At 70.7% G+C, this 115,082-nt stretch carries 94 protein-coding genes, 5 tRNA genes and 1 pseudogene (1 of these 100 running past the window's edge); 36 read left to right on the top strand and 64 right to left on the bottom strand.

What is annotated here, in order from left to right; genetic code table 11:
• Positions 1-127 precede the first annotated feature (127 nt).
• Positions 128-1,342 carry a signal recognition particle-docking protein FtsY gene (ftsY, locus tag ACZ67T_RS20355; RefSeq protein WP_469985718.1) on the bottom strand — a complete coding sequence of 405 codons (1,215 nt, stop codon included), beginning with the start codon at positions 1,340-1,342 and terminating at the stop codon, positions 128-130.
• A gap of 336 nt (positions 1,343-1,678) precedes the next feature.
• On the opposite strand from ftsY, the gene ACZ67T_RS20360 reads away from it, so the two are divergent.
• Positions 1,679-3,127: a cytosine permease gene (locus ACZ67T_RS20360; protein ID WP_469985720.1), complete on the top strand. Its 1,449-nt coding sequence runs from the start codon at positions 1,679-1,681 to the stop codon at positions 3,125-3,127.
• A 65-nt stretch (positions 3,128-3,192) separates the two neighbouring features.
• Positions 3,193-4,173, top strand: coding sequence for an LLM class flavin-dependent oxidoreductase (locus ACZ67T_RS20365; RefSeq protein WP_469985722.1), 981 nt, complete (start codon positions 3,193-3,195; stop codon positions 4,171-4,173).
• A gap of 40 nt (positions 4,174-4,213) precedes the next feature.
• Here the strand turns inward: ACZ67T_RS20365 and ACZ67T_RS20370 are convergent, their stop codons facing one another.
• From ACZ67T_RS20370 to ACZ67T_RS20385, 4 genes are all read right to left on the bottom strand, one after another.
• On the bottom strand, positions 4,214-5,638 hold the full coding sequence (locus ACZ67T_RS20370; protein WP_469985724.1) for a sugar porter family MFS transporter: 1,425 nt from the start codon (positions 5,636-5,638) through the stop codon (positions 4,214-4,216).
• Positions 5,639-5,959: 321 nt separating this feature from the next.
• Complete coding sequence (locus ACZ67T_RS20375) at positions 5,960-9,778, bottom strand: AAA family ATPase (RefSeq protein ID WP_469985726.1); 3,819 nt, start codon at positions 9,776-9,778, stop codon at positions 5,960-5,962.
• A 269-nt stretch (positions 9,779-10,047) separates the two neighbouring features.
• On the bottom strand, positions 10,048-10,251 hold the full coding sequence (locus tag ACZ67T_RS20380; protein ID WP_116509408.1) for a hypothetical protein: 204 nt from the start codon (positions 10,249-10,251) through the stop codon (positions 10,048-10,050).
• A gap of 381 nt (positions 10,252-10,632) precedes the next feature.
• Complete coding sequence (locus ACZ67T_RS20385; protein WP_454406909.1) at positions 10,633-10,914, bottom strand: acylphosphatase; 282 nt, start codon at positions 10,912-10,914, stop codon at positions 10,633-10,635.
• A gap of 134 nt (positions 10,915-11,048) precedes the next feature.
• Between ACZ67T_RS20385 and ACZ67T_RS20390 the strand changes: the two genes are divergently transcribed.
• Both ACZ67T_RS20390 and ACZ67T_RS20395 read left to right on the top strand, forming a co-directional pair.
• Positions 11,049-12,143, top strand: a complete 1,095-nt coding sequence (locus ACZ67T_RS20390; RefSeq protein ID WP_469985728.1) for a CAP domain-containing protein — start codon at positions 11,049-11,051, stop codon at positions 12,141-12,143.
• 85 nt (positions 12,144-12,228) lie between these two features.
• Positions 12,229-12,621: a winged helix-turn-helix transcriptional regulator gene (locus tag ACZ67T_RS20395; RefSeq protein ID WP_469985730.1), complete on the top strand. Its 393-nt coding sequence runs from the start codon at positions 12,229-12,231 to the stop codon at positions 12,619-12,621.
• On the opposite strand, the gene mutM is transcribed toward ACZ67T_RS20395, so the two are convergent.
• From mutM to ACZ67T_RS20440, 9 genes are all read right to left on the bottom strand, one after another.
• Positions 12,588-13,454, bottom strand: coding sequence for a bifunctional DNA-formamidopyrimidine glycosylase/DNA-(apurinic or apyrimidinic site) lyase (gene mutM / locus ACZ67T_RS20400; RefSeq protein ID WP_384269221.1), 867 nt, complete (start codon positions 13,452-13,454; stop codon positions 12,588-12,590). The two genes, ACZ67T_RS20395 and mutM, sit on opposite strands and share 34 nt — an antisense overlap.
• Before the next feature lie 97 nt (positions 13,455-13,551).
• On the bottom strand, positions 13,552-14,352 hold the full coding sequence (gene rnc, locus ACZ67T_RS20405) for a ribonuclease III (RefSeq protein WP_100595043.1): 801 nt from the start codon (positions 14,350-14,352) through the stop codon (positions 13,552-13,554).
• A 19-nt stretch (positions 14,353-14,371) separates the two neighbouring features.
• Positions 14,372-14,545: a 50S ribosomal protein L32 gene (gene rpmF / locus ACZ67T_RS20410; RefSeq protein ID WP_030361955.1), complete on the bottom strand. Its 174-nt coding sequence runs from the start codon at positions 14,543-14,545 to the stop codon at positions 14,372-14,374.
• Between the two features lie 2 nt (positions 14,546-14,547).
• Positions 14,548-15,183 (bottom strand): YceD family protein, encoded by a 636-nt coding sequence (locus tag ACZ67T_RS20415; protein WP_469985936.1) that lies wholly within the window; start codon positions 15,181-15,183, stop codon positions 14,548-14,550.
• A 143-nt stretch (positions 15,184-15,326) separates the two neighbouring features.
• Positions 15,327-16,412 (bottom strand): ATP synthase F0 subunit B, encoded by a 1,086-nt coding sequence (locus ACZ67T_RS20420; RefSeq protein ID WP_469985937.1) that lies wholly within the window; start codon positions 16,410-16,412, stop codon positions 15,327-15,329.
• A 73-nt stretch (positions 16,413-16,485) separates the two neighbouring features.
• Positions 16,486-16,965, bottom strand: coding sequence for a pantetheine-phosphate adenylyltransferase (gene coaD / locus ACZ67T_RS20425; protein WP_469985938.1), 480 nt, complete (start codon positions 16,963-16,965; stop codon positions 16,486-16,488).
• 26 nt (positions 16,966-16,991) lie between these two features.
• Entirely contained in the window at positions 16,992-17,594 is a 603-nt protein-coding gene (gene rsmD, locus ACZ67T_RS20430) for a 16S rRNA (guanine(966)-N(2))-methyltransferase RsmD (protein ID WP_329569944.1), read from the bottom strand.
• A 52-nt stretch (positions 17,595-17,646) separates the two neighbouring features.
• Positions 17,647-19,866: an ATP-dependent DNA helicase RecG gene (gene recG, locus ACZ67T_RS20435; protein ID WP_469985732.1), complete on the bottom strand. Its 2,220-nt coding sequence runs from the start codon at positions 19,864-19,866 to the stop codon at positions 17,647-17,649.
• A 231-nt stretch (positions 19,867-20,097) separates the two neighbouring features.
• Positions 20,098-21,768, bottom strand: coding sequence for a DAK2 domain-containing protein (locus ACZ67T_RS20440; RefSeq protein ID WP_469985733.1), 1,671 nt, complete (start codon positions 21,766-21,768; stop codon positions 20,098-20,100).
• A gap of 247 nt (positions 21,769-22,015) precedes the next feature.
• Here ACZ67T_RS20440 and rpmB point away from each other — a divergent pair, with 247 nt between their 5' ends.
• The 3 genes from rpmB to ACZ67T_RS20455 all read left to right on the top strand — a co-directional run bounded on the left by rpmB (position 22,016) and on the right by ACZ67T_RS20455 (position 23,908).
• Positions 22,016-22,201, top strand: coding sequence for a 50S ribosomal protein L28 (gene rpmB, locus ACZ67T_RS20445; RefSeq protein WP_003951095.1), 186 nt, complete (start codon positions 22,016-22,018; stop codon positions 22,199-22,201).
• Positions 22,202-22,308: 107 nt separating this feature from the next.
• Positions 22,309-23,562, top strand: coding sequence for an AfsR/SARP family transcriptional regulator (locus tag ACZ67T_RS20450; RefSeq protein ID WP_469985735.1), 1,254 nt, complete (start codon positions 22,309-22,311; stop codon positions 23,560-23,562).
• Positions 23,486-23,908, top strand: coding sequence for a tetratricopeptide repeat protein (locus tag ACZ67T_RS20455; RefSeq protein ID WP_469985736.1), 423 nt, complete (start codon positions 23,486-23,488; stop codon positions 23,906-23,908). The genes ACZ67T_RS20450 and ACZ67T_RS20455 overlap by 77 nt, the downstream gene beginning before the upstream one ends.
• Positions 23,909-23,944: 36 nt before the next feature.
• On the opposite strand, the gene ACZ67T_RS20460 is transcribed toward ACZ67T_RS20455, so the two are convergent.
• Positions 23,945-24,910, bottom strand: a complete 966-nt coding sequence (locus ACZ67T_RS20460; RefSeq protein ID WP_469985737.1) for a thiamine-phosphate kinase — start codon at positions 24,908-24,910, stop codon at positions 23,945-23,947.
• Positions 24,911-25,131: 221 nt separating this feature from the next.
• Between ACZ67T_RS20460 and ACZ67T_RS20465 the strand changes: the two genes are divergently transcribed.
• Positions 25,132-25,365 (top strand): Lrp/AsnC family transcriptional regulator, encoded by a 234-nt coding sequence (locus tag ACZ67T_RS20465; protein ID WP_016642988.1) that lies wholly within the window; start codon positions 25,132-25,134, stop codon positions 25,363-25,365.
• Between the two features lie 20 nt (positions 25,366-25,385).
• A complete protein-coding gene (locus ACZ67T_RS20470) occupies positions 25,386-25,877 on the top strand; it encodes a DUF3515 domain-containing protein (protein ID WP_469985738.1) in 492 nt (163 codons plus the stop codon).
• 21 nt (positions 25,878-25,898) lie between these two features.
• Here the strand turns inward: ACZ67T_RS20470 and ACZ67T_RS20475 are convergent, their stop codons facing one another.
• From ACZ67T_RS20475 to ACZ67T_RS20485, 3 genes are read right to left on the bottom strand one after another with little or no spacing between them, the layout of a single operon-like run.
• Positions 25,899-27,056, bottom strand: a complete 1,158-nt coding sequence (locus ACZ67T_RS20475) for a D-alanine--D-alanine ligase family protein (protein ID WP_469985740.1) — start codon at positions 27,054-27,056, stop codon at positions 25,899-25,901.
• A gap of 56 nt (positions 27,057-27,112) precedes the next feature.
• A complete protein-coding gene (locus ACZ67T_RS20480; RefSeq protein ID WP_469985741.1) occupies positions 27,113-28,123 on the bottom strand; it encodes an NAD(P)H-dependent glycerol-3-phosphate dehydrogenase in 1,011 nt (336 codons plus the stop codon).
• Positions 28,120-28,920, bottom strand: a complete 801-nt coding sequence (locus ACZ67T_RS20485; protein WP_469985742.1) for a lysophospholipid acyltransferase family protein — start codon at positions 28,918-28,920, stop codon at positions 28,120-28,122. The genes ACZ67T_RS20480 and ACZ67T_RS20485 overlap by 4 nt, the downstream gene beginning before the upstream one ends.
• A gap of 165 nt (positions 28,921-29,085) precedes the next feature.
• Here ACZ67T_RS20485 and cofC point away from each other — a divergent pair, with 165 nt between their 5' ends.
• Both cofC and ACZ67T_RS20495 read left to right on the top strand, forming a co-directional pair.
• A complete protein-coding gene (cofC, locus tag ACZ67T_RS20490; protein WP_469985744.1) occupies positions 29,086-29,721 on the top strand; it encodes a 2-phospho-L-lactate guanylyltransferase in 636 nt (211 codons plus the stop codon).
• 13 nt (positions 29,722-29,734) lie between these two features.
• Positions 29,735-29,938, top strand: coding sequence for a hypothetical protein (locus ACZ67T_RS20495; protein WP_329569966.1), 204 nt, complete (start codon positions 29,735-29,737; stop codon positions 29,936-29,938).
• Between the two features lie 111 nt (positions 29,939-30,049).
• Here the strand turns inward: ACZ67T_RS20495 and ACZ67T_RS20500 are convergent, their stop codons facing one another.
• The 4 genes from ACZ67T_RS20500 to leuC all read right to left on the bottom strand — a co-directional run bounded on the left by ACZ67T_RS20500 (position 30,050) and on the right by leuC (position 33,387).
• Positions 30,050-30,718: an HU family DNA-binding protein gene (locus tag ACZ67T_RS20500; RefSeq protein WP_469985745.1), complete on the bottom strand. Its 669-nt coding sequence runs from the start codon at positions 30,716-30,718 to the stop codon at positions 30,050-30,052.
• 138 nt (positions 30,719-30,856) lie between these two features.
• Complete coding sequence (locus ACZ67T_RS20505) at positions 30,857-31,087, bottom strand: SCO5555 family protein (RefSeq protein ID WP_454406924.1); 231 nt, start codon at positions 31,085-31,087, stop codon at positions 30,857-30,859.
• 269 nt (positions 31,088-31,356) lie between these two features.
• Entirely contained in the window at positions 31,357-31,950 is a 594-nt protein-coding gene (gene leuD / locus ACZ67T_RS20510; RefSeq protein WP_469985746.1) for a 3-isopropylmalate dehydratase small subunit, read from the bottom strand.
• A gap of 6 nt (positions 31,951-31,956) precedes the next feature.
• Positions 31,957-33,387 carry a 3-isopropylmalate dehydratase large subunit gene (gene leuC / locus ACZ67T_RS20515; protein ID WP_469985748.1) on the bottom strand — a complete coding sequence of 477 codons (1,431 nt, stop codon included), beginning with the start codon at positions 33,385-33,387 and terminating at the stop codon, positions 31,957-31,959.
• Between the two features lie 185 nt (positions 33,388-33,572).
• On the opposite strand from leuC, the gene ndgR reads away from it, so the two are divergent.
• Complete coding sequence (gene ndgR / locus ACZ67T_RS20520) at positions 33,573-34,289, top strand: IclR family transcriptional regulator NdgR (RefSeq protein WP_100595026.1); 717 nt, start codon at positions 33,573-33,575, stop codon at positions 34,287-34,289.
• A gap of 151 nt (positions 34,290-34,440) precedes the next feature.
• On the opposite strand, the gene ACZ67T_RS20525 is transcribed toward ndgR, so the two are convergent.
• From ACZ67T_RS20525 to ACZ67T_RS20565, 9 genes are all read right to left on the bottom strand, one after another.
• A tRNA-Glu gene (locus ACZ67T_RS20525) sits at positions 34,441-34,513 on the bottom strand.
• A 28-nt stretch (positions 34,514-34,541) separates the two neighbouring features.
• Positions 34,542-34,613: transfer RNA gene (locus ACZ67T_RS20530), tRNA-Gln, on the bottom strand.
• 30 nt (positions 34,614-34,643) lie between these two features.
• Positions 34,644-34,716 (bottom strand) — tRNA-Glu (locus ACZ67T_RS20535).
• A gap of 62 nt (positions 34,717-34,778) precedes the next feature.
• A tRNA-Glu gene (locus ACZ67T_RS20540) sits at positions 34,779-34,851 on the bottom strand.
• Between the two features lie 41 nt (positions 34,852-34,892).
• Positions 34,893-34,964: transfer RNA gene (locus ACZ67T_RS20545), tRNA-Gln, on the bottom strand.
• An 88-nt stretch (positions 34,965-35,052) separates the two neighbouring features.
• Positions 35,053-35,790, bottom strand: a complete 738-nt coding sequence (locus tag ACZ67T_RS20550) for an HAD family hydrolase (protein ID WP_469985749.1) — start codon at positions 35,788-35,790, stop codon at positions 35,053-35,055.
• 10 nt (positions 35,791-35,800) lie between these two features.
• Complete coding sequence (gltX, locus tag ACZ67T_RS20555) at positions 35,801-37,315, bottom strand: glutamate--tRNA ligase (protein WP_469985751.1); 1,515 nt, start codon at positions 37,313-37,315, stop codon at positions 35,801-35,803.
• On the bottom strand, positions 37,308-38,084 hold the full coding sequence (locus tag ACZ67T_RS20560) for a fumarylacetoacetate hydrolase family protein (RefSeq protein WP_329569980.1): 777 nt from the start codon (positions 38,082-38,084) through the stop codon (positions 37,308-37,310). Before ACZ67T_RS20560 ends, gltX begins: the two co-directional genes overlap by 8 nt.
• Positions 38,085-38,175: 91 nt before the next feature.
• A complete protein-coding gene (locus ACZ67T_RS20565) occupies positions 38,176-38,373 on the bottom strand; it encodes a hypothetical protein (protein ID WP_469985752.1) in 198 nt (65 codons plus the stop codon).
• Positions 38,374-38,951: 578 nt separating this feature from the next.
• On the opposite strand from ACZ67T_RS20565, the gene ACZ67T_RS20570 reads away from it, so the two are divergent.
• The 8 genes from ACZ67T_RS20570 (at position 38,952) to ACZ67T_RS20605 (ending at position 49,564) form a co-directional block, all read left to right on the top strand.
• Positions 38,952-42,773, top strand: coding sequence for a sensor histidine kinase (locus ACZ67T_RS20570; RefSeq protein WP_469985754.1), 3,822 nt, complete (start codon positions 38,952-38,954; stop codon positions 42,771-42,773).
• A gap of 9 nt (positions 42,774-42,782) precedes the next feature.
• Positions 42,783-43,196: a roadblock/LC7 domain-containing protein gene (locus tag ACZ67T_RS20575; protein WP_469985940.1), complete on the top strand. Its 414-nt coding sequence runs from the start codon at positions 42,783-42,785 to the stop codon at positions 43,194-43,196.
• Positions 43,197-43,305: 109 nt separating this feature from the next.
• Entirely contained in the window at positions 43,306-43,716 is a 411-nt protein-coding gene (locus tag ACZ67T_RS20580; protein ID WP_100595020.1) for a DUF742 domain-containing protein, read from the top strand.
• On the top strand, positions 43,697-44,278 hold the full coding sequence (locus tag ACZ67T_RS20585; RefSeq protein ID WP_405478338.1) for a GTP-binding protein: 582 nt from the start codon (positions 43,697-43,699) through the stop codon (positions 44,276-44,278). The genes ACZ67T_RS20580 and ACZ67T_RS20585 overlap by 20 nt, the downstream gene beginning before the upstream one ends.
• 367 nt (positions 44,279-44,645) lie before the next feature.
• Positions 44,646-47,894: a nitrate- and nitrite sensing domain-containing protein gene (locus ACZ67T_RS20590; RefSeq protein WP_469985756.1), complete on the top strand. Its 3,249-nt coding sequence runs from the start codon at positions 44,646-44,648 to the stop codon at positions 47,892-47,894.
• Positions 47,895-47,904: 10 nt separating this feature from the next.
• Positions 47,905-48,318 (top strand): roadblock/LC7 domain-containing protein, encoded by a 414-nt coding sequence (locus ACZ67T_RS20595; RefSeq protein WP_100595178.1) that lies wholly within the window; start codon positions 47,905-47,907, stop codon positions 48,316-48,318.
• Between the two features lie 93 nt (positions 48,319-48,411).
• Positions 48,412-49,002 carry a DUF742 domain-containing protein gene (locus tag ACZ67T_RS20600; protein WP_100595017.1) on the top strand — a complete coding sequence of 197 codons (591 nt, stop codon included), beginning with the start codon at positions 48,412-48,414 and terminating at the stop codon, positions 49,000-49,002.
• Positions 48,983-49,564, top strand: a complete 582-nt coding sequence (locus ACZ67T_RS20605; protein WP_054239772.1) for a GTP-binding protein — start codon at positions 48,983-48,985, stop codon at positions 49,562-49,564. Before ACZ67T_RS20600 ends, ACZ67T_RS20605 begins: the two co-directional genes overlap by 20 nt.
• 112 nt (positions 49,565-49,676) lie before the next feature.
• Here the strand turns inward: ACZ67T_RS20605 and ACZ67T_RS20610 are convergent, their stop codons facing one another.
• The 5 genes from ACZ67T_RS20610 to ACZ67T_RS20630 form a co-directional block, all read right to left on the bottom strand.
• Entirely contained in the window at positions 49,677-49,871 is a 195-nt protein-coding gene (locus ACZ67T_RS20610) for an acyl-CoA carboxylase subunit epsilon (RefSeq protein WP_469985759.1), read from the bottom strand.
• A gap of 22 nt (positions 49,872-49,893) precedes the next feature.
• On the bottom strand, positions 49,894-51,495 hold the full coding sequence (locus ACZ67T_RS20615; RefSeq protein ID WP_469985761.1) for an acyl-CoA carboxylase subunit beta: 1,602 nt from the start codon (positions 51,493-51,495) through the stop codon (positions 49,894-49,896).
• Positions 51,496-51,649: 154 nt separating this feature from the next.
• Positions 51,650-53,992 carry a polysaccharide lyase 8 family protein gene (locus ACZ67T_RS20620; protein ID WP_469985763.1) on the bottom strand — a complete coding sequence of 781 codons (2,343 nt, stop codon included), beginning with the start codon at positions 53,990-53,992 and terminating at the stop codon, positions 51,650-51,652.
• 92 nt (positions 53,993-54,084) lie between these two features.
• Positions 54,085-57,930 (bottom strand): endo-alpha-N-acetylgalactosaminidase family protein, encoded by a 3,846-nt coding sequence (locus ACZ67T_RS20625; RefSeq protein WP_469985765.1) that lies wholly within the window; start codon positions 57,928-57,930, stop codon positions 54,085-54,087.
• Positions 57,931-58,048: 118 nt separating this feature from the next.
• Positions 58,049-58,558, bottom strand: a complete 510-nt coding sequence (locus ACZ67T_RS20630) for a hypothetical protein (protein ID WP_376259244.1) — start codon at positions 58,556-58,558, stop codon at positions 58,049-58,051.
• Positions 58,559-58,801: 243 nt separating this feature from the next.
• Here ACZ67T_RS20630 and ACZ67T_RS20635 point away from each other — a divergent pair, with 243 nt between their 5' ends.
• Positions 58,802-59,404 (top strand): YceI family protein, encoded by a 603-nt coding sequence (locus ACZ67T_RS20635; RefSeq protein ID WP_469985767.1) that lies wholly within the window; start codon positions 58,802-58,804, stop codon positions 59,402-59,404.
• 287 nt (positions 59,405-59,691) lie between these two features.
• Positions 59,692-61,335: a cytochrome bc1 complex cytochrome b subunit gene (gene qcrB, locus ACZ67T_RS20640; RefSeq protein WP_469985769.1), complete on the top strand. Its 1,644-nt coding sequence runs from the start codon at positions 59,692-59,694 to the stop codon at positions 61,333-61,335.
• A gap of 15 nt (positions 61,336-61,350) precedes the next feature.
• On the opposite strand, the gene ACZ67T_RS20645 is transcribed toward qcrB, so the two are convergent.
• From ACZ67T_RS20645 to ACZ67T_RS20655, 3 genes are all read right to left on the bottom strand, one after another.
• Positions 61,351-62,226: an LLM class flavin-dependent oxidoreductase gene (locus ACZ67T_RS20645; RefSeq protein WP_469985771.1), complete on the bottom strand. Its 876-nt coding sequence runs from the start codon at positions 62,224-62,226 to the stop codon at positions 61,351-61,353.
• 217 nt (positions 62,227-62,443) lie between these two features.
• Positions 62,444-63,817, bottom strand: a complete 1,374-nt coding sequence (locus tag ACZ67T_RS20650) for a hypothetical protein (RefSeq protein ID WP_469985773.1) — start codon at positions 63,815-63,817, stop codon at positions 62,444-62,446.
• 92 nt (positions 63,818-63,909) lie between these two features.
• Positions 63,910-66,936: a glycoside hydrolase family 3 protein gene (locus ACZ67T_RS20655; protein WP_469985775.1), complete on the bottom strand. Its 3,027-nt coding sequence runs from the start codon at positions 66,934-66,936 to the stop codon at positions 63,910-63,912.
• Positions 66,937-67,215: 279 nt separating this feature from the next.
• Here ACZ67T_RS20655 and ACZ67T_RS20660 point away from each other — a divergent pair.
• A pseudogene (locus ACZ67T_RS20660) lies at positions 67,216-68,694 on the top strand (glycoside hydrolase family 30 protein); the annotation flags it as partial.
• Positions 68,695-68,778: 84 nt separating this feature from the next.
• Here the strand turns inward: ACZ67T_RS20660 and cimA are convergent.
• The 6 genes from cimA to ACZ67T_RS20690 form a co-directional block, all read right to left on the bottom strand.
• Positions 68,779-70,404, bottom strand: a complete 1,626-nt coding sequence (gene cimA / locus ACZ67T_RS20665) for a citramalate synthase (RefSeq protein ID WP_469985776.1) — start codon at positions 70,402-70,404, stop codon at positions 68,779-68,781.
• Between the two features lie 294 nt (positions 70,405-70,698).
• Positions 70,699-72,009, bottom strand: a complete 1,311-nt coding sequence (locus ACZ67T_RS20670) for an MFS transporter (protein ID WP_469985778.1) — start codon at positions 72,007-72,009, stop codon at positions 70,699-70,701.
• An 81-nt stretch (positions 72,010-72,090) separates the two neighbouring features.
• The gene (locus ACZ67T_RS20675) at positions 72,091-73,086 is read right to left on the bottom strand and encodes a DUF2891 domain-containing protein (protein WP_469985780.1); all 996 of its coding nucleotides are present in this window, start codon (positions 73,084-73,086) and stop codon (positions 72,091-72,093) included.
• A gap of 95 nt (positions 73,087-73,181) precedes the next feature.
• Positions 73,182-73,826 (bottom strand): pyroglutamyl-peptidase I, encoded by a 645-nt coding sequence (pcp, locus tag ACZ67T_RS20680; protein ID WP_469985782.1) that lies wholly within the window; start codon positions 73,824-73,826, stop codon positions 73,182-73,184.
• Between the two features lie 84 nt (positions 73,827-73,910).
• A complete protein-coding gene (locus ACZ67T_RS20685; RefSeq protein ID WP_469985784.1) occupies positions 73,911-74,900 on the bottom strand; it encodes a DUF979 domain-containing protein in 990 nt (329 codons plus the stop codon).
• Entirely contained in the window at positions 74,897-75,652 is a 756-nt protein-coding gene (locus ACZ67T_RS20690) for a DUF969 domain-containing protein (RefSeq protein WP_469985786.1), read from the bottom strand. The genes ACZ67T_RS20685 and ACZ67T_RS20690 overlap by 4 nt, the downstream gene beginning before the upstream one ends.
• Positions 75,653-75,827: 175 nt before the next feature.
• Between ACZ67T_RS20690 and ACZ67T_RS20695 the strand changes: the two genes are divergently transcribed.
• Genes ACZ67T_RS20695 through ACZ67T_RS20705 form a run of 3 tightly spaced genes read left to right on the top strand, consistent with a single transcriptional unit; the run spans position 75,828 to position 78,141 of the window.
• Complete coding sequence (locus tag ACZ67T_RS20695; RefSeq protein WP_469985942.1) at positions 75,828-76,589, top strand: LamB/YcsF family protein; 762 nt, start codon at positions 75,828-75,830, stop codon at positions 76,587-76,589.
• Positions 76,586-77,236, top strand: coding sequence for a 5-oxoprolinase subunit B family protein (locus ACZ67T_RS20700; protein ID WP_469985788.1), 651 nt, complete (start codon positions 76,586-76,588; stop codon positions 77,234-77,236). Before ACZ67T_RS20695 ends, ACZ67T_RS20700 begins: the two co-directional genes overlap by 4 nt.
• Complete coding sequence (locus ACZ67T_RS20705; protein WP_469985790.1) at positions 77,233-78,141, top strand: 5-oxoprolinase subunit C family protein; 909 nt, start codon at positions 77,233-77,235, stop codon at positions 78,139-78,141. Before ACZ67T_RS20700 ends, ACZ67T_RS20705 begins: the two co-directional genes overlap by 4 nt.
• Before the next feature lie 13 nt (positions 78,142-78,154).
• Here the strand turns inward: ACZ67T_RS20705 and ACZ67T_RS20710 are convergent, their stop codons facing one another.
• The 4 genes from ACZ67T_RS20710 to ureA all read right to left on the bottom strand — a co-directional run bounded on the left by ACZ67T_RS20710 (position 78,155) and on the right by ureA (position 82,244).
• The gene (locus ACZ67T_RS20710; protein ID WP_469985943.1) at positions 78,155-78,709 is read right to left on the bottom strand and encodes a TetR/AcrR family transcriptional regulator; all 555 of its coding nucleotides are present in this window, start codon (positions 78,707-78,709) and stop codon (positions 78,155-78,157) included.
• Between the two features lie 76 nt (positions 78,710-78,785).
• Positions 78,786-79,814, bottom strand: a complete 1,029-nt coding sequence (locus ACZ67T_RS20715) for an agmatine deiminase family protein (protein WP_469985792.1) — start codon at positions 79,812-79,814, stop codon at positions 78,786-78,788.
• 10 nt (positions 79,815-79,824) lie between these two features.
• Complete coding sequence (locus ACZ67T_RS20720) at positions 79,825-81,558, bottom strand: urease subunit alpha (protein WP_469985794.1); 1,734 nt, start codon at positions 81,556-81,558, stop codon at positions 79,825-79,827.
• A complete protein-coding gene (gene ureA, locus ACZ67T_RS20725) occupies positions 81,555-82,244 on the bottom strand; it encodes an urease subunit gamma (RefSeq protein WP_100595002.1) in 690 nt (229 codons plus the stop codon). Before ureA ends, ACZ67T_RS20720 begins: the two co-directional genes overlap by 4 nt.
• A 157-nt stretch (positions 82,245-82,401) precedes the next feature.
• Between ureA and ACZ67T_RS20730 the strand changes: the two genes are divergently transcribed.
• Entirely contained in the window at positions 82,402-83,850 is a 1,449-nt protein-coding gene (locus ACZ67T_RS20730; protein WP_469985796.1) for a cytosine permease, read from the top strand.
• 20 nt (positions 83,851-83,870) lie between these two features.
• Here ACZ67T_RS20730 and ACZ67T_RS20735 read toward each other — a convergent pair whose 3' ends face one another.
• Both ACZ67T_RS20735 and ACZ67T_RS20740 read right to left on the bottom strand, forming a co-directional pair.
• A complete protein-coding gene (locus tag ACZ67T_RS20735; RefSeq protein WP_469985798.1) occupies positions 83,871-84,959 on the bottom strand; it encodes a branched-chain amino acid aminotransferase in 1,089 nt (362 codons plus the stop codon).
• 278 nt (positions 84,960-85,237) lie between these two features.
• A complete protein-coding gene (locus ACZ67T_RS20740; protein WP_453776720.1) occupies positions 85,238-86,287 on the bottom strand; it encodes a 3-isopropylmalate dehydrogenase in 1,050 nt (349 codons plus the stop codon).
• A gap of 250 nt (positions 86,288-86,537) precedes the next feature.
• Here ACZ67T_RS20740 and ACZ67T_RS20745 point away from each other — a divergent pair, with 250 nt between their 5' ends.
• The gene (locus ACZ67T_RS20745; protein WP_469985800.1) at positions 86,538-88,085 is read left to right on the top strand and encodes a purple acid phosphatase family protein; all 1,548 of its coding nucleotides are present in this window, start codon (positions 86,538-86,540) and stop codon (positions 88,083-88,085) included.
• A gap of 13 nt (positions 88,086-88,098) precedes the next feature.
• Here ACZ67T_RS20745 and ACZ67T_RS20750 read toward each other — a convergent pair whose 3' ends face one another.
• A complete protein-coding gene (locus ACZ67T_RS20750) occupies positions 88,099-88,239 on the bottom strand; it encodes a hypothetical protein (RefSeq protein WP_469985801.1) in 141 nt (46 codons plus the stop codon).
• Positions 88,240-88,491: 252 nt separating this feature from the next.
• Positions 88,492-89,022, bottom strand: a complete 531-nt coding sequence (locus tag ACZ67T_RS20755) for a GNAT family N-acetyltransferase (RefSeq protein ID WP_469985944.1) — start codon at positions 89,020-89,022, stop codon at positions 88,492-88,494.
• A gap of 82 nt (positions 89,023-89,104) precedes the next feature.
• Here ACZ67T_RS20755 and ACZ67T_RS20760 point away from each other — a divergent pair, with 82 nt between their 5' ends.
• The 4 genes from ACZ67T_RS20760 to bla all read left to right on the top strand — a co-directional run bounded on the left by ACZ67T_RS20760 (position 89,105) and on the right by bla (position 92,963).
• Positions 89,105-89,932: a CDP-alcohol phosphatidyltransferase family protein gene (locus tag ACZ67T_RS20760; RefSeq protein WP_469985803.1), complete on the top strand. Its 828-nt coding sequence runs from the start codon at positions 89,105-89,107 to the stop codon at positions 89,930-89,932.
• Complete coding sequence (locus ACZ67T_RS20765; RefSeq protein ID WP_469985804.1) at positions 89,929-90,783, top strand: phosphatidate cytidylyltransferase; 855 nt, start codon at positions 89,929-89,931, stop codon at positions 90,781-90,783. The genes ACZ67T_RS20760 and ACZ67T_RS20765 overlap by 4 nt, the downstream gene beginning before the upstream one ends.
• Positions 90,780-91,976: a lysophospholipid acyltransferase family protein gene (locus ACZ67T_RS20770; RefSeq protein ID WP_469985806.1), complete on the top strand. Its 1,197-nt coding sequence runs from the start codon at positions 90,780-90,782 to the stop codon at positions 91,974-91,976. The genes ACZ67T_RS20765 and ACZ67T_RS20770 overlap by 4 nt, the downstream gene beginning before the upstream one ends.
• An 84-nt stretch (positions 91,977-92,060) precedes the next feature.
• Positions 92,061-92,963: a class A beta-lactamase gene (gene bla / locus ACZ67T_RS20775; RefSeq protein WP_469985808.1), complete on the top strand. Its 903-nt coding sequence runs from the start codon at positions 92,061-92,063 to the stop codon at positions 92,961-92,963.
• 93 nt (positions 92,964-93,056) lie between these two features.
• Here bla and pruA read toward each other — a convergent pair whose 3' ends face one another.
• Entirely contained in the window at positions 93,057-94,688 is a 1,632-nt protein-coding gene (gene pruA / locus ACZ67T_RS20780) for an L-glutamate gamma-semialdehyde dehydrogenase (protein ID WP_469985809.1), read from the bottom strand.
• 32 nt (positions 94,689-94,720) lie between these two features.
• Positions 94,721-95,647, bottom strand: a complete 927-nt coding sequence (locus ACZ67T_RS20785) for a proline dehydrogenase family protein (RefSeq protein WP_469985810.1) — start codon at positions 95,645-95,647, stop codon at positions 94,721-94,723.
• A gap of 183 nt (positions 95,648-95,830) precedes the next feature.
• Here ACZ67T_RS20785 and ACZ67T_RS20790 point away from each other — a divergent pair, with 183 nt between their 5' ends.
• Complete coding sequence (locus ACZ67T_RS20790) at positions 95,831-97,009, top strand: helix-turn-helix domain-containing protein (RefSeq protein ID WP_469985812.1); 1,179 nt, start codon at positions 95,831-95,833, stop codon at positions 97,007-97,009.
• Here ACZ67T_RS20790 and ACZ67T_RS20795 read toward each other — a convergent pair.
• On the bottom strand, positions 96,998-97,582 hold the full coding sequence (locus ACZ67T_RS20795; RefSeq protein WP_469985814.1) for a TetR/AcrR family transcriptional regulator: 585 nt from the start codon (positions 97,580-97,582) through the stop codon (positions 96,998-97,000). The two genes, ACZ67T_RS20790 and ACZ67T_RS20795, sit on opposite strands and share 12 nt — an antisense overlap.
• A gap of 96 nt (positions 97,583-97,678) precedes the next feature.
• Here ACZ67T_RS20795 and ACZ67T_RS20800 point away from each other — a divergent pair, with 96 nt between their 5' ends.
• Positions 97,679-99,220 (top strand): MFS transporter, encoded by a 1,542-nt coding sequence (locus ACZ67T_RS20800; protein ID WP_469985816.1) that lies wholly within the window; start codon positions 97,679-97,681, stop codon positions 99,218-99,220.
• A gap of 151 nt (positions 99,221-99,371) precedes the next feature.
• Here the strand turns inward: ACZ67T_RS20800 and serA are convergent, their stop codons facing one another.
• The 6 genes from serA to ACZ67T_RS20830 all read right to left on the bottom strand — a co-directional run bounded on the left by serA (position 99,372) and on the right by ACZ67T_RS20830 (position 109,280).
• Complete coding sequence (serA, locus tag ACZ67T_RS20805; RefSeq protein ID WP_469985818.1) at positions 99,372-100,997, bottom strand: phosphoglycerate dehydrogenase; 1,626 nt, start codon at positions 100,995-100,997, stop codon at positions 99,372-99,374.
• Positions 100,998-101,318: 321 nt separating this feature from the next.
• Positions 101,319-102,320 carry a ketol-acid reductoisomerase gene (gene ilvC, locus ACZ67T_RS20810; protein WP_469985819.1) on the bottom strand — a complete coding sequence of 334 codons (1,002 nt, stop codon included), beginning with the start codon at positions 102,318-102,320 and terminating at the stop codon, positions 101,319-101,321.
• 109 nt (positions 102,321-102,429) lie between these two features.
• Positions 102,430-102,954 (bottom strand): acetolactate synthase small subunit, encoded by a 525-nt coding sequence (ilvN, locus tag ACZ67T_RS20815; RefSeq protein WP_100594986.1) that lies wholly within the window; start codon positions 102,952-102,954, stop codon positions 102,430-102,432.
• A 29-nt stretch (positions 102,955-102,983) separates the two neighbouring features.
• Positions 102,984-104,825, bottom strand: coding sequence for an acetolactate synthase large subunit (locus ACZ67T_RS20820; protein WP_469985821.1), 1,842 nt, complete (start codon positions 104,823-104,825; stop codon positions 102,984-102,986).
• A 243-nt stretch (positions 104,826-105,068) separates the two neighbouring features.
• Positions 105,069-108,083, bottom strand: coding sequence for a putative bifunctional diguanylate cyclase/phosphodiesterase (locus tag ACZ67T_RS20825; protein WP_469985823.1), 3,015 nt, complete (start codon positions 108,081-108,083; stop codon positions 105,069-105,071).
• Positions 108,084-108,329: 246 nt separating this feature from the next.
• Positions 108,330-109,280 (bottom strand): 2-hydroxyacid dehydrogenase, encoded by a 951-nt coding sequence (locus tag ACZ67T_RS20830; protein ID WP_469985824.1) that lies wholly within the window; start codon positions 109,278-109,280, stop codon positions 108,330-108,332.
• A 98-nt stretch (positions 109,281-109,378) separates the two neighbouring features.
• On the opposite strand from ACZ67T_RS20830, the gene ACZ67T_RS20835 reads away from it, so the two are divergent.
• Complete coding sequence (locus tag ACZ67T_RS20835) at positions 109,379-110,377, top strand: aldo/keto reductase (protein WP_469985946.1); 999 nt, start codon at positions 109,379-109,381, stop codon at positions 110,375-110,377.
• A 196-nt stretch (positions 110,378-110,573) separates the two neighbouring features.
• Entirely contained in the window at positions 110,574-111,752 is a 1,179-nt protein-coding gene (locus ACZ67T_RS20840; protein WP_469985825.1) for a PQQ-dependent sugar dehydrogenase, read from the top strand.
• Between the two features lie 98 nt (positions 111,753-111,850).
• Here ACZ67T_RS20840 and ACZ67T_RS20845 read toward each other — a convergent pair whose 3' ends face one another.
• Positions 111,851-112,165, bottom strand: coding sequence for a DUF6191 domain-containing protein (locus ACZ67T_RS20845; protein ID WP_469985948.1), 315 nt, complete (start codon positions 112,163-112,165; stop codon positions 111,851-111,853).
• A gap of 73 nt (positions 112,166-112,238) precedes the next feature.
• Positions 112,239-115,082, bottom strand: the 3' portion of a protein-coding gene (locus tag ACZ67T_RS20850; RefSeq protein WP_469985826.1) for a helix-turn-helix transcriptional regulator. The gene runs 216 nt beyond the window's last position; only the last 2,844 of its 3,060 coding nucleotides appear in the window; the start codon falls outside the window, past its right edge; it ends in the stop codon at positions 112,239-112,241.

Consider the following 115,082-nt stretch of genomic DNA (forward strand, 5'->3'; position numbering starts at 1 on the left):
CTTTTTCCTCGCCACCCGGGTGGACGTCCCCCGTCTTTCCCTGGCGTCCCAGCAACGCCCCACGCACAGGAAAGCCCCTTCCCCAGGGGAAACCCCCGCTTCCATGTGCGCAGAGACGTCCGTACGACTACTCGCCGATCAGCGCGTCCACGAACGCCTCCGGCTCGAAGGGAGCCAGGTCGTCGGGGCCCTCGCCCAGGCCGATCAGCTTCACCGGCACGCCCAGCTCGCGCTGCACGGCGATGACGATGCCGCCCTTGGCCGTGCCGTCGAGCTTGGTGAGCACGATGCCGGTGATGTCCACCACCTCGGCGAAGACGCGGGCCTGGACCAGGCCGTTCTGCCCGGTGGTCGCGTCGAGGACGAGCAGGATCTCGTCGAGCGGGGCGTGCTTCTCGACGACACGCTTGACCTTGCCGAGCTCGTCCATGAGGCCGGTCTTGGTGTGCAGGCGGCCCGCGGTGTCGATGAGGACGACGTCGGCGCCCTCCACGATGCCCTCCTTGACGGCGTCGAAGGCGATGGACGCGGGGTCACCGCCCTCGGGGCCGCGCACGGTGCGGGCACCGACGCGCTCGCCCCAGGTCTGGAGCTGGTCGGCGGCGGCGGCGCGGAAGGTGTCGGCAGCGCCGAGCACCACGTTCCTGCCGTCGGCCACCAGGACGCGGGCGAGCTTGCCGGTGGTGGTGGTCTTGCCGGTGCCGTTGACCCCGACGACCATCACGATGCCCGGGGTGTCGAGGTTCGAGTCGGTCTTGACCGAGCGGTCGAACTCCGGGACGAGGAGCTGGAGCAGCTCCTCGCGCAGCAGTGTGCGCAGCTCGTCGGGCGTGCGGGTGCCGAGCACCTTGACGCGCTCGCGCAGCCGGTCGACGAGCTCCTGCGTGGGCTGCACGCCGACGTCGGCGGTGAGCAGGGTGTCCTCGATCTCCTCCCAGGTGTCCTCGTCCAGGTGCTCGCGCGAGAGGAGCGTGAGCAGCCCCTTGCCGAGCGCGTTCTGCGAGCGGGAGAGCCGGGCGCGCAGGCGCACGAGGCGCCCCGCGGTCGGCTCGGGGACCTCGATCTCGGGCGCGGCCGGAGCCGGGGGCTCCTCCACCGCGATGGGCGCGGACGGCTCCGGCTCGACGAGCGGGAGGTCGACCTCCTCGATCGTGCGGCGGGGTTCGTCGCGCGGCGTCTCGGCCTCTTCGCCGACGTGCGGCTCGGCCGGAGGTGCGGTGATGTCGGGCACGGAGGGGGGCGGCGGGGGCAGCTGCTTCCTTCTGCGGCTGCCGACCACGAGCCCGCCGAGTGCGCCGAGCACGACCACGGCGATGACTACAGCAAGGATGACGATTTCCATAACCACACCAGTATGGCGCGACCAGACGCCAGACCCCCTCGTTGTCCGCGCGGGGCTGCGTGCCCCGCGGGCCGGTCCGTCGTCCGGCCATGCGCCGACGAGAGGCCCTCCAGCGTGGAGTCACAACCCGTCCGGTATCGGCACGGTGGGTGACGCGCCCTCCTTTGTGGCTTCCTCCAAAGAACATAAGCCACTTGAGTGGATTACTCGGACTAAAGTACGATGGAAGAGGATGATGCAACGCGCGTAGAGTCCAGAGCGTCCCCTCCCCACACCCCCCACCGGCTCCCCCGTCAACACCCACGGAGCCGAGCGAGAGGCACGGAACCCCACCGCATGAGCAAGACCGCCGAATCCGAAGGCGCACTCGAGACCCGCGGCATCGAGCCCGTCCCCGAGTCCGAGCGCACCGCCAGGACCCGTGAGCTGTTCCCCACCTGGGTCGCCGCCAACATCAGTGTGCTGCTGCTCACGATGGGCGCGAGCCTGGTCGTCTCGTACAAGCTCAACTTCTGGCAGGCACTCGTCGTCGCGATCGCCGCCCCGATTGTCTCGTACGGCCTCGTCGGCCTGATCGGCATCGCGGGCAAGCGCGGCGGCGCCCCGGGCATGGCCCTGTCGCGCGCGGTCTTCGGCCAGCGCGGCAACCTGCTGCCGGGCTCGCTCATCTGGGTCGCCCGCTGGGGCTGGGAGACCATCAACGCGGTGACCGGCGCCTACGCCGTGCTCACCGTCCTGGACATCCTCCTCGGGGTGAAGAGCAACAACGTCCTGGTGATCGTCACGCTGCTGCTCTTCGTCGTCACGACGTTCGTGATCTCCGGCCTCGGGATCAACGCCGTGCAGAAGTGCAACAAGTACGCGACGTACCTCTTCGGTCTCTTCTCGGTCCTCGTGCTGGTCTACCTGATCGCCAACACCGACTGGAGCCGCGTCTTCGACCAGCCCGCCGGCAAGATGTCGCTGATGGTCGCCGGCATCGGCCTGATCGCCGCGGGCGGCGTCAGCTGGATCCCCTCGTCGCCGGACTTCACGCGCTACCTGCCGCGCACGGCCTCGTCGGTCGCGATCGTGCGCAACTCGGTCGGCGGCGCCGGCATCGTCGTCCTGCCGATGATCCTGATGGGCGCCGTCATGGCGGTCTCCACGCCCGACCTGGCCTCGGCCGCCGACCCGGTCTCCTTCCTCGGCGAGATCCTGCCGCTGTGGATCGCGGTCCCGTACCTCCTGATCGCCCTGGTCGGCATGCTGCTGATCAACTCGATGTCGATGTACTCGGCGGGCTTCACCGCCCAGACCCTCGGGTTCAAGGTCCCGCGCCACTGGGCGGTCTCGATCAACGCGCTCATCTCGCTGATCTTCGGCGGCATCCTGATGCTCGTCGCGACCAGCTTCATGGGCTCGTTCATCGCCTTCCTCTCGCTGCTCGCGGTGGCGTTCTCCGCCTGGGTCGGCGTCTTCGGCGCCGACATGCTGCGGCGCAAGGAGTACGACGCCGAGGCCCTCGTCGACACCACGCGCACCAGCGCCTACTGGTACAAGGGCGGCTTCAGCCCGGCGGCCGTCGCCTCCTGGGCCATCGGCCTGGCCGGCGGCCTGATGTTCACCACGTCCGACTGGTTCACCGGCCCGCTCGCCGCGAACAACCCGATCGGCGAGTACGGCCTCGGCTGGGTCGCCACGATCGTGATCTCCGGCCTGCTGTACGTCGTCCTGCCGAAGCCCGCCGTCGCCGTCCCGTCCGAGGACTCCGCCGAAGAGGAGCGCGAGACCCTGGCTGTCTGACGCTCCGTCAGCTACCGTCCCCCTTCACCAGCGGCCCAACTCCGCCCTGTGAAGGGGGACTTCTCATGCCCGTCACGGTCGTGCGCTTCAACCTCGTGGACCCCGCGGCGACGCCCGAATCGCTGAGCGCCCGCTACAGGGCTGCCGTCGAGATGGCGGCGTACGCCGACGACCGCGGGATCTCCACCGTCCAGACCGAGGAACACCACGGCGTCGCCAACAACTGGCTGCCGTCACCGTTCACCTTCGCGGGCGCCGTCTTCGGCGCGACCCGGCGCATCGCCGTCACGGTCTCCGCGATCATCGGCCCGCTGCACGATCCGCTGCGCCTCGCGGAGGACATCGCCGTACTCGATCTGCTCAGCGGCGGCCGGCTCGTCACCGTCGCCGGGATCGGCTACCGGCCCGAGGAATACGGGCAGTTCGACGTCGAGTGGAAGCGGCGGGGCATGCTCCAGGACGAGCTCCTCGACACCCTGCTCAAGGCCTGGACGGGTGAGGAGTTCGACTTCCGCGGCCGCACGGTCCGCGTCACGCCGCGCCCGTTCACCCAGCCCCACCCGCTGCTCCTGGTCGGCGGCTCCTCGCGGGCGGCGGCGCGGCGCGCGGCCCGCCTCGGCCTGCCGTTCTTCCCGAGCGCGCATCTGCCCGAACTCGAGGCGTACTACAAGGAGCAGCTCGTCGAGCACGGCACCGAGGGCTGGACCATGATGCCCGCGGCGGTCACCCCGCTGCTGCACGTCGCCGAGGACCCCGACCGCGTCTGGGCCGAGCACGGCGAGCACTTCCTGCACGAGGCGCGGACGTACGCGTCCTGGCAGTCCGGCGACATCAGGTCGGCGGTGAAATCCGGTGCCACGACGGTCGACGAGCTGCGCGCCGAGGGCGTCTACCGGATCCTCACGCCGGACGAGTGCGTGGAGCAGGCCCTCGACAGCTATGTGCTGCACCCGCTGTCGGGCGGTATGCCGGTCGACGAGGGATGGCGCAGCCTGCATCTGTTCTGCGAAAACGTACTGCCCCGGCTCGAAGACCTTGCGGTCTGAGCCGGGGCAGTGACGAGGTTGAGGAGATGGCAGCGGGGACTTAACCCATCTCCTCCAACGCCTTGCCCTTGGTCTCCTTCACGAACTTGAGCACGAAGGGGATCGAGAGCGCGGCGAAGATTGTGTAGATGACGTACGTCCCGGAGAGGTTCCAGTCGGCCAGCGACGGGAAGCTCGCGGTGATGGCCCAGTTGGCGATCCACTGCGCGGACGCGGCCACGCCGAGCGCCGCGGCACGGATCTTGTTCGGGAACATCTCGCCGAGGAAGACCCAGACGACGACACCCCACGACAGGGCGAAGAACAGGACGAAGAAGTGGGCGGCGATCAGGGCGACCCAGCCCTGTGTGGCCGGCAGCTTGCCGTCCACCAGGTCGTACGAGAACGCCCAGGCCTCCAGCGCGAGACCGATGACCATGCCGACGGAACCGACCAGGGCCAGCGGCTTACGGCCGACGCGGTCCACCAGGAGCATCGCGATCACGGTGCCGATGATGTTGATGATCGACGTGGTGAACGAGTAGAAGAACGAGTCCGTCGGGTTCACGCCGACCGACTGCCACAGCGTCGAGGAGTAGTAGAACGCGACGTTGATGCCGACGAACTGCTGGAAGACCGAGAGGCCGATACCGATCCAGACGATCGGCTTGAAGTAGAGACCGCCGTTGCCCTTGCCGGAGAGCAGGTCCTTGAACGTGGACTTGTGCTCGCTCTTCATCGCGTGCTCGATCTCGGCGACGCGGGCGTCCAGGTCGACCTTCGTGCCCTCGACCTCGGCGAGGATCTCCTTGGCCTTGGCCTCGCGGCCGACCGAGATGAGGAAGCGCGGCGACTCGGGGATCGCGAAGGACAGCATGCCGTAGAGAACGGCCGGGATGACCATCACGCCGAGCATGACCTGCCAGGCCTCGAGGCCCAGGACGTCGCCGCGCTGGTCGCCGCCGGCGGCCTGCAGGATGCCGTAGTTGACGAGCTGCGAGATGGCGATGCCGACGACGATCGCGGCCTGCTGGAAGGAGCCGAGGCGGCCGCGGTACGCGGGCGGCGAGACCTCGGCGATGTAAGCCGGGCCGATGACGGAGGCCATGCCGATGCCGAAGCCGCCGACGATCCGCCAGAAGGCCAGGTCCCAGAGGGCGAAGGGCAGTGCGGAGCCGATGGCGCTGATCGTGAAGAGGACGGCCGCGATCTGCATGCAGCGGATGCGGCCGATGCGGTCCGCGATCCGGCCGGCGGTGGCCGCGCCGATCGCACAGCCGATCAGGGCGATGGCGATGACCTGGGCGAGCGTTCCGGAGCCGATGTCGTACCGGTCGCGGATGGCCTCGACGGCTCCGTTGATCACGGAACTGTCGTAGCCGAAGAGAAAGCCGCCCATCGCGGCCGCCGCCGTGATGAAGATGACGTGGCCGAGATGGTCGGGCTGAGCCTCTCGGGCGCTTGGCGGCTTCGCAGTGCTGGTCACGTGTACTCCTCGGCCCCGGCAGCGGTGCCGGGGGTGGGGGTGAGAGCCCTTCCAGTGGCGCACAACTTCACGCCGCCCACCACCTGAAGGTAAAAGCAACGTTGCAGAGACTATGCCTTCAAGTTTCGAAGTCAAGGGGCAGGTAACTGTGATTTTCAGCCGCCCTGGTCACAGGCATCATTCAACTCTTGAACGATTGCCTGGGAGTGATCTTGTCGCTGATCTCGCGACCGACGCCGCAGCGGTGCCACAGCTGGTGCCGCACCGGTGAACGATCCACGGGCGGGCCGGTGACCGATGTCCGGGCGGCCCGGCGCACGGTCAGCGCAGCCGCTGACTGATCACCTTCGACACCCCGTCGCCCTGCATCGACACCCCGTAGAGCGCGTCGGCGACCTCCATCGTGCGCTTCTGGTGCGTGATCACGATGAGCTGGGAGGCCTCCTGGAGCTCCTGCATGATGCGGATGAGGCGCTGGAGGTTGGTGTCGTCGAGGGCGGCCTCGACCTCGTCCATCACGTAGAAGGGACTGGGCCGCGCCTTGAAGATCGAGACGAGCAGCGCCACGGCGGTCAGGGAGCGCTCGCCGCCGGAGAGCAGCGAGAGCCGCTTGACCTTCTTGCCCGGAGGGCGGGCCTCCACGTCGACGCCCGTGGTGAGCATGTTGTCGGGATCGGTCAGGATCAGCCGGCCGTCGCCGCCGGGGAAGAGCCGGCTGAAGACACCCTCGAACTCCCGGGCCGTGTCCCGGTACGCCTCGGTGAAGACCTGCTCGACGCGCTCGTCGACTTCCTTCACCACCTGAAGGAGATCGCTCCTCGTCTTCTTCAGGTCCTCGAGCTGCTCGCTGAGGAACTTGTGGCGCTCCTCCAGCGCGGCAAACTCTTCCAGAGCCAGCGGATTCACTTTTCCCAGCTGCTGATACGCCCGTTCGGCTGATTTGAGCCGCTTCTCCTGCTCCGCGCGCACGAAGGGCCGCGGCTGATTGCGCGGGTGCTCGGGGTCGTCGGGCAGCTCCTCGCCCTCGGCCGGAAGCGAGGGCGGTACGGGCTGCTGCGGCCCGTACTCCGATACGAGTCCCGCCGGTTCGACGCCGAGTTCCTCCAGCGCCTTGGCCTCCAGCTGCTCGATCCGCAGCCGCTTCTCGGCGCCGAGCACCTCGCCCCGGTGCACCGAGTCCGTCAGCTTGTCGAGTTCCGCCTTCAGGTCCCGGCCGCGTGCCCGCTCGGCGACGAGCTCCCGCTCCCGCTCGCCCTTGGCGCTCTCGGCGGACACCCGCTCCTGCTCGGCCCGTCCTACGGACACCTCGGCGTGGGCGAGCAACTGCCGGGCGCCGGAGGCCACCGCCTCGGCCACGGCCGCCTCGTGGCGCAGCCTGGAGCGCTGCCGCTCCGCACGCGCGCGTGCCTCGCGCTCCGCGCGGGCCGCCCGGTCCAGCGAATCGGCGCGTCCGGCAAGGCCCTTCACTCGCTCCTCGTGCGTACGCGCCTGGAGCCTGGCCTCCATCTCGGTCTGGCGGGCGTTGGCCCCGTCTGCGGCAAGCCGGTCGCGTACCGCGGTGTCCGGCTCCTCGTCGGCCGGCATCTCCTCGGCGACGGCGAGCCGTTCGGCCAGCTCCTCGACGTCCATGACGGCCTTCTCCAGCGCGTCCTGCGCCTTGGCGGCCGCGGCGGCGCTGCGTTCGGCCTCCCCGGCCGCGCCTCGCGCCTGCCCGGACAGACGGCCGAGCTGCTGCGCCACGGACGACTTCTCCCGGTCGGCGGCCCGGCGCCGCTCCCCCAGCTCCTCCACGAGAGCGGCGGCGTCCGCGCGCCGGGCGACCGCGGAGCGCTGCGCCTCGGCCAGCTCCTCGCACCGCACCCCGAGCTCGGCCAGCTCGCCCGCGGCCTCGTCGACGGAGGCCTGCACCTCGAGAAGACTGGGCGCACCGGCGGAACCGCCCTGCGCGAAGTGCGCCCCGAGCAGGTCCCCTTCAGCGGTGACGGCGGTCAGCTCAGGACGCGCGTAGACAAGATCCTCGGCATCCTCGAGCGTCCCGACGACCACGATCCCCCGCAGCAGCCGCCGCACGGCAGGCATCAACTCGGAGGGCCCGCGCACGAAATCGGCCACGAGCGGCGGCCCGTCCCCACCCCGCGCGGCCCGTCCCGGGTACGCACGCCCAAAGCCACCGAGCCCCTCACCGGCATCGCCCGCCCCGGTCGCCGACGCGGCACTCTCCGGATGGGCACCACCACGGTCCACGTCACCAGTGCCGTCACCGCCACCCGCGGCCCCGCCACCGGGGGAACCCCCGGCCGAGGCAGACATGCCACCGGCCGACGCCGCGGAAGCGCCACCCTCACCACCGGCCACAGGCCCACCATCCGCAGACCCACCGCCGGCCGACGACGCACCCCCGTCCCCGGCCCATGCCGAAGCGTCCCCCGCCAGCAGCAGCGCCGCGCGCCCCGCGTCCTGTTTGCGCAGGAGGCGGATCGCTTCCGCGGCGGAGGCAGGGGTGGTCACGGCGATGGCGTCGGCCGCGGCGCCGAACGCCGCGGCGACCGGGACCTCGAAACCCGGGGTGACGGAGAGCAGTTCGGCCGCGGGGCCGAGGACGCCGGTCAGTCGCTCGCGGGCGCCAAGCAGGGCGCCGGTGCCGTCCTTGCGGCGCAGCCCGAGCGCGAGGGCGTCATGCCTGGCGGAGACTGCGGCCCGCTTGCGTTCCGCGGACGTCAGGGCTTCCCTGGCCGCCGTCAGCGCGGACTCCGCGTCGGTGAGGGCGGCCCTGGCCGCGTCGTGCCGGTCCCCGAGCTCCGCGTCCCCGGCGTCGAGGCCGTCCACCTCGGCTTTGAGCTGCTCGTACTCCTCCTGCGCCGCGACGGCCCGCTCCCGCGCCTCGTCCCGCGCGGCGGCCAGCCGGTCGATCTCGGCCTGCGCCGCGGCGGCCCGCGAACGGGCGGCGTTGACCTGTCCGTTCAGCCGCGCGAGCCCCTCGCGCCGGTCGGCGATGGCCCGGGCGGCGTCCTTGAGCCGGCGTTCCTCGGCCGCCAACTCCCGTTCCAGGTCGGCCCGGTGGGCCACCGTGTCGTCGAGAGCGCGCTCGGCCGCTTCGAGCGCGGCCTCCAGTTCGGCCTCCTGCTCGCGGATCCGGGCGGCCTCGCGCTCCATGTCCTCGGGGTCACGCCCGCGCCGCTCCTCCGCGGGGGCGGACGTCGCGCTCTTGACCCGCGCGTCGGCCAGCGAGACGGTGCCGCGCACCCGCTCGGCCAGTTGCGACAGCTCGTACCAGGTCTGCTGGGCGCGCTGGAGCCGCGGCGTGAGCTGCCTGACCTCGGCCTCCAGGAGCGCCTCACGCTGGAGTGCCTTCTTCAGCTCGGCCTCGGCGGCGTCCTTGCGTTCCTTGAGCGCCGCCTCGTCCTCGATCTCGGCGTGCAGCGCACCCCGCATCCGTACGAGGTCGTCGGCGAGGAGGCGCAGCCGCGCGTCGCGGAGGTCGGCCTGGATGACGGCGGCGCGGCGCGCGACGGCGGCCTGACGCCCGAGCGGCTTCAACTGCCGCCGCAACTCGTCGTTGAGGTCCTGCACGCGCGCGAGGTTGGCCCGCATCGCGTCCAGTTTCCGCAGCGCCTTCTCCTTGCGCTTGCGGTGCTTGAGGACACCGGCGGCCTCCTCGATGAAGGCCCTGCGCCCCATCGGGTCGGCGTGGAGCACCGAGTCGAGCTGGCCCTGCCCGACGATGACATGCATCTCGCGCCCGATACCGGAGTCGGACAGCAACTCCTGGATGTCGAGCAGCCTGCATGTGTCGCCGTTGATCTGGTATTCGCTGCCGCCGTTGCGGAACATGATCCGCGTGATGGTGACCTCGGCGTACTCGATGGGCAGCGCGCCGTCGGAGTTGTCGATGGTCAGCGACACCTCGGCGCGGCCGAGCGGCGGGCGCCCGGTCGTACCGGCGAAGATGACGTCCTCCATCTTGCCGCCGCGCAGCGACTTCGCGCCCTGCTCGCCCATGACCCAGCTGAGGGCGTCCACGACATTGGACTTGCCCGAGCCATTGGGGCCGACGACGCAGGTGATGCCCGGCTCGAACCGCAATGTGGTGGCCGAGGCGAACGATTTGAACCCGCGCAGGGTCAGGGCCTTGAGGTGCACGCCGCCGGACTCTACCCGCCGCGCGTGTCTCACTCCATGAACCCGCGGTTTCGCCCAGGAAAGTGCAGGGCACATCAGACGTTAAAGAAAGACGTCGACGCGCGGAGAAACCGGCGGGGCATTCGAGGGGGCGCGGTACGGGGCGGCTCACGGGGAGCGGAAAGTCAGAAAGAAGGGACGCGAAAAGCGTCCCTTGCAGATCTGAGCAATCTGATCAAGCGGCTTGATGAAAGGGCTGCCTGACCACCGGTGTCGTGTGCGGGATGTGGTCAGGTGAGCGCAGGCTCCGCCTGGGGTACGTCGATGCTCTCGAGGAGCGATTCGTGAGAAGCGGCAGCCGCGAGCGCGTCGTTCTCGGACTGGATCCGAACGAGTTCGGACTCAAGGTCCTGGACGCGCTGCTGGAGCCGTCGCATCTCGGCGAGGAGTCGCGGGTCGGAACCGCCGACGTAACCGAGAAGCGCCTTTGCCATGATGGATGGTCCTCCACAATGAGTGACCGACCGAAGCGGTGTGGGTCGTGAGGGAATCGCACCCGCGGTGCCTGGCACTCGTTGTCTTGCTGCCGTTCATACATGCCAAACAGCTAAGGTGCGCGGGGCTTCCAGAGTCTCACCAAAAAGTTTGACGGTCAACACGATCACACCCCGTATCGACGGGTGAGCCCGGGGGCTCGGCGCCGTGAAAACTCCGGCGCGGCCTCACTTCGGGCCCCTGGGGGCGTGGAGATCATCCTTACTTCGCGAGCCTGCCACGACAAGCGCGTATTGGCAACCACCAGGTAATTCATGCCCCGCGCAGTTGCCCTGGGCATGCCATGAACACCTCTTGAGCGCCTGGCCTGCGCGTCCTTCTCAGCGAATGGCGAAGTCGGCGTATCCGCCGCGCGGGGCGTCCCAGATCTCGGTGACTCCGTCGACCCTCCCGGGTGTGTCGCCGTCGCGGAGCCAGTCGAGGAGGCCCTGACAGCTCGCGCGTGAGCCCTCCGCGACGACCTGGACCCGGCCGTCGTCCAAATTGAGAGCAAAGCCACTCAGGCCGCCGATCTCAAGAGCCTTCGCCCGCGTGAACCAGCGAAAACCCACACGTTGGACGCGTCCGCGCACCCAGACGGTGATGCGTACGTCTTCGTTCATAGGGGCACGCTAACTGGCCAATTGCACTCTGAGCACTTCGCCCCCTTGCGTCTTGGGGTACCGTCCCGGACCAATGTGCATCACCCGTACGGGTGAGTCGCTTTGACCACAGCGAGGACGAGGAAGGCCACAAGATGGGACGCCACCGACGCACCGACGCCGGCCGCGCCGCCACGGGTCGCGCCACGGACAGCACGGCCGGTTCGTATTCCGGGCACGACGGTATGTATGAGTCCGGGCAGACCGGCGCGTACGACGGTGGGCACGAGGAGTGGTACGCCGCCGGCGGATTCGCCGGCCCGCACGACACGGCGAACGGCGACCTGGGCCGGGCCTTCGACGACACCTGGCCGGGCGGGCCCCAGGCCGCGTACGCACCCGCCGGGAGCCCGGGCAGCAGCTCGCACCGGCGCAGGAAGCGCATCGCCCGGCCGGTGCGGGCGGGGCTCCTCGGAGTCTCGGCCGCCGTTGCGGTGGGCGCCGTCGCGGTGGCCTCCGGGGTGATCCCCGGTATGGACAACTACTCGCTGGGCGGCGGCAACGGCGCCGACAAGGTGCGCGCCGCCGACTCCCCCTCGGGGCTCCGGACGCAGGGCGGCACGGACGGCAGCGCCGACCGTGCCCCGTCCTCCGCGAGCCGCGGCGCCGAGCGCTCGGACTCTCCGTCCGCTTCGCCTTCACAGTCTCCGGCGAAGCCGTCGGAGAGCCCGTCAAAGACGGCGTCGCCGAGCAAGTCCTCCAGTTCCGCTTCGCATTCCGGTTCCGCACCCGGGACCGCGACCCCTTCAAAAACCGCCACATCTGACCCGAAGCCCCCGGCGGCCGTGCCCAGCCTGAAGGCCCCGTCCGGCGAGGCATCGGCCGAGGCTCAGGTGCTCGCCCTGGTCAACACGGAGCGGGCCAAGGCCGGCTGCAGGCCGGTGACCGCGGACGGCGGTCTCGCCGCCCTCGCCGGGAACTTCAGCGATGACATGGCGGCCCGGGGCTTCTTCGACCACACAGATCCGGACGGCGCGACGCCCTGGGACCGCGCGAAGAAGGCCGGCATAACGGACCTGGGCGGCGAGAACATAGCCCGGGGCCAGGCCAACGCCCAGTCCGTCATGGACTCCTGGATGAACAGCCCCGGCCACCGCGCGAACATCCTCAACTGCGACTACAAGACGCTGGGTGTCGGCGTGCACTTCGGGTCGGGCGGCCCGTGGTGGACGCAGGACTTCGGCTTCTGAGCCCACCGGCCGGCACTCGTTCCCCTTACTAACCCACGGTTAGCGCACCCCAGAGGTTCGCGCTGTGCCGGAGTACGCTGACCGCATGGAACCGAGCGGCAGCGACCTCGCGTACGACGTGTTCTCCCGGCAGTGCCCGTCCCGCGGCACCCTCGAGCACGTGACGGGCCGCTGGGGAGCGCTCACCCTCGGGGCGCTGTACGAGGGCAGCTTCCGCTTCAACGAGTTGCGGCGCCGTGTGGACGGCGTGAGCGAGAAGATGCTGTCGCAGACCCTGCACGCGCTGGAGCGCGACGGCCTGGTGCACCGCGAGGCACAGCCGACGAACCCGCCGCGCGTGGACTACGAGCTGACACCGCTCGGGCGCGAGGTCTCCGAACGGCTCCTGGCCCTCATCCGGTCCGTCGAGGGCCGGATGGACGACGTGCTCGCGTCGCGCGCCCGTTACGACGCGGACGGGGCGCGCGGCGGCCGCTGACAGCGCGGGCAGAAGTAGCTGGAGCGGTTCATCCAGGGGCGCCTGCGAATGATCGTGCCGCAGCGCCGGCACGGCTCGCCCTCGCGCCCGTAGGCGTCGAGCGAGCGGTCGAAGTAGCCGGACTCGCCGTTCACATTCACGTAGAGGCTGTCGAAGCTGGTGCCGCCGACGGCGAGGGCCGCGTTCATCACGTCCCGTACGTGGCCGAGGAGTTCGGCGGTGCGCGGGCGCGTGAATCCGGTGGTCGGCCGCTCGTAGTGGAGCTTTGCGCGCCACAGCGCCTCGTCCGCGTAGATGTTGCCGACGCCGCTGATCAGCGACTGGTCGAGCAGGGCCCGCTTGATGGTCGTACGGCGCCTGCGCAGCGCCTCGTGGAACGCGGCGTCGTCGAACTTCGGGTCCAGTGGGTCGCGCGCGATGTGCGCGATGACGTCCGGCAGCCCGTCGGGGCCGGTCTCGTGCAGCGACAGTCCGCCGAAGGTGCGCTGGTCGATGAAGCGCAGCTCCGTACCCAGTTCGTCGGCGAAGCGGACGCGGATGCGCAGATGCTTCTCGTCCGGAGCCTCGGCCGGCTGCACCAGGAGCTGTCCGCTCATCCCGAGGTGCGCGAGGACGGCGCCACCCGTCGGCTCCAGCGGCAGCCACAGATACTTCCCGCGCCGCTCGGGTACGCCGATGCGCTGGTCCTTCAGCCGGTTCGCGAAGTCCTCGCCGCCCCCTATGTGGCGGCGCACGGCGCGCGGGTGCAGGACCTCGACGTCGGCGACGGTGCGGTGGGCGACCCAGCGCTCGAGTCCGCGCCGTACGACCTCGACCTCGGGCAGCTCGGGCACGGTGTCTCCTTGTGAGGGCTCTGGAAGCTCAGATGCGGAACGAACGGTGCCGACCGCCCCTCAGGACGGTCGGCACCGGACAGTTCGGATGCGGGCGTCAGGCCGACGCCGAGGAGGAGTCGGCGTTCCCCTCGGCTGCCACGGTGGCCTCGACGGCGTCAGCCGTCTTCGCCGCCTCGGCGCGCTCGTCGGCAGCCGCGCGGATCGCGCGCCATGCCGATTCAGCGGCCTGCTGCTCCGCTTCCTTCTTGCTGCGGCCGGTGCCGGTGCCGTACGAGACGCCTCCGACGCGGGCGGCAGCAGTAAAGGTCTTCTCGTGGTCGGGGCCGGTCTCCGAGACCAGGTACTCGGGAACGCCGAGCCCCTCGGTCGCGGTGAGCTCCTGGAGACTGGTCTTCCAGTCCAGGCCCGCACCCAGATTCGAGGACTTTTCGATCAGGGGATCGAAGAGACGGTGGACGAGTTCGCCCGCCGCGTCCAGTCCCTGGTCGAGATAGACGGCGCCGATCACCGCTTCGAGCGTGTCGGCGAGGATGGACGCCTTGTCCCGGCCGCCCGTGCCCTCTTCACCCCGGCCGAGCCGGATGAAGGAACCCAGGTCGAGCCCACGGCTGACCTCCGCAAGTGCACGCGAATTGACCACCGCGGCCCGCAACTTGGCCAGCTGGCCTTCGGGCAGGTCGGGGTGGGTGGTGTACAGCGTGTCCGTGACGACGAGGCCGAGCACGGAGTCCCCCAGGAACTCGAGACGCTCGTTCGTCGGCAGACCGCCGTTCTCGTACGCGTACGAGCGGTGGGTCAGTGCACGCACCAGAAGGGCGGACTCGAGCTTGTACCCGAGCCGCCCTTCCAGAAGCGTGTGGGACGAGGCATTGTCCGTCTTGTTCGACTCAGACATTGCGCCTCTCACCAGCCGCTCAGACCTCGAGGACCTGGCGCTTGTTGTAAGTGCCGCAAGCGGGGCACGCGATGTGCTGCAGCTTGGGCTCCTGGCAACGCTCACACGAAACCAGGGTGGGGACCGCAGCCTTCCACTGCGACCGGCGGTGGCGCGTGTTGCTGCGCGACATCTTCCGCTTCGGAACAGCCACGGCTACTTCTCCTGCTTCTCGTCGACGCCAGGTTCGGCGCCGCTCATCTCGTCCTTCTCGCCGTCCTGGATGGTCCCGGCGAGTCCCTGCAGTGCCGCCCAACGGATGTCGACGGCGTCGTGGTGGTGGTCCGGATCGTCCGCGAGCCGAGCTCCGCACTGGGAGCACAGACCCGGGCAGTCGTCCTGGCACACCGGCTGCATCGGCAGTGCGAGCACCACCGCATCACGCAGCACAGGCTCGAGGTCGAACATGCCGTCCTCGAGAAAGAGCATGTCCTCGTCTTCCTCGGCGTCGTCGGCCGGTTCCGCGGTGCGGCCCCGGTCGTCGGCGTCAGGGTACGAGAACATCTCCTGGAAATCCGCGTCGACCTCAAGGCCGAGCGGCTCCAGACACCTTACGCACTCCCCCTGAGCCGATGCACGGGCGGTGCCTGTGACAAGCACCCCTTCCATGACCGACTCGAGACGGACCTCGAGCTCGATCGGCGCGCCTTCCGGCACTCCGACGACCCCTTCGATACCGAAGTCCTTGGGGGCGTCGACCGTGCGGGTCAGCCGCTGCTGGGCACCAGGACGCCGTCCCAGCTCGTGCGTATCGAACACGAGAGGGTTGCGGTGGTCGAGGTGCGTGCTCAGGGCTGGTCCTGCCTTCGGTCTTCGATGCTCAAGTTGTTCAAGGGGATCGCTGCCCCGAATGAACCCGGGCAGCTGTGATCGCGGACGTACGCGCGACCGAAGAACCAGGATACTGGACCTTTCGCTCTCGGCCCAATCCGGAGTCAGCGCCCCTGTTCGTACTGCCTCAGCTGCTCCGTGCTGATCATGCTCGTGTCGAAGAGGCTGGTCTCGTCGAGCGCCGCCGGCTCGTGCGCCACCTGCTGCTGCGCGTAGCCGGCCTGCCCCTGGTCATAGCCCTGCTGCTGGTGCTGCTGATAGGCGTACGGGTCCTGCTGCTGGTACGCGTACGGGTCCTGCTGCTGGTACATCGCGTACGGATCCTGCTGGCCGTACGGCTGCTGCTGATAGCCGTACACGTCCTGCTGCGGTTCCTGCTGCTGCGTTGCGTACACCGGCTGCTGGGCCGGGATCTGCGGGGTCTGGATCTGGGGGGCCTGGGGGATCTCCCGGTCCGGCTCCGCGGGGGCGTTGCCGATCTCCGCGAGTCCGGCGAGGTAGTCGGCGTCGCTCGTGTGCTGGCCGCCCGTGCCGTCCGCGCCGAGGGTGCCGAGCTCGTCACTGGCGATCCGGCCCTGGAGCGTGTGCCGGCCACGGCCGACCGCCTCGAGGGTCTTGGCCAGGACCGCCTCGAAGGCGCCGAGCTTCATGTCCACGTACGAGTCGGCGTCGCGGCGCAGGGTCTCGGGGTCGTGGCTGCGCTCGGGGGCGTCCTCGTCCTCGTAGCCCTGGGCGTCGAGGCCGGGGCCGGTGCCGAGGAGCTTCTCGCGGCCGCGGCCCACGGAGCCGAGGGTCTTGGTGAGGACGACCTCGAAGTTCGCCAGCTTGGAGTCGACGTAGTCGTCGGCCTCCGCGCGGATCTCCTCGGCCTCCTTGCGGGCCTCGGTGAGGATCCGCTCCCCTTCGTCCTGGGAGCGGCGGGCGACCTCGGTGTCGGAGATCAGCGAACCGCGCTCGGCGTGCGCCGTCTCGATGATCCGGTCGGCCTCCTGACGGGCCTGCTCGACCATCTGCTCGCGCCCGCCGATCAACTCCTCGGCCTGCGCGAGGGAGCCGGGCAGTGCCTGGCGCACCTCTTCGAGCATCGCGAGCAGGTCGGCGCGGTTGACCACGCACGAGGCCGACATGGGCATGGACCGGGCATTGCCGACCGCGGCGACGATCTCGTCGAGCTTCTTCTGCACGTCCACCGTGTGCTCGCCACTCTCTACAGGGGTGTTGGAGACGGACAAGGCGACTGTACGGCCAACTGGTGCCCGGATGTCACTTCTTGGGGAGGCGCTCGGTGAGCGCCTCGAAGACCGCCGGCGGCACCAGGTGGGAGACGTCGCCGCCCCAGGCCGCGACCTCCTTGACCAGGGACGAGGACAGGAAGCTGTACGTCGGGTTGGTGGGGACGAAGAGGGTCTCCACGCCCGTGAGGCCGTTGTTCATCTGGGCCATCTGCAACTCGTAGTCGAAGTCGCTGACGGCGCGCAGGCCCTTCACGATGGCCGGGATGTCGCGCTGCTTGCAGAAGTCGACGAGCAGTCCGTGGAAGGACTCGACCTCGACGTTGCCGAACTCGGCGGTGACCTCGCGGATCAGCTCGATCCGCTCCTCGATCTCGAAGAGGCCCTTCTTCGACTGGTTGATCATCACCGCGACGTGCACGACGTCGTACAGCTTGGAAGCTCGGCCGATGATGTCGAGGTGGCCATTGGTGATGGGGTCGAACGACCCCGGACAGACGGCGCGGCGCAACGTGAGTCCCTCGCTCTCCGGTCCGGTCACGGTGCGTCCTCGCACGTGACGGTGCTCTTCAGGGCGGCGCGACCGTACCAAAACGTTCCCTCGCCGTAGCGACGGGACCTCAGTGCCTCAAATCCGTCCGGCCATGGGAAAACACCGCCCCTGGTGCTTCGCTCCACGGTGACGAGCGCTTCGTCCGCGAGCCAGCCCCCCGAGGCGAGTGTGAGCAGAATCTCCCGAAGATCGTCGTCCGGGACGGCATAGGGAGGGTCGAGAAAGACCAGGTCGTACGGGGTGGCGGGGGCCGGACCGTGAACGATCTGTTCCGCTTTGCCCGCTCTGACCTCGGCGCCGGGGAGGCCGAGGGACTTCACGTTCTCGCGGATCGTGCGGACCGCGCGGGCGTCGGCCTCCACCAGGAGCGCGTGTCCCGCGCCGCGCGACAGCGCCTCCAGGCCCACGGCGCCCGAGCCGCCGTACAGGTCGAGCACGCGCTCGCCGTCCAGGGGGTCTCCGCCGAGCAGCGACTGCCAGGTGGAGAAGAGGGCTTCGCGCGCCCGGTCGGACGTGGGGCGGGTGCCGTTGCCCGGCGGGACGGACAGGCGACGTCCGCCGGCCCGGCCGGCGATCACGCGGGTCATCTGAGTCCTAGTGGAGAAGGGGTCGAGGGGACGTGCGGGGACCTCCAGTTTGTCAGCCCTTGTCGAGGTACTGCTCGCGCTCCTCGTCCAGGAGCGCGTCCAGGGACGTGCGCAGGCCCGGCAGGTGCTCCAGATCCGGGTCGGCGGCGACGACGGCCGTGGCCTCCTGGCGGGCCTCGGCGATGATCTCCTCGTCCTCGATGACCGCGAGCATGCGCAGGGACGAGCGCACCCCGGACTGGGCCTGGCCGAGGACGTCGCCCTCGCGGCGCTGCTCCAGGTCGATACGGGAGAGCTCGAAGCCGTCGAGCGTGGCGGCTACGGCGCCGAGGCGGGCGCGGGCCGGGCTGGCCTCCGGCATCTCGCTGACGAGGAGGCACAGGCCCGCCGCCGAGCCACGGCCGACGCGGCCGCGCAGCTGATGGAGCTGGGAGACGCCGAAGCGGTCGGCGTCCATGATCACCATGGCTGTGGCGTTCGGCACGTTCACCCCGACCTCGATGACCGTCGTCGCGACCAGGACGTCCGTCTCGCCCGCGGCGAAGCGGCGCATCACCGCGTCCTTGTCGTCGGGCTGCATCCTGCCGTGCAGAACCTCCACCTTCAGCCCGCGCAGGGCGCCGTCGGCCAGCTCCTCGGCCACGTCCAGAACGGCGAGCGGAGGCCGCTTCTCGGCCGCGTCCTCGGCGGACTCCTTCTTGGCCCCCTTGCCCTTCTTCCCGCTCTGCTCCTCCTCGTCGCCGATGCGAGGGCAGACGACGTACGCCTGATGTCCGTTCCCCACCTCTTCGCGTACGCGCTCCCAGGCGCGCGCGAGGAAGTGCGGCTTGTCGGCGGAGGGCACGACATGGGTGGCGATCGGCGAGCGACCCGCCGGCAGCTGGTCGAGGACGGACGTCTCCAGGTCGCCGAAGACCGTCATCGCGACCGTACGGGGAATGGGGGTGGCCGTCATGACCAGCAGGTGCGGGGGCTGCTTGCCCTTGCCGCGCAGGGCGTCGCGCTGCTCGACGCCGAAGCGGTGCTGCTCGTCGACGACGACCAGACCCAGGTCGTGGAACTGGACCTTGTCCTCGATCAGGGCGTGTGTCCCGATGACGATGCCCGCGTCGCCCGTGACGAGGTCGAGAAGGGCCTGCCGGCGGGCCGCGACGCCCATGGAACCGGTGAGCAGGACCACCTTGGTGGAGTGCTCGGTGCCCCCGAGCATCCCGCCCTCGGCGAGCTCGCCCATCATCTCGGTGATGGAGCGGTGGTGCTGCTGGGCGAGGACCTCGGTCGGCGCGAGCATCGCGGCCTGCCCGCCCGCGTCGACGACGGCGAGCATGGCGCGCAGGGCGACCATGGTCTTCCCGGAACCGACCTCTCCCTGGAGCAGGCGGTGCATCGGGTGTTCGGTGGCGAGGCCGTCGAAGATTTCCCCGGAGACCTTCTGCTGGCCGTCGGTGAGGGTGAAGGGGAGTTTCGCGTCGAACGCCGTGAGCAGGCCGTCCGGGCGGGGGACGCGGGCCACGGCGGGCAGCTGCGCGTCGGCGAACCGCCGCCTGGCGAGGGCGACTTGGAGGACGAACGCCTCGTCCCACTTGAGGCGGGCGCGGGCGTCGGCGATGTCCGCCTTCGTGTGGGGCCGGTGGACCTTCAGGAGAGCCTCGGGCAGCGGGACGAGACCGCGGCCCTCGCGCAGGGAGTCCGGCAGGGGGTCGAGGGCCTCCTGGGCGCTGGGCAGCACCATGTCGACGGCCTTGGCGATCTTCCAGGACTCCAGCTTGGCGGTGGCCGGGTAGATCGGGAGGAGGGCACCGGCCCAGGAGCCGATCGCCTCGTCGGCCTCGCCCGCGTCCAGGGCGTCGGCCCGCAGCAGCTCGTACGCCGGGTGCGCGAGCTGCATCTTGCGGTTGAAGACGGAGGCCTTGCCCGCGAACATCGCTCGCGTGCCCGGCAGGAGGTCCTTGTGCGGTTTGTGGATGCCGCGCCCGAAGAAGACCAGCTGGAGCTGGCCGCTGCCGTCCGTGATGGTCACCTCGAGGCGCTGGCCCGCGCCGCCGTTGAACTTCAGGATGTGGGCGCTGGCCACCTGGGCGACCACGGTGACGTGCTCGTCGAGGGGCAGGTCGGCGAGGCGGGTGAGCTCACCGCGCTCCGCGTATCTGCGCGGATAGTGGTGGAGCAGGTCACCGACCGTGTGCAGGCCTAGGTGCTCGGCCATCACCTTCGCGGTGGCGGGACCGAGCGCTTTCTTCAGCGGTTCTTCGAGCGCGGGCACGGAATTCATTTCACACCATGGCTCTGACATCGGCGGCTCTCGAACCCGCAATCCGGGGGTACGAGCGTCGGCGAGGTACTGGAGTCGCAGCGCGCCTTTCGGGCACCGGGCAGGGCTTGTCCGTCATGCATCCGCATCAGCGGACAAGTGAGAAGCCATCGCGTCCACGCAACGGCGGAGTCACTGCACACCACGCCACTGATTCTTGATTCTCAGGCTGGTCGACAGGTGTGGACGCTCTCACTCCACGCCGATGAGCATGAGCGCCGAGTTCCGCCCGCCCCGGTAGACCACGGTGTCGACGGCCAGGTACGTCTCGCGTACGTGCTGTTCGAGCCGTTCGGCGACCTCGTCGGGCACGTCGTCGCCGAGGACGAGGGTGACCATCTCGCCGCCCGCGGCCAGCATCCGGTCGAGGGTCGTACGGGCCGTCCGCGTGACGTCTTCGCCGATCACGGCGACGTCCCCGTCGATGAGGCCGAGGAAGTCCCCGGCCTGGCAGATGCCGGCCATCGTCCACGACTGCCGCTCGGCGACGGCCAGTTCGGCGTAGCGGGTCGCGCCGGCCGCCGACGTCATCGCGACGACGTCCTCGTCGAAGCGCCGCTCCTTCTCGTGGACGGCGAGCGCGGCGATGCCCTGGATCGCGGACCGGGTGGGGATCAGGGCGACCCGCACGCCTTCGGTACGGGCCTGCTCGGCCGCGGCGGCGGCGGTGTGGCGCAGCTCGGCGTCGTTCGGCAGGAGCACCACCTCGCGCGCGTGCGCCCGCCGGATCGCCTCGACCAGTTCCCCGCTGCCTGGCGCCTCGCCGGGCCGCTCGGGTACGACCGTGGCGCCCGCCTCGCTGTATAGCCCGGCGAGCCCTTCTCCCGGGACCACGGCGACGATCGCGCGCTGGGCGGGTTCCCCGGTGGGCGCGGAGCCGGTGGTGGGGTGCGTCATATGGGCGTCGCCGACGGCGAAGTGCGTGATGCGGATGCGGTACGGGCGGCCGGCCTCGACGCCCGCCTCGACGGCGGCGCCCGCGTCGTCGACGTGCACATGGACGTTCCACAGTCCGTCGCCGCCGACGACGACGAGGGAGTCGCCGAGGCCGTCGAGCCGGGTCCGCAGCCGCGCCACGGCCTGGTCGTCGGCCTCCAGGAGGTAGATGACCTCGAAGGCGGGCCCTTCGCCGTCCGCGCAGTCCTGGGGCTGGTCGGCGGCCACGCGCGCGTGGTGCACGCCCCGGACACCCACAGGCGCCACCGGATCGCCCGACAGCGCCTCGGTCAGCGCGCCGAGCACGGCCACGAGCCCGCGCCCGCCCGCGTCCACGACACCCGCGCGCCCCAGGACCGTGAGCTGCCCCGGCGTCGCGTCGAGCGCCGCGCGGGCGCCGTCGTACGCGGCACGGGCCACGTCACCGCAGTCGCCGCCCGGCCCGCCGGAGACGTCGGCGGCGTCCGCCGCGGCAGCGGCCACCGTCAGGACCGTGCCCTCCACGGGGTGCGCGACCGCCTCCCGGGCGGACTCGGCGGCCCGGCGCAGTGCGCGACGCAGGCCGTCCCCGTCGGCCCTCTCACTGTGATCCGCCCCACCGTCGACGTCGCCCGCGAGCACCTGGGCCATGCCACGGAGGAGCTGGGCGAGGATCGTTCCGGAGTTTCCGCGGGCCCCTATCAGGGCTCCATGGGCCATCGCGTGGACGACGTCGGGCAGCGCGGGCGGTGCGGGTTCGAGACCCGTGAAGACGGCTTCCACGGCCTGTACGGCGGACTCGACGGTCAGGTACAGATTGGTGCCCGTGTCCCCGTCCGCGACGGGATAGACGTTGATCGCGTCGATCTCCTCGCGGTCCCGCCCGAGCGCCTCCAGGGCCAGTGCGCACCAGGCGCGCACCGCGTGGACGTCGAGCACCTGCGGCACCTGCGCCTCCTAGAGCAGCCGAACTGGCATCGCAGCGTAGACCCCGGAGGGGGTCCCTCCGGAAGAGGGCCCGGGACGGCAACCGGGTCAACCATGGTAGTTTCGTTCTACCGAAGCAGCCGTTGTATGCTGCTCCGGTTGCCCGATATCCATCGGGCCTTCCCCTGGCACCGCCACTCAGATCCTCCGATCCGATCCCGGCATGCCGGGATCAACCGTAAGTGCATCTGAAGTCTTGGAGTGACCCGTGGCTGCCAACTGCGACGTCTGCGGCAAGGGGCCGAGCTTCGGCAACAACATTTCGCACTCGCACCGCCGTACGTCCCGTCGCTGGAACCCGAACATCCAGCGTGTGCGTGCAGTGGTCGGGCGGACGCCGAAGCGGCTCAACGTCTGCACCTCGTGCATCAAGGCCGGCAAGGTCTCGCGCTGACGTAACGCGTAGCGCGGCCACCTAGCTGGTTGCTTGAAGGACCGGTCCCCTCGGGGACCGGTCCTTTTTTATGCCGTGAAGAGTCCCCGGCTGTCACAATCTGCCCAATGCGCTTCGGCATCCTCGGCCCCCTCGACGTCCGTGCCCCCGACGGCACCCCGCTGGATCCCGGCGGTCCGCGTCCGCGGGCGCTGCTGACGCTGCTGCTCCTGGAGGCGGGCCGGACCGTTCCCGCCACGCGCCTGATCGACGGCCTGTACGGGGACGAGCCCCCGGCCGGCGCCGCGAACGCGCTCCAGTCCCAGGTCTCACGGCTGCGCAAGCGGCTCTCCCTCGACATCGAGGCGACCGGGGCTGGCTACCGGCTGGCCGTCGTCCCGGACGACGTGGACGTGCACCGCTTCGAGCGGCTGGCCGCCGAGGGCGAGCGGTCGCTCTCGTCCGGGGACCCTTCCCTGGCGTCCGCACTCCTCGGGGAGGCGCTCGCGCTCTGGCGCGGACCCGCGCTCGCCGCGGTCGAGGCCGTGTGCGGGGTGCCGTACCCGGAGGACCTGCTGGCCTCGCTCACGGAGAAGTCCTTCCTGGAGGCGGCCGGCGGGCGCTACCGGATGCTCCAGACCATCCGCGCGTTCTGCGCGGAGCACCTGGCCGACGAAGGGGAGCTGTCGCGGCTGCGGGAGGCGCACGCCGCGTACTTCCAGCAACTGGCGGCACAGGCGGAGCCGTATCTGCGCGGCGGCGGGCAGCTGCCGCGGCTGGCCGCGCTCGGGGCCGAGCAGGACAACCTGTCGGCGGCGCTGCGCCATCTCGTGCGCGCGGACCCGCGTGCGGCGCTGCGGCTGATGGCGGACCTGTCCTGGTTCTGGCGGCTGCGCGGGCTGCACGGCGCGCAGGTGCCGCCGGCGCGCGAGCTGCTCGCGGTGCTCGGACACGAGCCGCCGGAGGACCTTGCCGAGGAGTACGTCCTGTGCGTGATCAACACGGTCACGGCCGAGGGCAACGACCCGCGTGAAACGGAGCGCCTGGCGCGCGCGGAGGCCGTTCTCGCATCCCGGGACCACGCGCTGCGGCGGCCGTTCGTGGTCGTCCCGTGGTCGGTGGCGTACGGGCCGCAGCACGCCGTGCAGGAACGGGTGCGCCGACAGGTCGGCGAGGCTCCCTGGGGGCTCGCTGCTCGATGTCGGCCTGGGCTTCCAGGAGTGGTTCGCGGGGCGCCCCGTCACGTCGGAGGAGCACTTCGAGCGGGCGCTCGACGGCTTCCGGGCGACCGGGGACCGGTGGGGCATGGCCAACTGCCTCGATCCGCTGGGCATGTTCGCGCACTGGCGCGGCGACCGGGAGCGGGCCCTGGCGCTCCTTGACGAGGGCCTCGCGCACGTGGCCGCGCTCGAAGCCCCTGAGGAGACCGCCGATCTGCTGCACCGGCGCGCCTGCGTCCTGCTCCATCAGGGCCAACTCCGCGACGCCGCCGACCACTTCACCCGGTCCGCCGCGATGGCGCGCACGGCTGGCGTCCCCGACAAGGTGGCGAGCGCGCGGCGCGGGCTCGGTGATGTGGCGCGGCTCGGCGGGGACACGGAGCACGCGCGCGTGCACTACGAGGCGGCTCTCGAACTGTGCGCCGCGAACTGGTTCAGCGTTGGCGAGACGGTGCGGACCCTCATCGGTCTGGGCCGCGCCGCCCTCGCCGCGTCCCGGCCCTGCTGAACGCACCGGCCGCCGTCGTGCGCGGCCGGTGAGCCCTCAGGCCTCGATGTCCCCGAAGTGGTCCCAGCCGCCCTTGTTCGTCCAGGGCGCGCCGTCGACCGTCACCTGGGGCAGCGCCGACGGGTTGAGGACCTCGCCGATGACCTTCCAGCGGGCGGGCAGCTTCACGTCCGGCGGGAAGGTGGCCACGATCGCGTGGTCCTCCCCGCCCGTGAGCACCCACTGGAGGGGGTCGACACCGACGGCCTGCCCGATGTCGTTCATCTGCGAAGGCACGTCGACCTTGCCGGACTTGATGTCGATACGGACCTTGCTCGCCTCCGCGATGTGCCCGAGGTCGGCGATGAGGCCGTCGCTGACGTCGCACATGGCGGTGGCGCCGAGCCCGGCGGCCGCGGGGCCCGCGTGGTACGGCGGTTCGGGCCTGCGGTGGGCCTCGACGAAGGCGCGGGGCGAGCGGAAGCCGCGCGAGAGGACCGCGTGGCCGGCCGCGGACCAGCCGAGCCAGCCGGTCACCGCGACGACGTCGCCGGGCTGTGCGCCGGCGCGCGTGACCGGCTCGTGGTTGCGCATGTCGCCGAGCGCGGTGATCGCGACGGTGATGGTGTCACCGCGGACGACGTCGCCTCCGACGACGGCGGCGCCCGCGACCTGGCACTCGTCGCGCAGGCCGTCCATCAGCTCGTTCGGCCAGCTGGCGGGGAGTTCGGCGGGGACCACGAGGCCGAGCAGGAGCGCGGTCGGGACGGCGCCCATGGCGGCGATGTCCGCGAGGTTCTGCGCGGCCGCCTTGCGCCCGACGTCGTAGGCCGTGGACCAGTCGCGGCGGAAGTGCCGCCCTTCGAGGAGGATGTCCGTGCTCACGACGACCCTGCGGTCCGGCGCGGCCACCACGGCCGCGTCGTCGCCCGGGCCGAGTCGTACGGCCGGGGTGGTGGTGAGCCGGGAGGTGAGCTCTCGGATGAGCCCGAACTCGCCCAGCTCGCCGACGGTGCCCTTCATGCGCGTACTGCCCCTTCTGCCCCGGTCCGCTTGCGGTCGCGAGCCGTCTCTGTCATCGGTACGGTCATTGTCGTGGGCGGGACCGTCCCGTTGACCGGTGCCCGTCCGTAAGTCGCAGTGTGTACGCCACAGCCACCGCAGGTCTCCCCGCGGCGAGCGGCGACGCGATACCGTGGCGTCTCTTCTCCCCACATGATCCTCGTGGCCGCCCTGGAGGTTCCGTGGTACAGGCGTACATCCTGATTCAGACCGAAGTCGGCAAGGCGTCGACCGTAGCCGAGCTGATCGGCAAGATCCCGGGGGTGATCCAGGCCGAGGACGTGACAGGTCCCTATGACGTCATCGTGCGCGCGCAGGCCGACACAGTCGATGAGCTGGGCCGCATGGTGGTCGCCAAGGTCCAGCAAGTGGACGGCATCACCCGCACCCTGACCTGCCCGGTCGTGCACTTGTAGCCCCCGTCTAACCTTGGTCGGTGAACTTCTTCCGTCACCGGCCCCGTCTTGCCACCGGGCTCCCCGCCCTGGCCCTGCTGCTCGCCGTCTCGGGCTGCTCCTCAGCAGACGACACGGCGCACGCAGCGGTTCCCACCCCTGACGCCAAGGTCACCGGCCTGTGCCGCGCCCTGCACAAAAGGCTTCCGGACACGGTGGACGGGCACGGAAGGAACGACCCCGTTCCGCGGTCCGAGCTGACCGCGGGGTGGGGAGATCCGGCGATCATACTGCGCTGCGGTGTCGAACGGCCCGCGCTGATGGACGACCCCCAGGCCCTGCCGGTGAAGGTGAACGGCGTGGGCTGGGCGTACGAGAAGCGCGACGACGGCACGCAGGTGCTCACGACGACACTGCGGGTCGCCTACGTGGAGGTCACCCTGCCCAAGGAGCTGGCCGCCGAGGGGGCCTCGGCCCTGGTCGACTTCGCCGGTCCCGTCAAGAAGGCGATCCCCGAAGGGATCGCCGACTGACGTGCGTGCTTGGCTACGGGGCTAGCGCAGTCCCGTGGAGCGGTTCAGCGCCGCCTGGATGAGGCGGTCCACCAGCTCCTGGTAGCTCACGCCGCTCTCCTGCCACATGCGCGGGTACATGGAGATCGGGGTGAAGCCGGGCAGCGTGTTGATCTCGTTGATCACGAACTCGCCGTCCTCGGTGAGGAAGAAGTCGGCGCGCACGAGTCCCTCGCAGGACGCCGCGTCGAACGCCTCGACCGCGAGCCGCTGCACCTCGGCCGTCTGCTCGTCGGTGAGCGGCGCGGGCACGATGCCGGACGCCGAGTCGATGTACTTGGCCTCGAAGTCGTAGAAGTCGTGGGCCTGGACCGGCGGGATCTCGGCCGGCACGCTCGCGCGCGGCCCGTCCTCGAACTCCAGGACTCCGCACTCGATCTCGCGGCCGACGAGCGCCGCCTCCACGATGATCTTCGGGTCGTGGCTGCGGGCCTCCTCGATCGCCTCGTCGAGGCCCTCGAAGGAGTCGACCTTGGTGATACCGATCGACGAGCCCGCGCGCGCGGGCTTGATGAACAGCGGCCAGCCCTGCTCGCCGACGAAGTCGGCGACGCGGCGCCGCGCGCCTTCCCGGTCCTGCTCCCACTCGCGCGGCCGGATCACCAGGTAGGGGCCGACCTTCAGCCCGAACGAGGTGAACACGCGCTTCATGTAGTCCTTGTCCTGGCCGACGGCCGAGGACAGGACGCCACAGCCGACGTACGGCGTCCCGGACAGGTCGAGCAGGCCCTGGATGGTGCCGTCCTCGCCGTAGGGGCCGTGCAGGACGGGGAACACGACGTCGACGTCGCCGAGGACCTTGGGCACGGAGCCGGGCTCCGTGTAGACGACCTCGCGGCTCGACGGGTCGACCGGCAGCACGACCCCGCCCTCGGCGGACTCGGCGAGCTCGGCCACGTCCGGCACCTTGCGGTCGGCGATGGCCATCCGCTCGGGATCGTCGGCGGTCAGCGCCCAACGTCCCTCCCGCGTGATGCCGATCGGCAGCACGTCGTACTTGGTGCGGTCGATGGCCCGCAGTACGGCGCCTGCGGTGACGACGGAAACGCCGTGCTCGGAGCTGCGACCGCCGAAGACGACGGCCACACGGGGCTTCTGGCCCGACGGGCGGCTGCTCTGGGGAAGGTTCTCGCTGCTCATATCGGGTTGAGCGTACCTGCTGGTAGCAGCGGAGTCAGCGTCCGGCGAGGCCTGCTTCAGCGCCGTTCGGCCTTGGCGCTGCGTGACATCAGCTCCTTCAGGGCGACGACCGGGGGCTTCCCCTCGTGCACGATGCCGACGACGGTTTCGGTGATCGGCATGTCGACGCCGTGCCGGCGCGCCAGGTCGAGCACCGACTGGCAGGACTTGACGCCCTCGGCGGTCTGCCTGGTGACGGCGATGGTCTCCTGGAGGGTCATGCCCTTGCCCAGGTTGGTGCCGAAGGTGTGGTTGCGCGACAGGGGCGAGGAGCAGGTGGCGACGAGGTCGCCGAGGCCCGCGAGCCCGGAGAAGGTGAGCGGGTCGGCGCCCATGGCGAGGCCGAGCCGGGTGGTCTCGGCGAGGCCGCGCGTGATGAGCGAGCCCTTCGCGTTGTCGCCGAGGCCCATGCCGTCGGCGATGCCGACCGCGAGCCCGATGACGTTCTTCACGGCTCCGCCGAGCTCGCAGCCGATCACGTCGGTGTTCGTGTACGGCCGGAAGTACGGCGTGTGGCAGGCGGTCTGGAGGCGCTGCGCAACCGATTCGTCGCTGCAGGCGACGACGGCGGCGGCGGGCATCCGGGCGGCGATCTCGCGGGCGAGGTTGGGCCCGGTGACGATCGCGATGCGGTCCTCGCCGACCTTGGTCACGTCCTCGATGACCTCGCTCATCCGCATGGCGGAGCCGAGTTCGACGCCCTTCATGAGGGAGACGAGGACCGTGCCGGGCGCGAGCAGCGGCGTCCACTCGGCGAGGTTGGCGCGCAGCGTCTGCGAGGGCACGGCGAGCACCGTGAACTCGGCGCCGTCCGCGGCTTCCGCGGCGTCGGTGGTGGCCCTGATGTTGCCGGGGAGTTCGATGCCGGGGAGGTAATCCGGGTTCGTACGCGTGGAGTTGACCGCTTCGGCCAGTTCGGGCCTGCGCGCCCACAGGGTGACGTCGCACCCCGCGTCGGCGAGCACCATGGCGAAGGCCGTGCCCCAGGAGCCGGTTCCGAAGACGGCTGCCTTGACGGGTGGGGTCACTTGCTCTCCTCAGGACTTCCGTGCTCGATGGCGGCCGAACCGGCCTGCTCCGTAAGGGGGTTGGCCTCGGCGGCCTTGCGGCGCTGCGCGATGCGCACCTCACGGGGGTCGTAACGCCGCTGCGGGGGCTGCTCGCCGCGCAGTTCACCGAGCAGTCCGGTGATCGCCGTCATGATGACCTCGGTGGCCTCCTTGAGGAGTTCCGGGGTCATCTCCTTGTCGTAGAAGCGCTCCAGGTCGACCGGCGGTCCGGCGAGGACGTGGTGCGTCTTGCGCGGCAGCAGTTCGGGCTTCTTCGCGTACGGCGCGAGTACGAGGTTGGCGCCCCACTGGGCGACGGGGATCACGGGGCACTTGGTCTGCAGTGCCACGCGCGCGACGCCCGTCTTGCCGGTCATGGGCCACAGGTCCGGATCGCGAGTGAGGGTGCCCTCGGGATAGAAGGCGACGCACTCCCCGCGCTCGACGGCGTCGATGGCGGCACGGAACGCGCTGAGCGCATTCGTGGTCTCGCGGTAGACGGGGATCTGTCCGGTGCCACGCATGATGGCGCCGATGAACCCCTTCTTGAAGAGCCCGTGCTTGGCGAGGAATCGCGGAACGCGTCCGGTGTTGTACTGGAAGTGCGCGTACGCGAACGGGTCCAGATGGGAATTGTGGTTCACCGCGGTGATAAAGCCGCCGTCGGCCGGAATGTGCTCCATTCCGCGCCAGTCCCGCTTGATCAGAACCACGAGCGGCGGTTTAGCGATGACCGCCGCCAGGCGGTACCAGAAGCCGATTCTGCGGCGGGACACTCGGACACCTTCCTCTATGGACCCTTGAAGGCCCTCTCGGACCTGGTCAGCCGCACAAGTGTCGCCCCGGGCCGCCGGTCTGTCGAGAACACCGTACGCCCGCACGTTTATGCCCACCTCACGCGCCGGGCCACAATGAGCGCGACCCGAAGGGACGGACCTCACGTGCAGTGGACCCTGGTGATCCCGCTGAAACCCCTGGTGCGGGCCAAGAGCAGGCTGGCGCCCACGGCGGGGGACGGAGTGCGTCCCGGACTCGCGCTCGCGTTCGCGCAGGACACCGTGGCCGCCGCGACCGCGTCCGCCGGGGTGCGGGATGTGGTGGTAGTCACGGACGACGAGCTCGCCGGGAGGGAGCTGGCCGCCCTGGGTGCCCTGATCGTCCCCGATGCCCCGGGAGCGGGCCTGAACGCCGCCCTGGCGCACGGTGCGGCGACGGCACGGGCCCGGCGCCCGGATGCGGCCGTCGCGGCGCTCAACGCCGACCTGCCGGCTCTGCGGCCGACGGAATTGTCCTGGATTCTCGCGAAGGCCGCGCTATTTCCCCGCGCATTTCTCCCCGATACGGCGGGAATCGGGACGACTCTTCTCAGTGCGGGTCCCGGCATTGAATTGTGCCCGGCATTCGGCACCGCGTCCCGAGCCCGTCATGCCGCTTCCGGCGCGGTGGAACTCCCGCTGACGGATGTCGATTCCGTACGCCAGGACGTGGACACCGGCGAGGACCTGCGGGCGGCGCTGTCGCTCGGCGTCGGCCCGCGCACCGCGGGGGCGGCCGCCGGGCTGCTGATCCCGGACTGAGTACGCTGCCTGCATGCAGGCGACCGCGTACACATACGACTCCGACTCCCGCTCCGGCAGCGTGCTGCTCGACGACGGCACCCCGGTGCCCTTCGACGCCCCGGCGTTCGACGCGGGCGGCCTCCGGCTGCTGCGCCCCGGGCAGCGGGTCCGTATCGAGGTCGAGGGTGAGGGCGAGGCGCGGCGCATCACCCTGGTGACGCTGCAGACGCTCTGAGCCCCTTCCGAACCGGGCTCTCGCACGAACTGGGCGTGCGCGAAACTCCGCGGGCCGGGCTCCCCGAGGGGAGCCCGGCCCGACGCGTGAGGGGCCCTGAGGCCGTCGCCCTTACTTCTTGCGGGCGGTGGCCTTCTTGGCGGTCGTCTTGCGCGCGGTGGACTTCTTGGCGGGCGCCTTCTTGGCCGTGGCCTTCTTGGCGGGCGCCGTCTTCTTCGCGGTGGCCTTCTTCGCGGCGGTCTTCGCCGGGGCGGCCTTCTTGGCGGTGGTCTTCTTCGCCGTGGCCGTGGCCTTCTTGGCGGTGGTCTTCTTCGCCGTGGCCGTGGTCTTCTTCGCCGTCGTCTTCTTGGCGGTGACCTTCTTGGCGGTGGTCTTCTTCGCCGCCGCCTTCTTGGCGGTCGTGGCCTTCTTGGCCGCGGCCTTCTTGACCGTCGCCGCGGCGCCGCCGGTCAGGCTGCCCTTGGGCGCCTTCTTGACCGCGACCTCTCCACCACGCGGGAGCTTCTTCGAACCCGCGACGAGGTCCTTGAAGCCCTGACCGGCACGGAAACGCGGAACGGAGGTCTTCTTGACCCGTACGCGCTCGCCCGTCTGCGGGTTACGGGCGTAGCGGGCGGGGCGGTCGACCTTCTCGAACGAGCCGAAGCCGGTGACCGAGACCCGGTCCCCGCTGACGACGGCACGGACGATGGCGTCCAGGACCGCGTCGACGGCGTCCGCGGCCTGCTGACGGCCGCCGACCTTGTCGGCAATCGCTTCTACGAGCTGCGCCTTGTTCACGTCTTCCCCTTCGGAGACATTGCCGGAACGTATCCGGTCCGGCTTTTTCGCACGTTAGGCAGATATATACCGCAAATCAAACACGAAACGGGCTAATCACCCTTGTGCCGCAACGAACTCGGGCTGTCTCGAAGTTCTTCAGTGGTCCTCTTGCGGGAATCGACCCTCGTCGAGGTCCACCATGAATCGGTCCAGTCGCCTTGCCGCACCGGCGAGATCGTGCTTGGCCGCGGCCGTAATGACCAGCAGCTTCCGGGTCAGCGCCATCCGTACGCCCTCCGGGACTTGCAGTGCGCGCACCCTGGAGTGCGCTTCCTTGAGTTGGTCCGCGACCGCCGCATACAGCTGGAGTTGGCCGTCGTGTTCCATGCACAGATTGTGCCATCTGGGGCGAGTTGTCGCCTCCGCAGGGGGTAACTGCCGTCCCTGGCGGGGCTCCTGGGACCCTGCGCGGGGCTTGCGCGCACGAGCGTCACTGGGCGCGCCCGCGCCGTGAACACCCTTGAGAACAAGGCGAGTTGAGACCTCCGTAACGGCACTTGGCGAGCGGTCGGAGGCCGGACACAGCTGTACCCCCAACCGTCCACGATTGGGGGTACAGATGCTTGTCGCGATGGCCGGAATCAGCCTTGCAGAGTTCAGATCTGCACGGTCTGCGGCTTGAACGACGGACGCTTGGACTCGTAGTCCGCGATGTCGCCCTCGCTCTGGAGCGTGATGCTGATGTCGTCCAGGCCGTTCAGCAGCCGCCAGCGCGCGTTCTTGTCGAGTTCGAAGGCGGCGGTGACGCCCTCGGCCCGTACTTCACGCGCCTGAAGGTCGACCGTGATCTCGGCCTGGGGGTCGTTCTCCACGAGAACCTGCAGCGCGTCCACGACCTTCTGGTCGAGCACCACCGTGAGCAGGCCGTTCTTGAGCGAGTTGCCGCGGAAGATGTCGGCGAACCGCGAGGAGATGACGGCCTTGAAGCCGTAGTTCTGCAGCGCCCACACCGCGTGCTCGCGGGAGGATCCGGTGCCGAAGTCGGGACCTGCCACCAGGACCGTGGCGCCCTCGCGTTCGGCCTTGTTCAGCACGAACTCGGGGTCCTTGCGCCAGGCCTCGAAGAGCCCGTCCTCGAATCCGTCCCTGGTGACCTTCTTGAGCCAGTGGGCGGGGATGATCTGGTCGGTGTCGACGTTGCTGCGGCGCAGCGGGACGGCCCGGCCGGTGTGCGTGGTGAATGCTTCCATGGCTGATCAGACTCCAGCGGGCGTACGGGCGTCAGTGTCGGACAGGTCGGCCGGGGAGGCCAGGTGACCGAGTACGGCGGTGGCTGCGGCGACCTGGGGCGAGACCAGGTGGGTACGCCCGCCCTTGCCCTGCCGGCCCTCGAAGTTGCGGTTCGAGGTGGACGCGGAGCGCTCGCCGGGGGCGAGTTGGTCGGGGTTCATGCCCAGGCACATCGAGCAGCCCGCGTGCCGCCATTCGGCGCCGGCCTCCTTGAAGACCTTGTCCAGGCCCTCGGAGACGGCCTGCAGACCCACCCGCGCGGAGCCGGGAACGACCAGCATCCGTACACCTTCGGCGACTTTGCGGCCCCCGACGATATCGGCGACGGCGCGCAGGTCCTCGATACGGCCGTTGGTGCACGAACCTACGAAGACGGTGTCGACCTTGATGTCGCGCAGCGGCTGCCCGGCGGTCAACCCCATGTATTCCAGGGCCTTTTCGGCGGCGTGGCGCTCCGAAGCGTCCTCGTACGAAGCAGGGTCGGGGACGTGCGCCGACAGGGGCGAACCCTGGCCGGGGTTGGTGCCCCAGGTGACGAACGGCGACAGCGCGGCGGCGTCGATGACGACCTCGGCGTCGAATTCCGCGTCGTCGTCCGACTTCAGCGTCTTCCAGTACGCGACCGCCGCGTCCCAGTCCTCGCCCTTGGGGGCGTGCGCACGGCCCTCGAGGTAGGCGAAGGTGGTCTCGTCGGGGGCGATCATGCCCGCGCGGGCACCGGCCTCGATCGACATGTTGCAGATGGTCATGCGGGCTTCCATCGAGAGCTTCTCGATGGCGGAGCCGCGGTACTCCAGGATGTAGCCCTGGCCGCCGCCCGTACCGATCTTCGCGATGATGGCGAGGATCAGGTCCTTGGCGGTGACGCCGTCGGGCAGATCGCCGTCGACGGTGATGGCCATCGTGCGGGGCCGGGCCAGCGGCAGCGTCTGGGTCGCCAGGACGTGCTCGACCTGGGAGGTGCCGATACCGAAGGCCAGCGCGCCGAACGCGCCGTGCGTGGACGTGTGGGAGTCGCCGCAGACGACCGTGGTGCCCGGCTGGGTCAGGCCCAGCTGCGGGCCGACGACGTGCACGACACCCTGCTCGACGTCACCCAGCGAGTGCAGGCGCACACCGAAGTCGGCACAGTTCTTGCGCAGCGTCTCCAGCTGGGCGCGCGAGACCGGGTCCGCGATCGGCTTGTCGATATCGAGGGTCGGGGTGTTGTGATCCTCGGTAGCGATGGTGAGGTCGAGGCGCCGCACCTGGCGACCGGCCTGGCGCAGGCCGTCGAAGGCCTGCGGGCTGGTCACCTCGTGCAGCAGGTGCAGATCGATGAAGAGGAGGTCGGGCTCGCCCTCGGCGCGCCGGACGACGTGGTCGTCCCAGACCTTCTCCGCGAGTGTCCTACCCATCGCTTTCCCTCCGGCCGGCGTCGTGAGCCGGCCCAACTAGAGATCGTGGTCGCCGACGTCCGTACCCCTCGTACCGGACGTGAACGTCCCGGCCCGTTGATCTGCGGGCCGCTGTAACTACAGGGTGTCAAGTTTCACGGGAAATTGAACTTGCGTTTCACAGAGTGAGACGCGAGTATCGACGCATGGACAACTCTAGCGGCGTCGGCGTTCTGGACAAGGCGGCCCTTGTTCTCAGCGCCCTGGAGTCCGGTCCGGCCACCCTCGCGGGGCTGGTCGCGGCGACCGGACTGGCAAGACCCACGGCACACCGTCTCGCCGTGGCACTGGAACACCACCGCATGGTGGCGCGTGACATGCAGGGCCGGTTCATCCTCGGCCCGCGCATGGCCGAGCTGGCCGCGGCGGCGGGCGAGGACCGCCTGCTCGCGACGGCGGGCCCGGTACTCACCCACCTACGTGACGTGACGGGCGAGAGCGCGCAGCTCTATCGCCGGCAGGGCGACATGCGTATCTGCGTCGCGGCCGCCGAGCGTCTGTCGGGCCTCAGGGACACCGTCCCCGTGGGCTCCACGCTCACGATGAAGGCGGGTTCGTCGGCGCAGATCCTGATGGCCTGGGAGGAGCCCGAGCGCCTCCACCGCGGCCTCCAGGGCGCCCGCTTCACGGCGACCGCCCTGTCGGGCGTACGGCGCCGCGGCTGGGCCCAGTCGATCGGCGAGCGGGAGCCGGGCGTCGCGTCCGTCTCCGCGCCGGTGCGCGGCCCCTCGAACCGCGTCGTCGCGGCGGTCTCGGTCTCCGGACCGATCGAGCGCCTCACGCGCCACCCGGGCCGGATGCACGCGCAGGCCGTCATCGACGCGGCGGGCCGGCTCTCCGAGGCCCTGCGGCGCACCGGCTGACCCTCCCCTCACCACACCGCTCCCCCTCGGGCCGGCCGCTTCAACGCCGCAGCGACCGGCCCGAGTTGAGACTTGGTGGCACCTCGCGGGCACGCGCTCCGGGCAACGCGAAGAGGCCCTCCCCTGCTGGGGAGGGCCTCTTGCTGTCTTGTACCCCCGACCGGATTCGAACCGGCGCTACCGCCTTGAGAGGGCGGCGTGCTAGGCCGCTACACAACGGGGGCAAGGATCTTGTGATGTCACGCGATCCAGCTGGGCTACCAGGACTCGAACCTAGAACAACGGAACCAGAAACCGTCGTGTTGCCAATTACACCATAGCCCAATGCGATCCAGGCCTGGATGGCCCGATCAGTACCCCCGACCGGATTCGAACCGGCGCTACCGCCTTGAGAGGGCGGCGTGCTAGGCCGCTACACAACGGGGGCCCTAGCGATCCTGCATGAGAAACAGCGGGTGCGACCCGGACTGTCCCCCTGGGAAGGATCTGTACCCCCGACCGGATTCGAACCGGCGCTACTGCCGTGAGAGGGCAGCGTGCTAGGCCGCTACACAACGGGGGCTTTGCGGATCTGGAATCCGCGATGCAGATAAGCTCTGCGAGCTGGCCTACCAGGACTCGAACCTAGACTAACGGAACCAGAAACCGTCGTGCTGCCAATTACACCATAGGCCATCAAAAAGCAACCCCTTGCGAGGGTTCTGTTTGATTTACGCTTCCGGTTCTGGCCTGTCGGCCCGTTTCCCTCGGCGCAGGAAGAACATTACCTGAAGGTGGACGGCGCTCCAAAACGGGTATCCGGGGCCAGCAGGGCGGGGAGCTGGTCGAGCGCCGTGATGCGCTTGAGTTCGGGACGGCCGCCGCTCCGCGCGCGGTCCAGCCAGATGCCGGTGAGCCCCGCCTCCTCGGCGCCGCGGGCGTCGGTGTCGGGCTGGTCGCCGACGTACGCGACCTCGTGCGGGGGCAGTTCCAGGGCCTCACAGGCAGCGTGGAAGGCCGCGGCCTGGGGTTTGGCCACGCCGAGTTCGGCGGCGCAGACGACGGCCTCGAAGCGGTCCCTGACGCCGAGGACGCGCAGCTTGCGGTCCTGGTTGTGCAGCGAGGAGTTGGACAGGACCGCGTGCCGGTAGCGGTCCGCGAGGAGGTCGAGCACGGGGACGGTGTCGGGGAACAGCGCCCAGGCGGCCTCGTAGTGGACGATGTAGCGCCCGAACCAGGCGTCGGCCTCGGCGTCGCCCATGCTGTCGGCGCTGGCGGCGCCGCGCCCCACGAAGGCCCGTACGCGATCGCGGCGCTGACCCTCCCAGTCGGTCTCGCCCGACTCGAAGCGCGCCCAGTGCTCCCGGGTGAGGGTGCGCCAACGGGCGAGGGCCTGGCCGACGGAGGTGAATCCGTCGGCCAGGCCCTCGGCCCGAAGGTGTTCCCGCATGCCCGCGCGGTCCGCGTTCGCGTAGTCGAAGATCGTGTCGTCTACGTCCCACAGGACCGCGCGGATCGGCATGTGACCGAGCTTAGGCCGTGAGCTTGGCCAGGGCTGCGTCGATGCGGGTCAGGGTCTTGTCCTTGCCCAGGATCTCCAGGGACTCGAAGAGGGGCAGGCCGACCGTGCGGCCGGTGACGGCGACGCGGACCGGGGCCTGCGCCTTGCCGAGCTTGAGGCCGTGCTCCTCGCCGGCGGCCAGGACGGCCTCCTTGAGGGCGTCGGCGGACGTCCAGTCGGCGGCCTCGAGCTTCGCGCGGGCCGTGGTCAGGAGACCGGCCGGGTCGCCCTTCATGGCCTTGGTCCAGGACGCCTCGTCCTCCACCGGCTCCTTGAGGAACAGGAAGTCGACGTTGGCCGTGATGTCGGACAGGACCGTCACACGGGTCTGCGCGTGGGGGGCGATGGCCTCCCAGGCAGCCTGGTCGAAGTCCTCGGGCGCCCAGTTGGCGAACGGGGCGCGCAGCCACGGCTCACAGGCCGCCGCGAACGCCTTCACGTCCAGCATGCGGATGTGGTCGCCGTTGATCGACTCGGCCTTCTTGAGGTCGAAGCGCGCCGGGTTCGAGTTGACGTCCGCGAGGTCGAACTTCGCGACCATGTCCTCGATGGAGAAGACGTCCTGGTCGGCCGAGAAGGACCAGCCGAGCAGGGACAGGTAGTTGAGCAGTCCCTCGGGCAGGAAGCCGCGCTCGCGGTAGAGGTTGAGCGAGGCCTGCGGGTCGCGCTTCGAGAGCTTCTTGTTGCCCTCGCCCATGACGTACGGGAGGTGGCCGAAGGCGGGGACGAGCTTCGCGATGCCGAGCTCGATGAGCGCCTTGTAGAGGGCGATCTGGCGGGGCGTGGAGGAGAGCAGGTCCTCGCCACGGAGGACGTGGGTGATCTCCATCAGGGCGTCGTCGACCGGGTTGACCAGCGTGTACAGCGGGGCGCCGTTCGCGCGGACGATGCCGAAGTCCGGGACGTTCTCCGGCTGGTAGGTGATCTCGCCGCGGACCAGGTCCTCGAACGTGATCGCCTCGTCGGGCATGCGGAAACGGACGATGGGCTGCCGGCCCTCGGCCTCGTACGCGGCGATCTGCTCGGCGCTCAGGTCGCGGCAGTGGCCGTCGTAACCGGAGGGCTTGCCGGCGGCGCGGGCGGCGTCACGGCGGGCGTCGAGCTCCTCGGTGGAGCAGTAGCAGCGGTACGCGTGGCCGGCGGCCTGGAGCTTCTCGGCGACGTCCCGGTAGATGTCCATGCGCTGCGACTGGCGGTACGGCGCGTGGGGGCCGCCGACCTCGGGGCCCTCGTCCCAGTCGAAGCCCAGCCAGCGCATCGAGTCGAGGAGCTGCTCGTACGACTCCTCGGAGTCGCGGGCCGCGTCGGTGTCCTCGATGCGGAAGACCAGGGAGCCCTGGTTGTGCCGGGCGTAGGCCCAGTTGAACAGCGCCGTGCGGACCAGGCCCACGTGGGGGTTGCCGGTCGGGGACGGGCAGAACCGTACGCGTGGGGGTGTCCCCTGGTCGAGCGGATTCGAGAGCTTGGGGGAGTTCGCGTTAGCCACGCTTGATCACCTTGTTGGTGAGAGTGCCGATGCCTTCGATGGTGACGGCGACCTCGTCGCCGACGTTGAGCGGGCCGACCCCTTCCGGGGTGCCCGTGAGGATCACGTCGCCGGGGAGCAGCGTCATGGCCTCGGAGATGTTGACGATCAGGTCCTCGATCGAGTGGATCATCTGGGACGTGCGGCCGAGCTGGCGCTGCTGTCCGTTGACCGTGCACTGGATCGTCAGGTCGCTGGGGTCGAGGTCCGTCTCCACCCAGGGGCCGAGCGGGCAGGAGGTGTCGAAGCCCTTGGCCCTGGCCCACTGCTTCTCGCGCTTCTGGACGTCACGCGCGGTGACGTCGTTCGCGCAGGTGTAACCGAGGATGACGTCCTTGACGCGCTCGCGCGGGACCTCGCGGCACATGCGGCCGATGACGACGGCGAGCTCGGCCTCGTGGTGCAGTTCCTGCGAGAAGGAGGGGTACGCGATCTGGTCGCCGGGGCCGATCACCGAGGTGGACGGCTTGAAGAACGCGAAGGGGGCGTCCGGGACCTCGTTGCCCAGTTCCTTCGCGTGTTCCGCGTAGTTGCGGCCGAAGGCGACGACCTTGTTCGGGAGCACCGGCGGCAGAAGCCTGACCTTGCTCAGCGGGACCTTCGTGCCGGAGAGTTCGAAGTCCGCGAACGGGATGCCCTTGATGATGTCGAGGACAAGCTCGTCAGGCTTGTCACCCTCGACCGCGCCGAAGGCGACATTGCCGTCGATGGAGAATCTGGCGATGCGCACGGGTGCCTTGCGCCCCTCTACTTCCGCTGGCTGGAGTCTGACGCCCCAGGCTAACGCGGCTCGGGCACCCGGCCTCGCGAATTGCCGCGCGTCAGAAGGCGACGGGCGTCTGCTCCGGGGCCTCCATCAGGATGGCGCGGCGCGGGTTGGCCGTCTGCGCGGGGAGTTCGACGGAGTACTCCGGCTGCTCCGGTGCCGCCTGCAGCTCGTCGGCGTCCTTGAGGTGCATCAGCGTCGTACGCCGCGGGTTGGCGATGTTGCGGAACATCGCGGACTTCACAGTCTTCATGTGTCGCTCGTGGCCTTGTCGGTGCGGGCGCCCGCAGGGCGCCGGTTGTCGGATTCGCCATCCCTGTAAAGCGTCAGGCTAAACATCTGATTCCCGTCGAAAGCGAGGAAGGGACGAAGTTCTTCATGTGAGTTTGCTCACCAGAGGGCGGGCAAAAGTTTCAATTCGGACCCGAAACGCGCCGCGCCGAAACGGGCATTTCTCCACTGAAGCCAACATTCCGCTCCCGATCATGGCGACTGGGACACCCCTGGGGCGTAGGTGGAACGTAAGGAAAAGTCCGTTATCGGTGAGATCACTTTCTACGTCTCGTGACACATCCCTCACACGGCGTCACACTGGTCTCGCGCTGACGCTCGGCCCTTGTTGGAGATCCTGCACTGTGCTGGAATTCGCGGGACCGCCGCGAGATCGAGCCGGCGCGCACGGGGCGCAACGCAGCGCCGAGTCGCGGCGGGAAGGGGGAGCAGCGCCGGTCACCGACGACCGAAGGGGGCGTGTCCGCTCGCCCCCGAACTACGCCGACACCGTCCCGTCCGCGCACGCGGGGGACGCCTGGTCCAGAGGTTGCGACGCTAGTGCAGGGACGTAAGAACAGGGATGGCAGCGCTGCGGCGGAGCCGGAGCCGCGCGGCGGGACTGGCCCGATGACAGGCAGTTCCTCGCCCCAGCACGCCCAGAACCCGGGCCGGACCGCCTCCGTCGAGGGCAGTACCGCGCCCTCGGCCGCGCCCAAGACCGCCGCGAAGCCGAAGAGCCCGAGCGGCCCCGGCTCGCGAATAGCTCTGCGCAACTGGCGTATCTCCACCCGCCTGGTGTCGCTGCTCGCCCTCCCCGTGGTCGCCGCGACCTCCCTCGGCGCGCTGCGTATCGGCGAGTCGATGAGTGACATCCAGCAGCTCGACAACATGAAGCTGCTGACCGACATGACCAAGCAGGCCACCGAGCTCGCGTCCGCGCTCCAGGAGGAGCGCGACCAGTCGGCGGGTCCGCTGGCCAACGGCGGCACGGCGACCGGCGACTACACCGTCAAGGGAGCGCGCCAGAAGACCGACCGCGCGCGCAAGGCCTTCATGGAAGGCACCTACGAGATCACCGACGGGACCAGCAACAGCGGTCTCGACGGTGTGCAGGACCACGTCACGCAGATCGCCGGCCAGCTCAACAACCTCAAGGGCATCCGGCAGGACGCGTTCAAGGACCGCAGCACCTCGTCCCAGACGATCGACGCCTACAGCCGCCTCGTCGAGCAGCTCCTGTCGCTGTCCACCGACATGGCGCAGGCGACCAGCAACCCCGAGATGATCAAGCGCACGCGCGCCCTGGCATCGTTCTCCTCCGCCAAGGAGTACGCGTCCGTGCAGCGCGCCGTCATCGCGGCCGCCCTGCCCCCGAACGACCGTGACTTCGGCAAGCTCTCCGAGACCGACCGCCGTTACGGCGAGTCCGCGCTGGAGAACCAGGAGTCCGACCTCAAGGGCTTCAGCTCCGTCTACGGAAACGTCGCCGCCACCGAGCTGATGAAGCCCATCGACTCGGGCAACGCGACGATCAAGGCCGCCGACCAGTACGCCCGCCGTGCCCTCAGCCAGGAGGGCGGCATCAGGATCCAGGACAAGCGGTCCTACAAGGACTGGGTCGACGCGGACAGCCAGCGTCTGCAGGAAATGTCGAAGATCGAGCTGACGCTGCTCAACCAGATGGAGCAGCAGGCCCGCGAGCTGCGCAACGAGTCCGAGCGCACGGCCATCATCAACGGTGCGCTGATCCTGCTCGTCCTCGGTGTCTCGCTCGTCGGCGCGTTCGTCGTGGCCCGGTCCATGATCCGCTCGCTGCGCCGGCTCCAGGACACCGCGACCAAGGTCGCCCAGGACCGTCTGCCCGAGCTGGTCAAGCAGCTGTCCGAGTCGGACCCGCAGGACGTCGACACCTCCGTCGAGTCCGTCGGTGTGCACTCGCGCGACGAGATCGGCCAGGTGGCCTCGGCCTTCGACGACGTGCACCGCGAGGCGGTCCGTCTGGCCGCCGAGCAGGCCCTGCTGCGAGGCAACGTCAACGCGATGTTCACCAACCTCTCGCGCCGTTCGCAGGGTCTTATCCAGCGCCAGCTCTCGCTCATCTCCGAGCTGGAGTCGCGCGAGGCCGACCCCGACCAGCTGTCCTCGCTGTTCAAGCTCGACCACCTCGCGACCCGCATGCGCCGTAACGGTGAGAACCTCCTCGTTCTCGCCGGTGAAGAGCCCGGCCGCCGCTGGACCCGCCCGGTCCCGCTGGTCGACGTCCTGCGCGCCGCCGCCTCCGAGGTGGAGCAGTACGAGCGCATCGAGCTGGCCTCGGTCCCCTCGACCGAGGTCGCCGGACGCGTCGTCAACGACCTCGTGCACCTGCTCGCCGAGCTGCTCGAGAACGCGACCTCCTTCTCCTCGCCGCAGACCAAGGTCAAGGTCACCGGTCACGCGCTGCCCGACGGCCGTGTGCTCATCGAGATCCACGACACCGGCATCGGCCTCTCCCCCGAGGACCTCGCCGCGATCAACGAGCGGCTCGCGTCGCCGCCCACCGTGGACGTGTCGGTCTCGCGCCGCATGGGTCTGTTCGTGGTCGGCCGTCTGTCCCAGCGTCACGGCATCCGTATCCAGCTCCGCCCGTCCGACTCCGGTGGTACGACGGCGCTCGTCATGCTGCCCGTCGACGTCGCCCAGGGCGGCAAGAAGGCTCCCGGCAAGCCCGGTCCCGGCGCCGTCTCCGGTGGTCCCGCCGCCGCGCAGGCCGCCTCCGGTGTGGCCGCCGCACGGCGTGGGGTCGGCTCGGGTGCGCAGGGCGGTCCGGGTGGACCCGCCGGCGCGGGCCGGCTCGGCGCCGGTCCCGGCGCGGCGCGTCCGCAGGTCGCCGGCTCGGGTCCGCGCGCTGCGCTGCCCGGCCGTGACGGCAACGGCCCGCAGGCCGGTGGTCCGCAGGCACCTCAGTCCCAGCAGCCGCAGCAGTCGCCCCAGCAGGGCCGTCCGGCTCCGGTCGGCGCACAGGGTCTGCAGGGCGGTCCCGGCCAGGGTCAGCCGCAGGGTCAGGGCCTCGGCCAGGGCCCGGGCCAGAACGGTCCCGTGCCGCCCCAGCCGCGTACGAACCAGGCGCCCGAGCAGGGCCGCCGGCCGGTCCTGCCGCCGCGTGGCGGTCCCCGCGCCGAGCTGCCCGGGAGCAACCCCCAGCCGCGCGTGCCGAGTTGGGGCAACGACGACGCGCAGCCGCCGGTGCCGCGCGCCTCGCTCGACGCGCCTCGCGGGCACGAGGAGCCGGACTCCACGTCGCAGTTCCCGCGGGTGGACGACCGCCAGGGCCCCGGCTCGACGGCCGAGTTCGCCCGGCCCGACTTCGACGGGCCCCGTCCCGGCGCGCCCGTCCCGCACGACCAGGGTCAGGGCCAGGACACGGGGGCGTTCGTCCGTAACGACGTCTTCGGCGGCCACCAGGGCCAGTCGCAGAACCCGAACCACCTGCAGCCCCAGAACCAGCCGCAGAACCCGAACCACCAGAGCGGCCAGTTCGCGGCGCCCGGCTTCGGTGACGGTCTGCGCCCCGGCGCTCAGGACCCTTCCGCCACCGGGCAGTTCGCGGCCCCCGGCCAGAACACCCCGGGGCGTCCGCGCCAGGACGGCCAGTTCCCCGGCGGCGACGGCTTCGGGCAGTCGCAGCAGGGACAGGGCCAGGGCCGGCCGCAGGGCCTCCCCGGCGGTCCCGCCCGCGACCTGCCGCAGCTCGGCTCCCGGGACGCGGCGGACTTCTCGATGCCGCGACCGCCCGTCCAGGGCGGCCAGGACCAGGGCTTCCCGGCGCGGCCGCAGGCCCCCGGCCGGCAGGACGAACTGCCGCCCGCCGGACCCGGCGACGGCCGCACGCCGCTCTTCGACACCCTCGAGACCAACTGGTTCCACGGCCAGCAGGCCCCGCAGCAGCAGGACCGGCCGCAGGCGCCCGCACCCCAGCAGAACAACGGCCGGCCGGGCGGCCTGCCGCAGCGCTCGCCGCAGCAGCCCCAGTCGCCCAACGCCTCCCCCGCGCCCGCCCGCCCGGCGGCCGCCGCACCCGCGGCGCCCCAGCAGGCTCAGGCGCCCGCCAACTGGCGCCAGTCGCCCAACGACGAGCTCGGCCGCCAGGCCGAGCGGGTCCGCCAGCCCTCGGCCGGCGGAGTCACCGTCTCCGGGCTCCCGCGTCGCGTCCCGCGTGCGAACCTCGTCGCGGGTACGGCCCAGCAGCAACAGCACCAAACCGGTCCGCAGGTCTCGCGTTCGCCTGATGACGTTCGCGGCCGGCTGACCAATCTCCGTCGGGGCATCCAACAGGGTCGCCAGGCCGGTTCGGGCCAGACCGGCAGCTTCCCCAGCCCCACTCACCAGCAGGAGCGTTAGTTGACCCAGATGAGCCAGGCGGCACAGAACCTGAACTGGTTGATCACCAACTTCGTGGACAACACGCCGGGGGTCTCCCACACCGTCGTCGTGTCCGCGGACGGCCTGCTGCTCGCCATGTCGGAGGGGTTCCCCCGGGACCGCGCCGACCAGCTGGCCGCCGTCGCTTCGGGCCTCACCTCGCTGACCGCGGGCGCGTCCCGGATCTTCGAGGGCGGCGCGGTGGCCCAGACCGTGGTGGAGATGGAGCGTGGCTTCCTCTTCCTCATGTCGGTCTCGGACGGCTCGTCCCTCGCGGTGCTCGCGCACCCCGAGTGCGACATCGGCCTCGTCGGCTACGAGATGGCGCTGCTCGTGGACCGTGCGGGTTCCGTGCTCACCCCCGATCTCCGCGCCGAACTGCAGGGCAGCCTGCTGCACTAGTCACGACCTCCCCCACACGCACGTACGACCGCACCGTCAGGCCGTCACCGTCCCCCACCGGCCCCGTCAGACGGCACGCAGACCACCTGCTGTCCCGCCCGGAGGATCCATGACCCCGCCCACCGCCTCTCACGACCCGTACGGCGTATCTCCGCACGCCTCGTACGGTCCTGAGGGCGACCAGCCGCTGGTGCGTCCTTATGCGATGACCGGTGGCCGGACACGGCCGCGCTACCAGCTCGCCATCGAGGCGCTCGTCAGCACGACCGCCGACCCGGCCCAGCTGATAGGGCTGCTCCCCGAGCACCAGCGCATCTGCCACCTGTGCCGGGAGGTCAAGTCGGTTGCGGAGGTGTCGGCCCTGCTGTCGATGCCTCTCGGTGTGGCCCGGATCCTCGTCGCGGACCTGGCGGAAGCGGGCATGGTGGCCATCCACCAGCCCGGTGGCGACGAGAACGCAGGCGGCCAGCCCGACGTGACACTGCTCGAAAGGGTGCTCAGTGGACTTCGCAAGCTCTAACGGCGGGGGCGTCCGCTCCACCACGTCCGCGAAGATCGTGGTGGCGGGCGGCTTCGGCGTCGGCAAGACCACGTTCGTGGGCGCCGTCTCGGAGATCAACCCTCTGCGCACCGAGGCCGTCATGACGTCCGCGTCCGCGGGCATCGACGACCTCACCCACACCGGGGACAAGACCACCACCACGGTGGCGATGGACTTCGGCCGCATCACCCTGGACCAGGACCTGATCCTGTACCTCTTCGGTACGCCCGGTCAGGACCGCTTCTGGTTCATGTGGGACGACCTGGTCCGCGGCGCGATCGGCGCGATCGTGCTCGTCGACACCCGCCGTCTCGCCGACTGCTTCCCGGCCGTCGACTACTTCGAGAACTCCGGGCTGCCCTTCGTCGTCGCCCTCAACGGCTTCGAGGGGCACCAGCCCTACACGCCCGACGAGGTGCGTGAGGCGCTGCAGATCGGCCCGGACACCCCGATCATCACGACGGACGCCCGGCACCGTGCGGATGCAAAGAGCGGCCTGATCACGCTGGTCGAGCACGCCCTGATGGCCCGCCTGAAGTAGTTCTGCCGCCGGAAATCCGGTCACCAAGTGGCCAGATGTATACGGCAGTTGTCGTAGTGCGCCCGGAGGCCGCTGTGTCCTTTGACACGGTCGGCCTCCGTGTTCATAACGTTTCGACAGAGAATTCCAGGGCCTCAGACACAGGTCGCGCACACCCGGTTCCACTGTGCGCACAACAGCCCCGCCTTTTGGCGGGGCTCGCTCTTTATGACCGTTTTATCTGGGGCATCCGTCACTCGGAGGTTCCGGTTCCCGGTGTTTGGAAGAGAACCGCCTGACGTGCTGGAATGCGCTGAACTGCCCAGTAGGTAAGGGCCTGGAGACAGCGGCACAACGTAGGTGCCGACGCCGAGAGGTTGTTGGTCGAGTGAGGCGAAGCAAGAACAGTCCCGAGCCGTCGTCGGCACGGGGCAACTTCACCCCGCCGCCGCGTGCAGCGGCGTCGGCCGCGCATGTGCCACGGGCCGAGCAGCCCCCGGCGCCGTCCGGTGGCCGGATGTCGCCGCGCAACTGGCGTGTGCCCACGAAGCTGAACGCGATCCTGCTCATACCCGTGCTCGTGGGTCTGATCATGGGTGGCTTCCAGGTGAAGGGCTCGATCGACACCTGGAACGAGGCCGAGGACGCGGAGAACACCGCGCGTCTGGTGCGGGCGTCCCTGACGTACGCCAACAGCCTGATCGACGAGCGCGACATCACCGCGGCTCCTCTCCTGCTCGGCCACAGGAACGACCCGAAGGTCGTCAAGGCTCGCGAGACGACGAACGAGGCCGCCGACGCCTTCGACGCCGCCGCGAAGAACATGCCGGCCAAGGAAGGCCTGGAGCGCCGCCTCAGGCAGTTCCGTCAGGTCGAGCCCGGCCTGGAGAAGCTGCGGGCCGCCGCGTACACGAGCAAGCTCCCCGGTGTGGAGACCGAAGAAAAGTACGTCGGCATCCAGCACCCCCTGATGGAGTTCGCCAACGAGCTCGGCCTCGGCACCGGAAACATCACGAGCTACGGCCGCACGGTCTACGCGATCTCGCTGTCCAAGGCCGCGCTCTCGCTTGAGCGGTCCATCGGTACGCATCTGCTGGTCAAGCCGGGCCCGACGGCCGAGAGCTTCGGCAAGCAGAAGATCGCGCTCTCCTCCTACGCCTACCTCGAGGGCATCGCCGTCGAGGAGTACAAGGGCGGCGGCACGCAGGCGGACGTCGACAAGCTCGCCGCGGCCCAGAAGCAGCTGACGATCGACGGCGCGAAGCAGGCAAAGCAGGCTGTCGCGGCCGCGAAGGCGCAGGGCAAGACCTACGTCCCGCCGCCGACCGACCCGCCCACGGCCATGGTGTCCGCGATCACCCAGCTGCCCACCACGCAGCCGAGCGCCCTCCTCGCCATCAAGCGGGACGGCGTCACCTGGGAGAACTGGTGGGCGGTCAACACCGCCAAGTTCGACGCGTACCGCACCATCGAGTCCGACCTCGCCGACAAGGCGGTGAACGAGGCCGCCGGCATCGCCGACGACGCCAAGCAGTCCACGTTCGTCACCGGTGCGATCGTCCTGGTCGCCCTGCTCGCCGCGTTCGCGCTGGCCGGGATGATGGCGCGCCAGATGAGCCGCTCGATGCGCCGGCTGCGCACCGCCGCCTTCGACGTCGCCGAGCAGCGCCTGCCGATGCTCGTCGACCAGCTCTCGCGCACCGACCCGGGCCGCGTCGACACCCGTGTGCAGCCCATCCCGATCAACTCCACGGACGAGATCGGCGAGGTCGCCCGCGCCTTCGACCAGGTGCACCGCGAGGCCGTCCGGCTCGCCGCCGAGCAGGCCCTGCTCCGCGGCAACATCAACGCGATCTTCACCAACCTGTCGCGCCGCAACCAGTCCCTGATCGAGGGCCAGCTGACCCTCATCACGGACCTGGAGAACAACGAGGCCGAGCCGGACCAGCTGGAGAACCTCTTCCGCCTGGACCACCTCGCGACCCGTATGCGCCGCAACGGCGAGAACCTCCTCGTCCTCGCGGGCGAGGAGCCGGGCCGCCGCTGGGACCAGCCGGTCCCGCTGGTCGACGTCCTGCGCGCCGCCTCCTCCGAGGTGGAGCAGTACGAGCGCATCGAGCTGTCGGGTGTGCCGGAGGCCGAGATCCACGGCCGCGCGGTGACCGACCTCGTGCACCTGCTCGCCGAGCTCCTGGAGAACGCCACCACGTTCTCCTCTCCGCAGACCAAGGTCCGCGTCACCGCGACCCGTCTCCCCGACGGCCGCGTCATGGTCGAGATCCACGACAAGGGCATCGGCCTCACCGCCGAGGACTTCGCGGACATCAACCACAAGCTGGCCAACCCGCCGACGGTGGACGCCGCGATCTCGCAGCGCATGGGCCTGTTCGTGGTCGGCCGCCTGTCCGACCGGCACGGCATCCGCGTCCAGCTGCGCCCCTCGGGCGAGCAGGCCGGCACGACGTCGCTCGTCATGCTGCCCGACGTCATCACCCACGGTGGCAGCGGCGAGCACCTGCCCGAGTCCGAGTTCACCGTCTCGTCGATGATCCCGTCGCAGTCGGCGTACGAGCCGGCTCCGCTGCGCACCGCCGCGGAGCTCGGCTTCGACGACAGCCGCTACGGCGAGGCCCCCGACGACCTGCGCGACCTGGACCCGGTCGGCCGTTCGCTGATGCGCGAGGAGCGCCGCGCGGCCCTGGAGGCCCAGGCGCACACCGGTGAGCCGGGCGACGACCGTCCCCTGTTCCGCGACGAGATCGCGGCGGCGCCGGGGCAGGACCCGTTCGAGCAGCAGCAGGCCGGTTTCGCTCCGGCGCAGCCCGCGTACGACAACCGTCAGCAGCAGGCGTACGAGGAGCCCTCGTCCGTCTATGCGCAGGACCAGCAGACGTACGACGAGCAGCCGCAGAACGGCTCCTACAACGACTCGTTCTTCGCGCCGCAGGACGGCTACACGTCCCAGGACGCCTATACGGAACCCGTCCGGGAGACGTACTCGGCCTTCGGTGATTCGCCGCTGCGCGGCTCGCAGCAGAGCGGCTGGCAGGCGCAGGACGGCTATCAGGAGTCCTACCGGTCCGAGCGCAACGTTCAAGCGGAATCCGCGCAGCACGCTGACGCCGGTCAGCAGGAGCGCGTAGGCTTCGACCCGCACGGTCCCGCGGCGACGGCCGGGCCCACCCCGTCCGCCGCGCGTTCGCTCACCGACGCCGGTCTTCCGATGCGCGGTTCGGGCGGGCAGCAGCGCCAGGCCCCGGCGGCGACGCCGGCGCCCGACCGTGGCGGCAACACCACCCAGGACAACGGCAGCGGCAACGGCAGCGGCACCGACGACTGGCGTTCGTCCAACGACGAGCGCTGGGTCCGCGCGGAGCAGCTCCGCAAGCCCAAGGCGGGCGGAGTCACCTCCTCCGGTCTGCCGCGCCGGGTGCCCAAGGCCAACCTGGTCGAGGGCACGGCGGAGTCGACCCCGCAGGGCGGCCCCCAGGTCTCCCGCGCGCCTGAGGACGTCAGGGGCAGGCTGAGCAACCTGCGCCGGGGCGTGCAGCGGGGACGCGAAGCAGGAAGTGACACGAACGGCCAGGCCACGAATCAGCACAGTGGTCCTGACAGCACCTACAACCAGGAGCGTTAGTGTGAGCCCGATGAGCCAGGCGGCACAGAACCTGAACTGGTTGATCACCAACTTCGTGGACAACACCCCTGGGGTGTCCCACACGGTGGTGGTCTCCGCCGACGGACTCCTTCTGGCGATGTCCGAAGGGTTCCCGCGTGACCGTGCCGACCAGCTGGCGGCCGTCGCGTCGGGACTTACCTCGCTGACCGCGGGTGCGTCCCGCATCTTCGAGGGCGGCAGCGTGAACCAGACAGTTGTGGAGATGGAGCGAGGATTCCTCTTCCTTATGTCCATCTCCGACGGTTCTTCTCTCGCCGTCCTCGCACACCCGGAGGCGGACATTGGCCTCGTCGGGTACGAGATGGCACTTCTTGTCGACCGCGCGGGGACGGTTCTCACTCCCGACCTGCGGGCCGAGCTTCAGGGGAGCCTTCTCAACTGACAGACAGACGGTGCGATTTCGCGTTCCGTGGCCGTAAGGTTTCGGGACGCGGCTCCACGGTGATGGTGCCCGGCACAGTTGGAGGAGGAAAGCGTGGCTGGTTCTGCAACACCCCCGAGCGGTTCATCGGCGAACTGGTCCTACGGGCCTGGCCAGGGTCAGGGGCAGGGTGACGCGCCGAACCGGTACAACTTCCCCTCTGCGCCGAGCCACCGGCGACAGCCGTACGCGCCCCCGCACCCGCCGCAGCCGCGGCAGCCGGGGCCGTACGACCAGCCGTCGGCACCGCGCATCCAGCCCGTGCAGCCGCAGCGGCGCCCCGACAGCCCCGCACCGGCCGCCAACAATCCCCTGGTGCGTCCCTATGCCATGACGGGTGGCCGCACCAGGCCGCGCTACCAGCTCGCCATCGAGGCGCTGGTGCACACCACGGCGCAGCCGCACCAGTTGCAGGGCCAGTTGCCCGAGCACCAGCGGATCTGCACCCTCTGCCGAGAGATCAAGTCAGTGGCCGAAGTCTCGGCCCTGCTCAGCATCCCTCTCGGTGTGGCCAGGATTCTCGTCGCCGACTTGGCGGAGGCGGGCCTGGTCGCCATTCATCAGCCCGGCGGCGAAGAGAACGCCGGCGGCCAGCCAGACGTGACTTTGCTCGAAAGGGTGCTCAGTGGACTTCGCAAGCTCTAGCGGAGGGCCTTCCCGCTCCACCACGTCCGCGAAGATCGTGGTGGCGGGCGGCTTCGGCGTCGGCAAGACGACCTTCGTGGGCGCCGTCTCGGAGATCAACCCTCTGCGCACCGAGGCCGTCATGACGTCCGCGTCCGCGGGCATCGACGACCTCACCCACACCGGGGACAAGACGACGACCACCGTCGCGATGGACTTCGGCCGCATCACGCTCGACCAGGACCTGATCCTGTACCTCTTCGGTACGCCCGGTCAGGACCGCTTCTGGTTCATGTGGGACGACCTGGTCCGCGGCGCGATCGGCGCGATCGTGCTCGTCGACACCCGCCGTCTCGCCGACTGCTTCCCGGCCGTCGACTACTTCGAGAACTCCGGGCTGCCCTTCGTCGTCGCCCTCAACGGCTTCGACGGCAGCCAGCCCTACCAGCCGGACGAGGTCCGCGAGGCGCTGCAGATCGGCCCGGACACCCCGATCATCACGACCGACGCCCGGCACCGCGCGGATGCGAAGTCGGCGCTCATCACGCTCGTGGAGCACGCGCTGATGGCGCGCCTGCGGTAGCCTCCGGCGCCTCCAGGCAGGGAAAAGCCCCCGGGACCCTTTGGGTCACCGGGGGCTTTCTCGCGCCATGGGCCCGTCCTGAGAGGCAGGACGGGCCCATGGCGCGCTCGGCCTAGCCCTGCCAGCTGTGCGGGGCGCGGAAGCCGTGCTGGCGCTCCAGCCGGCGCCAGCCGGCCTTGTCGCGGCCACGCAGGGCGGGGCTGTCGGTCGATACGGCGGCGGCGCGCGCCAGCAGGATCGCGGTCAGGGCCGCGACCTCCTCGGGCTCGGCGTGGCCCTTCTCAACGCGGATGTCGTGTGCAGACATGTGCAGTGATCTCCTTGTGGGGTTACTGCGGGGGGTTGCCGTGCTTGCGCGAAGGCAGGTCGGCGTGCTTCGTGCGCAGCATCGCGAGGGAGCGGATGAGCACCTCGCGGGTCTCGGCGGGGTCGATGACGTCGTCGACCAGGCCCCGCTCGGCCGCGTAGTACGGGTGCATCAGCTCGGCCTTGTACTCCTTGACCATGCGGATGCGCATGGCCTCGGGGTCCTCGGCCTCGGCGATCTGACGGCGGAAGATGACGTTGGCGGCGCCCTCGGCGCCCATCACGGCGATCTCGTTGGTGGGCCAGGCGTAGGTGAGGTCGGCGCCGATCGACTGCGAGTCCATGACGATGTAGGCACCTCCGTACGCCTTGCGCAGGATGAGGGAGATCCGCGGCACGGTGGCGTTGCAGTACGCGTACAGCAGCTTGGCGCCGTGCCGGATGATCCCGCCGTGCTCCTGGTCGACACCGGGCAGGAACCCCGGGACGTCGAGGAGAGTCACGATCGGAATATTGAAAGCGTCGCACATCTGAACAAAGCGGGCAGCTTTTTCACTGGCCTCGATGTCCAGGACGCCCGCGAGGGACGAGGGCTGGTTGGCGACGATGCCGACGACCTGGCCGTCCAGACGGGCCAGCGCGCAGATGATGTTGCGGGCCCAGCGCTCGTGGACCTCGAGGTAGTCGCCGTCGTCGACGAGCTCCTCGATGACCTTGGCCATGTCGTACGGGCGGTTGCCGTCGGCCGGGACCAGGTCCAGCAGGACCTCCGAGCGGCGCTCGGCGGGGTCCTCCGAGGCCACGGCCGGCGGGTTCTCGCGGTTGTTGGAGGGCAGCATCGAGATGAGGTAGCGGACCTCGGCGATGCAGGTCTCCTCGTCGTCGTACGCGAAGTGGCACACGCCCGAGGTCTCGGCGTGCACGTCCGCGCCGCCCAGACCGTTCTGGGTGATCTCCTCGCCGGTGACCGCCTTGACGACGTCGGGGCCGGTGATGAACATCTGCGAGGTCTCGCGGACCATGAACACGAAGTCGGTCAGCGCCGGGCTGTAGGCCGCGCCGCCCGCGCACGGGCCGAGCATCACGCTGATCTGCGGGATGACGCCTGACGCCTTGGTGTTGCGCTGGAAGATGCCGCCGTACCCGGCGAGCGCGGAGACGCCCTCCTGGATACGGGCGCCCGCACCGTCGTTGAGGGAGACCAGCGGCGCACCGGCCGCGATGGCCATGTCCATGATCTTGTGGATCTTCGTGGCGTGGGCCTCGCCCAGAGCACCGCCGAAGATCCGGAAGTCGTGCGCGTAGACGAAGACCGTGCGGCCCTCGACCGTGCCCCAGCCGGTGATCACACCGTCGGTGTACGGCTTCTTGGCCTCCAGGCCGAAGCCCGTGGCCCGGTGCCGGCGCAGCTGCTCGACCTCGTTGAACGATCCCGCGTCCAGCAGCAGCTCGATCCGCTCACGCGCCGTCAGCTTGCCCTTCGCCCGCTGGGCCTCGGTCGCCTTGTCACTCGGCCCGCGCAGCGCCTGCTCACGGATCGCGTGCAACTCGGCCACGCGTCCACGCGCGTCGGTGGGCTCATCCCCGGGGGAACCGGCTGAGGCGGTGTCGTCCAAAACGGTCATGTAGCGACCTTACGAAGGCGACCAAGCAAAACGGGCCGTCGACTCCGTACAGTCTCCGGCCCGTTTTCCTGGTGCCCCCGAACAGAACGCCATCGCCATGCAGGCGAACCGACTGCTCAGGGCCCTGCTGTCTTGTAGGGGTCACACAAATGGCTCAGCTGAGAGTCACCTCACACCGATGGCTCACACATGCCGCCCCCGGAGTGACACGCAGCCGCAGCCTACGGCCCGTGGCGACCACTTCGACCGAGGGGTCGTGGCTGACGACGCGGCGCACGGGCCGGTCCCAGGTGATGTCCACAGGCTGCCCCGTGCGGGGCGGTTCGCTGACGGTCAGCGTCGCGGTGCGGCCCTTCCTCCGCAAGAGGACGCTTGCGGGAGCCGACACCGTGAGCTCCCCCGCGCTCCCGGCCTGCCAGAAATTGGCCGCGCTCACGCCGAGGGAGGGCACGGTGACGGCCTGGGCGGCGGCTGTGTTGGCGAGGACCGACAGCCAGTGGCGGTCGCCCGCGCGCCGCGCGAGGTCGTCCTTCGAGGCACCCGGCATCAGCAGATAGGCGTACGCGGCGTCGGTGGGGTCCGTGCCGTGGTCGAGCCAGAGCGTCTGCCAGCGGCGGGTGCGGCGCTCGGTGGAGCTGGTGGTGTTGATGTCGGACCAGGCGCCGGTGCGGTCCTCGCGCAGGTGGCGCAGCGGGGCGCCGCCGGGGAAGACCCAGCCGCCGTGGCCCTCCAGGTGGGCCCAGCGGGCGCGGGCGGCGCCGTCGACGGTGAAGGCCTGGGTGCCGCCCTCGCCGAGGTTGCGGTTGTCGACGACGGTCTCGACAGGGACGCCGTCGGCCGCCGTGATCCCGGCGCCCAGGCACACGACGGTGTCGGCGAGGCAGAACCAGGACTTGCGGGCCTGGAGCGTCGAGCCGAGGCCCTTGACGTGCTGTCCGACCGCCGCGAACTCCCCGTCCGTCGCGCCGCCGACCCACTGCGCGTCGGGCCGGGACGCGCCCCACTCGCCGCCGGCCTTGTCGGCCAGGCGCTTGGTGGAGACGGTCGTGCCGGGCAGCCGGTAGAAGTCGACGGTCGGCCAGAACCAGTCGGTGTACTGATCGGCCCGGCCGCCGCGCTTCCCGGCCGCCCACCAGGAGAGCATGCCGGCGCCGGTGTGCCAGCCGCGCGGGTTCTCGCCGTTGCCGCACTCGTAGTACGCGATCCGGTCCGAGGACATGGAGATGTTCGCGGCGAAGCCGGGGCGCTTGTGCACCGCGCGGTCCATGGCGGCGAACAACTGGTGGCCGACGGGCTCGGGCGCGGCCGCGACGGCGGAGTCCGCGATCGCGTGCAGCCGGGACAGGTCGGCGACCCCGAACTGCCTTGCGGTCAGCAGGGGCGTGACCGTGTCCCGCTCGATCCAGCCCTTGATCCGCCCGTGCCAGCGCTCGCGCTCGGCCGCGCTCGCACCCGCCGCGAGCTGCGCCATGGCGGCGATCAGGCCCTGGCCGTGGAAGTGGTCGCTGCGCATGACCTTGAGGTCGTCGCTGTTGAGGTAACCGCGGCTGATGGCACGGCCGTTGACGCTGTCCATCACCAGGCCGTCGAACAGGAGCGGGGCGTAGGCGTGCTCGACGCTGTCGAGGATGATCTGCCGGTTGGGGTCCGTGACGGCCCACGTGGACCCGGCGAGCAGCGCGAAGAGGCGGCCGAGCCCGTCGAGCATGACCTGTCCGTAGGTGCCCGAGTAGGCGATGTACGTGTGCTGGATGAACGAGCCGTCGGCGTAGAGGCCGTCCCCCTGGGTGACGTAGGGGAAGACGGGCGAGAGGGCGTCGCGGGCCAGGGCCGTCTTGTCGGCGTTCCTGCCGAGGATGCCGCGCAGGGCGACCGAGCGGCAGAGGTCGACGCGGTTGGCGCCGGTGGAGGTGCCCGAGTAGTCGCGCAGGACCGCGTCGGGGATGAAGTGGTCGACGGCGGCGAAGGCGGCGTCACGCCGGTCCTGCGTGAGGTGGTCGTGGAGGACGGCGACGATGTCCATCAGGAGGCGGGGGCTGCCGATCTGCCACTCCCACCAGTTCCCGTATCGCGTGGTGCTCGCGTTGTAGACGGTCGCGGCGAGGTGGTCGAGGCCCTTGATGATGTCGGCGAGCAGGCCCGCGTCGCCGGTCGACCCCGTGCCTTCCTGGGCGTACGCCTGGGTCATCGTCCACAGGCGGTTGTAGCCCTGGGTGATGCCGGCCGGCGGGTCGAAGGGATAGCCCGGCCAGAGGGACGTGGCGGTCGGGGCCATCGTCGCCCTGAAGCCGCGGGCGAGTTCTCCGAGTTCCTTCAGACGCGAGGCGTAGGGCTCGGCGGTGGCGTCGTAGCCGGTACCGAGGGAGATCTCCAGCCATCGCGTGCGCAGGGTGTCGAACTCGTCGCCGGAAGCGTCGGCGGCATGGGCGGGCGTGGCCAGTGCCGCCCCCGCCAGGAGAGTTGACGCGATGAGGAACGTGCGGCGCGTGGGTGTCATGGGGTTGCACCTAATCAGTCGTAGAAAGCGCTGTCTACGGGGTGCGCGGAAGGGGCCCCGCCGCTGGCAGCGGGGCCCCGGGCGCGGTGGGATCAACTACCGCAGTGGAAGCGGGCGTCGCCCCAGTCGGCGTGGTCGTTGCCCGGACCGTCGCCGCCGTCGCCCGTGATCAGGTCGACGTACTTGGCGCCGGTCACGTCGGCGGTCAGGGACCAGGCGTCGTCGGCGGCCTTGAGGACCGGCGACTGCACCTTCCGGGTGCCGTCGGCCTCGACGGCGAACTGCACGCTGCCGCGCGTCCCCTGCGAGTCGTCCTGGCCCACCTCGGCGGTGAACGAGGTGCAGCGGCCCCCCAGGTAGTAGCGGATCTTCCCCGGGGACGCGGTGCCGAGGCCCTTGGCGTAGACGGTGCCGTTGACGGTCAGCGGCTTGCCGTCGCCGGCGCCGGTCTCGCCGTTCTCCAGGTCCTTCTCCGCGGGGCCCCAGCCGTTCTCCATGGCCGTCCAGTCCAGGTCACTGGCGTACGTGTCCGTGGTGGGCGGCGGCGGGAGCGTGCGCACGGCGGTGCCCGCGGTCAGCGTCCGCGCGCTGTCCCCGACGCTGTACGTCGCCTTCGAACTCAGCTGGTACGGCTGGTACTTGGCGTCGACCGGCGGGGTGACCTGCCAGGTGGCCGTCGCCTTGGCGCCGGGTGCGACCGGGTCGAGCGCGACCGGGCCCGCGGGCTCGGCCTGCCAGCCCTCGGGCAGGTCGAGCGAGAGGGACGCGCCCTTGACCTCGCTCGCCTCGTAGTTGGTGAAGGTGGCCTCGACCTTGTTCTTCCGGCCGGGCTCCAGCGTCTCGTCCGACTTCAGGGCGAGGGTGCCGCAGGCCGCCTTCGCCTCGGCCGGGCCGAGGTCGGTGACGGTGAAGTCGTCGAGGACGAAGTCGGCGCCGTCCGGGGCCCCTTCGAGCTTGCGCAGACCGGTCCAGGTGTCGCCGCAGCCCGCCGTGACGGTGCCCTCGTAGTGGCCCGTGGTGCGCTGCTGTCCGATCGGGGTGCTCGCGGTCTCGACCTGGTCGGGGGTGCCGTCGGCGGCGATCCGGTCGTAGCCGCTCACCCACTGGTAGGCGCCCGCGTGGCTGGACTGGTAGTCGAACGCGACCTTGTAGGCGTGCCCGTCCGACATCGGCACGTCGGCCGGGGAGGTGCGGTAGACGACGCCGGTGTTCTCCTCGTGGGACTTCAGGGACTCACCGCCGCCGATGACGTCGTCGATGAGCTTGCCGTTCCAGCCGGCCTGGGTGTACGGGGCGTTCTTCTGCGCGATGTGCGTGCGCGGGTCCGTGACCCCGCCCGCGTCACCCTTGTCGAAGGGGCCCCAGCCCTGGTCGACGTCCTCGAAGTCCTCGTGCACGACGGTGCCGGGCTTCGTCGCCGGGGCGTTGGCCACCAGGCGTACGTCGTCGACACGGACCTTCGCGGGCGAGCCCTCGGCGGCCTCGATCCGCAGGGTGGTGCGGCCGTTCGCGGGCGCCGTGAAGTTGACCTTCACGCGCTGCATGGAGGTGCCGCCCCAGTCGCTCGAGGCGACGCTGTTCTCCAGGGTGGAGCGCTCGACCGCGACGGACTTGCCGCCCGCGCTGAGCGTCGTACGGCGGGACGTGCCGGGTTCGACCTCGACCGAGGCGGAGGCGGTGTAGCGCTTGCCCGCGTCGAGTCCGCTCACGCGCTGCTCGACCGCGGCGGTGCCGGTCCCGCTCAGGGCGGCGCTGTTGCGGCCGTGGTCGTCGGTGTCGCGCCCGACCGTGCCGTCCTTGTCCCAGGAGGCGAGGCGGGCGTCGTTGAAGCCGGGGTCCTTGATGTGCGTGCCCTCGCCCCAGGCCGGGTCGACCGCGTGCGGCGTCTTGTCCGCCGGGTAGAGCACGTACGGCTGCCCGGCGTCCGCCTTCAGCGTGACCTTGCCGCCAAGGGCCCGCACGGTACCGGCCTTCACGCGGCCGTTGTCGGTGAGCTTGTAGACGGTGTACGTGGATCCGGGCACGGCCCAGCTCGTCGTGCCGCCGTCCTTGTTGTAGTGGTACAGCTTCTTGCCGCCGTCCCACGGGAGCAGGTAGGCCGTCCCGTCGAGGACCTTCCTGCCGTGGTCGTAGAAGGTGCGCCGGCCGTCCTCGACGGTGCCGCGGAGCCCGCCGGTGAAGGTGATGTCGTTGCCGTTCCAGCGGGTGATCTGCTGGTGCTGGAGGAACTTGGCGGGCAGGTCGCGCTGCCAGACGTTGTCGTAGAAGGAGTTCCAGTCGTTCTCGCCGGTCCAGCCCTCGAACTCGTCGATGGCGCTCTGGCCGAGGACCGGGTCGCTGTTCCAGACGTCCTTCTCGCCGTTGCGGATGAAGCGGATGATCTTCGAGTTGAGGCCCTTGTCGGTCTTGGGCCCGTAGTCGAGGTCGTTGGCCCAGTGCGACCACAGGGACTGGCGCTCGAACTTGTCGGCCCACTCGGAGGCCAGGCTCCAGCCCTGGGCGCGCACGGCCTCGGCGGTCTTCTCCGCGATCCAGCCGTGCGTGTAGTACACGTCGAGGTAGACCGTCGTGAGGTTCGGGTCGGTCTCCTCGCGCAGTTGCTTGAACCGGGCGGCGAGGTCTCCGCTGTTGATGTCGCGGCGCTGGTCGATGTAGTAGCTCTGGTCGAGCCAGTTCCAGCCAGGGGCCTTGGGGTCGACGAGGTCGCCGGTGAAGTGCTTGGCGACGGGGTACGCCTCGGTGGCGTTCACGTGCACGCCGAAGCTGGCGCCGAACTTCTTGCCGCCCTTGAGCAGCTTGTTGAGGTCCTTCAGACCGCCTGCGCGCTTGTTGATGTTGCCGCCGTAGTCGGGGTGCGCGGAGTCGTGGCCCTCGGAGGCGTAGCCCTTGAGCAGGGCGAACTGGCCGAGGTTGTCGGTCGCGAGCGAGATCCGCTTGACGTCGTCGAGCGTGCGCAGGAAGGGATGCGTGGCCTGGCTGGCGAAGTTGAACGGGATGTGCGTGATGACCCGGTCGGGAGTGCCGTCGCTGCCCTTGGCCTTCACGCCGATCGAGTGGAAGGCGACCGCACCGTCCTGCCAGTCGACCTTGCCGTCGCCGTTGGCGTCCGGGGTGACGACGACCTTGGCCCACGGCAGGTCGTCGCCGGTCGCGGGTTCGGGGGCACCGTCACCGCGATAGGTCCACTGGCCCGACCAGACGCCGACGCGGGTGGAGCCGTCGGCCGACTTGCGCGCCTGATGCCAGAAGCGGGCGTCGTCGCCGCCCGTCTTCCCGCTCGGCTTGTCGTACGTCGAGTTGGACTCGACGGCGGCGGCGAGCCGCCCGGTGTTGACGAGGGCGTACGAGGCGCCGACGGGCGAGGCGTCGGCCGTGGTGTCCGCCGTGACCTTGCCGAAGACGTCGGCGGTGCGCGTCGAGTCGTTGTCCAGCGTCGTGAACGCGGTCTCGGCGCCGCCGTCCGAGCTGCCCACGGAGACGAGGTCGTGCCCGGGTATGTCGATCGTGCCGACCCGGAAGGCCGCGGTGTCCCGCACGGCGGTCACCCTGAAGGTCGTCGCGCGCCCGCTGACGCCGAGCGAGGCGTCGATCTCGACGCCCGCGAGATCCGGGAAGGTCAGCGTGTACGAGGCCGTGGACCCGGTGAGAACCGGGGCGCCCTTCACGGCGACCGCGTACGCCTTGCCGTTCAGCGTGACCTTGTCCACCGGGCTCGTACTCCCCAGGAGCTCGGCCCCGGAGGCGCGGTCGGTGTACGTCAGGACGCGCGGGAAGTCGTCGGCGACGGCGACGGACAGCTGCGCGGATCCGATGACGGCCTGCGCCACGGCGGGCGCGGGGTCGGCGGCGGCCGGCAGTACGGGGCCCGTGAGGGCGAACACGGCGGACGATGCGGCGGCGACTGCGACTGCGCAGGCGGCGCGAGATCTTCGTGACATAGGGGACTGGGTATCCGGCGCGGGCGCGGCCGGTCAACGGACTCGGCGCTTCCGGGCGGCGGCAGTCCAACAACCACCGCCCGGAAGTCCAAGTCAGCCTCTGCGGGCGCCGGTTGGATCAGCAGCCGCCGCAGTTGTAGTAGAGGACGTCCCAGTGGTTGCCCTCGTCGGCGTAGATGTTGCCGGAGCCCGACTGGTACTGCGGGGCTCCGTCGCCGCGCAGGCCGATGTACGCGAACGTGTTCTTGATGTAGTTCGTGACGCAGGTGTTCTTGCCGTAGTCGAGCTTGTAGCCGTTCCAGTGCGAGTAGGTGCCGCTCGCGTGGCCGGTCTCGGTGCCGCCGGTGATGTTCAGGGCGCAGCCGGTGGCGCGCTTGAGGGTCTGGGCGCCCTGGGCGGTGGCGAGGTTGAGCTGGTCGAAGGACGTACAGGTGGAGTTGTTGCGGTCGGAGCAGCCGCCGGAGGACGACCAGGTGATGCCGACCTGGCTGAACATCGAGGTCGCGGTGGCGTGGCTGATCTTGGTGGCGGCCTGGGCGTCGGTGGCCGAGCTGAACACCCCGAAGCCGGGGGCGAAGAGGGCGCCGAGTACGAGCGCGAGGGCGCTCACGACCGAGCGGATTCTCATGGGGAGGAGGTCCTTCCTGCTGGTGACCGTGCTGACGGTGAGACGGCTGTGCAGGTGGAGCAAGGAGATAGTGCCCGAGTTCTACGCGCGTCCGCCAGAGCGCGTCAGATGGCGACACGGTGTAATCGAGAAGATACGAGCTGTTGGATGTTGAAAGTTGAACAGAACGCCGCTACAGTCGTTCTCGTTGAACGTTAAACATTCAACGGACTCCCCCACCACGCCCGTCCCCAAGGAGCAGTCATGGGCCTCTTCAGCCGCAAGAACGACGACGCCACCCCCGCCGCCACCCCCGGCCCCGACCTCGCCGCGCTGACCGGCGACTACGCCATCGACCCCGCGCACACCACGATCGGTTTCGTGGCCCGCCACGCCATGGTCACCAACGTCAAGGGCTCGTTCACCCAGTCTTCGGGCACCCTGCACCTCGACGGCTCGGACCCCGCGAAGTCGACCGCGTCGATCGACGTCACGATGAGCAGCATCGACACCGGCTCCGCCGACCGTGACACCCACCTGAAGAGCTCCGACTTCTTCAAGACGGACGAGTTCCCGACGATGACGTTCCGCTCCACCTCCGCCGAGTCCCTGGGCGGCGACGACTACCGGATGACCGGCGACCTGACGATCCTCGGCACCACCAAGCCGATCACGATCGACCTCGAGTTCAACGGCTCGGCGACGGACCCGTTCGGCAACGAGCGCGTCGGCTTCGAGGGCAAGGGCGAGATCCTGCGCTCCGCGTGGGGCCTGACCTGGAACGCGGCCCTGGAGACCGGCGGCGTCCTCGTCTCGGACAAGATCAAGCTGACCTTCGACATCTCGGCGATCAAGAACGCCGCCTGACGCTGCCGCCGCGAGCCGTACCCCTCACGGCTCCCGCACCACGAGCACGCCCGCCCTTCCCGTCCCCCGCGGACGAAGGGCGGGCTCTCGTCGTACATGGCCCGATCACGGCTCAACACGGCCCGACGCGAGGGAAGTTGAAGACCGCCGAAGCTCCTGAGCCCACCGGACCCATGTGAATGTGACGTGAGCCACAAAACCTCTCTCTCATGTCACATTCCGGCCCGCCCCTCCCGTCCAGGTGACGAGCACCCATGCGGTGAGCGCCCAGGGGAGGAGCGAGCCTGATGTCCGAGAGGGCCGCGGAAGGCAGCACGGGGACCACGCGGGAGAGAGGGCCGGCACCGGCCGGTGAGCGGCTCGCGGACTGGGCGGACGGCCGCCTCGGCCTGCACACCCTGTCCAGGAAGTACCTGCGCAAGGTCTTCCCGGACCACTGGTCGTTCCTGCTCGGCGAGGTCTGCCTCTACACGTTCGTGATCCTGGTCCTGACCGGGGTCTATCTCACCCTGTTCTTCCACCCGTCGATGAACGAGGTGGAGTACCACGGCAGTTACGTCCCCCTCAACGGGATCAAGATGTCCGAGGCGTACGCCTCCACGCTCGACATCAGCTTCGACGTGCGGGGCGGACTGCTGATCCGGCAGATCCACCACTGGGCGGCGCTGATCTTCGTCGCCGCGATGCTCCTGCACATGATGCGGCACTTCTTCACGGGCTCGTTCCGCAAACCGCGCGAGCTGAACTGGGTGTTCGGGTGGGCGCTGCTCCTGCTCGGCCTGTTCGAGGGCCTGTTGGGGTACTCGCTGCCGGACGACCTGCTCTCCGGTACGGGCATGCGCTTCCTCGACGGGGCGATCCTGTCGGTGCCCGTCGTGGGGACGTATCTGTCGATGTTCCTGTTCGGCGGCGAGTTCCCGGGACACGACATCGTGGGGCGGTTCTACTCGGTGCACGTGCTGCTGTTCCCCGGCATCATGGCGGCGCTCGTGGTGACCCATCTGATCCTGGTCGTTTACCACAAGCACACGCAGTTCCCGGGCCCGGGAAAGACCGAGCGGAACGTCGTGGGGGCGCCGTTCTTCCCCGTCTACCTCGCCAAGGCCGGCGGCTTCTTCTTCCTGGTGTTCGGCGTCGTCGCGTTCCTCGCGGCCGTCGCGTCCATCAACCCCGTCTGGAACTACGGGCCTTACCGGGTCGACCAGGTGTCCACGGGGGCGCAGCCCGACTGGTATCTGGGATTCGCGGAGGGGCTGCTGCGGGTGATGCCGGGGTGGGAGATCACGCTGTGGGGGCACACGCTGGCCCTGGGTGTGCTCGTCCCGCTGGTCGTCTTCCCCGCGGTGCTCGTCGTGATCGGGGTGTATCCGTTCGTGGAGGCCTGGGTCACGGGCGACCGGCGCGAGCACCATCTCCTGGACCGGCCGCGCAACCGGCCGGTCCGCACGGGGCTCGGGGTGGCCTGGCTGACGTTCTTCCTGGTGGCCCTGGTGGGCGGCGGCAACGATCTCTGGGCCACCCGCTTCCATGTGTCGCTGAACGCGGTCACCTGGTTCGTGCGCGCCGCCCTCGTCGTGGGCCCGGTGATCACCTTCGCGATCACGCGGCGGATCTGCCTGGGACTGCAGCGCCGCGACCGCGAACTGGTGCTGCACGGAAGGGAGTCGGGCCGCATCAAGCGCCTGCCGCACGGCGAGTACGTGGAGATCCACGAGCCGCTCACCCAGGCCCGGCTGCACATCCTGACCGCCCACGAACAGCCCCCGGCCCTGGAGAGCGGGCCGGAGACCGACGTGAACGGCGTACGGCGGCGCATACCCCGGGCCGAGCGGCTCCGGGTGCGCCTCTCGCGCGGCCTGAACGGAGAGGGCGCGCAGGTGCCGAAGCCGACCGCGCGGGAGTACGAGGAGGCGCGGCGCGAGCACCGGTGAGGCAGGCGGGTGGCGTCAGAACACCGCGTCGGCCAGGCGGTCGACCTGGTCGGGGTCGGTGCCCCAGCAGTAGAGCATCACCTCGTCCGCGCCGATGTCCGCGAAGCCGGAGACCGCCTCGCGGATCTGCGCGGGAGCGGTGAGCATGCGCTCGGCCGATCCCGCGGCGCGCGGGTCGAAGCCGTAGTACGCGGTGATGGCGTCGCGGGCACGGGCGGTCAGGTCGTCCGGGCCGAGCGCCACGTTGACCTGGGCGACCAGGCGCGGGCGGCCGGAGCGGCCGTGCCCGCCCCAGAGCCGCTCCACATCACGGAACATCGGGTCCATCCACTGCGGGGGCAGCGCGGCGCCGAGGAAGCCGTCGCCGAAGCGGGCCACCCGGGCGAGTGCCGCCGGCGCGAAGCCCCCGAAGAGGACCTCGGGGCCGCCGGGGGTGACGGGGGCCGGGCCGATCGGGCCGACGCCCTCGGCGTCGTCGTACGGCTGGCCCGCCCAGGTCCGCCGCAGGGTCTCCATCTGCCGGTCGAGGCGGCGGCCGCGGTGGCGGATGTCGATGCCCGCGGCACGGCAGTCGTCCTCACGGCCGCCGATCCCGATGCCGAGCGTGAAGCGGCCGCCGGACATCCGGTCGAGGGTCGCGGTCTGCTTGGCGAGCAGGGCGGTGCCGTGGTGCGGGGCGAGCAGGACCTCGGTCTGGAGCCGGATGCGGGAGGTGGCTCCGGCGAGAGTGGCGAGGGTGACCAGGGGCTCGGGGTTGTCGTAGACGAGCCGGTCGAGGAGGCCGAGCGTGGCGAAGGGGGTCGCGTCGGCGCGGCGGGCCCAGTCGAGCAGGCCGGCGGGGTCGTCGACGGGCAGGCCGAGGCCGATGCGCGGGATGGCTTCGGTACGCATGGGGTGGAGCTCCTTCGGAAGGGGGCATGCGGAATCTCGCTGCCGCCCCTCCGGGACCGCGCACGGTGTGTACGTGCCGGCTTGCTTCCCGTCTGCGGCGTACTTCTGGGGAAGCGGTTCGTAAGAGTGCGGTCAGGCTAGCCGGGGCACCGGCCTTCGCGCCTCCCCATTTTCGGGACCGGCACAGCGCTCGGAGGTTTCTGGACCGGCACAGCGCTCAGAAGCCGCCGCCGAAGTCCCCGCCTCCCCCGAAGTCGCCTCCGCCGCCGAAGTCCCCGCCGCCTCCGAAGTCCCCGAAGTCGTTGGAGTCGAAGTCCGCCCCCGAGTAGTCCCCGCCGTCATATCCGGCTCCCGCGCCGAAGTCGCCGTATCCGGAGCCGTAGTCGGCCGCGTAGGCGGGGCTCGCCATCATCGAGCCGAGCACCGTGCCGAGGAGGAGCCCGGGCAGGATGCCGCCGCCGAAGTAGCCGCCCGCCCACGGGCCGTAGGCCGGACCCGCGTCGTAGTAGGGGCGGCGCTCGCCGTATCCCGTGTCGACCGTGCGGACCATGGGGTCGACGCCGTCCTCGAGACGGGTCGCGTCGGCCGCGCAGACCGGGACCTCGCGCTCGGCGCCGGACGGGGGCGCCCACAGCGCGTCCGTCACGGACGGCCCGTGCCGCGGGTCGAAGAAGCAGGGCACCCGGCGCTCGGGCAGCGGCCGGCCCTCGCGGCGCGCGGCGAGCATGGCCAGCGAGAACCGCCCGTCGTCCAGGGCCTCGGTCACCCCGCGCACCTCCTCGGGGCGCCGGGCGGCGGCCATGAACTGTTTCGCCTTCTCGTACGAGTCGAGCGCCCGCTCGTAGTCTGCGCGCATCGCGTCGTCCGCGCCGGGCTCGGCGGGGTGGAAGTCGAGCCGGTCCAGCTCCTCGCCGAACGCCGTGATGTCCTCGTCGACGACCACGCGGAGCTGCTCCAGGGCGGCCCGCTGCTCGTCCTCGCGCTGCCGGCGCCGCCTGCGGGACACGGCGTACGCGGCGCCGCCGCCCACGACGACGACCGCGCCGATGCCGATCAGGGCGCCGACCGGTGCGCCGCTGTCACCGCCGCCGCCCGCATCCCACGCGGCGGGCGCGGAGCCGCTCGCGTTGCGGACGGCCGTGTCGACGAAGTCGTTGAGCTGCTTGGTGACGTTCTCGCCCTGGACGCTGGTCGTCAGATTCTTGACCGCGTCCTGGGACATGACCCGGCTGTCGGCCCTGGCGTCGAACTGCTGGCCGAGACGGATCGCGTAGACGCCGGTGATGCCGGTCTTGGTGCGCAGGTCGGTGAAGAGGTCCTGCTTGGGGAAGTCGGCGGGCAGGACGGCCACCATGACGGGCTTGTCCGCGTCCTTGATCTTCTTGGTGAGGGCGTCGGCGTCCCCGGCGGACAGCTGCGCGGAGGCGGCCGGATCGACGTACACAGGGCCCTTCTTGAGGGCGTCGGCCACGGTCGAGACGTCGGAGGCAGCCGCCTGGGCCCCCGGTGTCACCGCCGTCATGGCACCCAGGGCGAGCAGTGAACCGGTCAGGACGGATATCAGGCGCGATGCCCGACGGATGGGCCTCATACCTCGACGCTAACCCAGGAGGGTCCCGGATGCCGCGTGTACCGCGAGGAGGGGCCCACCGCACTCGGCGGTGAGCCCGTCCTCGCGCCGTCTCACGCGGCGCGGTACGCCTCGGTCAGCTTCGCGACAGCGTCCGCGTAGCGCCCGGACAGGAGCAGGTGGTCGGCGTCGGCGAACGGCTTGGCCACCGCCGGCGTGATGTCCTGTCCCACCTTCTGCTGGACGAGCAGCCGCGCCTTGCCGACCACCGCGCGGCCGGCCTGTGCCGACCCGGCCTTCTGCGCCGCGGCGGCCGCGAGGGCGAGGGCCTTGAGGGTGAGCGTGCCGCCGCCCGGCGGGGTGCGCAGCGTCGTCAGGCCCCAGCCGAAGGGGAACTGCGGGTCGTACGCCGTGTCCCCGACGTTGATCGGCAGCTGGGCCTCCGACCTCGGCCAGGTCACGGGCAGCTGCCCGGTGAACGGCTTGGCCCCGTACAGGACGTCCGCGACGCCGTCGCCCTCCGTGCCGGGCAGCCAGGACGCGACGAGCGCGTCGATGTCGCCGAGCCGGTCGCCGATGAGCTGCGGTCGCCCGGAGACGATGAGCACGGCGCACTTCATGGCGCCGCACACCTTGTCCACAGCGGCCTGGTCGGCGGCCGTGAGCTTCAGGTCGTTGCCGTTGCCGACGTCGCCAATGCCTTCCGCGTACGGGGTCTCGCCGACCACGACGACGCCCACGTCATAGCCGTCCGTGGGCGCGGAGGCGTCCTTGGAGTAGCTGATGGTGGCGCCCGGTGCGGCCTTCTTCATGCCTTCCAGGACGGTCGTCCCGTCGGTGATCTTTCCGGACGAGCCCTGCCAGGTGACGGTCCAGCCGCCGGTCTGGTTGCCGATGTCGTCGGCGTTGGACCCGGCGACGTACACCTTCTGGCTCTTCTTGAGAGGGAGCACGCCGCCCGCGTTCTTGAGGAGGACCTGGGACTCGGCGGCGGCGGTGCGGGCGACGGCGCGGTGTCCGGCCGAGCCGATGGCGGCGGCCCCGCTGGTGTCGGCGTACGGCTTCTCGAAGAGGCCCAGTTTGAACTTCTGGGTCAGGATGCGCGAGACGGCGTCGTCGATCCGCGACTCGCTGATCCGGCCCGCCTTCACCTCGTCGATCAAGGTCGTCCGGAAGTCCTTGTACGCGGACGGGACCATGATCATGTCGAGGCCGGCGTTGACCGACGTGCGGACGTCGGACGCGTAGTCGCCGGGGAGCTGGTCGATGGCCTGCCAGTCGCTGATGACGAAGCCGTCGAAGCCCATGCGGTCCTTCAGGACTCCGTTGATCATGGCGGCGTCGGCGTGCATCTTCACCGGGCCCTCGTCGTCACCGATGATGTCGAGCGACGAGTACGAGGGCATGACCGTGCCGACTCCGCGGTCCACGGCCTCCTGGAACGGCGCGAGGTGCACCGCCTCCAGCTCCTGCCGCGTGACCTTGGTGACGCCCTGGTCGATGGTGTACGAGCCGGTGGTCGACGAGCCGTACTCCGTGCCGCCGTCGCCCACGAAGTGCTTGGCGGTGGCGAGGACCTTGTCGTCCCGGTCGAGATCCTTGCCGTCGCGGGCCCCTTGGAGCCCCTGGACGACGGTCTCCATCTGCTTCACGAGAGCGGGGTCCTCGCCGAAGGACTCGTACGACCTGCCCCAGCGCTCGTCGCGCGTGACGCACAGGCAGGGCGCGAAGTCCCAGGGGATGCCGGTGGCGCGGACCTCGGCGGCCGTGACCGCGCCCGCCTTCTCGGCCGTCCCCGGGTCGCGGGTCGCGCCGATGCCGATGTTGTGCGGCAGGACCGTGGCGCCGACGAGGTTGTTGTGGCCGTGCACCGCGTCCACGCCGTAGATCAGCGGGATCTGGAACCGCGTCGCCTGCGCCCGGAGCTGGAAGCCGTCGATCATCTTCGCCCAGGCCGCGGCCGTGTTCGGCGTCGGTGTCGAGCCGCCGCCGGAGAGCAGCGAGCCGAGGTCGTACGCGGCGATGTCGCCGCCCGTGCCGACCGCGTTGCGCTCGGCCTGCGTCATCTGGCCGGCCTTCTCCTCCAGGGACATCCGGGAGAGCAGGTCGGCGACGCGCCGCTGCACGGGGAGTTTGGTGTCGAGGTAGGGCAGGCCGTGGGCGTCGATCACCACCTGCGGGGTCTCGGCGGGCGCCTTCGCACCGGTGACCGTCAGCTTCAGGGGGATCGTCTCGGCGGACTCGGCCGCCTTGTCCTTGAGAGTCATTACGGACACGGTGTGCGTGGCGCCCGAAGCGGTGCCGGCCGGGAAGGTGAACTCGCCCTTGACCGGCGTGTAGTCCGTGCCCGCGCCGGCGCTGCCGCCCGCGCTCTCGTACGCGACCGTGACCGGCTCGGCGAGCGGGGCGGAGCCGGTGGTGGCGACGGAGATCCGCACGTCGGCCGTGCCGCCCTCCTTCACCGGGTAGACGGAGGATCCGGTCAGGACCTTCGTGGTCAGGGCGGGGTCGGCCTTGCCGTACAGCTCGACGCCGTCCATGGCGAAGGTGCCGGGCGTGCCGGTGGGCAGGGTGAGCGCGTAGCCCCACATGTCGGTGAGGCCGAGGTTCTGGTCGATGCCGCCGACGGGCTGGTAGTCGGTGCGGTAGGCGAAGTCGGTGAAGGGGATCTCGACCTGGTGCCAGCCGGTCCACTCGTCGGTGAAGGAGGTCGTCCACAGCTCGGACGCCTCGCCGTTCGCACCGCCGTCCTTGATCTCGAAGTTGACCCGCTTGCCGCTGTTCCTCCCGTCCCACCAGAAGCGGATGCCCTTGTGCGCGGACCAGTCGTGGCCCGGCTCGTTCGCGGCGAAGTCGTGGGTGAAGCCGCCGTAACCGCTGATGTCGTACGTCCCGGAGAGGACCTTGTCGCCTTCGGGGGCGTCACCCCGTGCCGCGAGCTCCAGCTTGGGCGGGTCGTCGCTGTCGCCGCCCCAGGTGAAGATGCCCTCCGCGGGCTGGGACGCGAAGGGGACCTCGCCCTCGAAGCGGTCGACGGGCACGGGCGGCGGTTCCTCGGCGCCGGTCGCCGCGCCCGCCGAGGCGAGCGGGAGCAGCCCCGTGAGCAGGGCTGCGGAGACGAGCAGGGCGGTTCTTCGCATGGACTTCCCTTCGGCCGGTTCGGGTACGCGCCGCAACCTCTGGGGGTGACGGGAGTCCCTGGTGAAGCTCATGACTTAGCTCACGCCGTGAGTTAACTGGCGCCCCGTGGACCCGTCAAGACTTCACGTCAGAACCGGTGCACAACCAATTCCCCCCGGGTCACTGGGCAGTTGAGCATTCAGTTTCTGAACACGCGCCCCCTTGACTCCCGTTCGCAGTCGTCATTTACTCACGCCTCGCACGCCCCATCTCCTCACCCCCACGAAGGGCGGCGCACCATGAGAACCCCCAGAAGAGTCCGTTCGGGTCCGCGCCGGGCGGCCCGGCTGCTCGCCGCAGGGCTGCTCACGACCGCGGGCCTGACCGGGCTCGTGGCCTCCCCCGCGCAGGCCGCGGGCGAGCCGGTCACGGCCTGGCTCACGACCACGGACGACGCCGGCGGACGCCATGTCGTCCGCGGCCTCGAACAGCAGGCCCCGTTCTCCTTCCAGGCGGGCACCGGCGGCGGTGGCGAGAACATCACCGTCGACGACAACACCCGCTACCAGACCTTCACCGGCGGCGGCGCCTCGTTCACGGACACCGCGGCCTGGCTGATGAACAGCAGCGGAGCCCTGTCACCGGCCACGCGCGACGCCACGATGCGCAAGCTGTTCTCCCCCACCGACGGCATCGGCCTGTCGTTCCTGCGCAACCCGATGGGCGGCTCCGACCTGGCCCGTTACGGCTACACGTTCGACGACGTGCCCGCCGGACAGACCGATCCCGACCTCTCCGAGTTCTCCGTCGCCCACGACCTCGCGGACGTCCTGCCCCTCACGAAGCAGGCTCGTCAGCTCAACCCGAACGTCACCGTGATGGCCTCCCCGTGGACCGCGCCGGCCTGGATGAAGGACAGCGGACAGCTCAACGGCGGCTGGCTGAAAGCGGAGGACTACGGCACCTACGCCTCGTACTTCGTGAAGTACCTCCAGGCGTACCGGGACCGGGGCGTCCCGGTCGACTACGTCAGCGCGCAGAACGAGCCGACGTGCTGCGGTGGTTACCCCTCGATGAGCTGGAACGCCTCGGGGCTCGCCTACTTCACCAAGAGCGAGCTGCTGCCGAAGCTCGCCGCCGCCGGTCTGAACACCAAGGTCCTCGCGCACGACTGGAACTGGGACACGTACGACGGGTACGCGGCGCAGACCGTGGACGACGCGGCGGTGCGCTCGCACCCGAACTTCGGCGGGATCGCGTGGCACGGCTACGGCGGCGACGTCGCCGAGCAGAGCAGCATCCACGACCGCTACCCGCAGCTCGACGCCTTCGGGACCGAGCACTCGGGCGGCACCTGGATCGCCGACCAGCAGCGCGAGGACATGCTCAACATCGTCGACTACACCCGCAACTGGGCGAAGTCGGTGACCAAGTGGTCGCTCGCCGTGGACCAGAACATGGGCCCGCACAACGGCGGCTGCGGCACCTGCACGGGGCTCGTGACCGTGCACGACGGTGACGGGCGCAGCGGACAGGTCGACTACACCGTCGAGTACTACACGATGGGCCATCTGACGAAGTTCGTCCGGCCCGGCGCCCGGCGCATCGCGTCGACCGGCAGCTCGGCCGTGCCCAACGTCGCCTGGCGCAACCCGGACGGCTCGAAGGCGCTCATCGCGTACAACGGCGGCACGTCCGCGAAGACGGTGACCGTCAACTGGGGCGGGCAGCACGCCACTTACTCGCTGCCCGCGAAGACGTCGGCGACGTTCACCTGGTAGCCGGACGTTCCACCCGGCAGCAGAGCGACAGAAAGCCGGAGGGGCCGGTCCGCGGCCCCTCCGGCGTCTGCGCATGTGCTGCTACTCGACCGGCTCGACCCCGGCCCGCAGGAGCCCGTACGTGTAGGCGTCCTCAAGAGCGCCCCACGACGCGGCGATGACGTTCTCGGCGACGCCGACGGTGGACCACTCGCCCGCGCCGTCGCTGGTGGAGATCAGCACGCGGGTCGTGGAGGACGTGCCGTGCTTGCCCTCCAGGATGCGGACCTTGTAGTCGACGAGCTCCAGCTTGGCGAGCTGCGGGTAGATCCGCTCCAGGCCGACGCGCAGGGCGCGGTCGAGGGCGTTGACCGGGCCGTTGCCCTCGGCCGTGGCGACGATGCGCTCGCCCTTGGCCCACAGCTTCACGGTCGCCTCGTTGGCGTGGCTGCCGTCGGGGCGGTCCTCGACGATGGCCCGCCACGACTCGACGCGGAAGTAGCGACGGGCGCGGCCCTCGGCCTCCTCGCGCAGGAGGAGTTCGAAGGAGGCGTCGGCCGCCTCGTACGTGTAGCCCTCGAGTTCGCGCTCCTTGACGCGCTCGACGACGCGGCCGACGAGGTCGCGGTCGTCGGAGATGTCGACGCCGAGCTCCTTGCCCTTGAGCTCGATGGACGCGCGGCCCGCCATGTCGGAGACCAGCATGCGGATGCGGTTGCCGACGAGGTCCGGGTCGATGTGCTGGTAGAGGTCCGGGTCGACCTTGATCGCCGAGGCGTGCAGGCCCGCCTTGTGGGCGAACGCCGAAACTCCCACGTACGGCTGATGCGTGGAGGGCGTGAGGTTGACGACCTCGGCGATGGCGTGGGAGATGCGGGTCATCTCGCGCAGGGCGCCCTCGGGGAGGACCTTCTTGCCGTACTTGAGCTCCAGGGCGGCGACGACCGGGAAGAGGTTGGAGTTGCCGACGCGCTCGCCGTAGCCGTTGGCCGTGCACTGCACATGGGTCGCGCCCGCGTCGACGGCGGCGAGGGTGTTGGCGACGGCGCAGCCGGTGTCGTCCTGGGCGTGGATGCCGAGGCGGGCCCCGGTGTCGGCGAGGACCGTGGCGGTGATCGCCTGGACCTGCGCGGGCAGCATGCCGCCGTTCGTGTCGCACAGGACGACGACGTCGGCGCCCGCCTCGTGCGCGGCCGTGACGACGGCCTTGGCGTACGTGGGGTTGGCGCGGTAGCCGTCGAAGAAGTGCTCGCAGTCGACGAAGACGCGGCGGCCCTGCCCGCGCAGGTAGGAGACGGTGTCGCGGACCATCTCCAGGTTCTCCTCGAGCGTGGTGCGCAGGGCCAGTTCGACATGACGGTCGTGCGACTTGGCGACCAGCGTCACGACCGGGGCGCCGGACTCGACGAGCGCCTTGACCTGCGGGTCCTCGGAAGCCTTGGAGCCGGCACGGCGGGTCGCGCCGAACGCGACGAGCTCCGCGTGCTTGAAGTCGATCTCCTGGCGGGCGCGCGCGAAGAACTCGGTGTCGCGGGGGTTGGCACCCGGCCAGCCGCCCTCGATGAAGCCCACGCCGAAGTCGTCCAGGTGCCGGGCGATGGTCAGCTTGTCCGCGACGGTCAGATTGATGCCCTCACGCTGCGCGCCGTCGCGCAGCGTGGTGTCGAAGACGTGGAAGTCGTCGTCGACGCGGGAAGCGGGGTAATGGTCGTCGGTTGCGTCCGTCATGCTGATCTGGCTCCTGTGTCGGATCTCGGTCTACCGGAATGACCGGCTCCACCGTCCCCCTATGATCCCTCGCGCTCCGGTCCTGGTGTGAGGTGGGCCAGGAAACGAAAAAACCCCTCGCGGGTGCGAGAGGTCTGCGCGCGGGTCGAGACGACGATGTCCGCCCGTACGTGGTCGTACGTGGCGGTCACTGCGGACCGGCGCGCCTGCTGCCAATAATCATGGCGAACGAGAGCACGTCGGCAGTCTGCCACAGCCCGGGCGTGGCCCGGGCCGTGGTCTCACGATGTGAGCTCAGACCGTTTCGACCGCGCGCTGCCCGGGCGCGGCGGCCTCGACCCGGTTCAGGTCGATGTCCCGCGTCTCGCGCATCGTCAGATAGACGATCAGCGACACGGCGGCGCACCCGGCGACGTACCAGTAGAAGCCCGACTCCAGGCCCGCGTCCTTGAACCACAGGGCCACGTACTCCGCGGTGCCGCCGAAGAGCGCGTTGGCGATGGCGTACGGGAGGGCGACGCCGAGGGCGCGGATGCCGGTCGGGAACAGCTCGGCCTTCACGCACGCGTTGATCGACGTGTAGCCGGTGACGACGACGAGGGCGAGCAGGGCGAGGCCGAGGGCCGGCCAGAAGGAGCCCGCGTGCTTGAGCATCGTCATGATCGGCACGGTCAGGAAGGTGGAGCCGACCGCGAAGGTGATCAGGAGCGGGCGGCGGCCGATCCGGTCGGACAGCCTGCCCGCGAGCGGCTGGATGCAGGCGAAGACGATCAGCGCGCAGAACGAGACGAGCGTCGCGGTCTCCTTGCTCAGGCCCGCCGAGTTGGAGAGGTACTTGGTGAGGTACGTCGTGTACGTGTAGTAGGCGACGGTGCCGCCCATCGTCAGGGCCATCACGAGGAACGCCTCGCGCCTGTGCGCCCACAGCGCCGTGAGGGTGCCCTTGCGGTCGGCCCCCGCGTCGTCGGCGGACTCCTCGTAGACGTCCGTCTCCAGCATGTTGCGCCGCAGATAGAAGATGATCGCGGCGCCGAGCGCTCCGATGACGAACGGAATGCGCCAGCCCCAGCTGTGCAGCGCGTCGTCGGACAGGGTGCGCTGGAGGACGATCTGGAGGCCGAGGCCCACGATCTGACCCGCGGTCATGGAGACGTACTGGAAGCTGGACGCGAAGCCGCGCCGGCTCGGGTCGGACGCCTCGGTGAGGTAGGTGGCGCTGGCCGCGTACTCGCCGCCGACCGAGAGGCCCTGCAGGAGGCGGGCGACGAGCAGGACGACGGCGCCGCCGTACCCGGCGACCGCGTAGGTGGGCGCGATCGCGATGAGGACGGCGGACGCCGACATCAGCGTGACGGTCAGGGTGAGCGCCGCTTTGCGGCCCTTGCGGTCACCCACCCTGCCCAGCAGCCAGCCGCCCACGGGCCGCATGAAGAAGCCGACGGCGAAGATGCCGGCCGTGTTCATCAGCTGTGCCGTGGGGTTCCCGTCGGGGAAGAAGGCTCCCGCGAAGTACGTGGCGAAGCTCGCGTACACGAACCAGTCGAACCACTCGACCATGTTCCCGGCCGACCCGACCAGGATCTTCTTCCATTGCTCTCGTCCCATGGGCGGCCACGGTGCCGGAATGCTTCGCTCCGTGACAAGGGTGTACCGCGCAACGATCACGCGTACTTGTGTTCTTTGTGGTCACGCCTCAAGGGCGAGCGTGGCAAAGGTGGCCAGCCAGTGGTCGGTGGTGAAGTCGCCGCGCTCCACGGCGGGCAGCCCGGCCTTGAGATGGGCGTCCGCCGCCTGTGTGAGGCGCGTGCGGACCGGCCCGTCCGGGAGCGCCCCCGCGATGCCGCGCAGGGCGGCCGCCCTGCTGAGGGCGAGGCCAAGCAGGTGACCGATCTGCGGGTCGGCGTGGTCGGAGACGACCGGGACCTCCAGGAGGGGGCAGGGCGCGCCGGCGCGCAGCGCGGGCAGGAACCGGTCGAGCCAGGGATCGAACTCCGGCCCCGTCAGCACCCGCCGCATCGCGTCGGCCTCGGTGAGCGCCGGGGAGAGGAAGTCCTGCCCCGACGGCTCCCAGTGGGCGGGCGCGTCGTGATCGCCGGCGAACCAGGAGCGCAGCCGGTCCCGTACGGCCTCGACGGTGACCGCGGGCAGCCCCGCGCGCTCGCCCGCGTCGAGGACGAGAGCCAGCGCGAAGGCGCTGTTGGGGTGGTTGCCGTGGCGTACGGGATACGTGGCCTTGGGCAGCCATTCGCTCAGCAGCAGGTCGACGGCGGTGACGGCGGGGGCGAGCGCGTCCGCCCAGCGGTCGCCGTCCGGGCCGCCGAGGGCACGGCACTCGGCGGCGAGCGCGATCAGCCAGGCCCAGCCGTAGGGGCGCTCGAAGGTGGGCCGGTTCCGCAGGTAGGCGGCTTCCGTGGCGAGGTTGGCGGGGGTGAGGTGCCGGTCGAGTACGGCGGTGACCTCGGCGACCTGGGCGGGATCGGGCAGGCGCCGCCTCAGGAGCCGGACGAGCAGCCAGTGCATGTGGACGGACGAATGCCAGTCGTAGGCGCCGTAGAAGGCGGGGTGCAGGGTGCTCGGTCGGGTCTCCTCGTCGGCCGAAGTGACCAGGTGAGCGGGGAAGTTGGGGTATTCGCGGGTGACGTTGCCCGTGGCGAGGCGGGCGAATTCCGCGGCCTGGGTCATGGGGAGAGCTCCTCGTAGGTGGGTTCGACTGCGGGGCGCCCCGTCGGGGCGTGGGGAACTGCGCGCTCGGGCACGGACGGCTCGCGGCCGCACGCTCAGTGCGTGGCCCCCTCGGTCACCCGCAGGTCCTGCGTCGTGGCCGCCGCGGCGAGCAGCAGCGCCCGCAGGCCGTGGGCCACTGTCACGGGGGGCAGCGCGGCGGCGGTGCCGTCTCGGACTTGCTCCGGCGCCCACGGCACATGGACGAACCCGCCCCGCACACCGGGACGTTCGGTCGCGATGAGGTGGGCGAGGCCGTACGCCACGTGGTTGCAGACGAACGTGCCCGCCGTGTTGGAGACGGCGGCCGGCACCCCGGCCTCCCGCATCGCGGCGACGCACGCCTTGATCGGCAGCGTGGAGAAGTACGCGGCGGGACCTCCCGGGACGACCGGCTCGTCGACCGGCGCCGCGCCCGCGTTGTCGGGGATGCGGGCGTCGTCGACGTTGACCGCGACCCGCTCGACGGTGACACCAGGACGGCCGCCCGCCTGGCCGACGCAGACGACCAGGTCCGGTCCGCTCTCGCGGACGGCTCGGCGCAAGGCGGCCACGGACTCACCGAAGACGCACGGGAGTTGCACCGCGGTGACGGTGAGGCCTGCGGGCGGCTCGGCGGCGACCAGGGAGGCCGCCTGCCAGGAGGGGTTCACGCTCTCGCCGCCGAACGGCTCGAAGCCGGTGATGAGGACGCGGGTCATCTGTGTCGACCTTTCTGGGACGGCGCACGTTCCCGGAGGGGGAACCGTTCCCGGACGGAGCCGGTTTCCTGGGCGGGGCCAGCCCTAGAAGGCGAACAGGGCCATGATCACGATGTTGCAGACGAGCAGCGCGAGCCCCGTCGGCAGCTGTGCCTTGATCGGGCCGTACTGGTCCTTCAGTTCGAGGAGCGACGCCGGGACGATGTTGAAGTTGGCGGCCATCGGCGTACAGAGCGTGCCGCTGAAGCCCGCCAGCATGCCGATCGCCAGAACGGCCGCCTCGTTGCCGTGCATCTGCTGGATGAGGACGGGCCAGCCGATCGCGGCCGTCATCACGGGGAACGCGGCGAAGGCATTGCCCATGATCACGGTGAACAGGAACATGCCGACGCAGTACGCGATCACGGCGAGGTACTTGGAGTTGTCGGGCAGGACGTCGTTCACCAGCGTGCCGACCTGGGTGCCGACGCCGGCGACCGCGAAGATCGAGCCGAGCACCGCCAGGAGCTGAGGAAGCAGCAGGGCCGAGCCCATGGCCTCCAGCATGGAGCGGCCCGAGTGGATCGGAACCGAGATCTTCTTCTCGCCCGTGACGAACATGCCGACCGCGAGCGCGACGAGGCAGCCGAGACCCAGGCCGATGAGCGTGGCCTTCCCCGTCTCGAACAGGCCGGACTCGTCGAGGAAGGACGCGCAGACGATGGCGACGAGCGGGATCGTCAGGGCGGGGACGAAGAGCTTGCTGCCGAGCCGGGCCGCGGAGGCCTGGCGCTGCTCGTCGGTGGTGGTGACCGGGACACCCTTGCCGATGAAGTTGAATCCGGCCAGCACGATGAGGGCGAGGACGGCGACGCCGAGGGGTTCGGCGGGCAGGGTCCAGCTCGCCGAGCCCGGCGTCGCCGCGTTCAGTTCGGCGTTCACGACGCCGGTGCCGTAGGGGAAGGTGAGCCCGAGCAGTCCCCAGAACGCGGCGGACGTCCACCGCTTGGGGTTGGTGCGGTCGGCCGCCATCTGCACGGCCATGACGACGAAGATGAGTCCGATGAGCCAGTAGAGCCACTCGACCTTGATCACTTGTCGGCCTCCTCGGACCCGTTGCGCGTGCGGGACGCCGTGGCCTGGTGCGGCAGCGGCAGCTCGTTCTCGGCGGCGTGGAGGGCCATCTCGCGCTCCAGTTTCCGGTCCAGGAGCAGGAGCCGGGCGCCGTGGATGATCAGGGCGCAGACCGCGAGCGGGATCGCCCACAGGGCCAGCTCGGTGGGTTCGAGCTGCTGGTGGTACGTCGAGTTCACGAACCCGGTGATCAGCAGGATCGAGCCGATCGCGATGAAGCAGTCCTCGCCGAAGAAGACACCGACGGTGTCGGACGAGGCGGAGTACGAGCGGACCTTCTCGCGCAGCCGGTCGGGGAGCGGGCCGCCGGTGGTGCGTTCGGCGGCGGCCTCGGCCATGGGCGCGACGAGCGGGCGCACCGTCTGCGCGGGGCCGCCGATGCTGTTGAGCCCGAAGGCCGCGGTGACCTGGCGGATCAGCAGGTACACGGCGAGAAAGCGGCCGGCGCTGAGCTTGCCGAGGCGGCCGATGAGGGTGCGGGCCTGCTCGCGCAGGCCGTACCGCTCGAGCAGACCGATCACCGGCAGGACGATGGCGAAGACGGTGACCGAGCGGCTGTCGGCGAAGGACCTGCCGAACGCCGCGAGGACTTCCTGCGGGTCGAGCTTGCCGAGCAGTCCGGTGACGATTCCGGCGACACCGACCACCAGGACGGGGTTGCGGCGCGTGACGAATCCGAGGATCACCACGAGCACGCCGAGAAGAACGATCATGCGGCGGCCTTCTTCAGAGCATGAGGGAGCACGAACCGGATCAGGCGCGTCCGGTTCCATGGGGGATCCACGGACCGTAAGGGATCGTTCAACGATCGAACAAGGGGTGTGAGACGTCCGTGACCAAATCAACCTCTTGTCGAATCGTTCAACAATCCCCTACGTTACGAACGTGATCCAGGACCTCATCGACCTCAACGCCGACCTCGGCGAAGGCTTCGGCCGCTGGACCCTCACCGACGACGAGGCCCTGCTCTCCGTGGTGACCAGCGCCAATGTCGCCTGCGGATTCCACGCGGGCGATCCCTCGGTGATGCGCCGCGTCTGCGACCTCGCGGCCGCGCGCGGCGTACGGATCGGGGCGCAGGTGTCGTACCGCGACCTGGCCGGCTTCGGGCGGCGGGCGATGGATGTGCCCGCGGACGAGCTGGCGGCCGAGGTGGCCTACCAGATCGGGGCGCTGAGGGTGTTCGCCACCTCGGCCGGGGCCGAGGTGGCGTATGTGAAGCCGCACGGCGCGCTCTACAACAGGACCGTCCATGACGCGGAGCAGGCGGGCGCCGTGGTGGCGGGGGTCCAGCTCGCGGGCGGTTCGCTGCCTGTGCTCGGACTGCCCGGCTCCCGGCTGCTCGCCGCCGCGGCGGACGCCGGTCTCACGCCGGTGCCGGAGGCCTTCGCCGACCGCGCCTACACCTCCCGAGGCACGCTGGTGCCCCGGAGCGAGCCGAACGCCGTGGTCTGCGACGAGGACGCGGTGGTGCGCCGCTCCGTGGCGTTCGCCGTCGAGCGCACCGTGGACACGGTGGACGGTACGCGCGTCACGGTCGACGCCCGCTCTCTGTGCCTGCACGGCGACACCCCGGGCGCGGCCCGGCTCGCGGTCCGGGTGCGCCACGCGCTCGAGGAGGCCGGCGTCAAGGTCGGGGCGTTCGCATGACCGCCTCGTCGCCCTCGATGGTGGTGCGGCCCGCCGGGCCGCACGCGCTGCTCGTGGAGTTGCCGGACGCCGGTCGCACCGGTGCGCTCCACGCCGAGCTGCTCCGTCGCCGCGCCGCCGGGACCCTGCCGCCCGTCGCCGAGATCGTGCCCGGCGCGTGCACGGTCCTGCTCGACGGGGTGGGCGACCCCGGGCTCCTGGCCCGTGGGCTCATGTCCTGGGACATCCCGTTGCACGCTCCCGAGGAGGGGGCCGTCGTCGAGATCCCGGTGATCTACGACGGCCCGGACCTCGCCGGGGTGGCGGCCCGTTGGGGCGTCCCCGAGGACGAGGTCGCCGCCCGCCACTCCGCTCACACGTACCGCGTCGCGTTCTGCGGCTTCGCCCCCGGCTTCGGCTACCTCACGGGCCTGCCCGCCGAGCTGCACGTACCGCGCCACGCGACCCCACGCACCCGCGTCCCCGCCGGCGCGCTCGCCCTCGCGGGCCCCTACACCGCCGTGTACCCGCGCGCGACCCCCGGCGGCTGGCAGCTGATCGGCACCATGCCGGACCCGGCGCCGTTGTGGGACCCGTCCCGGGAGGCGGCGGCGCTCCTGACGCCGGGCACCCAGGTGCGCTTCGTCGCCGCAGGAGGCCGCGCATGACCGCCAAGATCACCCTGGTACGGGCCGGAGCCCTCACGACGATCCAGGACGCGGACCGAACCGGCCACGCCCACCTGGGAGTTCCGCGCTCCGGCGCCCTCGATGCGCCCGCGATGCGGCTCGCCAACCGGCTGCTCGGCAACGCCGGGGACGCCGCCGTCCTGGAGACCACGCTCACCGGGTGCACGCTGCGGCCCGACCGCCCGGTCACCGTCGTCGTCGGCGGCGCCCCCTGCGCGGTGAACCTGGACGCCAGACCCGTCGCGTGGGGTACCCCGGTGCGGGTGCCCGCGGGTGCGGTCCTCGACGCGGGGCCGGCGACCCACGGCGTGCGCTCCTACGTGGCCGTGGCCGGCGGGATCAGTGTCGAGCCCGTGCTCGGCAGCCGCTCGACGGACCTTCTGTCGGGCCTCGGCCCCGCTCCCCTGCGCGACGGCGAGGTGCTGCCCGTCGGTGAGGCGGCGCCCTGCCCACCGACGCCGTCCGCCGCGCCCTGGCCGGCCCCGCCCCGCGAACTGACCCTTCCGGTGCGGCTCGGCCCCCGCGCCGACTGGTTCACCCCCGAGGCGCTGCGCACGTTCACGACCGCCACATATCGCGTGTCCGCGCACAGCAACCGCATCGGCCTGCGCACCGAAGGCCCTTGCCTGAAAAGGGAGTTGCCGGGTGAGCTGCCCAGCGAGGGCATGGTGCTCGGCGCGGTGCAGGTGCCGCCCGACGGCCGCCCGGTGGTCTTCCTGCACGACCACCCGACGACCGGCGGCTACCCGGTGATCGCCGTGGTCGCGGAGGCCGCCCTGGCCGGGGCGGCCCAGGCCGCCCCGGGGACACCGGTCCGCTTCACACTGCAGCAGGGGCCCTCTTCCGGATCGGACCGGACAAGGAACCACAAGAGCCCGGCCTGACCGCGCCGCCCGGTCAGGAGTCCCTGGGGGGCAGCGCCTCGTCCAGGAACTCCCGTACATGGGACAGGATCTGGGCCCGGTCCGTGCCGCGCAGGCCGATCGCGACATGGATGGAGAAGCCGTCGAGCAGTGCCCGAAGCCGGGCCGCGAAACGGTCGGGGTCGAGGGGAGGGAGCTCGCCGCGCGAGGTGCCCTCGGCCAGCAGCGCGACGAGGTCGCGGTGCCAGGCCAGTTCGATCGCGGCCTGCCGCTCGCGCGCGTCGCCGTCGGCCTCGGCGTTCTGCGAGCGGTTCCAGACCTCCAGCCAGAGCGTCCAGTGCGGGTCGCCCTGCGCGTCGGGGACATACAGGTCGACGTACGCGTCGAGACGCTCGCGGACCGTGCCGCCGCCGGACAGGAGCCGCGCCCGCTCCGCGCCGAGGCGGCCCTCGCTCCACTCCAGGGTCCGCAGGAGCAGCTCGTCCTTCGAACCGAAGTAGTAGAGGAGGTGGCCGCTGCTCATGCCGACCTCGCGGCCGAGCGCGGCCATGGTGAGCTTCTCCAGGCCGCGCTCGGCGATCATCTCCATGGCTGCGGCGAGGACCTCTTCGCGCGGAGGGGCGTTCTTCCGGCGTGCCTGGGCCACGGGGACTCCTGCGGGTCTTTCAGTGTGCGGGCGTGATCTCGGGTTGCTGCTGGGTGATGCAGTGGATGCCACCGCCCCCGGCGAAGATCGTACGGGCGTCCACGAGCTGGACGGTCCTGTCCGGGAACAGACGGCGGAAGATCCCGGCCGCGACCTCGTCGTTCGGGTCGTCGAAGGAGCACAGGACGACGCCGTCGTTGCACAGGTAGTGGTTGATGTACGAGTAGTCGACCCAGCCCTCGTCGTCCTTGAGGACGGTCGGCGCGGGGACCTCGACGACCTCGAGGGGCCGGCCCTTGGCGTCCGTCTCGCCCTGGAGCTGGGCGATGAGCTGCTTGCTCAGCTCGTGGTCGGGGTGGGCGGGGTCCTGCTGCGAGTGGACCAGGACGACGCCGGGCGCGGCGAACGCGGCGACGATGTCGACGTGGCCGCGGGTGCCGTAGACGCCGTAGTCGCCGGCGAGGCCGCGCGGCAGCCAGATCGCCTTGGTGGTGCCGATCCTGGCGTGGATCTCCTGTTCGACCTCGGCCTTGGTGCGGCCCGGGTTGCGGTCGGGGTCGAGCTGCACGGTCTCGGTGAGGAGCACGGTGCCCTCGCCGTCGACGTGGATGCCGCCGCCCTCGTTGACGAGGGAGGAGGAGTGGACGGGGACGCCGGCGAGGTCCGCGATGTGGCGGGCTATCTTCGCGTCGTGCTCCCAGACGGCCCAGTCCTGGGCGCCCCAGCCGTTGAACGTCCAGTCCACGGCGGCGAGCCGGCCGTCGCCGACGACGAACGTGGGGCCGATGTCGCGCATCCAGGCGTCGTCGAGGTCACGCTCGACGAGCTCGATGTCGTCGCCGAGGAGCGCGCGGGCCGAGTCGCTCTGGCCCGGGGCGACGATCACGGTCACCGGCTCGAAGCGGCGTACGGCGCGGGCGACGGACGCCCAGGCCTCGCGCGCCTCGGCCAGCTCCTCGTCGTTGGTGAAGGTGGGGTTGGGGCTCGGCCAGGCCATCCAGGTGCGCTCGTGCGGAGCCCACTCGGGGGGCATGTGGAAGCTGCTCATGAGCGGGTCCTCACAGGAAGTAGAGACGGTTCAGGGAGACGGAGTCGGCCGGTTCGGAGCGGACCGGGTCGCCGTCGAGCGTGACGAGTCCGGTGGCCTGGTCGACGTCGATGGAGCCGGTGCGTGAGTTGAGGCGCAGGTCGGCGGGGCCGATGCCGCGGGTGCCGCGGACGGCGACGCGGCGGCGGCGGGTGGGCATCTTGTCGTTGCCCTGGTCGAGGGCGGCCTGGGCGACGAAGGCGACGGAGATGTCCGCCGCGGTCGCGCCGTGCGCCCCGAACTGCGGCCCCAGGACGAGGGGTTCACAGGTGTCGGTGGCCGCGTTCGGGTCGCCGACGACGCCGTAAGCGGGGAATCCGGCCTTGAGGACGAGCTGCGGCTTCGCACCGAAGAACTCGGGGCGCCACAGCACGATGTCGGCGAGCTTGCCGGCCTCGATGGAGCCGACCTCGTGGGAGAGGCCGTGCGCGATGGCGGGGTTGATCGTCAGCTTCGCCATGTAGCGCAGGACGCGGGCGTTGTCGTCGTACTCGCCGTCGCCGGCCATCGGGCCGAGTTCGGCCTTCATCTTCCCGGCCATGGCGAAGGTCCTGCGCACGGTCTCGCCGGCGCGGCCCATGCCCTGCGCGTCCGACGACGTGATGCCGATGGCGCCCAGGTCGTGCAGGACGTCCTCGGCGCCCATCGTCCCGGCGCGGATCCGGTCGCGGGCCATGGCGGCGTCGCCCGGCAGGTCGGTCTTCAGGTCGTGGACCGAGACGATCATGCCGTAGTGCTCGGCGACCGCGTCGCGGCCGAAGGGCAGCGTGGGGTTGGTGGACGACCCGATGACGTTCGGTACGCCCGCCATCTTCAGGACGTTCGGTACGTGACCGCCGCCGCAGCCCTCGATGTGGAAGGCGTGGATGGTGCGGCCTTCGAGGACCCTGAGGGTGTCCTCGACGGACAGGCACTCGTTCAGGCCGTCGCTGTGCAGGGCGACCTGGACGTCGTGCTCCTCGGCGACGCGCAGCGCGGTGTCGAGGGCGCGGGTGTGGGCGCCCATGTCCTCGTGCACCTTGAAGCCGGACGCGCCGCCCTCGGCCAGCGCCTCGATCAGCGGGGCGTCGTGCGAGGACGAACCCCGGCCGAGGAAGCCGATGTTGACGGGCCAGGCGTCGAACGCGTTGAACGCGTGGCGCAGCGCCCAGGGCGAGTTGACGCCCACGCCCCACACGGGCCCGAACTCCTGGCCGATGATCGTGGTCACGCCGGAGGCGAGCGAGGCCTCCATGATGCGCGGCGACAGCAGGTGCACGTGGGTGTCGACGGCGCCCGCGGTGGCGATGAGGCCCTCGCCGGACACGATGGACGTGCCGGTGCCGACGACGACGTCGACCCCGTCGAGGGTGTCCGGGTTGCCGGCGCGCCCGATGGCGTGGATCCGCCCCTCGCGGATGCCGATGGAGACCTTCCTGATCCCCTGCACGGCGTCGATCACGAGGACGTTGCTGATCACGACGTCACAGGTCTCGCGGACGGCGGCGGCCTTGAGGTGCAGTCCGTCGCGGGCCGTCTTGCCGAACCCGGCGAGGAACTCGTCGCCGTACGCCTGCGCGTCGGACTCGACGCGCACGGTCAGGCCCGAGTCGCCGAGGCGGACGCGGTCACCGGCGCGCGGGCCGTGCGTGGCGGCGTACGCGTGGGGGTCGATGTGCCGGCTGCCCGGCGCGCAGTGGTCGCTGTGCTTGGTGGGCCTGCTCATGCGCCCGTTCCCTTCACTCCGAGATATCCGCAGGCGGCTGCCCTGCGCAGGGCCTCCTCCTTGGCGCCCGGCGCGTCCAGCGGGCCGTCGACGAGCCCGGCGAAGCCGATCGCGACGCGCGCGCCGCCGATGGGCACGAGGCCCACCTCGGCGCTCTCCCCCGGCCCGAACCGCACCGAGGAACCGGCGGGGACGGCGAGCCGCATGCCGTACGCGGCCGCGCGGTCGAAGTCGAGCCGCGGGTTGGCCTCGAAGAAGTGGAAGTGGGAGGTGACGGAGACGGGGACGCTCGACGTGTTGGTCGCCGTGAGCGTCACCGTGGCCGGCGGGTCGCTGTGCTCGGGGCCCGGGAGCAGCGCGCCCGGTGCCTCGTCGCCCAGCGATGAGCCGATCGGGTCACTGACCACGGCGAGCCGGGACCCGTCGTCGAAGACGGCCTCGACGTGCACCTCCGTCACGACGTCGGAGACGCCGGGGAGCACGTCGTCGGGGCCGAGGACGGAGCGGGCCGCCTCGATGGCCTCGGCGAGCCGGCGGCCGTCCCTGGCCGCCTCGCACACCGTGTCCGCGATCAGGGCCGTCGCCTCGGGGACATTGAGCCGCAGGCCCCGGTTCTTCCGGGCCCTGGCCAGCTCGGCGGCCCCGAACAGCAGCAGCCGATCACGTTCCGTGGGGGTCAGACGCACGCCACCACACCTCCCGTACAGGTTTAGAACTTCACTCTAACCATACGATTCACAACTCGGAAACATTGACGTGTCAGCTTGTGATGGGTCACATTGAACGCTGCTCTAAAGTACCCGACGCGACCGATGCAACGACGCAAAGATCAGGGGTCCCCCCATGGCGATAGAACAGCGCGGTGTCGACACCATCCCCGATGAGGAGCGCACCAGCGGTCCCCGGGACATCGTCTCGATCCTCCTAGGCTCGAACCTCTGCCTCGGGGTGATCGTCTTCGGCTGGCTGCCCGTGTCGTTCGGACTCGGCTGGTGGGCCTCGGTCACCTCAGTGATCGCGGGCACGCTCCTCGGCACGGCACTCACCGCCCCGCTCGCCCTGGTCTCCCTGCGCACCGGCACGAACCTGTCGACGTCGTCGGGCGCCCAGTTCGGTGTCCGCGGGCGGCTCGTCGGCTCGATCGTCGGCCTGCTCCTGTCGCTCGGCTACACGGCGCTGACCGTGTGGATCGGCGGCGACGCGATGACGGGCGTCCTGCACCGCCTGTTCGGCGTGCCCGAGTCGGGCCTCACCTACGGCGTCGTCTACGCGCTCCTGGCCGCCGCCACCGTGATCGGCGCGGTCTACGGCTACCGCGTCCTGCTGCGCCTCTCGCGCGTCCTGGCCGTGGGCATGACCGCGCTCCTGGCGCTCGGCGTCGTCGCATACGCCCCGCACTTCACCACGGCGCCGCTGCCGGGCGCGGGCGGCTACCTCCTCGGCTCGTTCTGGCCGACCTGGCTGCTCGCCCTCGTCGCGGCCGGCCTGTCGGGCCCCATCGCCTTCATCACGCTCCTCGGCGACTACACGCGCTACGTGTCCCCGGCCCGCCACTCCCGGCGCAGCGTCCTGCGCGCCACCTGGCTCGGCCTGATCGTCGGCCTGCTCACGCCCCAGCTGTTCGGCACGTTCACCGCGTACGCGGCCCGCGCCGCCCTCGACTACGCGGGCTCGCTCGTCTCCGCCTCGCCCACCTGGTACCTGATCCCGCTGCTGCTCGCCGCCTCCGCGGGCTCGGTCGGCAACGCGGGCCTGATGCTCTACTCCATGGGCCTCGACCTGGACGCGATCCTGCCCCGCGCCTCCCGCACGGCGGCGACCTACACGGTCGCGGCCGTCGCCACGGTCTGCGTCTTCGTCGGCCACTTCGCGTGGGCGGCGCAGGACGCCATGACGTCGTTCGTCCTGCTCCTCACCGCGATCGGCACCCCCTGGGCCGTGATCACCCTGATCGGCTTCGTCCGCTGCCGCGGCGTCTACGACGCGGACGCGCTCCAGGTCTTCAACCGGCGCTCGCGCGGCGGCGTCTACTGGTACCGGGGCGGCTGGAACCCGCGCGCCACCGTCTCCTGGGCCCTGGGCGCGTTCGTCGGCCTGCTCTCGGTGTCCCTGCCGTCGTACGAGGGCCCGCTGCTCTCCCTGACGGGCGGCGTGGACTGCAGCTTCCTGCTGTCGGGCCTGGTCGGCGGGGCGGCCTACCTGGCGCTGACGGCCCGTGAGGTGCGCTCGGTACGCGTCAGGGCCGCCGCGGACAAGAAGTCCGAGGCGGCCCTGGTCACGAGCAGTGAGTGACGACCCGGCCGACGGGGGTCCTAGCCGAGCTGGTGCATCCAGCCGTGCTTGTCCACGCTCGTGCCGCGCTGGATGTCGAGCAGCGCCTCGCGCAGCTTCAGCGTGACCTCGCCGGGCTCGCCGCCCGACTGGGACCACTCGGCGCCGTCCCGCTTGACGGTGCCGACGGGGGTGATGACCGCCGCGGTGCCGCAGGCGAAGACCTCGGTGAGCGTGCCGTTCTCGGAGTCGGCCTGCCACTGGTCGATGGAGACACGGCCCTCGACGGACTCGTAACCCAGGTCGCGGGCGACCGACAGGAGCGAGTCACGGGTGACGCCCGCGAGGAGCGAGCCGGTCAGCTCGGGGGTGACGATCTTGTCTCCGTACACGAAGTACAGGTTCATGCCGCCGAGTTCCTCGACCCACTTGTGCTCGACGGCGTCGAGGTAGGCGACCTGGTCGCAGCCCTGGGCCGCGGCCTCGGCCTGGGCGAGCAGCGACGCCGCGTAGTTGCCGCCGGTCTTGGCGTCGCCCATGCCGCCGGGAACGGCGCGCACGCGGTCCTCGGACAGCCAGATCGACACGGGCTTGACGCCACCGGCGAAGTAGGCGCCCGCGGGCGAGGCGATCACGATGAAGAGGTACTCGTTGGCGGGCTTCACGCCCAGGCCGACCTCGGTCGCGATCATGAAGGGGCGCAGGTAGAGGGACTCCTCGCCGCCGTGCGCCGGGACCCACGCGATGTCCTGCGTGACCAGCGCGTCGCACGCCTCGATGAACGTCTCGACCGGCAGCTCGGGCATGGCCAGGCGGCGCGCCGAGGCCTGGAAGCGCTTGGCGTTCATCTCGGGACGGAAGGTGGCGACGGTGCCGTCGGGCTGGCGGTAGGCCTTGAGGCCCTCGAAGATCTCCTGCGCGTAGTGCAGGACGTTCGTCGCGGGGTCGAGGGAGAGCGGTCCGTAGGGCACGAGCTGCCCGTCGTGCCAGCCGCGGCCCTCGGTCCACCGGATCGTCACCATGTGATCGGTGAAGTGGCGGCCGAATCCGGGGTTGGCCAGGATCGCCTCGCGCTCCGCGCCGGACAGCGGGGTCGAGGAGGGCTTGAGCTCGATCGTGGGCGTCGTCATGGTTGCGTGTCCTTCACCGGTTGTGTGTGACGGACCGCTGTCACGCTCGCGCAGCTGGAAGCACGAACTTCCCAACTACTTGGTCGTCCGAGCTTTTGCGTTCACCGCGGCCCCACGTCCGATTATCGCTCGTGGGGTCCGATGGACGAAAACGTCCGGTACGGGTACAGCGTGAGGCGCGGCCCAGGGGTTGATGGTGGCACCCGGGGACCGCATAGGTGAAGCCGCCGGGTGCGGATGCGACCCGGCGGCTTCTTAAGTGCATTAAGAGCGGCGGGTCAGCCGGCTACTCGTCCGGCGAGCGCGTCGCCGATCTCGTCGGTCGACCGCGCGGTGGTGCCGCGCTCGGCCAGGTCGGCGGAGACGGCGTCCTCGATACGGGCGGCCTCGGCCTCGTAACCGAGGTGACGCAGCAGGAGCGCCACGGACAGGACCGTGGCCGTGGGGTCGGCCTTGGCCTGACCGGCGATGTCGGGGGCCGAGCCGTGGACCGGCTCGAACATCGACGGGAACTCGCGGGACGGGTTGATGTTCCCGGAGGCCGCGACGCCGATGCCGCCGGAGACGGCAGCGGCGAGGTCGGTGATGATGTCGCCGAAGAGGTTGTCGGTGACGATCACGTCGAAGCGCTCGGGGTCGGTGACGAGGAAGATCGTCGCCGCGTCCACGTGCAGGTAGTCGGTGGTGACCTCGGGGAACTCCGCGGCCACCTTGTTGAAGATGTTCGTCCACAGGTGGCCCGCGAAGGAGAGCACGTTGTTCTTGTGGACCAGCGTGAGCTTCTTGCGGGGGCGGGCCTGGGCGCGGGCGAAGGCGTCACGGACGACGCGCTCGACACCGAACGCCGTGTTGACGGAGACCTCGGTGGCGACCTCGTGCGGGGTTCCGGTGCGGATCGAGCCGCCGTTGCCCGTGTACGGGCCCTCGGTGCCCTCGCGGACCACGATGAAGTCGATCTCCGGCTGGCCCTTGAGGGGCGTCGCCACACCCGGGAGCAGCTTGCTCGGGCGGAGGTTGACGTGGTGGTCGAAGAGGAAGCGGAGCTTGAGCAGGAAGCCGCGCTCGAGGACGCCGGACGGGACCGAGGGGTCACCGATCGCGCCGAGCAGGATGGCGTCGTGCTGCTTGAGCGCCGCGACATCGGCGTCGGTGAGGGTCTCACCGGTGGCGTGGTAGCGCCTGGCGCCGAAGTCGTATTCCTTGGTCTCCAGCTTCACATCCTGCGGGAGGACGGCGCCGAGGACCTTGAGCCCCTGGGCCACGACCTCCTGGCCGATGCCGTCACCGGGGATCACTGCGAGATTGAGGATGCGAGAGCTAACCGACATACGGGCACCCTACTTCCGCGTCCCATGGAATGACACTGGATGTCCGCCATTCGGACATCCACCCTTGCGGTCCGTCGTGCGCGCGCCGTAGGGGCCGCCGCGCGGTCGATTTCTGTTCACCCGCAGGTATGGCCCTTGTTGGTTGTTACTGGGAAGTTTTCTTTCCATGACTGTGCCTTCCAGGGGGACACCCCCCGGACCCCCCACACCGAACGTCGGCATTCCCGAGCAGCTGGCACGCCGCCTGAGCATGCCGGAGCAGCACGAGTACCTGCGGGCCCGGTTCAGCAGGCGGCGCGCGCTGACCGGGACCGCGGCGAGCGTGGGCGGTCTGACCCTGCTCGGCGGCTCGGCCTCCTCGGCGTACGGGGCGCCTTCCGCTCCCGTCTCGCCCGCCGCCCCGGTCCGCTCGGCGGCCGTGCAGGTCGACGGTTCCCTCGTCGCGCCCTTCGCCCGCCATCTCGCCTTCGGCGCCGACCCGAAGACGCAGATGCGGATCTCCTGGCAGGTGCCGTTCGCGGTGCGCAAGCCGTTCGTACGGGTGGGTCTGAAGCCCTGGGACCTCAGCCGGAAGATCGAGGCGGAGGTGCGCGCGCTGCACACCCCGAGCCTGTCGAAGAAGCTCCCGGCGGTCGAGCAGCACTATCTGCACGCGGCCCTGGACGGCCTGACCCCCGGGACGACGTACTACTACGGAGTGGGCCACGACGGTTTCGACCCGGCGTCCGCCGAGCGCATCGCCACGATCGGTTCCTTCCGCACGGCTCCGGCGAAGGCGGAGAAGTTCGTCTTCACGGCCTTCGGCGACCAGGGCGTCAGCTATGACGCGCTCGCCAACGACCAGCTGATCCTGGGCCAGAACCCCTCGTTCCATCTGCACGCGGGCGACATCTGCTACGCGGACAGCAGCGGGCACGGCAAGGAGTCGGACACGTACGACGCGCGCGTGTGGGACCAGTTCCTCGCGCAGACGGAGTCGGTCGCGAAGTCGGTGCCGTGGATGGTGACGACCGGCAACCACGACATGGAGGCCTGGTACTCCCCCAACGGGTACGGCGGCCAGTCGGCCCGCTGGACCCTGCCGGACAACGGCCCGGACCCGCGGAACGCGCCGGGTGTCTACTCCTTCGTGTACGGGAACGTGGGCGTCGTCGCGCTCGACGCGAACGACGTCTCGTACGAGATCCCCGCGAACAAGGGCTACACGGACGGCAAGCAGACCGCGTGGCTGGCCGAGCGGCTCGGTGAGCTGCGCGCACGCAAGGACATCGACTTCGTGGTGGTCTTCTTCCACCACTGCGCGTACTCGACGTCGACGCATGCCTCCGACGGCGGGGTGCGCGCCGCGTGGCTGCCGCTGTTCGCCGAGCACCAGGTGGACCTGGTGATCAACGGGCACAACCACGTGTACGAGCGCACGGACGCCATCAAGGACGGAGAGGTGGGCAAGCCGGTGCCGGTCGGCGCGTCGACCGATCCGACGCGCGACGGCATCGTGTACGTCACCGCGGGCGGCGCCGGCAAGGACCTCTACGGGTTCGGTCTCGGGGTCAAGGACAGCTACGAGGGCCATGTCCAGGACCGCGAGTCGATCGTGACGTTCCACTGGACGAAGTCACGCCTGCCGGACCCGGACACCGTTCAGTGGTCGCGGGTGCGGTACACCGGCTTCTCGTTCCTCGCGGTGGAGGCGGAGACCGGCGGGGCGGGCGTGACCCCGAGGCTGAAGGTCTCCGCGCTGGCCGAGAGCGGCGAGCGCATCGACTACTTCGAGATCAAGCGGGGCGCACAGCCGTAGGGGCGCGGGGGCCCTAACAGGCCTCGTGCCCCGTCTCGCCGCCGTTGTCCCTGCGGTCGAGGGCTCGCTGCAGGGCGGCGGCGGCGTTCTTGCGGTCTGAATCGGACGGCGATGCGTGACGGACTCGGCGGCGGACGGGCGTCGCTGTGGCCATGAGAGATCGACTCCTTGAGATCACGGGGGATTTCGAGGCGCCGGAAGAGGCGGGGAGCCTGGAGCCGCAGGGATTGCCTGCCTTCTGCTCAGCTCACGACCGCCATTCGCTGGATCGAGCGAGACGTTCGGCTCCTACAAAGCTAAGCGAGGAGCCTGCTTCTGTCTCCACAATTACTCGGACTTCCTACTATCTGAGACGGGAGTCACGACGGCGGGGGACGTCGCGCCGGGGTCGGCGGGCGCTCCGGGCTCAGAGAATGTCGCCGCCCCGCCAGTCGAAGAGCAGCGCGTGGGCCGGGTCGAGTGCGGCGGTGACGCGGCGCAGGTACGGCGCGCTCTCGTCGTCCGGCAGCGGCACCGGTCCGTCGGGACCGTACGCGGCGAAGGCGCCCTGCCACTGCTCCCAGCCGCGCGCCCGGTAGAGCCCGGCCCCGTCGGGCGACGCCGACAGCGCGCCCAGTTCGTAGGCGGCGTCGATCACCCGCTCCAGGGCCGCCATGACCTGCCCGCCCAGACCGCTCCTGCGCGCGTCGGCACGGACGGCGACGCCCTCGACGTAGCCGGTGCGCAGCGGGCGGCCCGCGTGCGCGACCCTGCGCTGCACCACGGAGCCGTGCGCGACGAGGTCACCTGCGCTGTCGCGCACGAGGGCGTGCACGCCGCCGACGGTGTGGTCCCAGTCGTCGTCGCTGAAACCGCGGCCGAAGGCGTCGTCCAACAGGGCGCGCACGGAACGCAGTTCGGCGCGCGTGAGGTCGGCGGTGTGTGCGGTGCTCACCATGGTCACCGGGACACCGTACTCACGCGGCATTTGAGTACGCGCGCCGATTTCACGCCGCGTCCGCGGCGGCACAGTCGTCCTCATGAACGGCCTCTACGCTCTCAAGCCCTGGTACGCGGGCCGCCTCTCCGGCGTGCGCCGCGCGCTCGCCGCCCGGCGGGTCTCGCCCGACGCCCTGACGGCGGCCGGTGTCGTGTGCGCCGCCGGCGCGGCAGCCGCCCTCGCCGGGCTGCCTGCGCCGTTCGCCGCGCTGCCGGTGGCCGCGCTGCTCGCGGCGCGGCTCGGCTTCGCGAACCTGGACGGCGCGCTCGCCCGTGACACCGGCCGTACGACGCGTCGCGGCGCTCTCCTCAACGAGCTGGGTGACCGCGTGGCCGACCTGCTCGTCGTCGCGGGCTTCCTGCCGCTGGCCCCGCTGTGGCTGGTGGCCGCGGCGGTCTTCGCGACGACGCTCCCCTCGTGGGTCTCGCTGGCCGGCGCGGCGGCGGGTGCGCCGCGGCGCAACGGCGGCCCGGTCGGCAAGACGGAGCGCTGCCTCCTCGCGGTCGTGGCCGCGGCCTCGGGCTGGGCGGTACCGGTGCTCGCGATCGTCGCGGCGGGGTCCGCGGTGACGGCGGTGGTGCGGGGAGTGTGGGTGTGGAGGGCGCTCGGGCAGCCCGATACAGCTGTGGTGATCGAGAAGACTGCGCAGCCGGTGCCGGTACCAGGGCCCGTGGCGGAGCCCTCGGTCCCGGCCACCACCCGTCGCCGCCTCTCCCCCTCCCCCTCTCCCGCCCCCCTCCTCAACTCCCCTCCCCCGAAGCCCGATCGAGGCCTCCCCCTCGACCCCGGCGAGGTGTCCGGCGGCATCACCCACACCCGCCCGCAGTCCCCCGCGGACCGCGGTACGCAGCTTCGGGGCATCCGATGAGCGCCGTGTTCGTCGCCGGTGAGGTGGCCGGGCGGGCCGTGCCGGTCGTGGCCGGGGTCCTCGGGGCCGGTGGTGTCGCCGTCGCCTCGTTGCCGTCCCGGGTACGGATCCGGGCCGAGCTGCGCAGGCGCTGGCGGACCTGGGCGCTGTCCGCGCCGCTGTTCGTCGGCGCCTTCTTCGTGGGCCGCGCGGGCGCGTTCGTGCTCGCGGCCGGGCTCGGTGTGGTCGCGGTGGGCGAGTACGCGCGGATGGCGGGCCTGCCCCGCGCCGAGCGGGCCGTACTGGCAGCCGCGGCAATTGCCGTACCCGCCACGGCACTTGCCGGGCCCGACCCCCGTACGACCGGGGCACTTCTCGTACTCGCCGTGCTCGCGGCGGTCTGCGCGGGCGACGCCGAACAGGGCTTCACACGCGCGTCCCGCACGCTCTTCGGTCTCCTGTGGATCCCGGTGTCGCTGAGCGGCCTGGTGCTGCTCGGAGACACGGCGCTCGCGGTCGGGGTCGCGGTGGCGTTCGGTGACGTGGGCGCGTGGTGCGGCGGTACCGCGCTCGGCCGGCGGCGGCCGCTCTCGCGCCGCCTCTCCCCGCTGTCCCCGAACAAGACATGGGCGGGCGTGATGGGCGCCGCTGCCGCAACTGCCGCCGCACTAGCGGCAGTCGGCGCGTTCACGCCGGTCCTGTGGGCCGCAGTGCTGACCGGCTGTGTCCTCGGCGATCTCGTCGAGTCGATGGTGAAGCGCGAGGCGGGCGTGAAGGACGCGGGCAGCTGGCTGCCGGGCTTCGGCGGGCTCCTCGACCGTATCGACTCGCTCCTTGTTGCCCTGCTCCTCGTGATGGTGGTGCCCCTGTGACGACGACCGTGACCGCCGCGACCCGGGTGCGCCAGGCCCGTGTCGCCGCCCGGCTTCGCCACGCCCTGTGGTGGCTCGTCCTCACCCTCACCGGCGGCGTGGAGCGCCGGGGCCGGCTCCCGCGCGGCGGCTGCGTCGTGGTCGCCAACCACAGTTCGCACGCCGACACCGCGGCGCTGCTCGCCGCGCTCGACGCGTCGCACGCGCCGGCGATCGGCGCGGCGGCCGACTACTGGTTCGCCTCGCCCTGGCGCAGCCGGATCTGCAGCCGCCTCGCCGCCGGGTTCCCGGTGCGGCGCTCGGGCGGGGGCATGGACGACCTGCTCGGCATGGCGGACACGCTGCGCGCGGGCCGCGCCGTCGTCCTCTTCCCCGAGGGCACGCGCGCGCGTGCGGGTGAGCTGGGCGCGTTCCACCGGGGCGCCCTGGTCCTGGCGGGGCACGCGCGCGTGCCGGTCGTGCCGGTCGGCATCGCGGGCACGGACCGGCTCCTGCCCAAGCACGGCAGGCTGCGCCCGTCCCTGGTCCGGGTGCGGATCGGCCAGCCGCTCCCGCACACGGCGACTCCGGAGGAGGCCCGTGAGGCGGTCGCGGCGCTGCATGACCGTACGGTCGCGGAGCCGCTGCGGGACTCCCGCGTCCGCAAGGTCCTGGCCCGTGTGATCAGCGCGCGGCTCGGGCTGCTCCTGGCCTTCGCGTGGGCGTGCGCGGAGGCGCTGAGCTGGCCGCTGATGCCGGAGCTGTTCCTCGCGGTGGCGTGCGTGGCGGTGCCGCGCCGGGCTCTGAAGCTGTCCGTCACGGCGCTGGCGGGCAGCCTCGCGGGCGGCCTGCTCGCGCTCCAACTGGCGTCCGCTGGCGTCTCGTTGCCGGCACCCCTGACGACGGACCGGATGCGGGCACAGGTCCGTCACGAACTGTCCGTCGAGGGCGCGTCGGCGGTACGCCACCAGCCCTGGAACGGCATCCCGTTCAAGGTCTACGTGAAGGAGGCGGGCCGCGCGGACATCCCTGTCACTCACTGGCTGACCGAGTCGGCACGCGCGCGTGGCGCCCGCACCCTCACGGTGGGCCTTGCGTTCGGCGCCTTCGGCTTCCTGGCGCACCGGCTCCGCAGGCTCTACGGGCTCTACCTGGGCCTGCTGTGCGGCGGCTTCGCGGCCGGTCTCTCGCTCATCGTGGCGGGCTGGAGCTGACGCGGGCCGCCACACAGGGGCGCGGGCCATCGGACCGGGCGATCCTCACCGCGTCCCCGACCCCGTTCACGTACCTTCGAGATCATGAATTTACCTCCCTCCCGCAGGACCCTCCTCGGCGCCGCGGCCCTGGCGCCCGCCCTTCTGTCCGTGCCCGGCACCGCGAGCGCGGCGCCCTCCTCCGATACCGGCGGTGACGCCCGGCGGCGGCTGAGCGAGCTGGAGGCGGGCTACCCCGGACGCATCGGCGTGCACGCCCTGCACACCGGCACCGGCGCCGTCCTCGCCTACCGCGCACAGGAACGCTTCGCGATCGCCTCGACGTTCAAGGTGCTCGCCGGCGCGGCGATCCTGCGCAGGTCACGCGAGCAGGAGCCCGGACTGCTCGACGTACTGGTCCGCTACGGACGCGACGACCTCGTGGCCGCCTCGCCCCGCACCGAGATGCACCTCGAAACCGGCATGACGGTACGGGAGTTGTGCGACGCCGCCATCACCTACAGCGACAACACCGCGGCCAATCTGCTGATGCGCCGGATCGGCGGCCCCGGCGGCGTCACCGCGTTCGCCCGCTCGCTCGGCGACTCCGTGACCCGGCTCGACCGGTGGGAGACCGACCTCAACACCAACCTCCCCGGCGACCGGCGGGACACCACGACGCCCGCCGCCATGACCGAGGACCTGCGCGCGCTGGTCCTCGGCGACGCCCTCCACCCGCTCGACCGCGGCCAGCTGACCCGGTGGCTGGTGGAGAACACCACCGGCGACAAGCGGATCCGCGCGGGACTCCCGCCGGGCTGGCGGGTGGGCGACAAGACCGGGTCACCGGCCTACGGCGGGGTCAACGACGTGGCCGTGGCCTGGCCGCCGGGCGGCGGGGCGCCCCTGGTCGTCTCCGTGTACACGACCCGGCTCGACCCGGACACCCCGGGCGAGGACCGGATCGCCGCCGACATCACCCGCGTCGCCGTGGACGCGCTGCTCTGACCCCGGACACGACACCGCCTCCGACCGGGGTGGGGCCCTGGTCGGAGGCGGGGGCGGGTGGGGGCGGCCCGTGCGGGCCGCCCGGGGCGGGCGTCAGCCCATGTGCGGGTAGCCGTACTCGGTCGGCGGGACCAGCGTCTCCTTGATGGCGCGGGTCAGGGTCCAGCGCTGCAGGTTCTGCGGGGCGCCGGCCTTGTCGTTGGTGCCGGAGGCACGGCCGCCGCCGAAGGGCTGCTGGCCGACGACGGCGCCGGTCGACTTGTCGTTGATGTAGAAGTTGCCCGCGGCGTAGCGGAGCTTGTCCATCGTGTGCGCGGCGGCGGCGCGGTCGTTCGCGATGACCGAGCCCGTGAGCGCGTAGTCGGAGACGGACTCCATCTGGGCCAGCATCTCGTCGTACTTGGCGTCGTCGTAGACGTGCACGGCGAGGATCGGGCCGAAGTACTCGGTCGTGAAGACCTCGTTCTCCGGGTCGTCGCACTCGATGACGGTCGGGCGGACGAAGTAGCCGACCGAGTCGTCGTAGGTGCCGCCGGCGACGATCGTGCAGGAGTCGTCCGCCTTGGCGCGGTCGATCGCGGCCTTGTTCTTCGCGAAGGAGCGGTCGTCGATGAGGGCACCGATGAAGTTCGTCAGGTCGGTGACGTCACCCATCTTGATGCCGTCGACCTCGGCCGCGAACTCTTCCTTGAAGCCGTCGTTCCAGATGGAGGCCGGGACGTAGGCGCGCGAGGACGCGGAGCACTTCTGGCCCTGGAACTCGAAGGAGCCGCGGGTCAGGGCCGTCTTGAGGACGGCGCGGTCGGCGCTCGGGTGGGCGACGACGAAGTCCTTGCCACCGGTCTCACCGACGAGCCGCGGGTAGGTGCGGTACTTGTCGATGTTCGTGCCGACCGTCTTCCACAGGTGCTGGAAGGTCTTGGTCGAGCCGGTGAAGTGGATGCCGGCCAGGTCGCGGTGGTTCAGGGCGACCTCGGAGACGGCGATGCCGTCACCGGTGACGAGGTTGATGACGCCCTTGGGCAGGCCCGCCTCTTCGAGGAGCTGCATGAGCAGCACGGCGGCGTGGGTCTGCGTCGGGGACGGCTTCCAGACCACCACGTTGCCCATGAGGGCGGGGGCGGTGGGGAGGTTGCCCGCGATGGCGGTGAAGTTGAAGGGCGTGATCGCGTAGACGAAGCCCTCGAGCGGGCGGTGGTCCATGCGGTTCCACACGCCGGTGGAGTTCGCCGGGGGCTGCTCGGCGAGGATCTGGCGCGCGTAGTGCACGTTGAAGCGCCAGAAGTCGACGAGCTCACAGGGAGTGTCGATCTCGGCCTGCTGCGCGGTCTTCGACTGGCCGAGCATCGTGGACGCGGCGAGGGTCTCGCGCCACGTCGTGGAGAGCAGCTCCGCGGCACGCAGGATGATCGCGGCGCGGTCATCGAAGGACATCGCGCGCCAGGCCGGGGCGGCGGCGAGCGCGGCGTCGATCGCGTCCTGCGCGTCCGCCTGCGTGGCGCCGCGGCCGGTGCCGATGACGGCCTTGTGGTTGTGCGGCTGGACGACGGTGAACTCGTCACCGCCACCGAGGCGCTTGACGCCGCCGATGGTCATCGGCAGCTCGATCGGGTTCTCGGCCAGCTCCTTGAGCTTGACCTCGAGGCGCGCCCGCTCCGGGGAGCCGGGGGCGTAGCCGTGCACCGGCTCGTTGACGGGAGCGGGGACCTGGGTTACAGCGTCCATGAGTCTCGGAACTCCTTTGAGAGAGGTGGGGCTCAGCCCTTGGTGAGGATGGAGCGGGCGAAGAACAGCAGGTTGGCGGGCTTCTCCGCGAGGCGGCGCATGAAGTAGCCGTACCAGTCGGTGCCGTACGCGGTGTAGACCCGCATCCGGTGACCCTCGGCGGCGAGACGGATGTGCTCGTCGCTGCGGATCCCGTACAGCATCTGGAACTCGTACTCGTCCAGCTTGCGCCCGGCGCGGCGGGCGAGCTCCTGGCTGATGGAGATGAGGCGCGGGTCGTGGGACCCGATCATCGGGTACCCGTCGCCCTCCATCAGAATCTTCAGGATGCGGACGTACGCCTTGTCGATCTCGGCCTTGTCCTGGTACGCGACGGAGGCGGGCTCCTTGTAGGCGCCCTTCACGATGCGTACGCGGCTGCCGGCGGCGGCGAGGCGGGTGGCGTCGTCCTCGGTGCGGAAGAGGTAGGCCTGGATGACGCATCCGGTCTGCGGGAAGTCCTTCCGCAGCTCCTCGTGGATGGCGAACATCGAGTCGAGGGTGGTGTGGTCCTCGGCGTCCAGGGTGACCGTGGTGCCGATCGCGGCGGCGGCCTCGACGACCGGGCGGACGTTGGCGAGGGCCAGCTCGTGGCCGCCCTCCAGTGCCTGGCCGAACATCGACAGCTTGACGGACATCTCGGCCTTGGTGCCGAGGCCCAGGTCCTTGAGGCGTCCGATCAGCTCGAGGTAGGCGTCGCGCGCGGCGGCGGCCTGCTCGGGGGTCGTGATGTCCTCGCCGACCACGTCGAGGGTGACCTCGAGGCCCTTGCCGCAGGCGTCCACGACGATCGGCACGACGTCGTCGACGCTCTCACCGGCGATGAACCGGTCGACGACCTGCTTCGTGCCGGGGGCTGCCGAGATGAAACGGCGCATCCTGTCGCTGCGCGACGCGGCGAGAATCACGGGACCCAGCACGGGGCACCTCCACGGAGAGTACGAACGAGGGGCCGTATCGGTGTAAACGAATTGAATCGCAACAGACCGGTACGGCACGGAGAACCACCGTGAAATCTAAGGATCCCTCCGAGCGTGTGCCATCGACAGCTGTCACGCATCTGTGGCCACCACCTCAGACATTTGTCTGAAGAGTGCGCTGGGGTGCGCGAGAATGGCGGGGTGAAGGGCGACTACCAGGAACTGGTCGACGAGATCTCCGCGCTGCTCAGCGCCCCCGCGACGCTGGAGAACCGGGATTTCGGGCTGATCGCGTTCGGCGCGCACGACAGCGACAGCGCATTCGACGCATCGACGCTGGACCCCGTACGCACCCGCTCGATCCTGACCCGCCGCTCCACCGCGGCGGTGCGCACCTGGTTCGAGGGCTTCGGCATCGCCCGTGCCACCGACCCCGTCCGCATCCCGCCGACCCCGGAGGCCGGGGTCTACCGCGGCCGCATCTGCCTGCCCGTACGCCATCGGGGTGTCGTCCTCGGCTATGTGTGGCTGCTCGACGACGATCCGGGGCCGACCGAGCAGCAGCTGGCCGCCGCGATGGAGGTGGCGGGCCGCATCGGCGCACTGCTCGCGGACGAGGCACAGGCGGGCGCCGACCTGACCCGCGAGTTCCGCGAGGTCCTCACAGCCGAGCGCGGCTGGCAGCGGGACATGGCGGTGGCGGCCCTGCGCACGGCGCTCGGGGCGCGCGCGGACGGGCTGCACGCGGTGGTGTGCGTCGCGCCGTGGCCGTCGGCGGACCCGGACGAAGCGCCTTCTTTCCGTACGATCCCCGCGGCCGACGCCCTGTGCATGGTGCCGTGGGGTGCGGCCGGGCAGGCCCTGGCCCTGCTGGTGCGGCTGCGGTCGGCGGACGCGCTCGGGCCGGCCCTGGCGGCGGCGGCGAAGCTGCGGGAGCGCGCCGGTACGGCGGTCGTCGCGGCGGGGTTCGCGGGCGCGCGGCGTGAGCTGGGCGACCTGGGCGCCGCCTGGCAGGAGGCGACGGCCGCGGCGCGCGCGGCACTCGCCGAGCCACGTCTCGGCCCGGACGCGCACTGGGCGGCGATCGGCCCGTACCGGCTGCTCACCGCGCTGCCCCCGGACACGGTGCACGACCCGGTCCTGGCCCCGCTCCTGCTGCCCGCGAACAGCCAACTGGCCCGCACCACCGAGGTGTTCCTCGACTGTGCGGGCCAGGCGGGCCGCACGGCGGCGGAGCTGGGCATCCACCGCCAGACCCTCTACTACCGCCTGTCCCGCGTGGAGCAGCTCACCGGCCTCGACCTGGACGACGGCGAGGACCGGCTGCTCCTGCACATGGGGCTGAAGGCGTCACGCCTGTGACTTCTGGGCGGCGGCCATCAACTGCCGTACGCCCTCGGTCAGTTCGTCCGCGGTGGGTGCGGTCTCCGGATCGAGCATGTACTGGGCGATGATCCCGGACATCAGGGCCATGTAGAACTTGCCGAGGGTGTCGACGCTGGGGTCGTCGGCGGGCGGCTCCTCGCCCCCCATGAACATCGGGATGACGCCGCGCCCGCCTTCGCGCTGCGCCTTCGCCACGAAGTCCCGTACGGCCGGCAGCTTGTCGCCCATCACCACGAGCTCCATGCCGAGATGCCAGATGGAGCCGGGCTTGCCCATGGTCCCGATGACGTTGGCCCACACCTCGTGGAAGCGCTCCAGCGAGCCCGGCGCGGAGGTCAGCTCCCCGCCGCGGTCGAAGTGGTCGGACGAGCCCTCGACCAGCGCGATGTACGCCTGCGCGAGCAGCGCGTCCTTCGACCCGTAGTGGTAGCCGATGGACGCCAGGTTGGCGCCCGACTCCTTGACGATGTCGCGCGCCGTCGTGCGCACGAACCCCTTCTCCAGAAGGCAGCGCTTGGCGCCTTCGAGCAGATCCTCGCGATGTCCCATGGCGCCACCGTACCCCTGATTCATACAGCCGTCCCATACGGTCGTTCTATACGCGCGTACTAGACAAGCGTTTAAGACGCCCGTACAGTCCTCCTCATGACGAACTCACCGAGCACCAACTCCCGTGCGGGGCGCCGCGAATGGACGGCACTCGCGGTCCTGATGCTTCCGCTGCTCCTCGTCTCGATGGACGTCTCCGTCCTCTACTTCGCGATCCCCTCGATCAGCGCGGACCTCGAGCCGACCGGCACCCAGCAGCTGTGGATCTTCGACATCTACGCGTTCGTGCTCGCCGGCCTGCTGATGACGATGGGCTCCCTCGGCGACCGCATCGGCCGCCGCAAGCTCCTGATGATCGGCGCCACCGCCTTCGGCGCCGCCTCCGTCTGCGCGGCCTACGCCACCAGCGCGGAGATGCTCATCGCGGCCCGCGCCCTGCTCGGCATCGGCGGCGCGACCCTGATGCCCACGACGATGGCGCTGGTGCGCAACATGTTCCGCGACGACAAGCAGCGCGCGACGGCCATCGGTATCTGGTCCGGCGTCATGACCGGCGGCATCGCGCTCGGCTCGGTGATGAGCGGCATCCTCGTCGAGCACTTCTGGTGGGGCTCGGTCTTCCTCGTCAACCTGCCCGCGATGGCCCTGCTCCTGCTGCTGGCCCCGGTCCTGCTCCCCGAGTTCAAGGACCCGAAGCCGGGCCGCTTCGACCTCCTGAGCGTGCCGCTGTCCATGGCGGCGGTGCTCCCCCTCGTCTACGGCATCAAGGAGATCCCCTCCGAGGGCTTCGAGCCGCTCTACGTCGCCTCGATCGTGGTGGGCCTCGCCTTCGCCGCCCTGTTCGTACGCCGCCAGCGCACCGTCGAGTCACCGATGATCTCGCCGGCCCTGTTCCGGGGCCGCGGCTTCGGTCCCGCCGTCACCCTCAACCTCATCTCCGCCTTCGCGATGATGGGTTCGGCGTACTTCACCACCCAGTACCTCCAGGCCGTCCTCGGCAAGAGCGCGCTCGAAGCGGCGCTGTGGGCGCTCGCGCCGACCGTCTTCATCGGCCTCGCCGCCCCCCTCGCGACGGTCCTCGTGCAGCGGGGCGTGCACCGCGGGTCCGTCGTCACCGTCGGCTTCCTGACCAGCGCCTGCGGCTACGGCCTCCTGACGCTGACCGGCACGGACTCCCTGTGGACCGCCCTGGCCGGCGCGGGTGTACTCGCCTCCGGCGCGGTGATCGTGGGCTCCCAGCTCACGGACCTGGCGCTCGGCGCGGCCCCGGCGGAGAAGGCGGGCGCGGCGTCGTCCCTCCTCGAGACGGGCCAGGAGTTCGGCGGCGCCCTCGGTATGGCCGTCCTGGGCTCGATCGGTACGGCGGTCTACCGCCACGAGATCGGTGACGCGCCGGCCGAGGCGAAGGAGACGCTGGGCGGAGCGCTCGCGGTGGCGCAGCACCTGCCGGGCCGGGCGGGCGACGCGCTCCTCGCATCGGCCCGGGAAGCGTTCACGAGCGGCATGCACATGGCCGCGGTGGCGGGCGGGGTGGTCCTGCTGGGGGCGGCGGTACTGGCCCTGCGCGGCCTGCGCGGGGTGGCCGCGCCGCAGCAGGAGGACCATCGGGAGCCGGAGCTGGAGGAGGCTACGGCCTGACCCCGATGTCCTCGACAGAAGAAACGCCGGACGGGCCGAACTTCAGCCCGTCCGGCGTTCAGGACGTTCAGGAAAGGGCGGGCCGGGGGGAGAAAAAAGAAGGGCCCGAGCCCCCCAAAAGGGTGACTCGGGCCCCACCACGTCCCAAGAACTAGTCAGTCAGGTTCACGGAGCGCGCGGACGCCGCGCCGATCTCGTCACCCAGCTCACTGAGCACCCCGGCGGGAACCGTGTCGTCGACGGTCAGGACGGCCAGCGCCTCGCCGCCCACGTCCGCACGGGCGACCTGCATACCGGCGATGTTGATGCCCGCCTCGCCGAGCACGCGGCCCACGGTGCCGACGACACCGGGACGGTCCTCGTAGCGCAGGACGACCATGTGGTCGGCCAGGGCGAGGTCCACGTCGTACTCGCCGACGGCGACGATCTTCTGGAGGTGCTTGGGGCCGGCCAGCGTGCCGGAGACCGAGATCTCCTCGCCGCCGGTCAGCGTGCCGCGCACGGTGACGACGTTGCGGTGGTCCGGGGACTCGGAGCTCGTGGTGAGGCGGACCTCGACACCGCGCTCCTGCGCGAACAGCGGAGCGTTCACGTACGACACCGTCTCGTCGACGACGTCCTCGAACACGCCCTTCAGAGCGGAGAGTTCGAGCACCTTCACGTCGTGCTGCGTGATCTCGCCGTAGACCTCGACGTCGAGGCGGGCCGCGACCTCGCCCGCGAGCGCGGTGAAGATCCGGCCGAGCTTCTCGGCGAGCGGCAGACCCGGCTTGACGTCCTCGGCGATGACGCCGCCCTGGACGTTCACCGCGTCCGGGACGAGCTCACCGGCGAGCGCGAGCCGCACGGAGCGGGCGACGGCGATACCGGCCTTCTCCTGCGCCTCGTCGGTGGAGGCACCGAGGTGCGGGGTGGCCACGACCTGGTCGAACTCGAACAGCGGGGAGTCCGTGCAGGGCTCCTTGGCGTACACGTCGAGGCCGGCGCCGGCGACGCGGCCCTCCTTGAGCGCCGAGTACAGCGCCGCCTCGTCGACGATCCCGCCGCGCGCGGCGTTGACGATGCGGACGGTCGGCTTGACCTTGCGCAGCGCCTCGTCGCCGATGAGGCCGACCGTCTCGGGGGTCTTGGGGAGGTGCACGGTGATGAAGTCGGAGACCTCGAGCAGCTCGTCGAGGGTGAGGACCTTGACACCCATCTGGGCGGCGCGCGCGGGCTGCACGTACGGGTCGTACGCGACGACCTTCATGCCGAAGGCCGACATGCGCTGCGCGACGAGCGCGCCGATGCGGCCGAGGCCGACGACGCCGAGGGTCTTCTCGGCCAGCTCGACGCCCGTGTACTTGGAGCGCTTCCACTCGCCGGCCTTGAGGGCCTGGCTGCCCTGCGGGATGTTGCGCGCGGTGGCGATGAGCAGGCCGCAGGCGAGCTCGGCGGCGGTCACGATGTTGGAGGTCGGAGCGTTGACGACCATCACGCCGGCCTTGGTGGCGGCGGAGACGTCGACGTTGTCGAGGCCGACGCCGGCTCGTGCGACGACCTTCAGCTTCTTCGCGGCGGCGATCGCCTCGGCGTCGACCTTGGTGGCCGAGCGGATCAGGATCGCGTCGACATCGGCGATGGCCGGGAGCAGCTCGGCCCGGTCTCCGCCGTTGCACTGGCGGATCTCGAAGTCAGGGCCAAGAGCGTCGACGGTCGCGGGAGACAGCTCTTCCGCGATGAGTACGACAGGTTTGCCGGTTGCAGCAGTGCTCACGTGAGTCCTCACAAGTCCCATTGCGGACGGCCGTCCCGACGGCCGCAGGCGGTGGAGGGGTGTCAGCGGCGCCGGGGAAGTACGGGTGCGTTCCCGTGTCGTTCGCAGACGCCGGGGCGTGAATGCACTTCTTCGGTGTCGCTGTGCCGCGTGGTAGACGCACGACGCTGTGGGCCCGACGCGAATGTGTTCTGCAGTCTAGTGGCGCTTCGGTGGTGGTCTTGCGCCTCCACGGAAGGATCACCCGTCCGTGGCTGGACACGGTGGACAACCAGGTTGACGCCGACCGTCCACCTCGACGAGGGGGCCGGGGCATTCGCCCCGGCCCCCTCGTCGCAAGGCTTACGCCTCGTCGTTGTCCACCCAGCTCATGAGCTTGCGGAGCTCCTTGCCGGTGGTCTCCAGGAGGTGGTTCTCGTCCTGGGTCTTGTACTCGTTGTACTTCTTCAGGCCCGAGTGGTACTCGTCCATCCAGTTCTTGGCGAACGTGCCGTCCTGGATCTCGGCGAGGACCTTCTTCATCTCGGCCTTGGTGGCGTCCGTGATGATGCGCGGGCCGGTGACGTAGTCGCCCCACTCGGCGGTCTCGGAGATCGACCAGCGCATCTTCTCCAGGCCGCCCTCGTACATGAGGTCGACGATGAGCTTCAGCTCGTGGAGGCACTCGAAGTACGCGATCTCCGGCTGGTAGCCGGCCTCGGTCAGCGTCTCGAAGCCCGCCTTGACCAGTGCGGCGGTGCCACCGCAGAGAACGGCCTGCTCACCGAACAGGTCGGTCTCGGTCTCCTCGGTGAAGGTCGTCTTGATGACACCGGCGCGGGTGCCGCCGATGGCCTTCGCGTAGGAGAGGGCCAGCGCGAAGCCGTTGCCCGTGGCGTCCTGCTCGACGGCCGCGATGCACGGAACGCCGCGGCCCTCTTCGTACTGACGGCGCACCAGGTGACCCGGGCCCTTGGGCGCGACCATCGCCACGTCCACGTTGGCCGGGGGCTTGATGAAGCCGTAGCGGATGTTGAGGCCGTGGCCGAAGAACAGCGCGTCGCCGTCCTTCAGGTTGTCCTTGATGGACTCCTCGTAGACCTGGGCCTGGATCGGGTCCGGGACCAGGATCATGATGACGTCGGCCTCGGCGGCGGCCTCGGACGGCGTCACCACGCGCAGGCCCTGCTCCTCGGCCTTGGCCTTGGACTTGGAGCCCTCGTGCAGACCGACGCGGACGTCGACACCGGAGTCACGGAGCGACAGCGCGTGGGCGTGGCCCTGGCTGCCGTAACCGATCACCGCGACCTTGCGGCCCTGGATGATGGACAGGTCGGCATCGTCGTCGTAGAACAGCTCGGCCACTGGATTTTCTCCTTGGTGTGCAGGTGTTGCGTCCCACCGTACGGCGGGATTGCGGAGGGAAGTTTTCGGGTCTCGGTATACGAGAGGGTGCTCGAAAGCACCTGAGGGCTCAGGCCGTGCGGTCGAGCGCCCGCAGGCTCCGGTCGGTGATGGAGCGCGAGCCGCGGCCGACCGCGATGGTGCCCGACTGGACGAGCTCCTTGATGCCGAAGGGTTCCAGCATCTTGAGCATGGCTTCCAGCTTGTCGCTGGAGCCGGTGGCCTCGATGGTGACGGCCTCCGGGGAGACGTCCACGGTCTTGGCGCGGAACAGCTGGACGATCTCGACGATCTGCGAGCGCGTCTCGTTGTCGGCGCGGACCTTGGCGAGGACGAGCTCACGCTGGACGGCGTGGCCCTGCTCCAGTTCGACGATCTTCAGGACGTTGACCAGCTTGTTGAGCTGCTTCGTGACCTGTTCGAGCGGCAGGTCCTCGACATTCACCACGATGGTGATGCGGGAGATGTCGGGGTGCTCGGTGACGCCGACCGCCAGGGAGTCGATGTTGAACCCGCGGCGGGAGAACAGTGCGGTGATCCGGGCGAGGACACCTGGCTTGTTCTCGACCAGGACGGAGAGCGTGTGCTTGGACATGGCTCTTGGTCTCTCTTTCGCTCTCGGTCTCAGTCGTCTTCGTTGTCGCCGAAGTCGGGGCGGACCCCGCGGGCGGCCATGACTTCGTCGTTGGAGGTGCCTGCGGCGACCATCGGCCACACCATGGCGTCCTCGTGGACGATGAAGTCGACGACGACGGGGCGGTCGTTGATGGAGTTGGCCTCCGCGATGACCTTGTCCAGGTCCTCGGGGCGCTCACACCGGATGGCGTAACAGCCCATGGCCTCCGACAGCTTGACGAAGTCGGGGACGCGGGTGCCCTTGTTGGCCTGGATGTCGTCGGGGCCGCTGTGGAGCACGGTGTTGGAGTAACGCTGGTTGTAGAACAGCGTCTGCCACTGGCGGACCATGCCGAGGGCGCCGTTGTTGATGATGGCGACCTTGATCGGGATGTTGTTGAGCGCGCAGGTGGTCAGTTCCTGATTGGTCATCTGGAAGCAGCCGTCGCCGTCGATCGCCCAGACGGCCCGGTCCGGCATGCCGGCCTTCGCGCCCATCGCTGCGGGCACCGAATAGCCCATCGTTCCGGCGCCGCCGGAGTTGAGCCAGGTGGCGGGCTTCTCGTACTGGATGAAGTGCGCGGCCCACATCTGGTGCTGGCCGACGCCCGCGGCGAAGATCGTGCCCTCGGGCGCGAGCTGGCCGATCCGCTCGATGACGTTCTGCGGCGAGAGCGAGCCGTCCTCGGGCTGGTCGTAGCCCAGCGGGTAGGTGTCGCGCCAGCGGCTGAGGTCGTTCCACCAGCCGCTGTAGTCGCCCTTGTGGCCCTCGCTGTGCTCCTTCTGCACGGCCTGGACCAGGTCGGCGATGACCTCGCGGGCGTCACCGACGATCGGCACGTCGGCGACCCGGTTCTTGCCGATCTCGGCCGGGTCGATGTCGGCGTGGACGATCTTCGCGAACGGGGCGAAGCTGTCCAGCTTGCCGGTGACGCGGTCGTCGAAGCGGGCTCCGAGGGCGACGATCAGGTCGGCCTTCTGCAGCGCGGTGACGGCGGTGACCGCACCGTGCATGCCCGGCATTCCCACGTGCAGCGGGTGGCTGTCGGGGAATGCGCCGAGCGCCATCAGGGTGGTGGTGACGGGCGCTCCGGTGAGCTCGGCGAGGACCTTCAGCTCGGCCGTGGCGTGCGCCTTGAGCACACCGCCGCCGACGTAGAGGACAGGCCGCTTCGCGGCGGTGATCAGCTTCGCGGCCTCGCGGATCTGCTTGGCGTGCGGCTTGGTCACCGGGCGGTAGCCGGGCAGGTCCTGGGTCTGCGGCCAGGAGAACGTCGTCTGCGCCTGCAGGATGTCCTTCGGGATGTCCACGAGGACCGGGCCGGGGCGACCGGTCGAGGCGATGTGGAACGCCTCCGCGATCGCCTTCGGGATGTCCTCGGCCCTGGTGACGAGGAAGCTGTGCTTGGTGATCGGCATCGTGATGCCGACGATGTCCGCCTCCTGGAAGGCGTCCGTGCCGATGGCGTTGGACACGACCTGACCGGTGATCGCGACCAGCGGCACCGAGTCCATGTACGCGTCGGCGATCGGCGTCACCAGGTTCGTGGCACCCGGACCCGATGTCGCCATGCACACACCGACCTTGCCGGTGGCCTGCGCGTAACCCGTGGCCGCGTGACCCGCACCCTGCTCATGCCGGACGAGGACGTGACGGACCTTCTCGGAGTCCATCATCGGGTCGTACGCGGGAAGGATCGTGCCGCCGGGAATGCCGAATACGGTGTCGACCCCGACCTCCTCGAGCGAACGGATGAGGGACTTCGCACCCGTGACGTGCTCGACGGGGGCGGACTGCTGTCCTCGGGGCCGCGGCTGCGGATGGTGGGCCCCGGTGGCCTGCTCGGTCATCGGCATTCTCTTCTCGATGCTGAGGGTTTTTGCGAGGTTTGTACGGTGTTCGGTTACTGGACTACAGGCGCTTGTGCAACAAAAAACCCCTCGTGCCGTGAGGCAAGCGAGGGGAGCGCGCCGGGTGCGGTAGCTGGGATCCGGTGTTCGGACCGGTGGGCCCCAGCTTCAGCCGACGCGCTTTCCAAGTACGAGAATTCGGGTGCGCATGGCATTGACCCTCTCTCCGGCGCACTGCGCGTGTCAAGTAGGTGGGACGGGAGTCTCATTATGTGAGCGGAGCAGGGCCGTCCGGCCGGACGGCAACGGTGCGCCCGCGAACACCGGCTCGGCCGGACCGCTCGGCACCGGGTAGCCCCCCGAGGCCAGTGCGCGGCGGAGCCGGTACTCGTCGAGCGGCCCGGAGAAGGCCATCCCCTGTCCGTGGGTGCACCCCATGGCGCGCAGAGCGACGACCTGTTCGGGCAGGTCGACGCCGTCGGCCACGGAACTCAGGCCGAGGTCGCCCGCGATGCGCAGCAGACCACTGGTGATCTTGTGCAGTCGGGCGGACTCCACCACCCCTTCCACGAGGCTGCGGTCGAGTTTCAGCACATCGACAGGGAGCCTGCGCAGCGCCGTGATGGCCGCGTATCCGCTGCCGAAGCCGTCGAGGGCGATCCGGATACCGAGTCGGCGCAGCGCGGTGAGACGGCGTTCCAGCTCGTCCAGGGGCACCCTGGGGTCGCTGTCGGCCAGCTCGATGACCAGCGCGCCCGAGGGCAGCCCGTGCCGGGTCAGGAGCGCCTCGATGGAGCCGAGAGGCAGCGACCGGTCGAGCAGTCTGCGGGCGCTGATCCGGACGGCCACGGGGACGGCATGACCCCGGCGCCCGCGCTCGGCGGCCTGCTCGACGGCCTCCTCCAGCATCCAGCGGCCGAGCTCGGCGGTGCGCTCGCCCTCCTCGGCGGTGCGCAGGAACTCGGCGGGCGTGAACAGGATGCCCTGGGTCGAGCGCCAGCGGGCCTGCGCGGCCACCGACGCGATCCGGCCCGTACCGAGAGAGACCACCGGCTGGTGCAGCAGGGCGAACTCGCCCTCGTGCAGGGCGGTGCGCAGCCGCGTGGCGAGCTCCGCCTTGCGCACGACGTCGGCCTGCATCTGGGGCGCGTACAGCTCCACCCGGCCCTTTCCGGCGGCCTTCGCCCGGTACATCGCCAGGTCCGCGTTGCGCAGCAACTCGCCTGCGGACACGTCGGGTTCGGCGAAGGCGACACCGATGGAGGCGGCCACCCGGACATCGTTGCCGTCGATGGCGTACGGCTGGGACAGGGTGATCCTCAGACGGTCCGCGAGCTCGTAGATGTGCTGCTCACGTGCGGTGTCGTCGCGGCTTCCGCCGCCGACGATCAGCGCCGCGAACTCGTCGCCTCCCAGGCGGGCGGCGGTGTCTCCCGAGCGCACGGATTCGGCCAGCCGCCGGGCGGCCTGGACGAGGAGTTCGTCGCCCGCCTGGTGGCCGATGGTGTCGTTGACCTGTTTGAAGCCGTCGAGGTCGATGAAGAGAACGGCCGTGCCGCGGTCGGTGGCGCGGCGGCCTCCAAGCGCGCGGCCGACCCGCTTGGTGAACAGGGCGCGGTTGGGCAGGTCGGTGAGCGGGTCGTGCTCGGCGTTGTGCTGCAACTGCGCCTGCAGGCGCACCCGTTCGGTGACGTCACGGCTGTTGAGGATGAGGCCGCCGTGATGGCGGTTCACCGTCGACTCCACGTTCAGCCAGGCTCCGGCGCCGGAGCGGAAGCGGCATTCGATACGGGTCGTGGGCTCCTCGATCTGGCTCGCCGCGAGGAAGCGGCGCAGTTCGTGGACGACGCGCCCGAGGTCCTCGGGATGGATGATCGAGGCGAGCTCGCAGCCGACCAGTTCCTCGGCGTCGCGCCCGTAGACCCCGGCGGCGGCCGGGCTGACATATCTGAGGATGCCGTTCGGAGCGGCGATCATGATGACGTCGCTGGAGCCCTGCACCAGGGAGCGGAAGTGGTTCTCCTTCTGCGCCAGCTCCTGGGTGAGGGTGATGTTGTCGAGGAGCATGATGCCCTGGCGCACGACGAGGGCCAGGACGACGGTGCATGCCGTGAACAGGACCACGCGGTCGATGCTGTGGCCGTTCAGGACGTTGTAGAGAATCCCCAGCGTGCAGACGGCGGCGGCCAGATAGGGCGTGAGCGCCGCGAGCGATCCGGAGATGGGGCGGGTGACCTGGTACCGCACGAACGCGGGCCCTCCGTCGTGCTCCCCGCGCCTCGGCCCCACCCAGGGCGCGTACGCGAGCAGCAGCGACCCGGCGAACCAGCCGGCGTCGAGGATCTCCCCCGAGTGGTAACTCGCGTGCAGCAGCGGCGAGGTGAACAAGGCATCGCACATCACGGTCAGGGCGAGCGCGCCGATCGCGGTGTTCACCGCCGTGCGGTTGCCGGGCGAACGGCGGAAGTGCAGCGCGAGCACCATGCTGACCAGCACGATGTCGAGGAGCGGGTACGCGAGGGAGAGCGCGGTACGCGTGACGCTCTGTCCCTCGAACCGCGCGGTGTGCGCGAGGGCGAGGCTCCAGGACAGCGTGATCAGCGAGCCGGCGATGAGCCAGGAGTCGAGCGCGAGACAGACCCAACCGGCCTTGGTGAAGGGCCGCTTGGCGAGGACGAGCAGTCCGACGATGGCGGGCGGCGCGAAGCACAGGAAGAAGAGGTCGGCGAGGCTCGGGGTCGGCACCGGGCGCTGGAGGACGACCTCGTACCAGCCCCACACCGCGTTCCCCAGGGACGCCATGGCGGAGGAGACCGCGAACAGGATCCAGGCCGGTCGAAAGCGGCTGCGCCGGCTGCGTGCGTACGCGAAGTTCGACACGGCGGCGACCGCGGCGGCGGCGCTGAGCCCGAAGTCGCCCATGAACAGGGCGAGCCCGTCGGATCCCCAGCCGAGCACGGACCCCGTGGCGTACCCGGCGCACAGGAGCGCGAGCACGAGCTGTGAGCCGAGGCCGACCCCTCCGCCCTGAAACAGGCGGCGGCTGGTGACCACGGCCCCGGGGGCGCTCACGGGGACACTCCGGTCCGTGCCGCCCCCGTGTCCCGGTGTCCGCGCTCTGCTTGCTGAGGCCTCCGGCGTCCGCCGTTCCTGTGGCGTCCGCCCCTGCGGCTGCCGTGGCAGCCGGGCCGGCTCGTGCGGCCCGGTGCGCGCACGGGTCGTCGCCGGCGGCCCCGCCGCGTCGGATCGTTCGCCCATAGGCCATGCATCGCCCGTCGCCCCCCTCGCAGTCCCGGTCGTCCGCCCCCGGCGCCGAACTATCCACGGCGCTGTCCCAGTCGGGACGATACACCAGACTCGTCACTCAGGGACATAGCCCCTCTACTCTCCGTGACGATCACCGGTAATACGCGCACGGGGCGCATCCGGCCGGGCGCGGAGCGTGTGCGGGGGCGTGCGAAGTCGGGCCGGGAGGCGGCGGATGGGCCTCTTCGGAGCCCGCCCTCAGTCCGTCGTCAGGACGACGTTCTCGAGCGGTTCTCCCGCCGCGAACCGGGTCAGCTGTGCGGCGAGCAGACGCTTGGCCCGCGGCCAGAAGGCGGATGTGGAGCCGCCGACGTGCGGGCTGACGAGTACCCCCGGAGCGTGCCACAACGGGTGCCCCTGGGGCAGGGGTTCAGGATCGGTGACGTCGAGGGCGGCTGCGATCCGGCCGCTCTCCAGTTCGGTCAGGAGCGCCTCGGTGTCGACGACGGCCCCGCGCGCGACGTTCACGAGCAGGGCACCGTCCTTGAGTCGTGCCAGGAAGCCGGCGTCTGCGAGACCCCGCGTCGTCTCGTTGAGCGGCGTCGAAAGGATCACCACGTCCGCGTCCGGGAGCAGGGCGGGCAGTTCGGCGAGCGGGTGCACGGGGCCGCGCGCGGTCGGGCGGGCAGAGCGCGCGACGCGCACGACCCGCGCGCACTCGAAGGGAGCGAGCCGGTCCTCGATGGCGGAGCCGATCGACCCGTACCCGACGATGAGTACGTTCTTGTCGGCGAGCGCCGGATAGAAACCGGACCGCCACTCCTCGCTCTCCTGTCCCCGCACGAAGCCGGGGATGCCCCTCAGGGACGCCAGGATCAGGGCGAGGGTGAGCTCGGCGGTGCTCGCCTCGTGCACACCGCGCGCGTTGCACAACCGCACGCCCGACGGGAGCGACTTCAGGCCTCCCTGTACGTGGTCGATACCGGCGGAGAGCGTCTGCACGGCCCGTACGGACGTCATCTCGGCCATGGGCCGTACGCCCACGTCCGGGCCCTTCATGTAGGGGACCACGTAGAAGGCGCAGTCGGCCGGGTCGGCGGGGAAGTCGGGGCCGCCGTCCCAGAAGCGGTAGTTGAGCCCCTCGGGAAGCCCGGGGACCTCGTCCTCACGGAACGGGAGCCATACGTCGGCGGATACCTCAGCACTCATGGTCAGGAGGCTAATGGGAGGTGGGCTGTGCGCGGCGGGCCGGGTCCCAGAGGTTAGTTTGGGTGCCTCTCGGACACGCAGGGGGAGGCTACTTCCAGGTGGAGCGCAGGACGATCGGGGCGGCAGCGCTCGAGGTGGGCGCGATCGGGCTCGGGTGCATGCCGATGAGCTGGGCGTACACCGGCTCGCGGCAGCGGGGGGAGGAGTCCGTACGCACTGTGCATGCCGCGCTGGACCGGGGGTCGACCCTGCTGGACACGGCGGACATGTACGGGCCGTTCACGAACGAGCTGCTGCTCGGACGGGTCCTGAAGGAGCGCCGCGGCGACGCCTTCGTGTCGACCAAGTGCGGGCTGCTCGTCGGGGAGCAGCACATCGTCGCCAACGGCCGGCCCGGGTATGTGAAGCGGGCCTGCGACGCGTCGCTGCGACGGCTCCAGACGGACACGATCGACCTCTACCAGCTGCACCGCGCCGACCCCGAGGTGCCCGTCGAGGAGACGTGGGGTGCCATGGCGGAGCTCGTCGGCGCGGGAAAGGTGCGGGCGCTCGGGCTGTGCGCGGTGGGGGCGCGGGCGACGCGGCGGGGCAGCGCCGGGCTGCATGCGGGAACGATCCGGCAGCTTGAGCGGGTGCAGCAGGTGTTCCCGGTCAGCGCGGTGGAGGCCGAGCTCTCGGTGTGGTCGCCGGAGGCCCTGGAGACACTGCTGCCGTGGTGCGAGACACGGGGCGTGGGGTTCCTCGCCGCGATGCCTCTGGGCAACGGCTTCCTCACGGGCACGCTGACGCCCGGGCAGGGCTTCGAACCGGACGATCTGCGGGCCCGGCATCCCCGGTTCACCGCGGAGATGATGGCGGCCAACCAGCCGATCGTGGCGGGCCTGCGCCGGATCGCCGCGCGGCACGGGGAAGCGGTGACTCCGGCGCAGGTGGCGCTGGCGTGGGTGCTGGGGCGCGGACGGCACGTGGTGCCGGTGCCGGGTGCCAAGCGGGAGCGCTGGGCGGCGCAGAACGCACAGGCCGCGGAGCTGCGCCTCACCGAGCGTGACGTGGCGGAGATCGGGGAGCTGCCGCGGGCCAGGGGGTCTTGGGACTGAGGCTCGGGGTTGGTGGAGCTGAGGGGGTTCCGGGGCTGGGGCCGTGAGCTCGGCGGGCGGGAGCGGGTTGGTCCGAACGCGTCGGGGTCGATCGGGAACCTGCGGGGTGGCTGCGGTGTATGAACAGTAGAACCGCAGCGCAGAACCGCAGCCCAGTCCGTGGCGTCGAGGGGATCCGATCGTGCAACGTCCAGGTGTGCAGCCCGTGTTGGCCGTGTTGGCCTGCGCCTCGATCCTGTTCACGGCGGGGTGTTCATCGGGGGGCGACGGCCCGTCGGACAGCCGGCACAGCACCTCCCCCGGCTCGTCCGAACCGGGCACCTCCCCTTCCGGGGGCGCGGGGGGCGGCAACGCTCCGGCGGAGGGCTCGGTGAAGGTGGTGCGCACGGTCGCCGAGGGCCTGAATTCCCCGTGGGGCCTGGCCCCGCTGCCGGGCGGCGGTGGCCTGCTGGTGTCCTCGCGGGACGAGGCGACGATCACGCGGGTCGATACGCAGACCGGCAAGAAGACCGAGGTCGGCACCGTGCCCGGGGTGGTCCCCGGCGGAGAGGGCGGACTGCTCGGCCTGGCCCTCTCCCCGTCGTTCGCCTCCGACCACTGGCTCTACGCGTACTTCACCGCGAAGTCCGACAACCGCATCGTACGGATGAGGTACGACGCGAAGAAGCCGGCCGGTGATCAACTGGGCGCGCCCGAGACGGTGTTCACGGGCATCCCGAAAGGCTCGAACCACAACGGCGGGCGCATCGCGTTCGGCCCGGACAAACTGCTCTATGTGGGCACGGGCGAGACGTACGTGAAGAAGTACGCCCAGGACAAGAAATCCCCGGGCGGCAAGATCCTGCGGATGACCCCGGACGGCAAGCCGGCGCCAGGAAACCCCTTCGGTGACTCCGTGGTCTATACGTACGGTCACCGCAATGTCCAGGGGCTCGCCTGGGACAAGGACAAGCGGCTGTGGGCGTCGGAGTTCGGCCAGGACACGTGGGACGAGCTCAATCTGATCGTGCCGGGTGACAACTACGGCTGGCCCGATGTGGAGGGCAAGAGCGGCAAGTCCGGCTTCCACGACCCGGTGGCCGTGTGGCACACGTCCGAGGCGTCACCGAGCGGCATCGCCTACGCGGAGGGCTCGGTCTGGATGGCGGGCCTGAGAGGCGAGCGGCTGTGGCGGATCCCCCTGAAGGGGGCGCAGGTGGCGGCCGACCCACAGTCCTTCCTCATCGACGAGGCGACCGAACACGGCACGTACGGGAGACTGCGGACGGTGGTCGCCGCGGGCGGGAACAAGCTGTGGCTGACGACGAGCAACACGGATTCGAGAGGCACGCCACGAAAGGGCGACGACCGGATTCTGGAGCTGGAGGTGTCCTGAGGGGCGCGGTTCCTGGTCAACGCGGTTCCTGGCAGCGGGGTCCCTGGTCAGCACGGTTCCTGGCGGCGCGGTCCCTGGCGGCGCGGGAGCGGTAGCCCTCAGGTCTCGCCGTCGGAGGGGGCGGTGGGGTCAGGGTGGGGCGCGGAGTCGTGACTCGGGGCGCGGCCGAGGTCGGGCGTCGGGGTCGCGCTCGCCTCGGGGGCCGGCTCGGGCGGTTCCGTCGCCGCCGTATCCGGTCCCTCCGTCGGGTCCGGTGGGGTCTGGTTGGGGATGCGGACCACCACCTTGCCGGAGGTGAGGTCTATGGGGCCGCGGCCCGGGTCGCCGTCATTGAGGTCGACGCGGGTCAGCTCCAGCCGCTTGCGCTCCTCGTTGGTGTGCTTGCGGCCGGGCGAGAACAGCTCCTCGAACATGTTGAACACGGCGCCTCCGGTTGGCCGAAACCTCGTTCCAGCGTACGGCAGCGCGAATTTTCACCCTTCGTGATCAGCCCGTCGCTGCGAACAGCCTCAGTCGGTGAGCCAGAGCGGCTGCCTCGCCGCGGCCGGCGACGCCGAGCTTGGCGAGGATGTTGGAGACATGGACGCTCGCCGTCTTCGGGGAGATGAAGAGCTCCTCGGCGATCTGGCGGTTGCTGCGTCCGGCGGCGACGAGGCGCAGGACATCACGTTCGCGGCTGGTCAGGCCGAGTTCCTCGGCGGGGTCGGCAGGGGTCTCGGGGCGTGGTGCGGCGGGGTTCAGGGTGAGGCGGGCACGCTGCGCGAGCAGGGCGACCGATTCGGTGAGCGGGCGCGCTCCGAGGTGGTCGGCGACGGCTGCGGCGAGCCGCAGCAGTTCCGTGGCCCGTTCCCGCTCGTCGTCGAACGTGGCGGCGGCCGCGAGGAGGGATTCCGCGGCGCGGAAGCGGACGCGGGCGAGGTCGTAGGGGCGGTCGAGCGACTCGAAGGTGGTGAGGGGATGGGACCAGTCGTCAGGGGTGTCGCGGCCTTCGGCGCGCAGGAGTTCGGCACGGAGCCACTGTTCGTGGGCGAGCCACACGGGCATGGGGGTGGCCACGCGCTTGGCGGCCGTGCGGATGCGGTCGACGGCTGCGGCGCGGCCGGGCTCCGCGGCCGGCAGGCCCCGCGCGTCGGCCTCGGCGACGGCGGCCGAGACGAGGAGGGGCCAGGCGTAGCGCTGGTGGCTCGGCGGGATGCCCTCGGCGACGACGCGGGCGAGTTCGGCCCGGGCGTCGAGAAGGCCCTGGGTGCCGCCGGCCGCCGCCGCGATGCCCACGGCGAGGGCGGACAGGGGCAGGGCGTACTGGGGCATCGTGTCGTGGCTGCCGTAGTGGCCACGGGCTGCGGCGAGCTGGGCGGCCGCCTCGGCGTGGTCGCCACGGCCGAGAGCGACGGTCGCGAGACGGGTGGCCGCCGTGCCGCGCGGCTTGGCGCTCAGGGCGGAGGACCGCAGTGCCGTGTCGACGGCGGCGTCGGCCTCGGTCCAGCGGCCCAGGGAGGTGAGGGACTCGGCCATGTTGGTCAGGACCCAGCCCTCCGTGTCGAGGAGGCCGTACCGGCGGCACAGGTCCATGCCCGACTCGGCAACGGCCACGGACTCGAGGGAGCGGCCCGCGCCCTCCAGGACGGAGGCGAGATTGATGTGGACGCGGCCGACCTGCGGGACGAGGCCGATCTCGACGACCCGGTCGCGGACGGCGTACATCTCGGCGAAGCCGCGGTCGATCTCGCCCGCGTCGACGAGGAGGCCGCCGAGAGTGAGTCTGGCGTTCAGCTCGATGTCCTCGGCCTTGACCATGCGGGCGTATTCGACGGCCCGTTCGGCGGCGGCCAGGGTCTCCTCGCCGGGGTTGTGGAGCATGCCCCAGGAGGCGACGTTGGTGAGGACCTCGGCGTGCACCTCGGACGGCGGCAGTCCGCGGACGAGTTCCTGGGCGGTGGCGATCTCGGCCCAGCCGTCGCCGCGGGCGAGGGACGGGACGAGACGGGAGCGCTGGATCCAGAACCAGGCGGCGCGCAGGGGGTCCTGCTCGGCGTCGGAGTCGTCGATGAGGCGCAGGGCGCGCTTGATGATTTTCAGGGCGCGTTCACGTTCGCCGCACAGGCGGCCCGCGACGGCTGCCTCGGCCATCAGGTCGAGATAGCGCAGGGGCGTCGTGGCGGGGTCGCAGCCGCAGGGCGGATAGACCTCGGTGTAGTCGACGGGGCGCAGTGCGGCGCGGATGTCCTCGGGGGCCTCGTCCCAGAGGTTCATCGCCCGCTCCAGGAGCCGCAGTTGCTCGGAGTAGGCGTGCCGACGGCGGGCCTCGACCGACGCGTCGAGGACGGCGGGCAGTGCCTTGGCCGGGTCGTGGGCGTGGTACCAGTAGCTCGCGAGGCGCGTGACGCGTTCGTCGGCGCGGACGAGCGAGGGGTCGGCCTCGAGCGCCTCGGCGTAGCGGCGGCTGAGGCGGGAGCGTTCGCCGGGCAGCAGGTCGTCGCCGACGGCCTCGCGGACCAGGGAGTGGCGGAAGCGGTAGCCGTCCCCGTCAGGGGTGGCGAGCAGGATGTTGGCGCCGACGGCGGCGCGCAGGGCCTCGATCAGTTCGTCCTCGCCGAGCCGGGCGACGGCGGCGAGCAGCGCGTACTCGACGGTGGAGCCGCCCTCGGCGACGATCCTGGCCACGCGCTGAGCGTCGTCGGGAAGGCTCTCGACGCGGACGAGGAGCACGTCGCGCAGCGTCTCGGACAGGCCGGTGCAGCTGCCGTCGCTGGTGGCGACGGCCAGTTCCTCGACGAAGAACGCGTTGCCGTCGGAGCGCTCGAAGATGTCGTCGACCTGGGCCTGTTCGGGCTCGGCCGCGAAGATCCCGGCGATCTGGCGGAACACCTCGTCGCGGCTGAAGCGGTCGAGTTCGAGGCGGGTGACGGTGCGCAGGCGGTCGAGTTCGGCGAGGAGCGGGCGCAGCGGGTGGCGGCGGTGGACGTCGTCGGCGCGGTAGGTGGCCACGATGACGAGGTGGCCGCTGCGCAGCGTACGGAAGAGATAGGACAGGAGGTGGCGGGTGGAGGCGTCGGCCCAGTGGAGGTCCTCCAGGATGACGAGGACGGTGCGGTCAGCGGCGACCCGCTCCAGGAGACGGGCCGTCAGCTCGAAGAGCCGGGCCATGCTCTCCTCGTCGTGGCGTCCGTCGCGTCCGGTCGGCGCCGGGGAGAGTTCGGGCAGGAGCCGCGCGAGTTCGGTCTCCTGTCCGGAGGCCGCCGCGGCGAACTCCTCGGGCAGCAGTCGGCGCAGGGCCCGCAGAGCGGTCGAGAAGGGGGCGAACGGAAGCCCGTCCGCACCGATCTCGAC

The organism is Streptomyces sp. NPDC107517, assembly GCF_055582645.1.

Bases quoted from the DNA above. Each gene is read 5' to 3' on its own strand.
- ftsY (WP_469985718.1), bottom strand. From the start codon at position 1,342: ATGGAAATCGTCATCCTTGCTGTAGTCATCGCCGTGGTCGTGCTCGGC.
- ACZ67T_RS20360 (WP_469985720.1), top strand. From the start codon at position 1,679: ATGAGCAAGACCGCCGAATCCGAAGGCGCACTCGAGACCCGCGGCATC.
- ACZ67T_RS20365 (WP_469985722.1), top strand. From the start codon at position 3,193: ATGCCCGTCACGGTCGTGCGCTTCAACCTCGTGGACCCCGCGGCGACG.
- ACZ67T_RS20380 (WP_116509408.1), bottom strand. From the start codon at position 10,251: ATGGCAAAGGCGCTTCTCGGTTACGTCGGCGGTTCCGACCCGCGACTC.
- ACZ67T_RS20385 (WP_454406909.1), bottom strand. From the start codon at position 10,914: ATGAACGAAGACGTACGCATCACCGTCTGGGTGCGCGGACGCGTCCAA.
- ACZ67T_RS20390 (WP_469985728.1), top strand. From the start codon at position 11,049: ATGGGACGCCACCGACGCACCGACGCCGGCCGCGCCGCCACGGGTCGC.
- ACZ67T_RS20395 (WP_469985730.1), top strand. From the start codon at position 12,229: ATGGAACCGAGCGGCAGCGACCTCGCGTACGACGTGTTCTCCCGGCAG.
- rnc (WP_100595043.1), bottom strand. From the start codon at position 14,352: ATGTCTGAGTCGAACAAGACGGACAATGCCTCGTCCCACACGCTTCTG.
- rsmD (WP_329569944.1), bottom strand. From the start codon at position 17,594: ATGACCCGCGTGATCGCCGGCCGGGCCGGCGGACGTCGCCTGTCCGTC.
- recG (WP_469985732.1), bottom strand. From the start codon at position 19,866: ATGAATTCCGTGCCCGCGCTCGAAGAACCGCTGAAGAAAGCGCTCGGT.
- ACZ67T_RS20450 (WP_469985735.1), top strand. From the start codon at position 22,309: ATGCGCTTCGGCATCCTCGGCCCCCTCGACGTCCGTGCCCCCGACGGC.
- ACZ67T_RS20455 (WP_469985736.1), top strand. From the start codon at position 23,486: ATGGCCAACTGCCTCGATCCGCTGGGCATGTTCGCGCACTGGCGCGGC.
- ACZ67T_RS20460 (WP_469985737.1), bottom strand. From the start codon at position 24,910: ATGAAGGGCACCGTCGGCGAGCTGGGCGAGTTCGGGCTCATCCGAGAG.
- ACZ67T_RS20475 (WP_469985740.1), bottom strand. From the start codon at position 27,056: ATGAGCAGCGAGAACCTTCCCCAGAGCAGCCGCCCGTCGGGCCAGAAG.
- ACZ67T_RS20495 (WP_329569966.1), top strand. From the start codon at position 29,735: ATGCAGGCGACCGCGTACACATACGACTCCGACTCCCGCTCCGGCAGC.
- ACZ67T_RS20505 (WP_454406924.1), bottom strand. From the start codon at position 31,087: ATGGAACACGACGGCCAACTCCAGCTGTATGCGGCGGTCGCGGACCAA.
- leuD (WP_469985746.1), bottom strand. From the start codon at position 31,950: ATGGAAGCATTCACCACGCACACCGGCCGGGCCGTCCCGCTGCGCCGC.
- leuC (WP_469985748.1), bottom strand. From the start codon at position 33,387: ATGGGTAGGACACTCGCGGAGAAGGTCTGGGACGACCACGTCGTCCGG.
- ndgR (WP_100595026.1), top strand. From the start codon at position 33,573: ATGGACAACTCTAGCGGCGTCGGCGTTCTGGACAAGGCGGCCCTTGTT.
- ACZ67T_RS20550 (WP_469985749.1), bottom strand. From the start codon at position 35,790: ATGCCGATCCGCGCGGTCCTGTGGGACGTAGACGACACGATCTTCGAC.
- ACZ67T_RS20565 (WP_469985752.1), bottom strand. From the start codon at position 38,373: ATGAAGACTGTGAAGTCCGCGATGTTCCGCAACATCGCCAACCCGCGG.
- ACZ67T_RS20575 (WP_469985940.1), top strand. From the start codon at position 42,783: ATGAGCCAGGCGGCACAGAACCTGAACTGGTTGATCACCAACTTCGTG.
- ACZ67T_RS20580 (WP_100595020.1), top strand. From the start codon at position 43,306: ATGACCCCGCCCACCGCCTCTCACGACCCGTACGGCGTATCTCCGCAC.
- ACZ67T_RS20595 (WP_100595178.1), top strand. From the start codon at position 47,905: ATGAGCCAGGCGGCACAGAACCTGAACTGGTTGATCACCAACTTCGTG.
- ACZ67T_RS20610 (WP_469985759.1), bottom strand. From the start codon at position 49,871: ATGTCTGCACACGACATCCGCGTTGAGAAGGGCCACGCCGAGCCCGAG.
- ACZ67T_RS20615 (WP_469985761.1), bottom strand. From the start codon at position 51,495: ATGACCGTTTTGGACGACACCGCCTCAGCCGGTTCCCCCGGGGATGAG.
- ACZ67T_RS20620 (WP_469985763.1), bottom strand. From the start codon at position 53,992: ATGACACCCACGCGCCGCACGTTCCTCATCGCGTCAACTCTCCTGGCG.
- ACZ67T_RS20625 (WP_469985765.1), bottom strand. From the start codon at position 57,930: ATGTCACGAAGATCTCGCGCCGCCTGCGCAGTCGCAGTCGCCGCCGCA.
- ACZ67T_RS20630 (WP_376259244.1), bottom strand. From the start codon at position 58,558: ATGAGAATCCGCTCGGTCGTGAGCGCCCTCGCGCTCGTACTCGGCGCC.
- ACZ67T_RS20635 (WP_469985767.1), top strand. From the start codon at position 58,802: ATGGGCCTCTTCAGCCGCAAGAACGACGACGCCACCCCCGCCGCCACC.
- qcrB (WP_469985769.1), top strand. From the start codon at position 59,692: ATGTCCGAGAGGGCCGCGGAAGGCAGCACGGGGACCACGCGGGAGAGA.
- ACZ67T_RS20645 (WP_469985771.1), bottom strand. From the start codon at position 62,226: ATGCGTACCGAAGCCATCCCGCGCATCGGCCTCGGCCTGCCCGTCGAC.
- ACZ67T_RS20650 (WP_469985773.1), bottom strand. From the start codon at position 63,817: ATGAGGCCCATCCGTCGGGCATCGCGCCTGATATCCGTCCTGACCGGT.
- ACZ67T_RS20655 (WP_469985775.1), bottom strand. From the start codon at position 66,936: ATGCGAAGAACCGCCCTGCTCGTCTCCGCAGCCCTGCTCACGGGGCTG.
- cimA (WP_469985776.1), bottom strand. From the start codon at position 70,404: ATGACGGACGCAACCGACGACCATTACCCCGCTTCCCGCGTCGACGAC.
- ACZ67T_RS20670 (WP_469985778.1), bottom strand. From the start codon at position 72,009: ATGGGACGAGAGCAATGGAAGAAGATCCTGGTCGGGTCGGCCGGGAAC.
- ACZ67T_RS20675 (WP_469985780.1), bottom strand. From the start codon at position 73,086: ATGACCCAGGCCGCGGAATTCGCCCGCCTCGCCACGGGCAACGTCACC.
- pcp (WP_469985782.1), bottom strand. From the start codon at position 73,826: ATGACCCGCGTCCTCATCACCGGCTTCGAGCCGTTCGGCGGCGAGAGC.
- ACZ67T_RS20690 (WP_469985786.1), bottom strand. From the start codon at position 75,652: ATGATCGTTCTTCTCGGCGTGCTCGTGGTGATCCTCGGATTCGTCACG.
- ACZ67T_RS20700 (WP_469985788.1), top strand. From the start codon at position 76,586: ATGACCGCCTCGTCGCCCTCGATGGTGGTGCGGCCCGCCGGGCCGCAC.
- ACZ67T_RS20705 (WP_469985790.1), top strand. From the start codon at position 77,233: ATGACCGCCAAGATCACCCTGGTACGGGCCGGAGCCCTCACGACGATC.
- ACZ67T_RS20710 (WP_469985943.1), bottom strand. From the start codon at position 78,709: ATGGAGATGATCGCCGAGCGCGGCCTGGAGAAGCTCACCATGGCCGCG.
- ACZ67T_RS20715 (WP_469985792.1), bottom strand. From the start codon at position 79,814: ATGAGCAGCTTCCACATGCCCCCCGAGTGGGCTCCGCACGAGCGCACC.
- ACZ67T_RS20720 (WP_469985794.1), bottom strand. From the start codon at position 81,558: ATGAGCAGGCCCACCAAGCACAGCGACCACTGCGCGCCGGGCAGCCGG.
- ACZ67T_RS20730 (WP_469985796.1), top strand. From the start codon at position 82,402: ATGGCGATAGAACAGCGCGGTGTCGACACCATCCCCGATGAGGAGCGC.
- ACZ67T_RS20735 (WP_469985798.1), bottom strand. From the start codon at position 84,959: ATGACGACGCCCACGATCGAGCTCAAGCCCTCCTCGACCCCGCTGTCC.
- ACZ67T_RS20740 (WP_453776720.1), bottom strand. From the start codon at position 86,287: ATGTCGGTTAGCTCTCGCATCCTCAATCTCGCAGTGATCCCCGGTGAC.
- ACZ67T_RS20745 (WP_469985800.1), top strand. From the start codon at position 86,538: ATGCCGGAGCAGCACGAGTACCTGCGGGCCCGGTTCAGCAGGCGGCGC.
- ACZ67T_RS20750 (WP_469985801.1), bottom strand. From the start codon at position 88,239: ATGGCCACAGCGACGCCCGTCCGCCGCCGAGTCCGTCACGCATCGCCG.
- ACZ67T_RS20755 (WP_469985944.1), bottom strand. From the start codon at position 89,022: ATGGTGAGCACCGCACACACCGCCGACCTCACGCGCGCCGAACTGCGT.
- ACZ67T_RS20760 (WP_469985803.1), top strand. From the start codon at position 89,105: ATGAACGGCCTCTACGCTCTCAAGCCCTGGTACGCGGGCCGCCTCTCC.
- ACZ67T_RS20765 (WP_469985804.1), top strand. From the start codon at position 89,929: ATGAGCGCCGTGTTCGTCGCCGGTGAGGTGGCCGGGCGGGCCGTGCCG.
- bla (WP_469985808.1), top strand. From the start codon at position 92,061: ATGAATTTACCTCCCTCCCGCAGGACCCTCCTCGGCGCCGCGGCCCTG.
- pruA (WP_469985809.1), bottom strand. From the start codon at position 94,688: ATGGACGCTGTAACCCAGGTCCCCGCTCCCGTCAACGAGCCGGTGCAC.
- ACZ67T_RS20795 (WP_469985814.1), bottom strand. From the start codon at position 97,582: ATGGGACATCGCGAGGATCTGCTCGAAGGCGCCAAGCGCTGCCTTCTG.
- ACZ67T_RS20800 (WP_469985816.1), top strand. From the start codon at position 97,679: ATGACGAACTCACCGAGCACCAACTCCCGTGCGGGGCGCCGCGAATGG.
- serA (WP_469985818.1), bottom strand. From the start codon at position 100,997: ATGGGACTTGTGAGGACTCACGTGAGCACTGCTGCAACCGGCAAACCT.
- ilvN (WP_100594986.1), bottom strand. From the start codon at position 102,954: ATGTCCAAGCACACGCTCTCCGTCCTGGTCGAGAACAAGCCAGGTGTC.
- ACZ67T_RS20820 (WP_469985821.1), bottom strand. From the start codon at position 104,825: ATGACCGAGCAGGCCACCGGGGCCCACCATCCGCAGCCGCGGCCCCGA.
- ACZ67T_RS20825 (WP_469985823.1), bottom strand. From the start codon at position 108,083: ATGGGCGAACGATCCGACGCGGCGGGGCCGCCGGCGACGACCCGTGCG.
- ACZ67T_RS20830 (WP_469985824.1), bottom strand. From the start codon at position 109,280: ATGAGTGCTGAGGTATCCGCCGACGTATGGCTCCCGTTCCGTGAGGAC.
- ACZ67T_RS20845 (WP_469985948.1), bottom strand. From the start codon at position 112,165: ATGTTCGAGGAGCTGTTCTCGCCCGGCCGCAAGCACACCAACGAGGAG.